Genomic DNA, 115,343 nt, shown 5'->3' with positions numbered 1-115,343 from the left:
GGCACGCTGTCCACCTCGACCCCGATCGGGTGCTGCTGAAACACCGCCACACTGGCCACCGACGCCAGGCGACGACGGTCGTAGGCCACCTGCCAGCGCTCTTGCTGATAAGGGCCGAACATCGCCACTTGGGCGTTTTCCAGCTCGCCCAGTTCGTTGCGCTTTTGTGCGTAGGCTTGGTCGTAGGGCACCCGCATCATCAGGTCGGCCAGCTGTTGGTGGCGCAGCGGGCTGCCGCGCCAGATGTAGTCACGCAGGTCGTCATCGAGCTTTTCCCCGGGCGGTGCCCAGATCAGTTGCAAACGTACCCCCAAGGCCGAGGCCAACGCCTGCGCCAGTTCCACATCGACGCCGCGGGGCTTGCCGTGGTCTTCGAAACTGTAAGGTGGGAAATCCTTGTACACCGCCACTTTCAGCTCACCGGCGGCGATGATCGCGTCGTAGTTGCGCACCTGCGCCTGGGCCGTCGCGCACCACAGCAGCAGGCTACAAAACAGCACGGCAAACAGACGCATGGCCGTCACTCCTCGACGTGCACGCTGTCCAGGTAGGTGCGCACCGCCCACAGGGCTTCCTGGCTGAGGTAGTCGGCCATCTTCGGCATGTACACACGGCCATCGCGAACCGCGCCATGGCGTACCCGTTCGACAAACCATTCATCCCCGGCGTCACCGGCATCGAGCATGCGCAGGTCTGGGGCGATACCGCCGGACTTGGCCTCCAGGCCATGGCAGGCAGCGCAGTTCTGGTTGTAGGCCGAGGCGCCGATTTCCACGGCCTTGTCGTGCTCGGGCGAGCTGCGGTAAGGGTTTACTGCAGCCCACCCGTCGCCGTCCAGGCTTACGCCGGCGTCCTTGATCGGGGTCAGGCCCTTGGTCTCCACCGCCTGGGGCACCACGTTGCCATGAGCCCAGGCCGTACCGGTCAGCACCGCTGCGGCCAGCAGCCCTGCAGCAAGCAACACATTGCGTTTTGTTGTCATTGTTATGCCCTCACCATTGCACGCAAAGCCTCAACCACAGAGGCCGTGCCGCCATCTTAGAAACAGCCTGCGGACGCTCGAATGCTGCTTTGGTGGCCGGGCCTTACTCCCTTGGTAGTAGGGCTTGTGGCGAAGGGCCAATTGAGGTGCCGTTCGGGAAGTCTTCCCGGTAAGGGCGGGACTTTTTCCGTATCCCGCGACAGCGCCCCCGCCCCACCCTGTGCAGGCCAAAACCTCCACTGGGAACTGCAACCATGACAATAAGATCGCTACCTGCCCTTTCCCCTCTGGCCCTGAGCGTGCGCGTCCTGCTACTGGCCGGTAGCCTGGCCCTGGGCAATGTGGCAACAGCGGCCACCGCACCTGCTGCACCTGCCGGCAAAAGCGTCACCTGGGAAGACATCGCCAACGACCACCTGACCACCCAGGACGTGCTGCAGTACGGCATGGGCACCAATGCCCAGCGCTGGAGCCCGCTGGCCCAGGTCAATGACCAGAACGTGTTCAAGCTGACCCCGGCCTGGTCTTATTCCTTCGGCGACGAAAAGCAGCGCGGCCAGGAATCCCAGGCCATCGTCAGCGACGGCGTGGTCTACGTCACGGGCTCGTACTCGCGGGTATTTGCCCTCGATGCCAAGACCGGCAAACGCCTGTGGACCTACAACCACCGCCTGCCCGACAACATTCGCCCGTGCTGCGACGTGGTCAACCGCGGGGCGGCAATCTACGGCGACAAGATCTACTTCGGCACCCTGGACGCGCGGCTCATCGCCCTCGACAAAAACACCGGCAAGGTGGTGTGGAACAAGAAGTTCGGCGACCACAGCGCCGGCTACACCATGACCGGCGCCCCGGTGCTGATCAAAGACAAGACCAGCGGCAAGGTGCTGTTGATTCACGGCAGCTCCGGCGATGAGTTCGGCGTGGTCGGCCAGCTGTTCGCCCGCGACCCGGACACTGGCGAAGAGGTATGGATGCGGCCCTTCGTCGAAGGCCACATGGGCCGCCTGAACGGCAAGGACAGCACCCCGACCGGCGACGTCAAGGCGCCGTCCTGGCCAGACGACCCGACCACCGAAACCGGCAAGGTCGAAGCCTGGAGCCACGGCGGCGGCGCCCCTTGGCAAAGCGCCAGTTTTGATGCCGAGACCAACACCATCATCGTTGGCGCTGGCAACCCCGGCCCCTGGAACACTTGGGCGCGCACCTCCAAGGATGGCAACCCCCACGACTACGACAGCCTCTACACCTCAGGCCAGGTCGGTGTCGACCCCAGCACCGGCGAGGTGAAGTGGTTCTACCAGCACACGCCAAACGATGCCTGGGACTTCTCCGGCAACAACGAGCTGGTGCTGTTCGACTACAAGGACAAGGACGGCAAGGTGGTCAAGGCCACCGGGCACGCCGACCGCAACGGCTTCTTCTACGTGGTGGACCGCAACAACGGCAAGCTGCAGAACGCCTTCCCCTTCGTCGACAACATCACCTGGGCCAGCCATATCGACCTGAAGTCCGGGCGCCCGGTGGAAAACCCCGGCCAACGCCCGGCCAAACCGCTGCCCGGTGAAACCAAGGGCAAGCCGGTGGAAGTCTCGCCGCCGTTCCTGGGTGGCAAAAACTGGAACCCCATGGCCTACAGCCAGGACACCGGCCTGTTCTACATCCCGGGCAACCAGTGGAAAGAGGAATACTGGACCGAGGAAGTGAACTACAAGAAGGGCTCGGCTTACCTGGGCATGGGCTTCCGTATCAAGCGCATGTACGACGACCATGTCGGCACCCTGCGGGCAATGGACCCCACCACCGGCAAGCTGGTGTGGGAGCACAAGGAGCACCTGCCGCTGTGGGCGGGCGTACTGGCAACCAAGGGCAACCTGGTGTTCACCGGCACTGGCGACGGCTTCTTCAAGGCCTTCGACGCCAAGACGGGCAAGGAGCTGTGGAAGTTCCAGACCGGCAGCGGCATCGTCTCGCCGCCCATCACCTGGGAGCAGGACGGCGAGCAGTACATCGGCGTGACCGTGGGCTACGGCGGCGCGGTGCCGCTGTGGGGCGGCGACATGGCCGAGCTGACCAAGCCGGTGGCTCAGGGCGGCTCGTTCTGGGTGTTCAAGATCCCGAGCTGGGACAACAAGACTGCGCAGCGTTGACTGCCTGAGGTAAAGCGTTATGGGGCCGCGTTGCGGCCCCATAACGCTTATCCCGAATGCATTCAGGTCCGCCCCACAACTGCCCTGTTCCAACTGAGAGCCTTTCACCATGAACTACCTGCCATTTGCCTTGCTGTTGGTACTGTCCCCTGCCTTGGCCGTGAGCGCCGACGACGATGGCAACGATGCCCCGTTGACCATCAACGGCTGCGTCATTGCCGAAGCCAGCCAATGCCCGGGGGCCAACCTGCGCGGTGCCAACCTGGCCAATCAGGACCTGCGCAAGATGAACCTGGCCGGCGCCGACCTGCGTGATGCCGACCTGCGCCATGCCCGGCTCGACCTGGCCAACCTGGAAAAAGCCCGCCTGCAGGGCGCCAACCTGACCCGTGCCAGCCTGCAACAGAGCAACCTGCGTGTGGCGGACCTGAGCAACAGCAAGCTGGTGGCCATTCAGGGCTGGGGCTTGTTCGCCCAAGGGGCACAGTTTGAAAAGGCCGACCTCAGTGCTGCCTTCTTGCAGTTCGCCAGGTTGTCCGGGGCGAAGCTGCAGCAGGCCAACTTGCAGGCGGCGGACCTGGAGATGGCCTGGCTGAGCAAGGCTGATCTGCAAGGGGCCAACCTCAGCGATGCCAACCTGCAGGAGGCCAAGTTTGGCCAGAGCAACCTGGCGCGTGCGGATTTGCGCGGGGCGCGGCAGCATTACGGGAACTTCCAGGAGGCCAACATGGAGGGGTGCAAGGGATGCCCGGATACATGGGACAAATGAGTTCAGTTAGCAGGGACCGCTTTGCGGCCCATCGCGACACAAGGCCGCTCCCACAATGACCGCGTATATACCAACTGCTGTGTGTACGCGGTCATTGTGGGAGCGGCCTTGTGTCGCGATGGGCTGCGAAGCAGCCCCAGCAAGCGCAGCTGACACACCTCACCCCGCCACCCGCACCACCCCCAGGTTGATGCCCAGGTGCACCAGCTCGGCATGCGAACTGACCTGCAACTTGCTCTTGAGCAAGGTCAAATGATTGGACACAGTCTTGGCGCTGATGCACAGCTGCTCGGCAATCACCCGCATCGGCGTACCTTTGGCCAGCATCGTGAAAATCTCCAGTTCACGCTGGGTCATGCGCTGCAAGCGGGGGTCACTGCTGCCTTGCTGTGACGTGCACGCCAACTGCGTAGCCAAGGGCTGTTCGATGTAGGCATGCCCGGCCAACACCCGCTGCACCGCCTCGATCAACACCTGGGGCGCCGAGTTCTTGGTCAGGTAGCCCGAAGCCCCCGCCTCCAGCGCCTGGCGCACCAGCGGCAGCTCGTCGTGCATGCTGAAAAACAGCACCCGCAGCTGAGGCAGGCGCTGGCGCAGGCGGCGGGTGGTTTCCAGGCCGCTGATACCGGGCAGGCCGAAGTCCATGACCACCAGGTTCGGCACTTGCTCCTGCACACGGGTCAAGGCCTCTTCTCCACTGGCCGCCTCTCGTACCTGCATCGCCGGCAACACCGTCCGCAGCAGGCTGGCATAGCCCTGGCGGACCACGGCATGGTCATCGACCAACAGGATATTCATCACACCTCCTTGGGAATGTTCAGGGCCAATGCCCAGCCGCTACCCGGCCGGCTCAAGATGCGCAGCTCCCCGCCAAGGCTACGGGCGCGTTCGGCCATCGAGTGCAGGCCTACCCCTGGGCGCTGGGGCGGGTGCGCCCCGCGGCCATTGTCGCGAATGAACAGGCGCAAACCCTTGGCACTGCGCTGCAGGCGCACCCGCACCTGGCTCGCGCCGGCATGCCGAGCGACGTTGGTCAGTGCCTCTTGCAGCAAGCGGTACAAGTGCGTTCTGCTCGCCCCGGGGAGCGCCGGCAAGTGCTCGCCAACCCGCAGCCGGCATTCGATACCCTGGCTGGCCTGCCACTGGCTCACCAGCAGGCCGAAAGCCTCGGCCAGCGGCATGTAGTGCAGCGCCACCGGGTACAGGTTGTGCACCAGCGCGCGAAAGCCTTGCTGGAGGCGCTCGCAATTGAGTTCGAGGTCGTGCGCCGTCTGTGTCACCACCGCAGGCTGCTCAGCCACCATACGCAACAGACAGAGCTGGGCACGAATACCGGCCAGGTATTGCCCAAGGTCGTCGTGCAGGGTCTGCGCCAGCTGGGTGCGCTCTTGCTCCTGCGCCGCCAGCAGGGCCTGGGTCAGTCCGGCGTTGTCGGCCCGAGCCTGCTCCAGCGTCGCGGTCATGTGGTTGAAGTAGGTAGCCAGCTGGCGTGCCTCCGGCAGGCCAGCCTCGCGCAAGCGCGCAGTCAACTGCCCGCCCGAAACCTGACGCAAGGCGCACAGCAGTTCATCCAGCAGGCCCATGGCCCGCCGTACCGCCCAGCGGATGGTCAGCAGGCTCAACAGCCAGGCCACGCCACACAAACCCAGCAGTTGCTGCAGGGAGTCCCAGACTTCATCGATCTCATCCCGTGGATCGACAGCAATCAACACCCGGCGCCCGTCATTCAGGTCCAGCAGCCGGCGGCTGCTGTGGCGCTCGTCAAACAGCTGACGGCCCAACCAGGCATCCAGGCCACTCTGCGCCGGTCGCCGCAGCGCTTCACCCGCCGCTAGCCAGTGCACCCGCACATGGCGCAGGCTCTGGGTCAGCCGGGGTTGCAGGCTTGCCGGGTCGCGTTCGGCAGTGTCACCGAGGCACGCCACCACCGCTTCGGCAGACTGCAATTCACGCTCGACATCCGCCACCGCCTGGTGCAACAGCGCGCCGGCACAGGCCAGCGTCACCAGGGCGAAACAGCACGTGACCCACAGGTTGATCCGCCACAGGGCCGACAGGTTGACAAGGCGCACAGGCGATTCTCCTCGGGGCGTTGTGGCCCATCGTAAAACCGCAACAGCCGCGCCGAATTACTACCTTGGTACCGGCCTGGCGCTACTTTCTGCATATTTCCCCCTCACGGCGGGCTTCCTATGCTGGCGCCATCTGCCGTGGAGTGTGTTATGCGCCAGCCTGCCCACCTTGCCCTGACCTGCCTGCTGGCCCTGGCCGCGACCTTGGCTGCGCCCCTGGCGCCCGCCGCTCAGCCCACAGACGCGCTAAACGTACGCATCGGCTACCTGGGCTATCGCCCCGATCCCGGCCCGCTGCTGTCCAACATCATTCCTGAGCCTGCCGATGCCGGGCGCCAGGGCGCCGAGCTGGCGGTTGTCGACAGCAACAGCACCGGGCGCTTCCTGAAGCAGCAATTCCAGCTGACCCCCGCCACAGTCGACAGCCCGGAGGCCTTGTTGCAGGCAGCCAGGGCGCAGCACGACCAAGGCCTGCGGCTGTTCGTGGTGAATGCCCCGGCCGCCAGCCTGCGCGCGTTGTCTGCCGCCCTCCCCGACAGCCTGTTGTTCAACGCCGGCAGCCCCGACGACGGCCTGCGCAGCAGCCAGTGCCTGGGCAATGTGCTGCACAGCTTGCCGGGGCGCGCCATGCTGGCCGATGCGCTGGTGCAATTCCTGGTGCTGCGCAAGTGGCAGCGGGCGCTGCTGGTGGCCGGCCAGACCGAAGACGACCAGGCCTACGCCGCAGCCCTGCGCCGCTCAATGAAACGCTTTGGCCTGCAACTGGTCGCGGAAAAGACCTGGACTTTCGACAACGACCAGCGCCGCAGCGCCCAGGCCGACATGCCGCTGTTCACCCAAACCGCCGAATACGACGTTGTACTGGTGGCCGACGAGCGCGGCGACTTTGGCGAGTACCTGCCCTACCAGACCTGGTACCCCCGCCCCGTGGCCGGCACCCAGGGCCTCACCCCCACCGGCTGGCACAAGACCGTGGAAACCTTTGGCGCCGCGCAGCTGCAAAAACGCTTCGAAGCCCAGGCCGGGCGCTGGATGAATGACCGTGACTTTGCTGCCTGGATGGCCGTGCGCAGCATTGCCAGCGCGGCCAGCAAGCTGCGCCAGGCCGAACCCCGCGCGCTACAACAACTGCTGCTCAGCGAACAGTTGCCACTGGATGGTTTCAAGGGCCGCAAGCTCAGCTACCGCCCGTGGAACGGCGAACTGCGCCAGCCAATCGCGCTGGTGCAGCCGCGCGCCCTGGTCAGCACGTCGCCGCAGGAGGGCTTCCTGCACCCTTTCAACGAAATGGACAGCCTGGGCTACGACAAACCCGAAGTGACCTGCAGCTACCCCTGACCCGATAACCACAACAATAAGGAATTCGCCATGCGCCGCCCCCTCTTCCACCGGGCCCTGCTTTACCCCAGCCTGCTGTCGGGCGCCCTGGCGCTGGCCTGCGGGCACGCCATGGCCGCCACTGCCTGGGTGTCCAACGAGAAGGACAACAGCCTCAGCCTGATCGACATGCAAACCCTTGAAGTCACCGAGACCCTGCCGGTGGGCCAGCGCCCGCGCGGCCTGCTGCTGTCACACGACAACAAGCTGCTGTACATCTGCGCCAGCGACTCGGACCGGGTACAGGTGATGGACGTGGCCACCCGCAAGATCATCAAGGAGCTGCCCTCCGGCAAGGACCCCGAGCAGTTTGCCCTGCACCCCAACGACCGCTGGCTGTATGTGTCCAACGAGGACGACGCACTGGTGACGGTGATCGACACCGTCACCGACAAGGTGCTGGGGCAGATCGACGTCGGTATCGAACCCGAAGGCATGGCGGTGAGCCCCGACGGCAAGTGGGCAGTCAATACCAGTGAGACCACCAACATGCTGCACTGGATCGACACCAGCACCCAGACCTTGGCCGACAGCACCCTGGTCGATCAGCGGCCGCGTTTCGTCGAGTTCAACAAGGACGGTTCGCGGTTGTGGGCCTCGGCGGAAATTGGTGGCACGGTGACCATCCTCGACGTGGCCACGCGCCAGGTGCTGAAAACCCTGAATTTCCAGATCAAGGGTGTTCACCCGGACAAGGTGCAACCGGTGGGCATCAAGCTCAGCGCCGACGGCAAGTACGCGTTCGTCGCCCTGGGGCCGGCCAACCATGTGGCGGTGGTCGATGCCACGACCTTTGATGTGCTCGACTACCTGCTGGTCGGGCGGCGGGTCTGGCAGCTGGCGTTCACCCCGGACCAGAGCCAGTTGCTGGCCACCAACGGCGTCAGTGGCGACGTTTCGGTGATCGACGCGAAGAACCTCAAGGTACTCAAGTCGGTGAAGGTCGGGCGCTACCCCTGGGGCGTGGTGGTAACACCATGAATGCCCTCGACGTCATTGATGTGAGCTTCGCCTACGGCCAGCGCGAAGCGCTCAAACAGGTGGCTTTCAGCCTGGCGCCCGGGCGCTTCGCCGCGCTGCTGGGCCCCAATGGCGCCGGCAAGTCCACCTTGATCGCCCTGCTTACCCGGCTGTACGACCTGCAACACGGCGACATCCGCGTGTGCGGCTGCTCGCTGCGCAACGCTGCACGCCCGGCTTTGCGTCAGCTGGGCGTGGTGTTTCAGCAAAGCACCCTGGACCTGGACCTGAGCGTTGAACAGAACCTGCGCTACCACGCCGCGCTGCATGGCCTGTCGCGGCGCCAGAGCAACCTGCGGGTCGAAGCCGAACTGGCCCGCCAGGGGCTCGGCGAACGCCGTCGCGATCGTGTGCGCGAGCTGAACATCGGCCATCGCCGCCGGGTGGAAATTGCCCGCGCACTGCTGCATGAACCCCGCGTGCTGCTGCTCGACGAAGCCAGCGTCGGCCTCGATCCGGCCAGCCGCCTGGCGCTCAACCAGCACCTGCGCCGGTTATGCCGCGAGCAACAGCTCAGTGTGCTGTGGACCACCCACCTGCTGGACGAAGTGCAGCCCACCGATGACCTGCTGATTCTGCATCACGGGCGCCTGGTAGCCCGTGGTACCGCCGATGCGCTGAGCCTGGAGCACGGCGGCGACCTCGACAACGCCTTTGCCCGCCTGACCAGCGCCCACTCAGGAGCCGACGCCCGATGAACGCTTACTGGCAATGTTTCAACGGCATCATGCTGCGCGAATGGCTGCGCTTCGTGTTGCAGCGCACGCGCTTGCTCAGTGCCCTGGTGCGCCCGCTGCTGTGGTTGCTGGTGTTCGCCGCCGGGTTTCGCGCGGCGCTGGGCATTGCCATCATCGAGCCTTACGACACCTATATTCCTTACGAGGTGTACATCATTCCGGGACTGGCCTGCATGATTCTGCTGTTCAACGGCATGCAGGGCTCGCTGTCGATGGTCTATGACCGGGAGATGGGCAGCATGCGCGTGTTACTGACCAGCCCATTGCCGCGGCCGTTCCTGCTGGGCAGCAAGCTGTTGGCGACCTCGTTGATTTCCCTGCTGCAAGTGTATGCCTTTCTCGCCATCGCCTGGCTCTACGGCGTGCAGCCACCTGCCGCGGGCTTGCTGCTGGCGCTGCCGGCATTGCTGCTGGTGGCGTTCATGCTCAGCGCCCTGGGCCTGTTGCTGTCGAACGCGATCCGCCAGCTGGAGAACTTTGCCGGGGTGATGAATTTCGTGATCTTTCCGCTGTTTTTCCTGTCGTCGGCGTTGTACCCGCTGTGGAAGATGCGCGAGGCCAGCCAGTGGTTGTACTGGCTGTGTGCTGTTAACCCGTTTACCCATGCCGTGGAACTGGTGAGGTTTGCGCTTTATGAGCGGTTGAACCTGCTGGCGCTGGCGGTGTGCCTGGGGTTGACCGCCTTGTTTACCCTGCTGGCGGTACTCACCTTCAACCCCCAGCATGCGGCGCTGCGCAAGCCCCGCTGAGCTTCTGTTGCTTGCTCTGTGCAGGAGCGTCAGGGCTGAAGTGGCACCTCTCTTTTTAACCGCAAGCTACTACTTTAGTACTGCCTTTGCTGTCTAATCGTCGCATTCACAAAGCACCGCCACTGGCATGTAATGGGCCTATAACAAAAAGGAAAATCCCCATGCCACGTGCCCTGCGCCCCTTGCTGGCTGCCCTTTCGCTGTGTCTGTCATTGGGTATTGCCCAGGCCGACACCACCCCACTGTTCTCCGCCGAAGGCTATCGCACCACGCTCTACCGCAGCCCCACCCCGCAACAGGTCGAAGGTGGCCAGGTCATCGACACCGCCACGCTGCAACGCCTGCTAGGCCAGGCCCCCAGGCCGGTGCTGGTGGACGTCTATCGCCGCCAGTGGCTGCAAGGCCGCTTCATCGAAGACGAGCCGCACAGCAACCTCCCCGGCAGCCTGTGGCTGGCCAACACCGGCGACGGTGAACTAAGCCCGGCCTGGCAGGACTACTTCATGCGTAACCTGCAAAAAGCCACCGCCGGGCAGCCAGAGCAACCGCTGGTCTTCTACTGCCGCTCCGATTGCTGGTTAAGCTGGAACGCGGTAAAACGCGCCAAGGCCCTGGGCTATAACAACCTGTACTGGTACCGCGACGGCCTGGACGCCTGGCAACAGGCCAACTTGCCGCTGCAGCCGGCGCAACCCGTGCCCTTTCCCTGAATCACTTGCCTGCGAACGCGTGCCCATCCAATAAAAACAAGGTGAAAAGGCCATGTACAAAATTCTGATTGCCGACGATCACCCGCTGTTTCGCGAAGCCATCCACAACGTCATCAGCGATGGTTTTGAAGGCAGCGAGGTCATGGAGACGGCCGACCTGGACAGCGCCCTGGCATTGACCCAGGCGCACGACGACCTCGACCTGATCCTGCTCGACCTGAACATGCCCGGCATGCACGGCCTCAACGGCCTGATCACCCTGCGCAACGAGGCGCCGACCACGCCGGTCGTGATCGTTTCAGCCGAGCAGGAAAAGCAGATCGTGCTGCAGGCCATCACCTACGGTGCCGTGGGTTTCATCACCAAGTCTTCGCCGCGCTCGCAGATGATCGAAGCGATCGAGCAGATCCTCAATGGCAATGTCTACCTGCCACCCGACATCATCCGCGCGCAAAAAAGCAGTACCAGCCGGCGCCACAACGATACCCCGAGCTTCCCGCCGGAAATGCTCCAGGCCCTGACCCGCAAGCAGCTGCTGGTGCTCGAGCGCATGACCAAGGGCGAATCGAACAAGCAGATCGCCTACACGCTGGATATCGCCGAAACCACGGTCAAGGCGCACGTCTCGGCGATCTTGCGCAAGTTGAACGTGCATAATCGGGTGCAGGCGATCCTGAGTGCCGGCGATATCGATTTTTCCGATTACTTGAGGCGTTGACCTGTAACGGCCTCTTCGCGGGTGAACCCGCTCCCACAGAAGCCTGCGAAAAGGCCAGCGGCTATGTCATGCTGCTGGCCAATAAGTGGCTCATCGCCGTCTTGAGCTTCATCGGCCGCACCGGTTTATGCATCAGGGTGTGCCCCAGCTCGCGGATCTGCTGCTTGAGGTCGTTGCTGTAGTTGGCGGTGATCATCAGCGCCGGTAGCGGCTGGGCGCGGCGGGCGTTGATCCGCGCCACGGCGTCGACACCGTTGCAGTCGTTGTCCAGGTGATAGTCGGCGATCAGCAGGTCGGCCTCGGCGTGGTAATTGTCCACCTGCCGCGCCAGGTCTTCCTCCGACAGCGCAGTGACCACCTGGCAGCCCCAGCCCTCCAGCAAGGTGCGCATGCCTGCGCAGATCGCCGCATCGTTATCCAGCACCCACACCCGCGCCCCACCCAGGCGGTCAAGCATCGGCTCGCAGATCACCTGGCTTGGCTGGGGCTTGGGCGCGGTGGCGCTCAGCGGCACTTCGACGGCGAACACCGAGCCCTTGCCGAGCCATGAGCGCACCCGGATCCGGTGGCCGAGGATGCCGGCGATCTTATCCACGATCGCCAGGCCCAGGCCTAAGCCACGGTCCTGGTCCGGCCGCTGGACGTCGCCGCGCTTGAACTCCTGGAACATGTCTTCCAGGTGTTCTTCGGCAATGCCGATACCGCTGTCCCACACTTCGATCCGCAGGCCGCCACGTTGACGCCGACAGCCCAGCACCACGCGCCCGCTGCGGGTGTAGCGGATGGCATTGCTGAGCAGGTTGCGCAGGATCCGCGCCAGCAGCTGGGTGTCACTGCGCACCACCGCCGAACAACCTACAAAATGCAGTTCAAGCCCTTCGCTGCGCGCCACTTGGGCGTATTCGGCGGCAAGGTTGTCCATCAGCTCGCTGAGGGCGAACGGGGCCACATCGGCCTTGATCACCCCGGCATCGAGCTTGGAAATGTCCACCAGGGTGCCTAGCAGGTTTTCTACATCTTCCAGCGAGTTGCTGACATTTCGAACCAGGTGGGCACTGTCTTGCAGCTCGCGGCGCTCGAGCAACGCGCTGGTGAACAGCCGCGCCGCGTTCAGCGGTTGCAGCAGGTCGTGGCTGACCGCAGCGAGGAATTTGGTTTTCGACAGGTTGGCCTGTTCGGCCTCGCGCTTGGCCTCCCGCAGGCGCGACTCGGCCCGGCTGCGCTCCTCGATCTCACGCAGTAGCTGGTCGTTGAGGCTGGTCAGTTCCGCGGTGCGTTCGCGCACACGTTGCTCCAGGTGCTGATAGGCCTGGTGCAGCGCCTGAGCGGTATTGCGGCGCTCGGTAATGTCGCGGATCAACACGAAAATGCCCACCACCTCGCCATTGGCCAGGCGGTTCGGTACGTAGGAGCGCAGCATGTAGCGCTCCTGGCCATTGATGTTGGTTTCGGCAAATTCGAAGGTGACGCTTTCACCCGCCAGCGCCCGCGCCACGTAGGCTTCCAGCCGCTGGTAATGCTGCTCGCTGTGGGCTTCTCGCAGGCTCTGGCCGAGCATCACGCCGTGCGGCCAGCAATACCATTCTTCATAAACCTTGTTGGTGAATTCGTAGACCAGATCGGCATTCAGGTAAGCGATCAGCGCCGGGACATTGTCGGTGATCAGGCGAATCTGGTGCTGGTGGGCGGTCTCGGCCCGCTGTCGGGCCTCGCTGAGCAGGCGGTTGACGGCCTTGAGCTCAGCCATGGCCTGGTTCAGGGCGTCAGTGCGTTCACGTACCTGCTCGGCCAGCACCACCGAATGCTGGAACGCCGCATAGGGGTCGTTACCCCGCGTTACCCCCGACTCGATGCGTTCAATCAACGCGCCGTTGATTCGCTGCAACTTGTGGTTTTCGTGCTGCAGCCGGATGACCTCGGCCTGCAGTTCAGCGCCCGACAGGAGGCCGGTTGCGGGCAATGGCGACCCCGGTGAAGGTCTGGTTGATATGCATGCCATTGAACTGTTCTCCGTAGGTGTTGAAGCCGATCACCCGCTGCTCGCGCAAGAACGCACCGACCGGCTCCAGGCCGTGCCGGTCTTCCAGCTCCAGGCGCCGCAGAAAGCAATCGCAACCGATGGTCAGCAGCGGCGGGCCAAGGCGCTGCTGCAAGCCGTCGAACAGCTGGTGCAGGTTCGGCAACAGCGGGCCTGGAGTCATGGCGGTAAGCACGATGCCGTTTTCCACCGCGCAGTAGAAACTCAGGCTCAGGTCCGGGTGCACCTGCTGGATCGCCCGCACGTAATACTGATCATGAATGCGCACGGCCAGCGGATGGGCAGCGAATACCCGGTAGTCGAGCGCTGCCACCGGCACGCCGATGTGGCGGGCGTACTCCTCCGCAGCAGGCTCGGCATTCAGCTCGAAGACGCGACGCTGGCCGCTGTCGGCGCCGGTTACCACCAGTTTTTCCTCACGTGGGAGGATGTGGTGCGTGGTGAACACTTCGAAATCCAGCCAGGTGTTGACCAGCACCACCACAGCGGCACCGTTGTGGAACACGCCACCGAAGTACACATGGGTGCGGGTCAGGTAGTTGTCGTCGCCTGCCGAACCACCAAAATGCGGGATGTCCCCCAAGGCTGCGCTGAGGGCGGCCAGCACCATCTCCTCCCGGCTGGACAGGCCGTCGAGCAGGGTCAGGGCAAAGCTGTGGCCCTTGATCGGTGCCAGGGTGTTGCTGCGACAGGTGCCGACCAGGCGCTCGACCATCTGCTGCGCGTCGATCAGGCTGAAGTGCTCCATTTCATCGATCAATTCGGTGGCAATCGAAAAGTGCCGGTGATCGAAGCCCACCGCCGTCACGCAATTGCGGCCGTAGCCCAGCGGGGTGATTTCGCCAGCGCTGGTGCAGCCGACCAGGCGGATGCCGCCGAAATCCTGCTCCAATGCTTCGCCCAGGGCCTGCAAGTCGTATTCGGCGGAACAGAAGAACAGCACGAGACCCAGGTGCGGGTGCAGCAACTGGCGCGCCAGGTCCTGGGCGGCCTGCCGTGCGTCGTTAGCCTGGGACATGGCGCGGACCACACCGTCGTTTTGAGCCTGCTGCATCGTGGTCTCCGGCGCGGGGTGGCTGAGGGGTCAGTGTACGAAGGTGAGCAAGGGGGACGAATGCTACTTGGGTAGCGGGTGGGCGGTTCCATGGGCGTAATAGCCCGCATCATTTGGGGCCGCCTTGCGGCCCCAGGGATTCACCAGGTCAACACCGCACCCACCGCAAAGGTATCGGTGTCTTCGTTCTGCGCACGGGTGTCATGCCCGTCAATGGAAAACTGGTTGTACTCAGCCACCAGCTTCAGGTTGTCGTTCACATCATGGAACAGCGCCACACCGCGGGTTTCATAGTCTGCCCCGCTGCCCACCGCGCCATTGCCATCGTCCTTGGTCTTGCCATAGGACAGCGCCACGCGGTTCTTGCCGAACGTGTACGAGCCCTGCAGCAGGTAGCCGTCACTGTCGACATTGCGCAACACCGGTTCGCCAGCGTTGTTGGTGAAGAACGGGTTGATACCCTTTGCCTGGAACCCCGAGCCGGTCAGCGACCAGCCCCCCATCTTGGCCTGCACGCCATAGCCGACACCTTTGGAGGTGACGGACTTCACCGTCGAATCGGTGTTGTCCGAGGTCTGGTAGCTGCCGTTGACCCAGCTGTAGATCTGCGCCCCGCCCAGGTCGAACTGGTAGGTGATCTCGCTTTCGGTGCGCGGGTTTTCCTGGTAGGCCTTGCCGGTCGGGCTGCTGTCGTTGGTGTCTACCGGGTCCATGATGCCCACTGCTACTCGCAGGCCGTCCATCACCGGGGTGCGGTAGGTGATCTGCGAGGTGGGGAACGGGTACGGGTAACCACTGCCGATGTTGCCGAACGACACCCCGCCGCCGTCCACCAGCCCCAGCGTGTCGCTGACCTGGCCATACCCTGCCAGCAGCTCGTCCAGCAGGATGTTGGAGCGGGCAAACAGCCCGAAGTCCTTGCCGATCAACACCTCGCCCCACGCGGGGTTGGCCACGGTGCCGTAGAACTGCCGCACGTCGATGGCGGTGTCGGTGCCGTTGGTTTCACTGTCGTTGATGGTTACCCAGAACGAGGCACGCGCGCCGAGCTTCAGGTCATCCACCTGCTTGCCCATGTTGAAGCCCAGGTAGTTAGGCAAGAAGCCCATTTTCACCCGCGACTGGCGGCGGTCGAACTGTTCGCCCTCACGGTCGACCTTGCTGTTGACGTAGAAAGCATTGATGTAACCGTCGGTGGAAAACGTTGTCTGGTCCTTGTCGTACAGCATGATCTCGGCCTCGGCGACGCCGCTCAGGCCCAGGGCAGAAAAGCTGGCGATGGCGGCTGCGAGGAAACGAGGCGGCAGGTGCTTATTGTTGTTGTGCATGGCGCGCTCCAAACGGGGACAGGATGTCGGAGGCGATTATCGGAAGTGGCCAAATGGCCAGATACGCTGCTTTCGGGCGAGCGGGTAGCGGCCTTGGGCTGGCGAATGCGGCGTGATGATTTGGTCGCGGTACCAGGTCTGGCCAGGAGGCAAGACTTAGGGTGTACGCATGAATAGCAGGCGGGTATCAGTACATCTGTACGAACTGGGGCCGCCCTGCGGCCCCGTTGTTGCGCTGACCACTGCCCTCAGGAAGCAAGCGCCTGCGAGCGCTGGCGCTCGGGCATCTCATAGCGGTGCGGTTGCTGCCAGGCCAGCCGTGCTTGCACGTCGACCGCCGCGTCCATCACCTTCTGGGCCCAGTTTTCGTCTTTCGGGCACACCACCACTACGCGAAAACCATGGTCGACGCCCTCAAGCCGCACGCCTTCGGAATCATCGACATGCAGATCGATATCGAACGCCGATGGCAACTTCGAAGGCGAATGCTCAAGGCCGTTCTGGGCCAAGATATGCTGGTGCCGGTCACTGTTGACCACACCATCGACATGGATGCCATAAAGCATCAGCCAGCGCCGGATGTAGGCCGGGGTGCGCCCCGACGAGGTATAGATCCAGATGCTGCAGCCCTGGCGGCGCAGGTCGCGGATCAGCGAGCGCGTGCCACTGCGCAGGGGCTCGCCCAACCAGCGATGGACGAAATTCGGCAGCTTGCTGTCTTCGGCGGCAGCGTGTTCGGGCAGGCAGGCGAGCGTGTCGTCGATATCGAACGAAATGCGTACCTGGCCACGCTTGAGCTTGCGTTCAAGGGCTTGGCGCCCGCGTGCGAACATGGAGTAACGTTGCATCAGCGGCGCCCCTCACAGACAGGCACAGGCGTGCCGCTCAGGAAGAACTTGCCGGGCTCAGGCGCCTTCTCTTCGAGGAAAGCGGCGTACTTTTTCTTGATCTTGGGGAGTTCGTACAAAGCCTTGACACCGTGTTTAGCGGAGTTGCGTATGACCGAGGACGGGTTGAAGTAACCCTCGGCGTTGTCCAGCGACAGCACGAAAGGCGGCAAGCCGGCACGCATCAGCAGGTAGCTGACAATGAGCGAACCTGTGCGGTTGTTGCCTTCGATGAACAACTGCGGCTTGCTGAGGATTCGTACATAAACACCGGCTGCCCGCTTCCAGATCGAATCGCTGCGGTACGAGCAGTACCAGTTGTACAAGTCCTTGATGCCACCTTCGACGTTGTTGAAAAAGTGCGCCTCGGTTGCGGCGAGGTGCGGGGCATATTCCAGGCGACGGGCCGGGTCGCTGCCGCACAGCACAGTGGCGTTGATTTCCAGCATCAGGTTCAGCTGCTGCAGGTCGAACAGGTCGATACCGCGAGCGACATAGTCGTCAATCAGTGCATAGCCTTCAAGTACGTTCAGCAGCACCTCGTCGGTAAACGGATCCCGCGGTTCGGTGAAATGCCGGCTGAGTTCGGCAAAGCGGCCTTGCACCTCGCGCAGTGCGCGCTCTACCGCTGAAAGATCAAGACGACGCGTTGCTCGCATTGGAAATCCCGGGTAACACTTTAACGGAAGGTAACGCGGCCGGTTGCTGCAACCTCCCTGGCTGCAACACCCGGCCACCTTGGCGTGCCTGACTCAGCTGAACTTGCCGCTGATGTAGTCGCTGGTCAGTTGCTCGCGTGGGTTCTGGAAAATCTGCGCCGTAGGGCCCATCTCGACCAGGTAACCGGTGCGGCTGCCCTGGGAAATATCGACCGAGAAGAACGCCGTGGTGTCCGCCACACGAATCGCCTGCTGCATGTTGTGGGTGACCAGGGCAATGGTGTAGTCCTTCTTCAGCTCGACCATCAGCTCTTCCACGCGACGGGTGGCAATCGGGTCGAGTGCCGAGCAGGGTTCGTCCAGCAGCAGCACTTCCGGTTCGGTGGCGATGGCCCGGGCAATGCATAGACGCTGCTGCTGGCCGCCGGACAGCGACAGGCCGCTGACCTTGAGCTTGTCCTTCACTTCGTCCCACAGCGCGGCGCCTTGCAAGGCGTGCTTCACGCGGTCACCCAGGTCGCCCTTGTAGCGGTTCAGGCGCAGGCCGAAGGCGACGTTGTCGAAGATGCTCATCGAGAACGGGTTGGGCTGCTGGAATACCATGCCGATGTAGCGGCGCACGACCACCGGGTCAACACCCTTGCCGTAGACATCCTGGCCCAGGAAGTGCACATGGCCTTCAAACCGGAAGCCCTTCACCAGGTCATTCATGCGGTTGAGGCTACGCAGCACGGTACTCTTGCCGCAGCCCGACGGCCCGATGAAGCCGGTGATCTCGTTCTTCCTGATCGGCACATGGCTGTCACGCACGGCCATGAAGTTGCCGTAGAAAATCTTGTCCAGCTTGCAGTCCATGACGATCGGGGTGGCTTCATTGACCATGGGAGCGGCTCTTTGCGCAGTGGATACGTTCAAGTTGGATGCTCCCTTTCTCAATACTTGGGCTTGCCGAAGACACGGCTCAGAATGTTGATGACCAGCACGATCATGACCAGCACCAGCGAGGCCGCCCAGGCGAGCTCGAGCTGGTTGTCGAATGGCATGCCGGAGAAGTTGTAAATCAGTACGGCGAGCGAAGCCGTAGGGTTCATGACCGCCAGGCTGCCGTCATGGTAGATCCAGTAGTTGCTGAACAATGCGGTGAACAGCAGCGGCGCGGTTTCGCCAGCGGCGCGGGCCACGGCCAGCATGACGCCGGTGAGGATCGCCGGCAGGCCGGTGGGCAGGACGATTTTCCAGATCACCTGAGCACGGGTGCAGCCCATGCCGTAAGCGGCGTCTTTCATGATCTTGGGCACCATCTTCATCGACTCTTCAGCAGTCAGCACCACGATCGGCAGCATCAGTACTGCCAAGGCCACACCGCCAGCCGGCGCCGAGTAGGTTCCGGTGGTCATCACCACCAGGGCGTAGGCAAACACCCCGGCCAGGATCGACGGCAGGCCGGTGAGCATCTTGGCGGCAAAGCGCGCGGCGTTGGCCAGCTTGCTGTCGGGGCCGAGTTCGGCCAGGAACACTGCTGCCAGGATACCGACCGGTACCGCGATGGCGGCGGCAATGCCGACCATGACGAAGGTACCGGCCATGGCGTTACCAAAACCGCCACCCATCTCGAAGCCGGTCGGCGGCAGCTCGGTGAACACTTCCAGACTCAGGCGTGCACCGCCGCGGGTGATCAGCATGTACAGCACGGAAATCAGCGGCACGCTGGCCACCAGCGCCGCGAGCCATGCCAGGGTGGTCAAAAGCACGCTGCGCAGGGCACGGCCTTCCAGCTTGCGTTGCAGGCTGGGCAATGCGGCTACAGGGGTCGTCAAGTCAGTCATTGTTTGTTACCACGCTGGGCGTAGAGCATGATCATCGAGCCGAGCACGTTCACCAGCAGAGTGATGAACATCAGGACCAGTGCCGCGTACATCAGCACTTCGACCTCGTTCGGGCCGGCTTCCGGGAAGTTCAGCGCCAGCAGCGCCGCCAGGGTGTTGGCCGGGGCGAACAAGGAAAGGGAAATGGTGTTGGCGTTGCCGACCAGCATGGCCAGTGCCATGGTTTCACCGAGCGCGCGGCCCAGGCCCAGTACCAGCGAACCAAAGATGCCAGTAGCAGCCGATGGCACCATCACCTTGAGGATGGCTTCCCAGTGGGTAGTGCCCATGCCGTAGGCAGCCTGCTTGGTTTTCATCGGTACGCTGGTCAGCGCATCCTGGGAAACGGCAGCGATGGTCGGCAGGATCATGATCGCCAGTACCAGCGCAGCAGGCAGCAGGCCGGGCCCGCTCAGGGAGGTGCCGAAAAACGGGATCCAGCCCAGCTCGCTGTTCAACCAGGCGGTCAGCGGGCGAATCGCCGGGATGACAACGTAGATGCCCCACAGGCCGTAGACCACGCTGGGGATGGCGGCGAGCAGTTCGACGATGGTGCGGAACACTGCGGCGAGCTTGGCCGGAAGGAAATCCTGGGTGAGGAAAATGGCCATGCTGACGCCGAAGAAACCGGCGATCAACAGGGCGATGAAGGCACTGTAAAGCGTGCCCCAGATCGCTGGCAGAATACCGTACTTGCCTTGGTTGACGTCCCAGACGCTGCCGAACAGCACGTCAAAGCCATGCTTTTCGATGCCGGGCAGTGCCTTGCGGCCCACTTCGTAGACCAGCGCGAAGACCAGCGCCAGTACCAGCACCACACCAATGCGTGCAAGCGCACGGAAGGTGCGATCGACCAGGAAGTCTTTCGCAGACGGTGGCTGGCACGCGGAATCGGGGTTATCCGGTATGGCAAAGGGTGTGTTCATGGGCAAGTTCCGGGACAAGGGACAAACACCCCCGGCATGGCTTCATGCCGATACCGGGAGCGCCTGGGTATTACTGGATGTTGGCAGACGCTTTACGCACCTGGTCGACAACCGACGCAGGCAGCGGGATGTAACCCATCGAGTCGGCGATGGTCTGGCCTTTGGTCAGGCTGTACTCGACCATTTCACGCATGGCCTTGGCTTTTGCCGGGTTGCCGTTGTCCTTGCGGAAGATCATCCAGGTGTAGGAAGTGATCGGGTAGGACTTGGCACCGTCCGGGTCAGGCAGCCAGGCCACCAGGTTTTCCGGCATGTTTACCGCAGCCAGTGCTTCGGCACCGCTCTCTGCGTTTGGCACGACGTATTGGCCAGCTTTGTTCTGCAGCACGGCGAAGTCGACCTTGGCCAGCTTGGCGAAGCCGTATTCGATGTAGCCGATGGCGCCCGGGGTCTGGCGGACGGTGGCGGTTACGCCATCGTTCTTCGGCGATTTGATGAACTTGTCGGTGGCCGGCCAGTTGACGGTGTTGCCCTCACCCAGCCCTTGCTTGAAGTCAGCGTTGATGGCCGACAGGTGCTTGGTGAAGACCGCAGTGGTACCGCTGGAGTCGGCACGCACGACCACAGTGATCGGGGTAGCTGGCAGTTTCAGCTCAGGGTTGGCCGCGGCGATTTGCGGGTCGTTCCACTGGGTGATCTTGCCCAGGAAGATGTTGGAGTACACCTCGCGCGGCAGCTTCAGCCCTTTAGGGTTGCCCGGCAGGTTGTAGGCCAGGACGATTTCACCGGCGGTCATTGGCAGCAACTGCACGCCTTCGCCAACCTTGGCAATGTCTGCTTCGCTCATGGCCGAGTCGCTGGCGGCGAAGTCGACGGTCTTGTTCAGGAAGTCCTGAACGCCCGCCCCGCTGCCCTTGGACTGGTAGTCAACGGTGACGCCAGCAGTGTTCTTGCTGAAGTCCTTGAACCAGGTCAGGTAGATCGGTGCAGGGAAGCTGGCGCCGGAACCTGTCAGGCGAACGTTTTCTGCAGCAAAGGCTGCCGAAGTGGCGCAAAGGGAGACCGCAACGGCGAGTGCAGCAGACTTCATCAGGCGTTTCATCAAAAAGTGCTCCTTGTGATGGCCGGCACACTTTGCATCAGCTGTGTTACAGCTTTGTGACTGTTGAGTGGCAAGCCGCACGGTAGAGCTTTTTGCCTGTGCCATGACGCACCGCTCGTCCATGGTCCGGCACTCTCGATGGACGCCTGGCCTCAACCGTGCAGGCAAATCCAGCAGGAGTGAACACCATGCCACGCGGTGACAAGGACAAATACACAGACCAACAGAAGCGCAAGGCCGAGCATATAGAGGAGAGTTACGAAGACAGGGGATTGTCGAAAGCAGAGGCCGAAGCCCGTGCCTGGGCCACCGTCAACAAACAGTCCGGAGGTGGCGACAAGAAGGGTGGCTCGGGGAGCCACACGGCTGCCAGCGAGAAGAAGACAGCCCGCTCCGACTCAGCCAAACGCGCGGCCAAGTCACGTCAGGGTCATTCGCGCAGTTCGGGTGTTTCTCTGGAAAGCCAGAGCAAGCAAAGCCTGATGAAGGAAGCGCGCAGCAAAGACATAAAGGGCCGCTCCACCATGACCAAGGCAGAGTTGGTAGAAGCGCTGCGCAAACAAGGTTGAGGGCTCGATGGCTGGCACCGGCTGCGCCGGTGCCATCATTAAAGCTATCCCGTCCCTTATCTGGGCTTCACCGAATCAGCCAATACCGACAATACCCGCTTCATCGCCTTCCTGGCTGCGGTTGCGGCACGCACACTCGAACTCGGCTTGGGCCCGTGTGACAAAGTTGAGGCTCAAGCGCATCTTTTCCTGGGTGTCGTAAAGGTCATAACCCTCTCCCAGGGCGGCGGGAAAGCCAAGACGCCGAGGGTAAACCTCTCGCTTTACTGGCACTGCGGGCACCACAACGAAGCGCGTCTGCATGATCGTCCCTCTTCGGCAGTGCTTAAGTATTAGTAGCCTTATGTCAAAGCATCAAGATGACTCATGCAATATTTTGGTTCATTTACCTATGCTCGCGGTAATGAGTGCGCAGAAACCCAACAGGCAGACAGCCCCGATGGCATCCACAGCGCATAAACACTCAAGGCATTGCTCATGGCTGACGCACCCCGGCAACGCCTCTGTTGACGAGATACAACAGCGGCCCCGCCGAAACGAACACAGCCGTCAGCAACAGGTAGGGCAGCAACGATATCCCCTTCCCGCCCCGCATACGGTTGTCCCTCACCATCCAGACGCAGGCCAGCCCCGCCATCAGATACAGGTCAATGACCACCTGAGCAGTGTCTGGCCGCGACAGCAGCGTTAGCCCGAACGCCAGCAGCGACTGCTCGGCAATCTGCATCGTCCAGCCGGTATACAGCGAAAACAGCACCAGCAACGCCAGCGCGCAGATACGCAAGCCCATCGTCCTTTCCTCTGTAGGGTTTGCCGGCAGAGTAGTGATAGGGTTGCCTGCGCTCAATGACCTGTGAGGTCATGGACGCTGCAATCAAGGACGATAAGGATCAAGGCATGAGTCATCATCTGTTCCATCGCAAAAGCCCTGCGCCGGATACTTCGGCAGGCCAGCATCTGCGTCACTTGCGCCAGCAGGCCGGGCTCAGCCAGCTGGCGCTTTCGCTATTGGCTGGCGTATCGCAGCGCCACCTGAGCTGCCTGGAAACCGGGCGCGCCAAGGCCAGCCCTGGCACCTTGCATGCCCTGCTTTCGGCCCTTGGCGCGCCACTGGAGCACTGCAACGAAGTGTTCATTGCCGCCGGGTACGCGCCCCGCTACGCGGCCTCGCCGCTCGACGCGCCTGAACTGGCATTGGTGCATGCCGCCATCGAACACATCCTGCAGGCGAACAACCCTGCACCTGCAATCGTCATCGACAGCAACTGGCAGGTCATCGCTGCCAATGCCAGTACCGGCCTGCTGTTGGCGATGGTGGGTGTTGCGGCGCAGGCGGCGCCTGGCCTTAACCTTCTGGATACACTGCTGCGCCCTGGCGGCCTGGGCGATCATCTGGCCAATGCGCAGGAAATTCGTGCCGTTGCCTGGCAACGTGCATCCAGGGAGGCAGTGGGCAACCCGACGCTGGCAGAACACTTGCGCAATCTTCCAACCCCGGCCAACCCAGAGCAGGCGGCAGGTATCGCGCCCGTGTTGCTGACCCGCGTGAGCACCCCCTATGGCGAGCTCAGGTTCCTGTCGACCTTCACCACCTTCGGCATGCCGCTGGATATCACCGTGGAATCACTGCGGATCGAGCACCTGATCCCCGCCGACCCACAAACCCGGCAGAGGATGCAGGCGGCGTTTGATCAATGGTCGGCGGTTACAGCGTGAACGACAGCGCCTGGCCAAGGAACCTGGCGCTAACCTGATGGCCTGTTTGATTCAGGTCGAACGGCTGGCACATGGCCCCCGTGGTCACCACATCACCTGCCTTCAATGTCTGGCCGCGTTCGGCAGCATGGGCATACAGGTGGGCCAGCGACACCAGCGGGTCGGTCGCAGCATCGCCAGACAAGCCGCGGGCGCGTAACTCGCCATCTACGTACACCTCGGTGGTCTCGGCCAGGTCTGCAAGCAAGGGTACGTTGATGCCTGCCCCAAGGCTGTTGCCCACGACCAACGCTTCAAAGCCCACGTTGTCCGCCACGAAGCTTGGCCAGCCGACGCGCTTGCGGTCGACGAAGCGTGAGCGCACCACCTCGAAAGTGACGCAGGTTGCGCGAATATCCTCGCTGGCCGGCAGGCGTCCCGCTTGCGGGGGGATATCGCGGTCAAGCACGAAGGCGATCTCGCATTCGATGGTCACAGGGGTCACGGCCGGCAGTTCGATGTGCACGCCATCCGCGTGGCAGCGCTTTGCTTCCAGTTGGCCAATCAGCGGCCGGGACAGGTTGGCCGCACGCATGCCTGCGGGGCTGCCGACACCCAGCTTCCACCCGGCACGCTGACCAGCGGCGGCGGCGAAGAACTGATCCTGGCTGTCATAGCCTTGTTTCAAGGTTTCGGGCCTGAGGCTGGCAGGCAGTTCCGTCAGCAATTCACCGCTGCGCCAGTGCTGCAGCAACAGGGCCGCGGTACGTTGGGGTACGAAAAGCGAACTGTTCATCAAGACCTCATGGAAATGGGCGATGCCGGGCAACCGATGCTAGGGCCTGGAATTGATAAGGATAAATATATTGTCATGATGCCTGGCATCACAAACCTTTATGAAACGACTTCTGGAAGCTGATGCGATCCTTGTGGGAGCGGCCTTGTGTCGCGATTGGGCCGCAACGCGGCCCCACCGGTCTCGACGGTCCTGCAAGGATCCTGGGGCCGCTCTTCGGCCCAATCGCGACACAAGGCCGCTCCCACAGGGATTGCACAGGCCTGACGATCACTGGTCAGCAGAAACCGGCTGCTTCAGCAGCAGCACATAAGCCATCGCTGCCACCGCCGCCACCGCAGCACTGATCAGGAACGCCGAGGCAAACGACCCGGTCTGCTGGATGCTGAACCCGGTCACGATCGGTGCCACCGAGCCTGCCAGGTAGCCACCAAAGTTCTGGATCGAGCCAAACGAGGCCACGCGCTGGCTATCGACCACAGTGTTGGCAATCATCCAGGCAGTCGAGCTGGCCATATTCACGCTGAACAGCGCGCAGCACAGCAGCGCCACGCTGAGCATGAAGCCGCTGCCGAACGACAGGGGAACGGTGAATGCCGCCGCCGCGAACAACGCCGTCACCACTACCCGCTTGCGGCTACCCAACACGCTGGCGCCGTTCTTCACCAGGCGGTCGCAGATGCGGCCCGCGACAATGGTGCCCAACGCGCCGAATACATAGGCCAGCGATACCACCCAGGCCGTCTGGTACAAGCTCAAGCCATGCTCACGTTCGAAGTAGCCCGGCAGCCAGGTAAGGTGCAGCCACAGCATGTAGATCACCCCCATGAAGCCCAGTACGGCGCCCCAGGTGCTCTTGTGGCGAAACAGCTCGGTCCAGGCCGCCAGTTGTGCCCGCAGGCTCGGCCTGGCGCTTGCCACCGGCTGTTTATGGGCCTGTGTCGCCAGCAGCCGCTCACGTTCCTCTGCAGGCAGCTCGGCCAGGTAACGCGCCTTGCTCTTGTAGAAGGCAAACCAGCAGGCGGCGACCAGGATGCCGAATACCCCGGTGACAATGAACATGCCGCGCCAGCCCCAGGTGATCATCAGCAGGGTCAGCAACGGTGGCGCCAGGCATGGCCCGATGCAGGTCGATGACAGCACGATGCCCGTCGGTGTGCCGCGCTTTTCGGCCTCGAACCACTCCGCCAGGGCTTTCGCGGCCGACGGGAACATCGGTGCTTCGCCAATCCCCAGCACCACCCTCAGGCCGATGAATGCGGAAAAACTGTTGATCAGGCCGGAGGCCGTCTGCGCCACTGACCAGCCCAGCAGTGCCGCCCCCAGCGAGATCTTGCTGCCCAGGCGGTCGATGATCATGCCCAGCGGCAGCTGCGAGAAGGCATACGCCAGGGAAAACGCTGACAGCAAAATGCCCATCTGCGACGGCGTGATGCCCATGTCGCGCTGGATAGACGTATTGGCGATCGACAGCGCACTGCGGTCGACGTAGTTGATGATGCCGATCACCAGCAACAGGCTGACGGTGATGACCTGGTACTTTTTGAACGGGTTCGGGCTGGCGACCGCTTCCCCCGAGGGGGCAAGCTCGGCTTGCGCATACTTGGTATTCATGGGCGTTCACTTTTGTTGTTATTGATTGAACAGCGGATTGGCGCCTTACATCGACGCTTCAAGCAACCCCTGGTAGTCCTCGGCAGACGCCTCACGCGGGTTGGTCCGATGGCTGTGATCGGCCAACGCGCCCTGGATTATGCGTGGGTACTGCTCTTCGCTGACACCCAGTTCGCGCAGGCCGGTCGGCAGGCCCAACGCGCGGGTCATGTCGCGGATGGCCTGTTCGATCTGGTTTTCGTCTGCCAGCCCCATCGCCTGGGCGATACGCGCCATCTTGTGCTCGTTCAGCATAGTTGCGGCCTTGCGGTTGAAGGTGATGACAGCAGGCAGGAAAATCGCGTTGAGGGTGCCATGGTGCAGGCGCGGGTTGATCCCGCCCAATGCATGGCTAAGGCTGTGCACGCAGCCCAGGCCCTTCTGGAAGGCCAGTGCACCTTGCAGCGAAGCGCTCATCATGTTGATACGGCCTTCGAGGTTCTGCGGGTCTCGGGTAGCGCTTTCGATAAAGCGCCAAGCGCGCCACAGGCCGTCCAGGGCGATGCCGTCTGCAGGTGGGTTGAATGCAGGCGCCATGAACGTTTCCAGGCAGTGAGCAATCGCATCCATCCCGGTGGCAGCGGTGAGTTGTGCAGGCAGGCCAAGGGTCAGCGCCGGGTCGCAGATGGCGGCCTTGGGCACCACATGGGGCGAAATCACGCCCACCTTGCGCCCGTCGTCGAGAATAAGGATGGCGCCCCGCCCTACCTCGCTGCCCGTCCCTGCCGTGGTTGGCACGGCAATCACCGGCGCGGTTGCCGGCGTGATTCGCGCCAGGCCACCCTCGATCACCGCAAAGTTTTTCAATGGCCCATCGTGCCTGGCACACACGGCCACACCTTTGGCCAGGTCGATCGCCGAGCCGCCGCCGATGGCGATGATGCCGTCACAGCCACACTCCTTGAACATGGCCACGGCTTCGCGCACCGCGGTCTCGTTGGGGTTGGGTGGGGTACCGTCATAGATCGGCAGTTGGGCAGCGCTGTCGGCAAAGGTGTTCAACGCCGTATCGACGATACCGGCAGCGCGCACGCCACGGTCGGTCACGATCAAAGGCTTGGTTATACCAATGCGCTCACATTCCGCAGGCAAAAGGGCAATGGCGCCGATATCGAACTGGATCTGGGTGATGTAGTTGATCAGGGACATAAGGCTCAGCAGGCTCCTGGCTTTGTTTTTCTGGGCGGTTTAGCCGCACTGGATGCGACACTGTGCAGCGCCAGTATAGGAATGCGCGCCTGGCCATGGTATTGAGAACAATCCATATCGGTATAACCAGGACGCATACCAGATGACCCCGTCACTCAATTCGATCATGTCCAGGCTGCACGCCCGTCACCTGCGCCTGCTCATCGAGCTGGACGAGCACCGCTCGCTGCTGGGTGCGGCTGGCAGCGTCGGGCTTACCCAGCCCGGTGCCAGCAAGGCGCTGCAGGAAATCGAAACCACCTTCGGCACGGTGCTGTTCAACCGCACCAACCGCGGGCTGGAGCCCACTGCCGCCGGGCACTGCGCCATCCGCTACGCGCGCGTGGTGCAAACCGATATTTCCAACCTGCGCCATGACCTGGATGCCATCCTGCGCGGTGTGGGCGGCCGGCTGGCGGTGGGCGCCATCATGGGCGCCGTGCCCTTGCTGATGCGGGCCGTATCACAGCTGGCCAGTATCCAGCCGCAGATGTCGTTCGAGATCATCGAAGACACCAGCCAGTCGCTGCTGGCACAGATCGAAAGCGGCCGGCTGGACATGGCCCTGTGCCGCACCAGTGTCAGCAACGCGCCGCAGCTGTTTGCCAGCACCTTTGTCCAGGATGAGACGCTGGCGGTCATCGCCAATGTCGACCACCCGCTCAAACACGCCCAAACCGTCAGCCTTGCCGAGTTGGCCGAAAGCCGCTGGATCGTATACCGGGCCAACATGCCGATGCGCGTGCAACTGGAGCGTGAATTCCACGACGCCGGGCTGCGCTTCCCGCTGCACCTGGTTGAAACCACCTCGATCCTGGCGACCTTGTCGCTGCTGCAGGACCGCCCCGACTTTGTGGCGTTGGTGTCGATTGACGTGGCCCGGCAATGCGCGATGAACCAGCAAGTACGCATGCTGCCCCTGACCATGGGCTCGGTCAGCGACCCTTACGAGTTGGTCACTCGCAAAGGCAGCCAAGCGACACCGGCCATGGACAAACTTAGCGAGCTGCTTTTGCAGGGCGGACAGCCCAGTAGCAGTTAGGCGTGTTGCAGAACGCGCCAGGCGAGCCTGAGCCAAAGCACGACTACACCGGCAGCTCGGTGGTCAGCTTGATCTTTTCCATCGGCACTTCGGTCTTGACGTTCTGCACCACGCTCAGGCTGGTCAGGTGCTTGATCTGGAAGCGTCGATAGGCTTCCAGGTCTGCCGCCACCACCCGCAACAGCAAGTCGCAATCGCCCGCCATCACATGGCACTCCACCACTTCGGGTAACTGGCGCACGGCTTCGACGAACGCGTCGGTGGTGTCCTGGTCCTGGCGCTTGAGCCACACCCGCACGAACAGGGTGAGGCCCAGCGCGACCTTGGCCGGGTCCTAGCGCTCCATTGGAATAATTTACCTCCACTGGAGGTGACCATGAATACCCTTGAACCTGTACTGAACGATCCCCCTGCCACCACGCCGCAAAGCGAACTGCGCCGTGGTGCCGTTGCCGCCCTGCCGGTGCTGCTGGGGTTCATCCCTTGTGCCCTGGTACTCGGCGCGCAGGCTTCCCAGCACCACCTGGCAGCAGGCGAAGTGGCTCTGATGACAGGCCTTAACTTCGGTGGCGGCTCGGAGTTTGCCGCTGTCGAGCTGTGGACCTCACCGCCGGCAATATGGGTGATTATCGCCATGACCCTGCTGGTCAACAGCCGCCACCTGCTGATGGGCGCAATCCTGGCGCCGTACATGCGCCACCTGCCGCTGCCAAAGGCATTGGGGGCGCTGTTCTTCATGTGTGACGAAAGCTGGGCCATGGGCCTGGCCGATGCGCGCCAGCGCGGCGGGTTCAGCCTGCGCTATTTCATGGGTGTGTCGCTGTGCCTGTGGGCCACCTGGGTCACGTTCACCAGCCTCGGGGCGCAGGTTGGGCCGCTGCTCGGCGACCTGCGCAGCTATGGCTTCGACATGGCCTTTGCCGCGGTCTTCCTGGTGCTGCTCAAGGGCATGTGGAAAAGCGTACACGCCGCCGTGCCCTGGCTGTTCAGCCTGCTCACCGCCGCACTGTTCTACCTGCTGATTCCCGGTGGCTGGTACGTGCTCGCGGGCACCGTGGCCGGCCTGGTCACTGCTTACCTATGGGCCAAACCATGATTGACCTTCCTACACTGGTCACCCTCGTGGGCATGGCCGTGGTCACCTACCTGACCCGTGCGCTGGGCTTTTTACTGCTGCGCAACCGCACCCTTGGGCCGCAACTGACGCAGGTGCTGAACGCCGCGCCCGGCTGCGTGCTGATTGCCGTAATCGCACCCAAGTTCGTTTCCGGGCACCCGGCCGACCTGATTGCGCTAGGGCTTACGGTGTACGCAGCAACGCGGTTTTCCCTCTTGCCGGTGGTGGTATTTACCATCGTGATGACGGGGGGGCTGCGCCTGTTGCTGCCGGCATGATCCGCTGCGGCATCTACGCTCCATTGACTCAAATCAAGCCCTCGCGCCGGGTTCGCGCGACGATGGCTGCAAGCAAGGAATGACTCAAGCACCGCCAGGCGCACAGTGCACAACCGTCGAACACTGCGCGCGGCCATGGACAAGGAGCTCCACATGAACCCGCTGAAACACATACTGGTAGCCACCGACCTCTCCCCCCATGCCCGCAACGCTGCAGAGCGCGCTGCCTACCTGAGCAACGCGCAACAGGCCTCACTGGACCTGCTCTACGTTGCCAACCCGGCCCCCTTCGAGCGCCTCAAGCAGTTGGTGGCGCCTGATGACGACCTGTTGAAGCGGGTACTGGACAGCGCCGGCGAAAAAACCCGCGCACTGGCAGCCCTGCTGTTCCAGCGCTACAACATTTCCGCGGGTGTGCAGGTCGCCAGCGGGTCGGTGATCACGGAAATCACCCGGGTGGTGCAGGACAAACACAGCGACCTGCTGGTATGCGGCGCCAAGGGCCAGAGCGTGGCGCGGCGCCTGCTGCTGGGTTCAACCGTGCAAAAAATGCTCAACCACATGCCCTGCCCTTTACTGGTGGTCAAGCCGGCCCCTCGTGATACCTATCGCACGGTGCTGGTGCCGGTCGATTTCTCTCCCGCTTCGCTGCGCGCCATCAAACTGGCCAGGGCCATTGCCCCACAGGCCGAAATCATTCTGCTCCATGTGTACGAAGCCCCGTTCGAAGGCAGCGTGCGTTTCGCCCATATCGACTACGACACCCTCACCCACTACCGCAATGTCATCCGCAAGGACGCACAGGCACAACTCGCTGCATTGAGTGAGGCCGCGGGCATTGCCGATGCACGGCAGATTCTGGAGCACGGTGACCCTGGCTGGCGCATTGCCGAGCAGGAACAGGCGCTGGAGTGCGACCTGATCGTCGTCGGCAAGCAGGGTGCGAGCGCGCTGGAGGAGCTGTTGGTTGGCAGCGTTACCAAGCATGTACTGAACGAATCGCAGTGTGATGTGCTGGTCACGCCCTAGCACGCAAGACCAGGCGGGCCGCCCCCCTCAGGGGGCTGCCCGGCCTGCGTGCAGCATCACCAGGTCCCGATGTACATCCGCCCCGCACTGGAACGTGGTTTCACCCACCACTGCAAAGCCGTTGCGCAAGTAGAAAGCAATAGCCCGGCTGTTGCTGTCATTGACCGTCAACCGCAGAGCCCCCACAACGCCCTGCAGCACATCAGCCATCAGCCGCTGGGCCACACCCGCCCCGTGGTATTCGGGCAGCACGTAGCATTTGCTGAGCTCGGCGATGCCATCGGCAGCCGGAATGCCCAGGGGCTCTGGGGCAAGGTTGACCAGGCTGTAGCCGACGACCGTACGGCGCATCAGGCCTACCGACAGGCGCATTTCCGGTTCCCGGTTCAAGCGTTCAAAGTCGGCTGGCATCAACGCGCCTTGGATGTAGGCGCTAATTTCCGTCGCAGGCGTATTCGCCGGGCAAGCCAGCGCAAAAGTGCGTGCCGCGACCTGGCTGATCGCATCACAATCCGCGGCCGTCGCCTGCCTGATCAAAAAATGCATGAGTTTGGCCCTGGTGTGTAAATGGCAGCCTTGCAACGGCTGAAGAAAAGCATAACACTCGCTATATACTTTTCTATACACCGATTCTCAAAAAGCCCAGATGAAACCGTGATGTACGCCCAACCCGACCTGCCACACACGACCAGCGAGGGTGCTGACGCCACTTTCGGCTCGGTCGACCACGCGCTGGGCAACCCCGGTATCCGGCGCAAGAATCACAAGCTTATTCTGCAGGCGGCCAGCGAAGCGTTTGCCGTCACCGGCTTCACCGCCACCCATTCGCACGAAATTGCCGAGCGCGCCGGGTTGCCCAAGGCCAATCTCTATTACTACTTCCAGACAAAAGAGAATTTGTACGTCCAGGTGCTGATGAGCTTCATCGAGCCGCTGGTCAGGGCCTCGGCAGCGTTGCGAAAAAGCGACGACCCGATAGTGGGCCTGCGGGCCTATGTCAAAGCCCGGATACGCATCATTCGAGAGCACCCGTTCAGCGCCGCCGTGTTCAGCCAGGAGTTGCTCTCAGGGGGCACGCGCCTGCCTGAGGTGTGCAAGAACATGCTGCAGGAGGAAGCCAGGCGCAACGTCGCCTGCCTGCGCAACTGGATCGAGGATGGCCGGTTGGCGCCCTGTGACCCCGAACACCTGATGATTTTCATCTGGTCGGCAACGCGTACCTATACCAATCTTGCCTGGCAAATGTCGCAGCTCAGAGGCGTGGCTATACCTGACAAGTTGGACTTTGATCGCGCCACCCGCACGGTCACCCAGATGGTGCTGGGCGGTGTCTTACCGGTGAAGCAAACGGCTGTGACACCGCCCTGAAACTGGCTTCGTGGCCCCACAACACAATAGTTTCCGCTCTAAACCAGGGGTTTCATCGATTACGCTGATGATGACTATCAAGCGGGCTGCCTGTCGGCCTGGCAAGGCCATCCCTATAATCGCCTGCAAATCCCTCCGCTCCTGCGCCTGCTACAGGCGCCATCCCTCATGGAACCGACCCCCATGCCAAGCAACCGCCAGGCCCCTCGCGGCCTTCCCGAACATAATCAGCAGAGCGTCACACAGCAATGGCTGGCAATCCTCTCGGTCGCCGTGGGTGCCTTCGCCCTGGTCACCAGCGAGTTCCTCCCGGTGGGGGTGCTCAACGATGTGGCCAGTGACCTCGGCATCAGTGCAGGCCTTGCCGGCCTGATGGTGACCTTGCCCGGTATCATGGCCGCGCTGGCCGCGCCGTTGATTTCCGTGGGGGTCGGCGCGCTGGACCGGCGCTACCTGCTGATCGGCCTGACGCTGATCATGATCATCGCCAACACCATCGTGGCCTACGCCGTCGACTTCAATTTGCTGTTGGTCGGCCGCGTGCTGCTGGGTGTCAGTATCGGTGGTTTCTGGGCAACCGCCATCGCCCTCAGCGGCCGCCTGGCGCCCGACGGCATGGGCGTGGCCAAGGCCAACTCGATCATCATGGCCGGCGTAACTCTGGCGACCGTAGTGGGCGTGCCCGTGGGCACCTGGCTGAGCGGCCTGATGGGCTGGCGCATGACGTTCCTGGTCACCGCACTGGTAGGCATACCTGTGCTGCTGGCGCAGGTATTCCTGCTGCCGCGGCTGCTGCCGGAAAAGGCCATTCGCATCAGCGACCTGCCGGCCTTGTTCATCAACCCACAAGCGCGGATCGGGCTGATTGCCGTGCTGCTGATCGGCCTGGCGCACTTTGCCGCGTACACCTATGTTGCCCCGTTCTTCAAACAGAATGCCGGCTTTGACGGGCCTACGATTGGATCGCTGTTGCTGCTGTATGGCGTCGCCGGGTTCATGGGTAACATTTTCGCGGGCTACGCTGCCAACCGCAGCGTGCGGCATACCCTGATGCTGGTTGCGCTGATGATTGCTGTCAGCACCGCCCTGTTCCCGCACTTCGCCACCGGCATGACGGGCGCTGCCATGCTGATCGCGCTGTGGGGCTTCGCTTTCGGTGCGTTCCCGGCCTGCGCCAACATCTGGATGTTCGTGGTGGCACCCAAGGATGTTGAACGTGGCATGCCGCTGTTCGTAGCCATGTTCCAGGTGATCATTGCGCTGGGCTCTTTCTTCGGCGGGCAGGTGGTCGACCATATGGGCACGGCGGTGCTGTTGAGCCTGGCTACCGCGTTGGTGGGCTGTGGTTTTGTCACCGTGCTGGTGCTGGGGCGCAACGTGAGCAATAACCTTGCTGCGCAGCCGGGCTGAGCAGCTCGGCACCGAGGCGCCGCAAGTACAGCGCCGGCTTCGGCCCACGCTGTACTTGTACCAGCGACTGTCTCGCAAAAAACGTGAAACCTAGCGCGGTCATTGTGGGCGCAACTGTCTTGCTCAACTTCTAAAAGCTGGCGCGATCCCTGTGGGAGCGGGCTTGCCCCGCGAACACGGGCGAAGCCCGTGCCATCCACGGCGGTGTCTTCTTCGCGGGTGAATCCGCTCCCACAGGACTGGTGGCAGGCAGGCTTATCCCACGCCAGGTTCATCCCGCTCGGGCCGCCGTGGTTGCCTGCCGCAAATCACCGGAACCTCCGCGCCGCGAGCCCTGGCCAGCAGTTCCTCTGTGTCATCGCCCCCGGGCAGGGCAAGCAACAGATCAGGGCGACTGTCGTTAAGCATGAACAGGTTGCGCAGGCGTTCGGCCTGCTTGCCGTGCAACTGCCAGTTCGGCGGGTAGCGCACCAGATCGGCACCGTGCTCACGTGCCCAGCTTTCGATCTCGCCGCCCAGGAACTGGCTGCCACCGTGGATCAACACCCGGATCGGCCGCTGGCGCTGAACGTCATCCAGGGCCTGGCGGCAGCGCCGGGTGTCGGCATAGTTGCGTCCCGCACAGATCAGTACTCGCATGCTCTGCTCTCCTCGCCTGGCTCAGAACCACTGCCCGAAGCGGCGGATGTAAAGGGTCTTCATCCCTTGCGCGACCACGCAGTAGCCCAGCAGGGTAGCAACCAGCCAAGGGAAGTATGCCCATGGCAGCGGCACCAGGCCCACCATCGCGCCCACCGGCGAGAACGGGATGTAGATACCCAATGCCATCACCAGCCCCGTTGCCAGCACCACCGGCAGCGCAGCGGTGCTTTGGAAGAACGGCACCTTGCGGGTGCGCAGCATGTGCACCACCAAGGTCTGTGACAGCAACCCTTCGATGAACCAGCCAGACTGGAACAGCGCCTGCATCTCGACGCTATTGGCGGCGAACACATACCACATCAGGGCAAAGGTGGTGATGTCGAAGATCGACGAAGTAGGGCCGATCCACAGCATGAAGCGGCCGATGTTGCGGGCGTCCCATTTGCGGGGCTTGCTGAGAAACTCCTTGTCCATGCGGTCCCACGGCAGCGACAGCTGGGAGAAGTCGTACATCAGGTTCTGCAGCAGCAGGTGGATTGCCAGCATCGGCAGGAACGGAATGAACGCACTGGCCACCAGGACCGAGAACACGTTGCCAAAGTTGGAACTGGCAGTCATGCACAGGTACTTCATGATGTTGCCGAAGGTTTCGCGGCCTTTGAGCACCCCCTCCTCCAGTACCATCAGGCTTTTTTCCAGCAAGATGATATCGGCCGACTCCTTGGCGATGTCGGTGCCGCTGTCCACCGAGATACCGACGTCGGCATCGCGCAGGGCGGCGGCGTCGTTGATACCGTCGCCGAGGAAACCGACCGTGTGACCATTGGCCTGCAGGGCCTTGAGCACGCGTGATTTCTGCAGCGGGGTGAGCTTGGCGAAGACAGTGCGTTCCTCGACCTGAAGCTTCAGGGTGGTGTCGTCCATGCGCTCGATGTCCTGGCCGAGCAGCGGCAGGCCTGGCTCCAGGCCCACCTCTCGGCAGACCTTACAGGTAACCACCGGGTTGTCGCCGGTCAGCACCTTCACCCGCACCCCCATGTCACGCAGGGCGGCAATGGCCGGGCCGGCAGTTTCCTTGGGTGGGTCGAGGAAGGTCAGGAAGCCCTGGATCACCAAGTCGCGCTCATCGTCGGTGTGGTACTGCGCCTTGCCTTCGGCCGACGGGATCTCGCGGGTGGCGACCACCAGCACGCGGAAGCCGTCCTGGTTGTAGGCATCGGCGCTGGCCAGAAGCTGCTGGCGGCGGAGCGGGTCCAGAGTAACGACACGGTCGCCCTCCTGCACATGGGTGGCGATGGCGAGCATTTCCTCGACCGCCCCCTTGCTTACCAGCAGGTGATCGCCAAGTGCATTTTTCACTACCACGGACAGGCGACGGCGGATGAAGTCGAACGGTAGTTCGTCTACCTTTGCGTAAGCGTAAGGCACCTGGAACTGGCTGTCCTGGCCAGCAAAATGCAGCACGGCCTGGTCCATCAGGTTGCGGATGCCGCTTTGGTGGTGGCTGTTGAGCCAGGCCAGTTCAAGGATATGCCGATCGCGCTGGCCATCGAAGCGCACGTGGTGTTCGAGGATGATCCGGTCCTGGGTGAGCGTGCCGGTCTTGTCTGTGCACAGTACGTCCATGGAGCCCAGGTTCTGGATGGCGTTCAGGCGCTTGACCACCACCTTGCGCCGGGCCATGGCCACAGCGCCCTTGGCCAGGTTGGCACTGACGATCATTGGCAGCATTTCAGGGGTCAGGCCCACTGCCACGGCAAGCGCGAAGAGGAAGGCATCCCCCCAGTCGCCCTTGACCACACCGTTGATCATGAACACCACCGGTACCATCACCAGCATGAAGCGGATCAGCAGGCTGCTGACGCTGTTCACGCCGCGATCGAAGGCGGTCTGGCTGCGGGAACCGGCGATGGCCTTGGCCAGCGAGCCGAAATAGGTACGTCGGCCGGTGGCGACCACCACAGCGCGCGCGCGGCCGCTGACGACGTTGGTGCCCATGAAGCAGATGTTTGGCAGCTCGAGCAGGTTGTCCGGGTTGGCGCCATGCCCGGTGGCGGACTTCTGGGCGACATTGCCCAAGGTGTCGTACTTCTCGACCGGCAGCGCTTCGCCAGTGAGCACCGCCTGGCTGATAAACAGGTCGCGCGATTCAAGCAGGCGGATATCGGCCGGGATCATGTCGCCTGCAGATAGCTGCACGATGTCGCCGGCCACCAGTTTGTCCATGGGCACTTCGCGCAGGCGCGGGGCCTGCCCGACCTGCTCGCGGCGTAGCACGGTTGCGGTAGTGCGCACCATTGCCTTGAGCGCGTCGGCGGCCTTGTTCGAGCGGTATTCCTGCCAGAAGCGCAGCAGGCTGCTAAGGCTGACCATGGTCATGATGATGATGACCTTGGTCAGGTCGGCGTCGTCCGTTTCGCCTGCGCTGACCGGCAGCCAGTAGTCGGTGACGAAGCTGATCCCGGCCAGAATCAGCAGTACATAGATGAACGGGTTATGCAGGGCCTTGAGCAATTGCACCAGGGCGTGGGGTTGCGGGTCGTGGGCAACCTGGTTGGCCCCATCGCGCTCCAGGCGCTTGGCAGCTTCGTGCTCGGTCAGGCCCTGCTCGCTGGCATCGAGGTTGGCGAGGGTAACGGCCAGGCCATTGCGCGCTTCACGGGCGGCGCGGGTAGACAGGCGAGTTTCGCGTTCGGCCTTGGCCGATGAGGTGTTGCGGTGTTTGACAGTCATGTTGCTGTGCTCCTGCCGCTGCGGCGGCACGACACACAGACGTTTCACTCAGCCAGTGAACGAAGGCATGTCGGGTCGCAGAAAAATGCTGGGTTTTTCCGACAGTTGTCTGTCCGCTGCCGAGGGTCGGAAGTTGTGTCGGCAGCGAACTTTCTACTCGCGCAGTCCATGGATTGATTCCTTTTCATAAACACGGGGCAATAGTTACCCGGCAAACTTTCAACTTAGTAAGTTCGGGAGGGAAGATACCGCTGAATATCTTTTATTCAGTGAGAAGTCTGGGGGCTCAAGCGGGCATGAAGACGCGCCAGCGGCCCGCATCTACTTGGGGGCTCCTGGCTGTCGTCAGGGTACCCGTGCAGGCGGCACGGCCGGGCACGGGCCAGCTGCGGCGCAAGGCCGGCGAACAGGCGGTGTGAAGCGAATGAAGTGAGGTTCATGAGCTTGCCTCCAACCGGCAGACACCGGTGGCGGCAAGTCACGACGGAGCATCAGGCTCTGGCGCGGCTTGCCCGACCAGGGTGTCGGGACCGGTGTTCCGGTTCAAGTGCCTGACCAGGCCATACGGCAGGGGTCAGGCAGCGACTAGATACTGTGTCCATTGAATTCTTCAGTGAATGGAAAAAAGGCCCTTTCTCGGGGCGATCGAACTTTATTCAAGGGTAGTATCGAAGTCAACCCGCAAGGGGAACTTTAAATAAGTTTCACCCACTTTTAATGTAACAACGATCAGGTGCGAGTTTTACGCCCGTCGCCCGGCTACCCTTACACCCTGAACCGCCCCACCAATGCCGTCATCTCCCCCACCAGCCCCGACAGCGCCTTGCTCGCCTCGCTGGTCTGCTGCGCTCCTGTCGCCGAGTTGATCGACAGCTCGCGAATGTTCAGCAGGTTGCGGTCCACTTCCCGCGCCACCTGAGCTTGCTCTTCGGCCGCACTGGCGATGACCAGGTTGCGCTCGTTGATTTCGCCAATCGCACTGTAGATACCTTCCAGCACCTGCCCCGAGGCCAAGGTCACGTCCAGTGTCGACTGGGCGCGGTTGGTGCTGGCCTGCATCGACGCCACCGCCGCCTCGGTGCCCGCCTGCACGCGGCCGATCATCTGTTCGATTTCCTGGGTCGATTGTTGGGTGCGGTAGGCCAGCGTGCGTACCTCATCTGCCACCACCGCAAAGCCGCGCCCGGCCTCACCGGCGCGGGCCGCCTCGATGGCAGCATTGAGTGCCAGCAGGTTGGTTTGCTCGGACACCGAGCGGATCACTTCCAGTACTTTGCCGATATCCCGGACCTGCCCCACCAATTGCTCCAGGTGCGCACTGCTGGTCTGGATCTCGCGGGTCATGGCCTCGGTGCCATCGATGTTGTCGCTGACTTGCTGGCGGCTTTGTGCGGCCAGCTGGTTGGACTCGCTGGTGGTTTGCGATGTAGTGATAGCGTTGCGCGCAACTTCCTCCACGGCCGTGGTCATTTCGGTCACAGCAGTAGCTGCCTGCTCCAGCTCCTGCCCCTGCTGACGCAGGTTGCTGGCGCTTTCCTCGGTAACCGCGTTCAACGCAGTGGCGGCTGCGTCCAGCTGCCGGGCACAGTGGTTGATCTGCCCCAGGGTGTCGCGCTGGCTCTGCTGCATACGCTGCAGTTCATGGAATAGCTGGCCGATCTCGTTGTTGCCCTGCCCTTGCACCGGCACGCTCAGGTCACCACCGGCAATGCGCTGGAAGTGCCGACCGGCTTCACGCAGCGGATGCAGCACTCGCTGGGCAATGAAGGCCCAGCACAGTGCAGCCAGCAGCAAGGTCACCCCTAGCAGCCCCAGGCTCAGCATTTGTGCACGCGCCAGACGACGGTCTGACTCCAGCATGATCTGCTGGCCACGTTCGCTCAGTACGCCAACCAGCTGCTGGCGTAGCGCTTGCAGTCGGCCCATGGCATTGCCGGCATCGATGTTGACCTTGAAGTACTGCTCCAGCGAACGCTGGCGGGTCGCTTCGCGCTGCCCGGCTACCGCCTTGGCATATTCGGCAAAGGTAGCCTGCAGCTCGGTTGCCAGCGTGCGAAGGGCTGGCTCGCGGACATTTTCAACGAACTCGTCGACCAGCTTCTGGCTCTTGTCGTTCAGCTCGACTGACAGCGCCATGCGCTTGCCTGCACTCTCGTCATGGCCGCCCAACTGCTCGATGAAGCCCGAGGACACATTGGCGCTGGAACGGATTGCCATCAACAACGCATTGTTCAACCGGTCCGACTGGTGTGCGGTCTGGTCCAGTTCGGTGATCTGCTGACCGCTGCCCACTGCTGCCCGCCAGGCACTGACGGTGGAAAACAGCAGGGTCAGGCTGAACAACGACAGCACCCAGAACATTCCGGTACGTATCTTGAGGTTGGCAAGCATGCGGGCAGTACTCCTTATTGGCACCACTTCTGGTCGAAATTCGACGGTGGGTGTGCTGCTATCGGAGGTACCGGCGCAGGCTTGAGGCGCAGGAAGCAGGTTATGGGCGATAACCGAACAGATGTTGCCGGGCGCAGGCTGCGCCGCGGCCAACCTCAGCGATCGAGGAAATTGACTACCGTCTGCGCGAAGGCCTGCGGTTGGTCCAGCATGACGAAGTGGAAGCTGCCATCGATACGTTTGAAGCTGATGTTTCGCGTCCCGGCATAGGCGTTTGCGAAGGTTGCATCGACGCTGGTAGCGGGTATGCCATACAAGGGGTCATAGGCATAGACGACCTGCACCGGCGCCTGGATATCGCCAAGCTCCGGGCGCAGGTCGGTGGTCATCAGTTCATAGGTAGCGTCGGCTACCGCCTTGCGGTCCGAGCGCAGCGCGGCCTCTACCAATGCGGGCCTGGCCGCAGCGGTCTTGGCCAGCCGGTCAATGGCCGCACGCTGCATGGCTTCGGCCTGCGCTGCCGGGGCCAGCAGCATCCCATCACGGAATGTGGCAGCCTGGGGTGCAGCCGTTTCGGCAGTGGCCGTGGGGTCCATCAACAACGTGTAAAACGGCAGCGCATCGACAACCATCAGCCGCCCGACCTGCTCCGGGTGGCGTGCGCCAAGCATCAGCGCCACCTCACCGCCCAGCGAATGGCCAATGATGGCCGGCGCCTCAAGGCGCTGGCTACGGATATAGTCGGCAACCGCCTCGGCCACAGGAGCGGCCACGCGCCCGTCCACAGCGGGCACGGCAGGCGAACCGGCAAAGCCTGCAACCTGCACAAGGTGCAGGCGATGCTGCTGGCGCAGTGTGCTGGCGAGCCCCGCCCAAACCTCACGGGAAGAGGCCAGCCCGGGGATCAGGATGACGTCCGGCCCGGTGCCCTCGACCTTTACCGAAATACGTTCGCCCGCTACAGGCACTGGCTGGCTTGGCGCAGCCAATGCCGAGCCCAGCGACAAGCTGGTCCCGATTGCTGCAAGCAGGGTGCGTATGCGCATGGTCGCCATTCCTTTGACTTCAACGGAGAAAAGCCCGCCACTATAAAGCGCACGGCAACCCATGGGAAAACTATCATTTGCAACCCGCTGCGCTGCACCGTTAAAGTCGTGGCCTGGGCGCCGGCTGCGCCTGCGGTCCGCGCAAAGGGGTTGCCCGAGCCATGCTTCACTCCATTTCCATACCAGCTCCCGGCTTGTCGGCGGACCGAGCCCCAAAGGAGTTGGCATGCCCGCCATCAATGCTTCCCGCCACCACGGCTTGCTCGACCTGCCCGCCTTGCGCAAACGCGCCAAGCGCTTGCTGACCGAACTGAAAACCCACCAAGCCGACGACACCCGCGAGCAATTGCGCACGCTTGGCCTGCCCGGCCCCGACTACCGGCTTGCCGATACCCAATGGCTGGTGGCCCGCGAGGCCGGTTTTGCCAGCTGGCCCAAGCTCAAGGCCCATGCCGATGCCGTGGCTTTTGCAGCACGCCACCCCGGTTTTTCTGCCGATGACGAGGCTAACGTGCAGCACTGGCGCTGCGGCAACGACATCGCCCACAGCTTGCGCACCGCCGGGTTTGCCGGCGCTTTCCAGATGTTCGACGACCCCATGGTGATGGGGCCTGTACCGGCACTGCCTGATGAGCAGTACTGGCAGGTTCGCAGCGCCTACGTTCAACAAGCGTTCCGGCTGAGCCCCCAAGACCTTGAACAGCGCCAGGCAGCACAACGTAGCGCATTGGCAGGGCTTAACCGCGACAGCGAAATTGTGCTGTGGTGCGAGGCTGACGCTTACGACCAGCTGTTCCTGATTCGCGTACTCGCCAGCCTGCCTGGCCTGCCGCGTCGGCTGGAGCTGATCGAAATTGACCAGGTGCCCGGCATCGAGCGCTTTATCGGCATTGGGCAACTGGCCCCCGACCTGCTGGCTTGGTTGTGGCCGCAACGTCGCGCGCTGGGTGAGGATGCACTCGCCCTGGCCCGCGAGGCATGGGCGGCCTACACCGCACCCAATCCAAAAGGCTGGGCGAGCCTCGCTGGCCACGCACACCCGGCCTTGCCGTTGCTGGGCGGGGCATTGGCGCGCCAGCTGCAGGAGCTACCGGGGGCACATGACGGTTTGAGCCTTACCGAACGCCTGCTGCTGCGCGTGCTGGCTTCACGCGGCGCGCTACCGGCCGGCCGCGTGTTTGGCCAGTTGATGATGCAGGATGACCCGCTGCCTTACCTCGGTGACCAGATGTTCCATGTGCTGCTGCAGCCGTTGATCCACGCGCCACACCCGCTGCTGGTTGAAGGCCCGGGAGAAGCTTGGGCGCAGCGACTGCTGCGGCTGACGCCGCTTGCCGAGCAAGTGCTTGCAGGCAAGGCCCACTGGCTGGATCACAACCCTGCGCAGCGCTGGGTTGGCGGGGTGCTGGTGGATGCGGCTGACAGGCCTTGGGTAGTGACCGAACAAGGCGAGGTGTGGCAACGCCGATAACCTGCTCAACCGCAGGGCCGCTGTGCGGCCCATCGCCGGCAAGCCAGCTCCCACCTGGACCGCATTGACCTCAGGTCTTGCAGGAATGCTGTGGGGGCTGGCTTGCCGGCGATGAGGCCAGTCCAGGCGGCACCAGACAATTGAATCCCCGTGGTCGTGACATCACCTTTCTGCTGCCTGCGCCAGGCGCTGGGTGGCCTGCCGGAGCTCATCGACATCCAGCGAAGCAAAACCCAGGCGCAAGGCATTCTCGGCATGACCAAACGGCGAGAACTGGCGACCGCTGCGTACCACCAGGTCCAGCTCCAGTGCCTTGTCGACCAACTGATCCACATTGATCGTGTCGGCAAACCGCACCCACAGCGCCAGCCCACCTTCCGGCTCCTGCACGGTAATCTGCTCGCCAAACGCATCGTGCAGGCAAGCCAACAGGGTCTGCCGACGCCGACGGTACTCGCGGTTGACCCGGCGCAAGTGCTTCTTCAGCTCGCCATCATTGATCAAGTCCGCCAGCATCCGCTGCATCACCGCATCGCCCTGCCCCAGGGTCAGCGTCGCCCTGCGCTCCAGCACTGCCGTTACCTCCACCGGTGCGACGATATAACTGCAACGGAACGTGCTGCCCAAGGGCTTGGACAGTGTGCCGATGTAAATCACATGCCGCTGCTGCCGGTCGCTGGCCAAAGGCAGATAGGGCCGCCCGGAAAAGTGGTACTCGTAATCGTAGTCTTCCTCGACCACGCAGAAATCGTGCAGCCGCGCCAGCTCCAGCAACTGCTGCCGGCGCCCGGCTGGCAAGCTGACCGTGGTCGGAAACTGGTGATGGGGCGTCAAATACATCATCCGCACCTTGTGCTGCCGGCACAGGGCATCGATCTGGTCCACCCGGCAACCCTCATGGTCCAGGTCCACGGTCACCAGTCGGGCCCCCAGCTGGCGGAAAATCTCCCACGCCGGCGGATAACTCAGGCGCTCGACCAGCACCGCATCCCCCGGCTTGAGCAACACGCTGGCCAACAGTGATAGTGACATCTGCACACCCTGGGTCAGGCAGATATGCTCGGCGCCAACGTTCAGGCTGCGGTTGTGCCTGAGCATGTCAGCCAAGGCGGCGCGCAGGTAGAGGCTGCTGCAATCACTGCCGTGGCGCACGCTGTTGCTGGCAAAGCTGTTGCGCAGGGCATTGCGGTAATAGCGATGCAGAACAGCCTGGGGCAGCAGGCGATGGTCACAGGCACCGTTGTCGAAGAACAAGGCCTCTGGCCGCCCCTGCTGCGCTGCCGCCCGTTCGTTTGCCTCGAAATAGGCAACGGCGGGCTCTTCTGGCAGCGCCAAGGCGAAGGAGCGCGAGGCGGCGGGCGCCGTGATTGTGCCAGTCGCCAGCTGCTGGCTGACGAAGGTACCCCGGCGCTGCACGCTCTGCAGCCAGCCTTTGGTTTCGGCTTCCTCATAGGCAAGGATCACCGTTTTGCGGTTGACGTTCAGCAGTTGCGCCATCTCCCGCGTGCCCGGCAACGGCGTGCCAGGGCGCAGGCGGCCCTCGCTGATCGCGGCCACCAGGCCTTCGACGATCTGCCGGTATGAAGCCTGCGCGCCATCGAGCCTGAGCAGTGGCTGCCATTTGCGAAGCTGGACCATGTGAATTATCCAAAACTGGAGGTTCTGCTGGTCCTGGACTATAGCAACAATCGAACCTTCAATTGCCCCGAGGTGTTCATGCAAAACCGCCACGTCATCGAATTGTCGCCCTCGGGCAAAACCTTCGAAACCCGCCAGGAACTGCTGCTCGACGCCATGCTCGCCAGCGGCCTGCCGGTACCGTTCTCCTGTCGCCGCGGCGCCTGCGGGTCCTGCAAGGTCAAAGTCGTGTCGGGGCGGTATCAGGACAAGCAGCGAGATGCGGACACCCCCGCGCCCTCCTACCCCCTGGCCGCCGATGAGATGCTGCTGTGCCAGAGCCACGCCTGCAGCGACATGCGCCTGGAGATCCCCGGCTGGTCGCTGGACGCCCCGTCGCTGGCGTTTCACGCACAGGTTCACAGCAAGCGCGAACTCAGTGCAGATATCGTCGAACTGGTGCTGCAACCGGCTCAACCACTGGAAGTGCGGGCCGGCCAATACGTGAGGTTTCGGCTCGACAACGGTGACAGCCGCTGCTTCTCCATCGCCAACCTGCCCGCTCAGGATCAGGGGCAACTGGTGTTTCACATCCGTAAGGTCAGCGGCGGCGTGTTCACCGAAGGCCTGCTGCCCACCCTGCAAGCAGGCGCTGTACTGGAGCTTGAGGGGCCGGTGGGCGCCTGTACCTGGCAGCATGAAGACCAACGCCCGCTGGTGCTGTTCGCCACCGGCACAGGTTACGCCGGCATCAAGCCATTACTGCTGACGGCCATGGCCCACGCTGCCGAGGTCACGCTGTACTGGGGTGGTTCATCGACGGCGGACTTCTATGACCGCGCGTTTCTCGAACAGGCCAGCCTTGAATACCCCCACTTTCGCTGGCACCCGGTGCTCTCGGCTGAGGCACGCGTGCAGCAGGTGGCGCTGGGCCAGGCGCATCGGTGGGCCGACACCCAGGTCTACGCGTGCGGTAATGCCACGATGATCAGCCAGGCCCGCGAGCAATGCCTCGCCGCAGGCGTGCCACCCCACCGTTTTGTCGCGGAGGCCTTTGTCGCCAGCGGCGCACTGGCGCCCCAGCTTTCAACCGCCAACACACTGCACCCAGAGCTGGAAAAGGTCGGCCCGCGTTACTCACTGGATGGCATGCTCGCTGCCCGCGAGCAGTCAGTACGGGCCGTGGCCGCGATCGCCAGCCAATTGCACGTCGGCATGACCACCGACCAGGCACTGGAGATGGCGGCGCAAACACTGCAGGCAATGGGCGCGTCCCACACCTGGCACCCCACCTACATCCGCTTTGGCGACGACACCGTACGTACACCGCGCCAAGGCATCGACCCGGATCGTGTATTACGTACTACGGACATTGTCGTGGTCGATGTCGGCCCGGTTTGGGATGGCTACGAAGGCGACTATGGCGACACCTTCGTGTTTGGCCACCACGAGCTGCACCACGCCTGCGTCAAGGCACTGCACGCGGTGTTCGACGAAACCCGCCTGGCGTGGGGCCGTGGGTTGACCGGACGCGAGCTCTATGACTTCGCCGAACGCAGTGCCCAGGCCAAGGGCTGGCAGCTGGAACGCAACCTGGCCGGGCATCGCGTCGCCGACTTCCCGCACGTACTGTATGGCCAGGACAAGCTGGCCGAGGTGGAAATCGTCCCGAGCGAAGTGGTGTGGGTACTGGAAATACAGTTGTGCCACCCCACCGAACCGATCGGGGCGTTTTTCGAAGACATCCTGATTACGTTTACAGACATGGACGAGCAATATGCAAATACGCAACCTCACCCCCGATGACCTCCCCCACGTCAGCGCCTTGTGCCTGGACGCCTTCACGCAGGCGGTCGCACCCTCGCTGTCTGCGCAGGGTGTCGAAACCTTCACCAGGGTGGCAGCGCCACAAGCCTTTGCCGAGCGCATGCAAGGTGACAACCTGATGCTCGCCTGTGTCGCGCAGGGCGCTATCGCGGGGCTGATCGAGCTCAAGGAAGGCCGCCACGTTGCGATGCTGTTCATTGCTCCGGGCTGGCAACGCCAGGGCATCGGCACGCGCCTGATGAATGCAGCGCTGGAACATGCCCGGGTTGACGTGGTGACGGTCAAGGCGTCGTTGTCTTCGGTGCCGGCCTACCAACGCTACGGTTTCACCCTGGCAGGCGAAGTGGGCGAGTTTGCGGGGCTGGTCTACCAGCCAATGGAAAAGCGCCTGCCGACAGTGTAGGCGCGCCCGTGTGGCGCAGGGGTGCCTGGCTTTCAGCTGATGCGGGCATTGCTGCCCCTGCCGGATGGGCAGGCATGAAAGCACCGCGCGCCATGGCAAAAGGGTGCAGGGATTGCGGGGATTCAGCATAGGCGCAGCGCCGTGGCGGGTCTGTTCGCTAACGTACAGACGCTGCCAGGGCAACCGCCGCAGACTGAGTGCTGAAAGGCCAGATCGGCAACCCGGCACACCATGGACAATCCTTGGCTACGCGCACGCAGCTACCTTCAACGCCTGTACGCCCACGCGGGGCGCTGGCGTTCACCCCGGCATACCTTCACCTATGAAAGCCTGCTGCGCTCGGAGCTGTACAACGCCGACCAGATGGCCGAGCACGGCCTGCGGCTGGCCCAGCAGCACCACTTGAGCCTGCGGCCGGCCAACGACGCCCTGCTGGACCGCCTGGCCGACAACGAACGCATGCTCTCTGCCAGTTGCACTGCCCTCGCAGGCGCCCTGCCCAGCTCCCGGCCAGCGTTACCGGCCGCGCAGTGGTTGCTCGACAACTTTTACCTGGTCGAAACCCATATCCGCATTGCCAAGCACGACCTGCCGGCCAACTACAGCCTGCAGTTGCCACAACTGGACAACGGCCCTTCGACCGGCCTGCCGCGTGTCTACGACATTGCCCTGGAAACCATTTCCCACGGTGACGGGCGCATCGACGCGGAAAGCTTCAGTCGTTTCGTCGAGGCTTATCAGCAGGCCTGCACCCTGACCCTGGGTGAGCTCTGGGCCATCCCGATCATGCTGCGCCTGGCCCTGATAGAAAACCTGCGCCGTGTGGCGGCCCGGGTCATGGCCAACTGGGCTGACCGCGACCTGGCCAATGTCTGGGCCGACCGGCTTGGCGAAACCGCCGAGCGCGACGCCAAGAGCGTGGTACTGGTGGTCGCCGACATGGCCCGCTCGCAACCGCCGATGACCGCTGCCTTCGTCGCCGAACTGGCCAGGCGGCTACAGGGCCACAGTGCCTCTCTGACCCAGCCGCTGCTGTGGGTGGAACAGATGCTCAGTGAGTCGGCGCGCAGCATCGAAGGCCATGTGCAGCTCGATGCCCAGCAGCAGGCCATCGACCAGGTGTCCATCAGCAACAGCATCGGCAGCCTGCGCCTGCTGTCGACCATCGACTGGAAGCTGTTCGTCGAGCAACTGAGCCATGTCGAACAAGCGCTGAACCGCGACCCTACGGGCATTTACCCCGCCATGGACTTCACCAGCCGTGACCACTACCGGCACAGCGTCGAGCGCCTGGCGCGCCATAGCGCATTCAGCGAGGTCGCGGTGGCGCGCACGGCTATCGAACTGGCCCAGGCAGCAGGCACCGCGCCGGGCGAACCGGCTGAGCATGTGGGTTTCTACCTGGTGGGGGGCGGCCTGCCGTTGCTGGAACAGCGCCTGGCCGTACGGGTGCCGCTGGCCGAGCGCTGGCAACGCCTGCTGCACCGGGCGCCGCTGGCGTTCTACCTTGTGCCTGTAACACTGCTGTCCTGCCTGCTGGCGTGGGGCTTCATGCGCGCCATTGACCAGGAGGGCTGGCCTTTGGCAGTGCTGGCCGCCATGGCCCTGCCGGTTCTGCTGAGCACCAGCCGTCTGGCCATCGGCCTGGTGAACTGGCTGGTGACACTGACCGTCAAACCCTCCTTCCTGCCAAGGCTGGACTACACCACCGGTATTCCCGCAGACGCCCTCACGCTGGTGGTGGTGCCCACCCTGCTGGCCAATGCCGGCGATGTCGAAGAGCTGGTCGAAGGGCTGGAAGTACGCTTTCTGGCCAACCGTGACGAGCACCTGCACTTTGCCCTGCTCAGCGATTTCATGGATGCCCGTGAACAAAGCCGGCCCGAGGATGAGGCGCTGCTCGAGCAGGCCAGTGAAGGTATCCGGGCCCTCAACCGCAAGTACCCAAGCCCGGGCGGCGCGCGCTTTTATCTGTTTCACCGGCCACGCGTATGGAACGCCGCCGAGCGCTGCTGGATGGGCCGCGAGCGCAAGCGCGGCAAGCTCGCCGAGTTGAACGCGGTGCTGCGCGGGCACGGCCACGCGTGCTTCATGCGTATTGTCGGCGGCCTGCAAGCACTCGGCCATGTGCGCTATGTGATCACCCTGGACACCGACACCCAATTGCCTCGCGGTGCCGCACAGCAATTCGTTGGTGCCATGCAGCACCCTCTGAACCGCCCACGGTTCGACGCGCACACGGGGCGGGTCCAGGCAGGCTACGCCATCCTGCAACCGCGGGTAGGCATCAGCCTGCCCAGCGTGTCGCGCTCGCGCTATGCGCGCCTGTTTGGCAGTGACGCCGGTGTCGACCCCTACACACGGGCCGTTTCGGATGTTTATCAGGACCTGTTTCTCAGCGGCTCCTTCATTGGCAAAGGCATCTATGCGGTGGACGCCTTCGAGCAGTCGCTGGAGGGCCGTTTTCCCGACAACCGTGTACTTAGCCACGACCTGATCGAAGGGTGTTACGCGCATTCGGGCCTGCTCAGCGATGTGCAACTGTTCGAAACCTATCCGGCCCGATACAGTGCCGACAGCAAGCGCCGACACCGCTGGATACGCGGCGACTGGCAACTGCTGCCGTGGCTGGTGCCGTGGCTGGTGCCGTGGCTGCACACGGGCAGCCACAGCGTGGCGCAAAGCCCGCTCAGCGCCTTGTCGCGCTGGAAGATTTTCGACAACCTGCGCCGCAGCCTTGAGCCGGCGGCGCTGCTGGCCCTGCTGCTGTGGGGTTGGCTGGCCAGTGCTACGCCGCTCGCCTGGACGCTGGCCCTGCTGGCCTTGTTGCTGACGCGGCCAGTGCTGGATTCGCTGCTCGAAGTGCTGGGCAAGACCACCGATGTACCTCTGTCAGAGCACCTGCTGGCCGCTTTGCGCACCTCGGGTACCTACTTCGTGCGCGCCGGCCTGTCGCTGGCCTGGTTACCCTTCGAGACCTGGTACAGCCTGGATGCCATCCTTCGCACCTTGTGGCGGCTGGCGGTCAGCAAACGAAGCCTGCTGCAATGGAACCCCTCGCGCGAGGACGAACGCAGCAGTGCAGATACCTTGCAGGCAGTGTATCGCGAGCAATGGGGGCAACCGGCCCTGGTGGCGGTGCTGACCGGTGCCTTGGCGATGCAGCCGATGGTACTGCTGATTGCCTCGCCGATCCTTGCGCTGTGGTTGCTCGGCCCGGCGCTGGCCTGGTGGCTCAGCCGCCCGAGTGCCCTGACCGCCCTCATGCCCGGCGCCGAAGACATGGTCTTCCTGCATCGCCTCGCCCGCGCCAACTGGGCCTTCTTCGACCGTTACGTCTGCCCTGCCGACAACTGGCTGCCCCCCGACAACATCCAGGCACCGCCCTTCGCCAGCATCGCTCACCGCACCTCCCCAACCAACATGGGCATGGCCCTGCTCTCGCACCTGGCGGCACATGACTTCGGCTACCTCAGTACGGGCCGCCTGTTCGAGCGCCTGGCCTGCATGCTTGACAGCATGGCCCGCCTGGAACGCTTCAAAGGGCACTTCTACAACTGGTACGACACCCAGACCCTCAAGCCATTGCCACCGCTGTATGTCTCCAGCGTGGACAGCGGCAACCTGGCCGCCCTGCTGCTGACGCTCAGGCCCGGCCTGCTGGAAATGGCCGACACATCCCTGCTCGACCGGCGACTGACCCAGGGGTTGCTCGACACCTTCGACACGCTGCTGGCCGCCTATGCCCGCACAAGCGCGGACACCCAACCGATCACGGCCCTGCGCGAGCAGGTGCGGCTCGCTCATGGACAAGTGGGCGACGTATACGCCACGCTGTTGCCGATGCTGGTCGAACAGTTGCAGCCGCTGATCACGCAACGGGCTGCCTTGGCGCCTGGCACAGAAGCGGCCGACGATTGTACGTTCTGGCTGAATGCCCTGAATGAGCAATGCCTGGACCTGAACCGCGAACTGCAGCAGCTGCAATTGCCCCCCGGTAACGATCAGGCCCCCCACGCTCCGCTGACCTGGCGCCAGCTGGCACAGCTTGACGCAGACCAGTGGCCGCCCCCCGAGCGCCTGGCGGTGGCCAACGTCCGGGCAGTTGCCCGCCAGCGCATCGCCCAGGCACACGCCTTGGCCAACCGCATTGACGCGTTGGCCAGCATGGACTTCACCTTCCTGTACGACAGCCACCGCGACCTGTTCGCCATCGGCTACAACGCCGACGAACACCGCCTGGACACCGCGTTCTATGACCTGCTGGCATCGGAGATGCGCCTGACCAACTTCGTCGTCATCGCCCAGGGCCAGGTGCCCCAGGACAGCTGGTTCGCCCTCGGCAGGCTGCTCACCAGCAATGCCGGCGTGCCTGTGTTGTTGTCCTGGTCCGGCTCGATGTTCGAGTACCTGATGCCGCTGCTGGTGATGCCGAACTATGAGGGCACACTCCTCGACCAAACCTGTCATGCCGCCGTCAAACGGCAGATCGAACACGGCAAACTGTCGGGCCTGCCCTGGGGTGTCTCGGAATCGGCCTACAACGCGCTGGACGCGCAGTTCAACTACCAGTACCGGGCATTCGGCGTACCAGGGCTTGGCCTCAAGCGTGGCCTGGGAGAAGAGCGCGTGGTGGCGCCCTATGCCAGCGCACTGGCCTTGATGGTGACGCCCGCTGCCGCCTGCCATAACCTGCAGCGGCTGGCCACACTTGGTTTGGCTGGCCGGTTCGGGCTCTACGAGGCCGTGGACTACAGCGAGGCACGCCTGCCCCCCGGGCAAGACGCCGTCGTGATCCGCTCCTTCATGGCCCACCATCAGGGCATGGGTTTTTTGGCCCTGACCGCGTTGCTGCTGAACAAGCCCATGCAACGGCGCTTCGCCTCCGACCCGCGGTTCCAGGCCAGTATGCTGCTGTTGCAGGAGCGCGTGCCGAAAACCGCTGCGCCGTACCTGCATACCCTCCAGGCCCCGGCCGAGGACGCCGCCGAACGCGACCCCGAGGCACGGCTGCGGGTGTTCAAAGAGCCAAACCGGGCCCAACCGGCTGTGCAACTGCTGTCCAACGGCCGTTATCACGTCATGGTCAACCACGTGGGCAGTGGCTACAGCCAGCGCAACACACTGGCGGTGACCCGCTGGCGCGAAGACGCCAGCCGCGACGACCTGGGCAGCTTCTGCTACCTGCGCGATGTCGCCAGCGGCGCCTACTGGTCCACCTCCTACCAGCCAACACGGCACCGCACCAAACTCCAGGAAGCGATCTTCAGCGACGGCCGCGCGGAGTTTCGCGTGCGCGAACACGACTTCGACTGCCATACCGAAATTGCCGTGTCGCCCGAAGACGACATCGAACTGCGACGCCTGCACCTGACCAACCATGGCGACCAGCCCCGCACCCTGGAGCTGACCAGCTACGCCGAAGTGGTATTGGCACCGGCCTTGAGCGATGCCCTGCACCCGGCGTTCAGCAAGCTGTTCATCCAGACCGAACTGATCCGCCCGCTGCAAGCCATTCTGTGCACGCGGCGGCCGCGCTCGCAGCTGGACGCCGTGCCGTGGATGTGCCACGTGCTGGCGGTGCACGGGGCCGACATCGAGGCGTTGTCCTACGAAACCGATCGGGCCCGCTTCATCGGCCGCGGGCGCACCCTGGCGCGGCCGGCGGCCATGGATCAAGACAGCGAGGCGCTGTCCGATAGCGCGGGGGCGGTGCTGGACCCGATCGTGGCCATCCGCTGCCGCATTACCCTGATGCCCGGCCATGCGACCACGGTCGACCTGGTCACAGGCATCGCCGACAGCCGCGACACCTGCCTGCAGCAAGTGGCCAAGTACCGCGACCGGCACTTGGCCGACCGGGTGTTCGACCTCGCCTGGCCGCACAGCCAGGTTTTGTTGCACCAGCTCAACGGCTCGCTGGCCGACGCCAGGCTGTTCGAACAGATGGCCGCCTCGGTGCTGTACCCCAACGCCAGCCTGCGGCCCAACGCAGCGCTGCTGGCCAGCAACCGGCGCAACCAGTCCGGCCTGTGGGGCCAGGGGGTATCGGGCGACTTGCCGATCGTGCTGGTGCAGATCGGCGACCCGGCCAACATTCATCTGGTCAAGCAAATGGTGCTGGCCCATGCCTACTGGCGCCAGAAAGGGCTCGCACTCGACCTGCTGATCTGGAACGAAGACCAGGCCGGTTACCGCCAGCAACTGCAGGACCTGATCATGGGGATCGTCACCTCCGGCAGTGAAGCGGCCCTGCTCGACCGCCCCGGCGGCATTTATGTAAGGCCTGCGCAGCAACTGTCTGCCGAGGACCGGCTGCTGACCTTGTCCGTCGCCCGGCTGGTGCTTGACGACACGCTCGGCACGCTGGAAGAGCAACTGCAGCTGCGCCGTCAGCCAAAGGTCCCGGCGGCTGTTCAAGCCAACCCTGCCAGCCGCCGACCGGCACCTGCCAACCCCTCACCGACCGAACAAACCACGGTGATGCTGGGCAATCGCTATGGCGGGTTCAGCGCCGACGGCCGCGAGTACGTCATTGCGCTGCTACCCGGCTCACCGCCACCCGCGCCATGGGTCAACATCCTGGCCAACCCGCAGTTCGGCAGCGTGCTCTCCGAGGCCGGCAGCGCTTACACCTGGTACGAAAACGCCCACGAGTACCGCTTGACGCCCTGGCACAACGACCCCGTTACCGACGCCAGTGGCGAAACCTTCTACCTGCGCGACGAGGATACCGGCGAGTATTGGTCACCGACGCCGCAGCCCTGCCCAGGCCCTGGCCGTTACTGCACCCGCCACGGCTTTGGCTACAGCGTGTTCGAATATGTCGAACAAGACCTGCGCAGCGAGCTCTGGGTGCATGTGGCGCAGGATGCGCCGGTCAAGTTCAGCCGGCTCAACGTGCACAACACGTCAGCACGGGTACGCCGCTTGTCGGTGACCTGCTTCGTCGAGTGGGTGCTGGGCGACCTGCCTGGCAAAACCGCCATGCACGTGGTCAGTGAGACCGACCCTTTCAGCGGCGCGCTGTTCGCCCGCAACAGCTACTCGGTGGAATTCTCCACGCACGTGGCGTTTCTCGATTGCGACCTGCCGATACAGGGCCTGACCTGTGATCGCGGCGAATTCCTGGGGCGCAACGGCGATTGCCAGGCGCCTTTGGGCATGCGCCAGTCACGGCTGTCGGGGCGGACCGGCGGCGGTCTGGACCCCTGCGCGGCATTGCAAGTGGCGCTGCAGCTGGAGCCTGGCGAAAGCCGGGAGGTGGTGTTCCGCCTGGGCGCCGCCCGGGACACCCGCGCCGCCACCCGCTGCGTCCAGCAATACCGGGGGTTGCAGGCCGCCATGGACGAGTTCGACAAGGTCAGCGCCCACTGGCGACGCACACTGGACACCGTGCAGATCGAGACCCCGGAACCTGCACTGGATGTGCTGGCCAACGGCTGGTTGATGTACCAGGTGATCGCCTGCCGGTTCTGGGCGCGCAGTGGCTTCTACCAGTCCGGCGGTGCCATCGGTTTTCGCGACCAGCTGCAGGACAGCATGGCCATGGTCCATGCCGCGCCGGCGGCGGCGCGCCAGCACCTGCTGGCCTGCGCTGCGCGTCAGTATGTCGAAGGCGACGTGCAGCACTGGTGGCACCCACCGTTGCAGCGCGGGGTGCGTACCCGCTGCTCCGATGACCTGCTGTGGCTGCCGCTTGCCGCCAGCCGCTACGTAGAGGCCACCGGGGACTATGCTGTGCTTGACGAGCCGGTCGGTTATCTGGAAGGTCGCGCACTAAACGCCGGGGAAGAATCCTACTATGACCTGCCTGGCCACTCGGCCCTGGTCGAGGGCCTGTACCAGCATTGTCAGCGTGCCCTCGGCCACGCCTTGCAGTGCGGGGCACACGGCCTGCCGTTGATGGGCAGTGGCGACTGGAACGACGGCATGAACAGGGTCGGCGAACAAGGGCAAGGCGAAAGCGTGTGGCTTGGCTTCTTTGGCCACGAGGTGCTGCGGGCATTCGGCTGCGTCGCCTTGCGCCAGGGCGACAGCGCCTTTGCGCTGCGCTGCACCACCCAGGCCGCCGCACTCGCCGAAAAACTGGAAGCGCACGCCTGGGACGGCGGCTGGTATCGCCGCGCCTGGTTCGACGATGGCCAGGTACTGGGCTCGGCGAGCAACCAGGAATGCCGCATCGACTCGCTGTCGCAGAGCTGGGCAGTGCTGTCGGGTGTTGCTTCGCCCGAACGAGCCCGCCTGGCCATGGCGGCGCTGGACAGCCACCTGGTACGCCGTGACATCGGCATCGTCAAACTGCTCGACCCACCCTTCGACCAGGGCCACCTGGACCCTGGCTACATCAAGGGCTACCTGCCAGGGGTGCGTGAAAACGGCGGGCAGTACACCCATGCGGCCATCTGGGCGAGCATGGCCTACGCGCAGCTGGGCGACGCTGACAAGGCCTGGGAACTGCTGCGCCTGATCAACCCGGTGCGCCAGGGCAGCGACGCGTTGATCGATACCTACAAGGTCGAGCCCTATGTGATGGCCGCCGACGTCTATGCGGTTGCGCCCCACGCCGGGCGGGGTGGCTGGAGCTGGTACACCGGCTCTGCCGGCTGGATGTACCGCTTGATCGTCGAAAGCCTGCTGGGCCTGCAACGCAGTGGCGACACCCTGCGCCTGCAACCGCTGCTGCCGGCAGGCTGGCCGGGTTATGTCCTGCATTACCGGTTTGGTAGCACCCACTACCGCATCGAGGTACGCAACGGCAACGGTAGCGAACTGAGCCTGAGCCTGGACGGCGAGCGGCTTGCCGAACCCAAGCTGCGGCTGAAGGATGACGGATGCGAGCACCACGTCATTGCCGAGTGCCGGGGCTGCTCCTTGCCTGCCATCTGAACCGTTGGGCGCGTCACGGCCGCACTTGCGCAAGCCTTGGCCCAGCTAGGCTAATCTTGTTGCCACAGCCGCTGCCATCGATGGTCCCACGCATGCAACACACGGTAAAACCCCAACACAACCACTTGCTGGCTGCCCTGTCGCCAGAGGCGTTCAGCCGTTTGGCGCCGGACCTGGAGCACGTCAACCTGCCCCTGGGCAAGGCACTGTACGAGTCCGGCGATAGCCTGCGCCATGTCCACTTCCCGGTCGATGCCATCGTTTCGCTGCTGTACGTGATGGAAAACGGCGCCTCAGCCGAAATTTCCGTGGTTGGTAATGAAGGGGTGGTTGGCATCGCCGTGTTCATGGGCGGCGAAAGCACGCCCAGCCGGGCCATCGTGCAAAGCGCCGGGCATGCCTACCGTCTGCCCGTGCAAAAGATCAAGGACGAGTTCAACCGCCATGGCGAATTGATGACCTTGATGCTGCGTTACACCCAGGCACTGATCACCCAGATGGCACAAACAGCGGTGTGTAATCGACATCACTCCATCGACCAGCAATTGTGCCGCTGGCTATTGTTGTCGCTCGACCGCCTGCCAGGTGACCGCCTGTGCATGACCCAGGAACTGATCGCCAACATGCTGGGCGTGCGCCGCGAAGGTGTGACCGATGCCGCCGGCAAGTTGCAGCGCCTGGGGGTGATCGAGTACAACCGCGGGCAGATCAGGGTACTGGACCGGGCACGCCTGGAACTGCTGAGCTGCGAATGCTACGCGGTGGTGAAGAAAGAAACCGAGCGACTGCTGCCCTACCTGCCGGGCACCCAAGGTTGAAGCCTTGGGGGGGGCCTTGGGGGGTCAGTCAAACCGATGAGAACCAATGGCTAACTATCGACCTGCCAGGCCACTCAGCTCGTGTCATCTCTCAAATGACCCTGCGGAACGGGTTGGCAACTGCTTCGGGAGCCCGCATGATGATCCGACAGGCTTCACGCATGTAGCGCATGCGGATCATCCAATACCCACGGCATCAATATTGGTAGCGTAGCGTGACTGCGACATTGCGCGGATCACCATAGTACAGGCCACCGAAGTTGTTTGAAGTTGGCAAGGACTGGTAATAGACCTTGCCCAAGGCGTTGTTGAGGTTGTACTGCACGCTGAACTGTTGATTGATTTGATAATGGGCGTGCACGTTGAGCAATGCGTAGCCACCTTGTTTGATGGCATACCCGTTGACATCGGCGGCGGTGCGGCTCTGGGCATACACGTCGCCACCCACGCGCCACTGGTCGAGGGCACCGGGCAAGCGGTAGTCCGTCGACACCTTTAGCAGGCGGCGCGGGATCTTGCGATAGTAGTCCGAGCCCTTGTTACTGCCAGCCACATATTCTGGATCGCTGTAGGTGTATCCAGCGCTAAGGTTCCAGTTCTCCAGTGGTTCGCCTGAAATCTCCAGTTCAAAGCCGCGGTTACGCACTTTCGCGCCGGCTTCATAACATTTGCTGGTACCCGTCACGCCACAGGTTGGCGACACCGACAGGGCTTCGGGCATGTTCTCTAGGTTGGTCTGGAAAATGGCCAGCGTGGTGTTCAGGCGGCCATCGAAATACTCACCCTTGATGCCGGTTTCGTAGTTGTCGCCCTCGATAGGGTCAAGCAAGGTGTTACCGACACCGTAGTAACTCTGAGTCTTGTAGATCTCGGTGTAGCTGGCATACCAGCTGTGGTGCTTATCCAGGTCCAGTACCAGCCCGGCATACGGCACCAACCGGCCATTCTCCCGGTATCGATCATTGGTGTACGGGCTGGCCACCTCGTAGTCCGACCAACTCACCCGCGTGCCGAGGATCAGGCTCAGGTCATCCGTGAGGCTGAAGCGCGAGGCACCGTACAGGCCTCGCTCCTTGCGCTTGTAGTTGTAGTCCGAGCCGAGCGCATTGAGGATGGGGCTGGGCAGAGCGCTGTAGTCGAAGTCGGTGATGGTGATCGTGGGGTTGTTGACCGCGCTCTTGATGACGGCAGTGAACTCGTCCTGGCGACTGTTGGCCCCCAACATCAATTGGTGCTTGCGCCCGAACAGCTCAAAGGGCCCGGTTGCATAGAGGTCCAGCGCGAACTGGGTGTCGTCGTAGTCAGCCTGGGAGACGGTCATGCGATAGTTGTCGCCCGATACCCGGCTCGGATAGGCCGAAAGGAAATCGGCGTTCGACCAGATCGCGTTCATGGCCAAGGTCAACGTCCATTCGTTGTCAAACTTGTGCGTGACATCGCCGAACAGGGTGTAGTTGTTGCGATCCAGGTGCGCCCACTTGCCGTTGAGGTTGGTGGAGCGCGAGAGCGGGTAGAAGGAGCCGTCACTGCGGGTATTCAGGCCGCCCCAGTCATAGCCGTTCTGGTTGTCCTTCTGAAGGGTGGCACCTAGCGTCAGCACGGTGGAGTCGTTCAGATCCGCCTCGCCGACCAGATACAGCAACTGGTTGTCCCGCTCGGCGCCGTCCCGGTAGCTGTTGGCGTTGTTGTAGTAGGCCACTGCGCGGCCGCGAATATTACCCGTGGCGGTCAATGGCCCGGAAACATCCACCTGACTCCGGTAGTTGTCCCAGGAGCCTGCACCCAATTCCGCGCCCAGGCGAAAGTCCTGGGTCGGCCGCTTGCGCACGAGGTTGATCGCCGCCGACGGGTTGCCCGTGCCCTGCATCAGGCCGTTGGCCCCGCGTACAACTTCGACACGGTCGTAGAGAGCCATGTTCGACGTGGACATGACGTCCATCGAGTAGTTTTCCGAGATGTTGGTCGGAATCCCGTCGTATTGCAGATCGCTGATCTCGAAGCCACGCGCGTAATAGGTGGAGCGGTCAGTGCCAATCTTGGTCAGGGTGATACCGGTTGCCGTGCGCGCGATATCGTCCAGGTTCTGGATGTTCTGGTCGTCCATCTTCTTGCGGGTGATCACCGTCACCGATTGCGGGGTTTCCCGCAGGCTCAGGGCCATCTTGGTCGCCGTATTGGTCGATCCTGTGGTGTAGGAGCCGCTATCCTCGGTAATCGAGCCGGGTGTATTGCCGGCAATGGTGGTCGCTGCAAGGTTGACTGCGCCTGTGACCGGTACGGCCTGCTGGAGTTGATAGCCATCTTCGGTTGGGCTCGCTACCAGTCCAGACCCGGACAGTACCTGTGCAAAACCGCCATCGATGGTGAAGCTCCCGTGCACACCGGGGCTGGTCAATCCTTGCACCTGACGGGACTCAAAAGAGATGGGCGTTGCGCTGGCCTGGGCGAACCGACCCAGGGCTTCGCCCAACGGCCCGGCAGCGATGTCATAGCGCTGCAGGGATTGCTCGGCCAATGCGCTGGCAGGCACTGCCAGTGGTGCCGTACAAAGTGCCAGGCGCACGGCCAGGTAGAGGCCGTGCGCGGTAGAACGGGTAAGCGCTCGAATCGGCGACTTCATGTTTTCGATACTCCTATGGTGTTGGCCATGGGAGGACGGACGAAATTCGAAAACACGAAATGATTATTGAAACTATTTCCGCCCCACCTCGGGCTTCAGGGTTACCCGGGTTATCCAAGGGGTGTACTGGCTGACCTGGATCGGCAAGGTGCGTTGCAGCAGCCGCAATGCCTGGCGCGGATCATCCAGCGGCAGCATCACCGTCACCTGTAGCCCTGCGAGGGCAGCATGATCGGCCCACAGCAGGCCTGGGTAGTGGCGCGACAAGCGCGTCAGCACATCGCTCAGTGGCTCATCTTCGGCCAGCAACTGGTGCTTGTGCCAAGCCTGTTCAAGGGCATCTGCCCGTACCTGTTCGACGTTGCCTGGGCCTTGTGCGCCAAGACGTACGCGCTGGTTGGCCGTCAGCTTCAGTGAGTGGCCGGCACTGCTGATGGCGGTGGTCGACTCGATCATGGTCACTTGCGTCGAGTCGCCTTGCCGCGCCACCGTGAAGCGCGTGCCAAGCGCCCGCACACTGCCATGTGCAGTCACTACCAGGAATGGGCGAGGCTCCTTGGCCACATCGACCAACACTTCGCCACGCAGCAGCTCGACCCGACGTTCACCTGCATCAAAATGCACGTTCACGGCCGAGTCCCCGTCCAGATGGATTTCGCTGTCATCGTCTAGTCGGCGATCAAGCCAAGCGCCCCCTGAGGTGCTCAGGTCTGCCAGCAGATATCCCTGTTGCCAGCAAGTCGTGGTGATCCAGGCCATGGGAAGCAGGGCCAGCGCCAAGGCCAGGGCCTGCATCTTGCTGGCCTGGGGCGCGCGTGGTGCGTGGCGGAGGGCTTTTCCGGCAGCCTGGCGGGGTAGTTGCTGCAACGAACTCAGACGCCCTTGCAAGCGCGCGACCGCTGCCGCATGTTCAGGGGCCGCGCTGATCCATGCCTGGAATTGCGCCTGTAACTGAACGTCGGCCTCGTCGTCGAGTAGCACCAGCCAGCGCGCAGCCTCGCGCAGGACCGAATCGGCAGTCTGGTCAGGCATCGCTCACCTCCATGGCAGCGTCGCAAGCCAGCATGGCCTCGACTAAATCGGCCTGTACAGTCCTCACCGAAATGTCGTGATGGCGTGCGATGTCATCCTGGGACAAGCCTTCAAGGTGACGGAGGATAAAGGTTTCACGAACTCTGTGCTTCATGCGTGACAGCGCTCGGTCGATACGTTCCAGCAGCTCTATGGCCTGCAGGATTTGCTCGGGCGAGAACGCCTGCTCCATATGCTCGACACTGGCCTCAAGCGCCTCCCTGTATGCCTGCTCCAGGCGCAAGCGGCGGCCGTTGTCGATCAGGATACGGCGCGCAATGGTCGCAAGAAATGCACGAGGCTCACGAGGGGAAGCATACTGCCCGGCGGTGAGTACACGGTAGAACGTGTCCTGGGCGAAGTCCGAAGCCTGATGCGGACATTGCAGGCGCCGCCGCAGCCACGCCACCAACCAGGGGTGGTGCCCCGCATACAGCTCGCCAATGGGATCGGAAGAAGGTGATCGAGGTCGGTCCATGACAATTGGCTGCAAATGAGAATTAATCTAAGTTATCACTTATGCAGGAGCCTCGCCATATCCTTGTCAACCGCTGGCGGATGACGATTGTCGACCTCATCTGGTCAAATACCGGCCTCATCGCCTGAAAGCCGGCTCCGACAAGAATTGCACCAAAACCTCCAGGGCTACGCAACACTGACGGAAGCTGAACTTGTCGCCAGTGACTCGCGAAACGGCCCCTCCACCTCGGATAGTTGTCTGTTCCAAGTCTTGAAGAAGCCAGCCAATATCAGAGACGTCAACTTAGATCCAGACGTCATTCACAGCCGTTCGCTCCCCGCCTTCATGACCGGTATTCAACACACCTCGCGGCTCGATCATCATGAGTTTCGTCTCCGTCTCTGCCGCTGTTCTGTGCTCTACCCCACGCGGCACCACATACAGCTCGCCCGGCTTCACATGCACGCAGCCCTCTGGGAGATCGATGCGCAAGAGGCCTTCGAGTACCAGAAACGCTTCATCGGTCTCGGGGTGCGAGTGCCAAATGAATTCACCTTCGATGCGAACCACCTTGAATTGGTAGTCGTTCATTTCCGCGACCACCCGTGGACTCCACTGTTGCTCGATAAGCGAAGCTTTTTGAGTCAGGTTCACAGGCTGCGGTACGCATTGCTGATGTATGCCGGACATGGCCGATCCTCTCTAGTTGGAGCGACCAGCCTATCGAATGGGAAACACGGCTTTCTTGTACGATCCTGCAACTCAGCGAACAGCACGCAAGCGTTCCAACCAACGCAATGGCGGTACGCCGTAGGTGCGAGTGAAGTGCCGGGTCATGTGGCTCTGATCGTGAAAGCCTGCGGCGAGGGCGGCATCGACCAGGGTGAAGCCGTCCAGGATCAGCCTGCGAAAACAGTCCAGGCGCCGTAGCGTGACAAACCGGTAAGGGCTGGTGCCGTAGAGGGCGCGAAAGTCCCGCGACAAGCTCCATTGCTCACGCCCGCTGGCCTGTTCGAGCATCTCCAGCGTGATGCCTACGTGCAGATGCTCCATGATGAACGCTCTGGCGCGCTCGGCGCTGCGGTAGTCCAGGCGTTTGCGGCCACGTGGCTTACCACCGACGGCACGCAGCGCCATGGCCAGGTCATACACGGCGTCCTGCTCCTCCAGTGTTTCCAGAGGATGGTCCAAGGCTTGTACGAACGCCTCGCTGGCGCGGTACAAACGCGGGTCGCAGGAGAGCCCGCCGGCGATGAAAGGCAACGGTTCGCCCCCGAGCACGTTCTGGATCAACGACGGGTCGATGTAGGCCATACGGTATCGAAAGCCCACCTCCGTGCCAGCCATGCCGTCATGTACTTCATCCGGGTGCAGCACAAGGGTATTGCCTGGCACGCCGTGGCACAGCGCCCCCTTGTAGTGAAAGCTCTGAACACCGGCAAGGGTACGGCCTATCGAGTATGTGTCATGACGATGCGGGTCGTAGCCATGGCCACCAAACCAGGCTTCGATGCGCTCCACGCTGCCAGGCGTAGTGCTGCGTATGACCCAGTCAGGGGTGGATGACGGGTTTGCTTTTCGGTCCATGAGTATGCTTGCTGCTAGTGAGGCATCTGGGATGGGTGGTTGACCCCTTGTGCTTCAGGATTCCCACCCGCGGCGGCGTTTCTCAATCTTGCGCCTCAGGCGCACGGAAGGCCTTGCTGTAGTAACCAGACGGGTCGAAACAGCAAACGTGCTTCTTGCCGGAGGCAAGCATATCGCATGCATTGGCGATTCGTTTTGCGCGCGTCTGGGCCTGCTTGGCTGACGTGATCCAGTGTATCCAGTCTACTCGTGCGAGGGTCGTCGTATTGGTCCAGACCAGACGAGCCTCAGGCGTGGCTGCCAGTGCCTCCTGAAAATCGGGAGGGATGCCAGGTTCGGGCTCCTTCGGCACAGGCCTCACCTCCAGTGTAACGATGTCGCCAATGGCAGCATTTGCAGCGTCGAGTAACGTAGAGCTGATCTGCAGCCAATGGCTCAGTTGACCATCCGGTTCAAGGGTTGCCTGGAAAGGGTATCCATTCAATGTGCCTTCAACTGTCGTCCTTCCGCGCCTGGGAAGCTGTGCACTCGCCTCTTTTGGCAGTACCACGAATGCCCATGACGAATCATCCCCAGGGTTTACCGGACGAAGAAGCGTTGCTTCGAAGCGGGCTTTCACAACGGTCTTTGTCATTGCAACGCCTCCAGTCACGATGCCAGCTTCAGTCGCAGTAAAGACACTTTAACCCGGCAGGGCCGCCAGCACCGCACCCACCCTACTGTTGAACGCAGCGGGGGAGTCCACGACGCGCGCCGGGGCTTTTACCTCGCCGTCGGCACGCGTGGCGCGCCGGGCCTGAAGGCCTTGTTCGGCTTCAAGGCCTCCTCGCAGCAAAAAGGCTACTCCTACAGGCCTCCGGGTAGCGCCAGCACCGCCAGCAATTTGTCTCTGGTTGGTTGAGTGCAAGGCTGCATCGGTTCGCGCAGCTCGTCGGTCATCAAGCCCTGTAACTGCAATGCCGCCTTGACCACAGCCGGGTTGGGCTCGGCAAAGGCCATCCTGATCCAGGGCAGCAGCTGGTAGAACGTGCCACGCGCAGCCGCCCAGTCACTGCTATCGACCTGCCGCAGCATGCGCACGTAAAGGTGCGTATGCACATGGGCCGAGGCCGAAATGGCCCCTGCACCGCCCAGGCACAGGTTGTTGAATATCTGCAGGTCTTCACCGGCCAGCACCTGGGCATGGCCGTCCTGGATCAAGGCCATCGTGGTTTCGCTGTCGCCGCTGCAGTCCTTGACTGCCGCGATGCGCGGATGGCGCACAATCCGGCGCAAGGTTTCGCGCTCGATGCGCACGCCGGTGCGGTAAGGGATGTCGTACACGATAAGCGGCACGCGGGCGGCATCGGCTACCGTGTTGAAGAAGGCTTCGATACCGGCCTGCGAAGGGCGGATGTAGCAAGGCGCCGGTACCAGAAGCCCAGCAATGTTGCGCCGCTGGATCTCGGCCTGGAAGGCCAGCAATTCACGCAAGTTGTAACCCGACAGGCCCATGACCACCTTGTCTGGCGCCACCCAGGCCAGCACGGCGTCCAGCACAGCCAGTTGCTCGGCCTTGGACAGTGCCGCCGCCTCCCCCGTGGTACCGCACACCACAAAACCGGCCACGCCTTCTTCGAGCAGCTTCTTCACCAGCTTTTCAAGGGCGGCGAAGTCAACTTCATTGGCGCGCAGGGGTGTGACAAGGGCGATCCAGATACCACGAAAATTCGACATGCATAAACTCCTGATGTTGACCGAAAGTCAGCGTCAGCGGGTGAAGAGTCGAAGTGGTCTGGCAGGGATACCTGGCGCCTTCTGTCTCGTCAGCCCACCTGACGAGACAGCGCGCCTCGGTCAGATGAGCGGCTGTTTCTTGGATTTCTTGGCAACGGCAACGCACGCACCTGCCTGAGCAATGAAGCCCGAAGCGGAAATGGCGTGGTTGGACATGGACATGCTGGCAAACCCGTTGCGTAGGTATGGCTGGATAATGCTCGGGCGGCGGACAAGCTGTCAACCTGCTGTAGCGCAGGTCGAACATGCCGATGTGCGGTATGGTTACCTGTCAGGCAGATGCTGATTTACCGGAGACATGCATGCTTCGCATTTTTGAACGCTGGCTAGACCCCTTCCCCCCCGACGAGGTACCGCCGCCGCCGGTTGGCCTGCTGCGCTTCATGTGGGCCTGCACCCGGGGCGCCCGCGGCTACATTCTTGCCCTGGCACTGCTCAGTGCCGGGGTGTCGATTTACGAAGCCTGGCTGTTTGCCTTTCTCGGCCAAGTGGTCGACCTGCTCTCGGCCTGGCAGGCCGGTGGCGCGGCAAGCACAAAGGAAAGCCACGTACTGTGGGGGATTGGCATCGTTCTGGTGACCAGCATCGGGCTGGTGGCCCTGCGCACCCTGGTGCAGCACCAGGTGCTGGCAATCAATCTGCCGTTGCGTCTGCGCTGGGACTTCCATCGCCTGATGCTGCGCCAGAGCCTGTCGTTCTTCTCCGACGAGTTCTCTGGCCGGGTTACCACCAAGGTGATGCAAACGGCGCTGGCGGTGCGCGAGGTCTTGTTCACGCTCATCGAAATCCTGCCCGGCATCGGCGTGTACTTCATTGCAATCATCGCCCTGGCCGGTGGCTTTGCCTTGAAGCTGATGCTGCCGTTCATTGCCTGGCTCGTGCTGTTCGGGCTGGCCATGCTGTATTTCGTGCCCCGCCTGGGCAAGGTCGGGCAAGAACAGGCCAACGCACGGTCGTCGATGACCGGGCGAATTTCCGACGCCTACACCAACATCACCACGGTAAAGCTGTTCTCGCACTCCAAACGCGAAGCGCACTTTGCCCGCGCGGCCATGGAGGACTTCAAGCAGACCGGCTTTCGCCAGATGCGCCTGGTCAGCCAGTTCGAGATCGTCAACCAGGCACTGGTGGTGGGTTTGATCTTTGGTGCCGGCGGCTACGCGCTGTGGCTGTGGCACCAGGGCCAGGTCGGCACCGGGGCAGTCGCGGCCATTACCGCCATGGCCCTGCGTATCAATGGCATGTCGCACTGGATCATGTGGCAGATGACCTCGCTGTTCGAGAACATCGGCACCGTGCAGGACGGCATGGCCACCCTCACCCGCGGTCCCAAGGTACAGGATGCGCCAGGTGCCACCGAGCTGGTAACCCGCGGCGGCGCGGTGAGCTTTGACAAGGTCAGTTTCAACTACAACGGCGAGCGCCAGGTGCTCAACGACTTGAGCCTGCACATTCACCCAGGCGAAAAGGTCGGGCTGGTCGGCCGCTCTGGCGCCGGCAAGTCCACCTTGATCAACCTGCTGCTGCGCTTCTACGACGTGGACAGTGGCGAAATCCGCATCGATGGGCAGAACGTCGCCAAGGTCACGCAAGACAGCCTGCGCAGCGCCATCGGCATGGTCACCCAGGACACCTCGCTGTTGCACCGCTCGATTCGGGATAACATCGCCTATGGGCGCCCGGACGCAACCGACGCCCAAATCCGCGCCGCTGCAGCCAATGCACAAGCGGATGGTTTTATCAGCCAGCTCAGCGACCGCCAGGGCCACAACGGTTACGACACCTTGGTGGGCGAGCGCGGTATCAAGCTGTCCGGCGGCCAGCGCCAGCGCATCGCCATTGCCCGGGTAATGCTGAAGAACGCGCCGATCCTGCTGCTGGACGAAGCCACCAGTGCGCTGGACTCGGAAGTGGAAGTGGCCATTCAGGAAAGCCTGGACGAAATGATGCAAGGCAAGACCGTCATCGCCATCGCCCACCGGCTGTCGACAATTGCCGCCATGGACCGGCTGATCGTGATGGATGAAGGGCGCATCATCGAGCAAGGTACACACGCCGAACTGCTGGCGAAGAATGGCACCTATGCCCGGCTGTGGCAGCACCAGAGTGGTGGGTTCCTGGGTGAAGACCAGGGCGTGGCCGAGGTGGTTGAATAGGCTCAGCTGAAGCTGACGCGGACAGTGTGGGAGCAGGCGACGCGAAGGATGGCACCGGCTGCGCCGGTGTTCGCGGGCATGCCCGCTCCCACAGTGGTCGCGCGTGCGCCAGGCCAGCTATCGCAGCTCGGATCGCAGCGGGCTACCTGCGGTATGAACGCCTCAATCCAGCACCGGCCGCAACAGCGCCTGCGCCTCATAAAGCGGTGGCAGATAGCGCAAACGGATTTCATCAACACTCAACCGCGAAGCGTGGGTTGTGATGGTCAGCGTCGCTTTCAACTGACCGGCCCGGTCCAGCAACGGTACACCCAGCACCCGCATGCCGATTTCAAATTCCTGATCAACGATACAGAAACCCTGCCCCTTCACCCGCTGCAACTCCGCGTCCAGCTGCGCCCGGTCTGTCAGCGTATAAGGCGTCAACGGCCGCAGGGGGTTGCGTGCAAAGTACGCCTCCCGTTCCCCCTCACCCAGCCAGGCCAGCCAGATCCGCCCCCCGGCCGTGCAATACATCGGCACCCGCGAGCCGGGCCTGATCGACAACGAAGCCACATGGCTATAACGGCTGCGCACCAGGTGGATGATTTCGTCCCCATCGCGGGTACCCACCGACACATGTTCCTGGGTCTGGCGCGCCACCTGCTCGATGATCGGCCGCAGCATGCGCGGCAGTTGCGCCGAGTCCACATACGCCTGGCCAATACGCAAAGCCTTGGGTGTCAGCCAGTATTCGCGGCTGTCGGTTTCGGCAAATCCCTCGTGCACCAAGGTCAGCAAAAACCGCCGTGTGGCGCTGGGGGTAAGGCCAGACAACCTGGCCGCCTGCGGCACGCTGAGGCGTGGCTGCTCGGCGCTGAACAATTGCATGAGGGCCAGGCCTTTCTGCAACCCGGCGATCAGGTCCCGGGAGTGGATGACGGACGTGTTCATTGTTTTGGCTCATAACGGGTTGCAAAACTGCCGTTCACTGCGATAACCGGCTCATGATTGCGATTATCGCACTAAAAGCCCGATCAGCGCATTGTTGACGCCCCCGCCCGTGCAGCACGCTTGCCTCCACAACAAAACAATAAGGAGGTCAGCATGATTCGTGGTTCCACTGAACTCGTCGCAATCGTCGGTTCGCCCATCGCCCAGGTGAAGTCCCCCGAGAACTTCAACACCTGGTTCGCCAACAACAACTGCAACATCGCCATGCTGCCCATCGACCTGCACGAAGCAGCGCTGGGCAGCTTTGCAGACAGCCTGCGCGGCTGGCAGAACCTGCGTGGTTGCGTGGTCACTGTGCCCTACAAACAAGCCCTGGCCAACTGCCTGGACGGCCTGAGCGCGCGCGCGGCCGCCCTGGGGTCGGTCAATGTGATTCGCCGCGAGCCTGGCGGGCGCTTGCTGGGCGACAACGTGGACGGCGCCGGCTTCCTGGGGGCTGCGCGCAAGCATGGCTTCGAGCCGGCGGGCAAGCGGGCCTTGGTGGTTGGTTGCGGCGGAGTCGGCAGTGCCATCAGCTATGCACTGGGTGAGGCCGGTATTGCCAGCATCACCCTCCATGACCCCAGTGCTGCACGCTTGGGCGCGCTATGCGAACTGCTTGGCAGGGCCTTCCCCGGGCTCGGCATCAGCACGCAGGTCAGCGGGCTTGAAGACTTCGACCTTGTGGCCAATGCCTCCCCCGTCGGTATGGGTACAAGCGCAGAGCTGCCATTGTCTGCCGCGCTGCTGGCAACCCTGCAGCCCGACACCCTGGTCGCCGACGTGGTCACCTCGCCCGAGATCACCCCGCTGTTGCACCGGGCTCGGCAGGTTGGCTGTGCGATCCAGACTGGCCCGGAAATGGCCTTCGCCCAACTGGGCCACCTCGGCGCCTTCATGGGCGTGACGCCACTGGAGATCTGAGGCCATGGCCACTATCGAAAACACACAGCAGCGCTTTGACCTCATTGTGCTGGGCAGCGGCGCCGGAGGTTTTGCCGCTGCAGCCACGGCAGCGCGGCGCGGGCTGAAGGTGCTGGTGGTGGAAAAGGCCGAGCACTTCGGCGGCACGTCGGCGATTTCCGGCGGGGCGGTGTGGCTGTATGGCACCGACCAGGCCCGCGCCGCTGGCGCCAAGGACTCCCCCGAGGCCATGCGCACCTACCTCAGGCACGTTATCGGCGATGGCTACGAGCCTGCATTGGCAGACGCCTTCATCGAGCAGGGCCACCAGGCGCTGCGCTGGCTGGAACAGCACACCGAGCTGCGCTACGCCCTGCGCCCGCACTCACCGGATTATTACCCCGATGCGCCCGGCGCCACCCAGTTTGGTCGGGCGCTGGAAATGGTCGAATACGACGGCAAGCACCTCGGCCCGCGCTTCAAGGACCTGCAGATGCCACCGCCCGGGATGCTGCTGTTCGGCGGCATGATGGTCAACCGCGTGGATATCCAGCATTTTCTCAGCATACGCCGCTCACCCAGGTCGCTGTGGCACTGCCTGAAACTGATGGCGCGTTACGCTCGGGACCGCCTGCAGCACCCACGTGGCACCCGACTGACTACCGGCAACGCCCTGATCGCACGCCTGGCCACCAGTGCCTTCGCCCATGGCACCCAACTGTGGTTGCGCAGCGAGGCCCTGGAGCTGATCGTTGAACAGGGCGTGGTCACGGGCGTGGTGGTACAACACGAGGGGCGCCGTGTGCGGGTACTGGCGCGTGGCGGTGTGGTGTGCGCCATGGGTGGGTTCGCGGCGGGCGCGCTCGCCGCTGGCTACCGGCCCGCCCAGCCAACACCGCACCTGACCATGTCGCCCGCTGCCAACGACGGCGCTGCCCTGCGCCTTGGCCAGGCTGTGTCGGCAGCCCAGGGCGAGGGCCTGGCGGCCAACTTCTTCTGGGCGCCGGTTTCCGAACTGCGCCATGCCAGTGGCGAGCGTGAACGCTTCCCGCACCTGGTCACCGACCGCGCCAAGCCTGGCGTGATCGCGGTAGACCCGACCGGGCGGCGCTTCGTCAACGAGTCGGACTCTTACCACCACTTCGTGCAGACCATGTTCGCCAACGGAATTGCCAGCTGCTGGCTGGTCTGCGATGCCGAGGCCATGAACCGCTACGGCCTGGGCCTGGCGCGGCCTAAACCGGTAAACAACCAGGCGCTGATCGACGCCGGCTACCTGTACCAGGCCGCAACACCAGAGGCCCTGGCCCAGGCCATCGGCGTTGACCCACAGGTGCTTGCGCAAACCCTCGAGCAGTTCAACGCAGATGCCCGCAATGGCATCGACCGCGCGTTCGGCAAAGGCGGCAACAGCTACAACCGCTACATGGGCGACCCGCAACACACCCCTAACCCGTGCCTGGCGCCACTGGCAAGCGGGCCGTTCTACGCCATTCGCATTCACACCGGCGACCTTGGGTCGGCCTGCGGCCTGGTGACCAACGCCGATGCCAATGTACTGAACCGCAGCGGCCAGCCGATTGCCGGGCTGTACGCGGTCGGCAATGACATGAACTCACTGATGAAAGGCACTTACCCCGGCCCCGGCATCACCCTGGGCCCTGCGCTCACCTTCGGCTGGCTCGCTGCCAACCACATCACCGCGCGCCTGCAGGCGCCGGCCACCCAAACGGAGACCTCTGCATGTACTACGAATTGAGAACCTACACCCTCGACCCCCTGAAAATGGCCGACTGGCTGGCCCTGTACCAAAGCCATGCGCTGGAAGTGCAAAGCGAACACCTGGGTAACCTGGTGGGCTTTTTTACCAGCGAGTTTGGCGACGTGAACCAGGTGGTGCACATCTGGGGCTATACCAGCCTCGATGAGCGCATCGCGCGCCGCGCCGCGATGGCAGCAGACCCGCGCTGGGCAGAATTCTCGCGGCGCAACCGCGAACTGGGTGCGGTAGTACGCCTGCAATCGCGACTGATGCGGCCCACCGGCTTTTCGCCGCTGAAGTAAACCGTAAGCGACCTTCTATCAACCCCTGAGCGGAACCCCTGCATGCAACCCCTCGAATGTGACGTACTCGTCATCGGCTCCGGTGCTTCTGGCCTGGCAGCCGCCGTTACCGCTGCGCATCACGGCCTGCGCGTGATCGTTGCGGAAAAAGCCAGCCAGCTGGGCGGCACCAGCGCCTGGTCGGGGGGCTGGCTATGGGTACCGCGCAACCCGCTGGCCATTGCCGAAGGCATCGTCGAAACCGACGATGCCCCAGAACGCTACCTGCGTGCGCAAACCCACACCCACGAGCTGGACCCACGTCAGCGGGCATTCCTGCGCTACGGCCCCGAGATGGTGGCGTTTTTCCAGCAGCACACTGCTGTGCAGTTTCAGTCCGGCAGCCGCATGCCCGACATGCGCGAAGGTGACGGCAGCGCACACGGCGGCCGTTCACTGTGCGCACTGCCCTACGACGGCCGCCTGCTAGGGCCCTGGCTGCACAGGCTGCGCCCACCGCTGGACATCGTCAGCCTGGCCGGCATGGGCATTGCCGGCGGCACCGACATGGCCGCCTTTTTCAATGCCACGCGCTCGTTCAAGGCAGCGTTGCATGTAGGTAAGCGCCTGCTGCGCCACGGGCGCGACCTGCTGCTACACCGACGCGGCCAGCAACTGGTCAATGGCAACGCACTGGTGGCACGCCTGCTGCGCAGCGCCCTGGACCTGGGTGTGACGCTGCTGACCGACAAGCCGGCCAGCCGCCTGTTGGGAGAAGGCCGGGTCAGCGGCGCGCTGTTTGCCGATGGCCAGGCGATTCACGCACGCCGGGGTGTGGTGCTGGCCTGTGGCGGCTTCCCGCACGACCGCCAGCGCATCGCTCAATTGATGGCGCATGCGCCGGATGGCACCCGGCATTACTCTGCCGCGCCCAAAGAAAACAGCGGCGACGGCCTGCGCCTGGGCGAACAGGCCGGTGGCCTGGTAAGCACCGAGCTGGCCCAAGCCGGCGCTTGGGCACCGGTTTCGCGGGTACCACGCAAAGATGGAACCTTCGGCCATTTCCCGCACCTGATCGACCGCGCCAAACCCGGCTTCATTGCCGTGCGCCGCGATGGCCGACGCTTCGTCAACGAAGCCGATTGCTACCATGACTTCATGAACACACTGTTCGCTGCCACGCCGCAAGGCGAGCCGCCTGAAGCCTGGCTGATCTGCGACCACGCGGCGCAGCGCCGCTACGGCATCGGCTGGGCCAAACCGTTTCCCTTCCCTACCCGCTTTTACCAACGCTGTGGCTACCTGCGCAGCGGCGCTACGCTGGCACAGCTGGCGAAGCGTTGCGGGATCGATGCCGGGCAGTTGCAGCGCACTGTGGACGGTTTCAACCACTTTGCGGCACAGGGTGAAGACCCGACCTTCCAGCGCGGCACGTCGGCCTACAACAGGGCCCAGGGTGAACCGCAGCAGGCACCCAACCCGTCGCTTCGGCCGTTGCTGGAGGGGCCGTTTTATGCGGTTAAACTGCTGCCAGGCAGCCTTGGCACCTTCGCCGGCCTGGGCACCGACGCCTCGGCCCGGGTGCTGGACCACGCGGGGCAGCCGATACCCGGGCTGTTTGCGGTGGGTAATGACATGCACAGCGTGATGGGCGGGTATTACCCGAGTGGTGGTATTACCCTTGGCCCGGGGATGACCTTTGGGTATCTGGCCGGTAGAGCGTTAAGTGGCCTGCGTTCACAGTGAACACCGCAAGGGCTGGTTTTCATAAAGGCTGCCCATGCGCCTGCTCTACCTGAACCACCTTGGGCGGCTGTTGCAACAACCCTCGCGGCAACCGGAAGCTTTTGAACGGTTGCTGGGTGATGGGATTGAAGGCTTTTTCAGCATTCAGTCGATAGCGCATCACGCCATCACCGGTCCGGAAGCTCAGGTCTACGCTGGTTGGCGTCCGCCCATTGAGTGAGCCGCGGCTGAGCAAGCGGAACATCGACCACGGCCCGCGGTACTCCAGGCTGCTGCTGTTACCGTTCTGCCTCAGCAAGGTAAGGTTGCTGCGCACCTGCTGCCCCAAAGTATTGGGCCAGACGATCCCGGTGATCTGGCTCGGCCCATGGGTGTAGGAAATCAGCTGACCATCGAGGTCCAGCAGACTGGTGCGCTGGTTAGCGCTGAGCCCCAACGGCTCGATGCTGAACTGCACACTCAACTTGCCGCGCTGGTCAAAGAAGGTTTCGCGGATGCGATCCGCCAGCTCGAGTTGCTCGATCACGTCGGCGCGAATCAAGGATTGCCCGTGCTGAGCGGATTGCAAGGCCTCAAGGTTCTCCTTCAGGAAGACCTCCAGGTATTGATCATGAAACTGCTGCAGCCTCCCTTTCGGCCCGAAGAACGCCTCGAAGTCATCGAGTGAAGCATCGGGTGCCTTCACCATAAAGGGGTAGCGGCCTGCCAGACGTTGCTGGAAGAAACTGTAAACTTCAGCATCCCAACGCCGCTCCAGTTCGCGCAGTGCTTCAACGTTCAGCACCTGGGCGGTCTGGTCGGCGAGCTTTCTGACCTGATGGTTGATGGGCTCCGGCAAGCCTGTGGCAATACGTTGAAGGGTGCCTATCGGGTCATGCCCGGTCATCGCAAAGCGCTGATGCACAGCTTGCAGTGCGGCCTTGCCGCGGTCCGGGCTGTCCTGTACGGCCTTGGCGTAGTCCAGCACGGCCGCAACAGCGCCGAGGGTTTCATCGTAGTAGCTCGGCTTTTCTCCTGTGGCCTGCAGCATCGCGCCCAAGCCTGCAAACGCCCGCTGGATGGCCAAGGCTTGCTGTTGCTCGGGTTTGCGCGTTGCTGAGCGCAGCGTATTCAGTTCACCCGTTATTTCAACACCAGCCGGGGAAGCGAGTGAGGTGTTATCCCTCACCGTATCCAGCAGCCGCTGCAAAGGTGCTGCTGGGCCGGTCAACTGCTGCAGGACCGTGACACCATGGTCCAGATCACGGAAGTCGGCGACGGTGAATGCATTCAAGGCGCGTCGCCAGCTGTCAATGTAATCGGCGCTGTAGAGGTTATGCAGCCGTTCGGTCAACGCATTGCGGTCGACGTCCGAATAGTCGAGTTGGCTGCGCTCGCCCAAGGCCCACTGATCGACCATCGCCATTTCAGCGAACCGCTGGCTGCGCGGCTCGAAGTATTCCCTGAAGCCTTTGGCGGTAAGCATGGCGGCCAGCAGTACCTCCTCCTCCCCATGCCTGGCCCCGGAAGACGGCTGGTACACCACATCGAACGCAGGCCCTACCTGGTGGCGCAGGTCCAGACCGCTGTGCAACTGCTCTTGCGCCTGTTGCTTCAGCCCTGCATAGACCCGCTGTGGCAACGGCAATTTGCGCAATGCCTGCTGCACTTCGCTGACACGCTGGCGGTACTGCGGCAAATCCGTGTCTGCATAGGCCAAGGCGTACTTCAAATGCTGCATGAGGTCACGCTGCAGTTGCCCTTGCCCAGGAAATGCCCGTTGCCAATGACGGGCCATCCAGTCCTCGACCCATTCGGGCCGGCGGCTGTCGCGGTCCTCGATCATCCGGTAAACCCTGAGCGCGGCCATTTGCTGCTCGCTGCCAGAAGGTGCTGCGTTCATGGCATCGATCACACCACTGGCCAACGCCGGCAAGAAACGCCTGGACAACAAGCTCAGGTACGCCTCATCAACCAGGGGGCCAATGTTGCGCCCTTGATACAGACCAAAATCGGCAACACCCAGCCACGCCGCGCGATAGTCGCCAAACACCGCCACCGCATCGCGAATCTGGTCCAGTGGCTCCAGCAGGTTGCGCCCGGTCGGATCAAGCCGCAGATCGACTTCGTGACGGCTGTACTCCTGGCTTTTGGCGAACACACTGGCAGCCTTGGAGCTATTGATATCGAAGTAGCGCTGCCAGCTGGCGATGGCGATACTGAACGCCAGGAGGCCTACGCCAGAACCAATCCACAGCAATTGGCGCTTGCTGCGCGCTACCCGGACGTTGTCGCCCGCCAGGCCGGCCTCCTGATAGATAACCCGCCTGAATGCTTGCTGGATGAAATAGACCAACGCCTTGCCCTGTGCCTTGCCCTCACGCAGGGGAAGTTTCGTCTTGTAGGGCTGTGCCGCTTCACGGACAAATGCATTGCTCATGTCGCCGTGCTGCAGCACTGACGACCAATACACACCACGTACCAACGGTGGCGTGGTGAAACGGTCACTTGCCAAGGCTTCGCGCAGAAATGCCAGCAGTATGGGTCGCAACCCGACCAGTTGGGCTTGCAGTGAGAACAGGCGCCCGCGCGGCGCTGTTTTGCCCAGTACGTCCAGGCGATCGATCACCTGCTCGTTCAATGTGGCGAGAAGCTGTCCGTAGTGCTCGTCATACTCATCCAGCCAGGCATCGAACGCCTCAACTGCATCCAGCTTGAACGTGAATCCCAACAGGCTTTCACGCTTGGCGGCGGGAAGCTTGCCGTAGAACTGATCGAAGCCGTCCAGCAGATCGAATTTGGTCAGTACCACGTACAGTGGCAGGCGCGACCCCAGCTGGGTGCTGACTTCGTACAGGCGTGTGCGCAACCCATGGGCCAGCGCGACGCGTTGGTCGGGCTTGCCATTCAACAGCGCCGGCAAGTCGACGACCAGCAACACACCATTAAGCGCCCGCTGGCTTCGATTACGCACAAGCCAGCTCAACAAGTGCTCCCACAACCGGGCCTCGGTACCGAGCGTCGCGAAGGGTTCAGACTCGGAGGGGTCGTTGGCGGCCGAACCAGCCGGGGGCTTTTGACTGATGAAGATACCGGGCGGATCAATGATCACGGCATCGTCGCTGACCCACCAACCGACCGGGTAGGCCAGTGCTTCAGCCTGTCGACCCCGTGCCTGGGCCTGGTCGATTCGCGTCAGGGTAAAGCGCTGATCGGTGCGGTCGATGAAGCTGGTTTTACCCGATTTTTCATCGCCCAACACCAGGTACCAGGGCAGCCGGTACAGGGCGCGTCGCCCACCGGCATTGTCGAGGTATCGCTCAAGCCCTTGGCTCAACGCCTTCTCTTGCGCCTGCATGAACGGTAGCGTGCCATCCAGTTCGACGGCGCGTGCCTGCCGGCGTTCTGCTTGCAGGCGGCGTAAGCGCCGGCGCACCACCACAAGCCAGCACAAAAGCGGCACCAGCACGAGTACCAGGCTTGCCACGCTGCGATGAGCCACACTTGCCAGCGGCTGTTGCTCACGCCACATCCATTGCGGGCCAAGCCACCAGATAGCGACCAGCATCAGCAAGGCGCCAAGCCCAAGCAGCAGCGGCAGCGCCAGGCCAATGCGCGTTACCCACGGCAAGCCCCAACGTTTGAGTTGCGTCCATATTTGATTCATCGAGGCTCCTGTTCCTTGTCTTGAACTGCCAGCGCTGGGGATGTCGCGTACTGCTGAAGCCGCTGGAACACTTCTGGCTCCCACGCGCTGGCGGTGGTTTGCTGCATCGTTTGGGCAACGCTGGCGCACAGGTTCTGGGCCAGCCACGACACCCCCCGCGCGGCCAGCAGGTCGGCAGCGATCACGGTGGCGTGGCAGCGCTCACGGGGAGCACGAAAGCCCGCTTGCAGCCCTTGCAGCCTGAGGAGCACCGGCTCTACACCAGTGGTTTCCAGCTGGCTGACCAGCTCCTCGCGCAGGCCGCCAAACTCGTGGGAGGTTGAACTTTGCTCGGAGGGCCCTTGCATGCCTTTGAGCCAGGCCAGGCATTGGTCGTCGACAAACACCGTGCCGTCACTGAAGCACAACTGCTGCAGCGCCGGCATTCGCTGTACAAACCGGGCAGTCGCACAACGGATGGCTTCAGCCACCTCGCCCATCGCCAGCCGTGCGGCAACGGTCGCAGCCAGAAAGCTGCCACGAATCCAGTAGGGGCAAGCCGTCACGCTTTTTTCAATACGCTGAAGCAGTGCAGGGTCAAATGCCGTACTGGCAATGGCCTCTTCATAGACCCGCGTGATATCCAGCGGAACCGCCATCAATTCCGTACGGTTGCCCTGCCTGGCCGGGGGAGCAGCCTGAATGTGCGCCCACAACCCAAAACGCCGTAACTGGTAGCCAGTAGCGTCATAAGGGTCCTGCTGGTTGATGAGCTCGGCCATGGCGAGCACAGCCCGCCGTGTCTCACGCTCATTGCCCATCGACAGGTGTGACGCGGGTGTGGCGATGACGTCGGCCAGCGGCGCAGGTTTCACGCTCGCCGCCGGTGGCTTGGGTATCGCACCCTCGCCGACACCGTTGGCGAGCTCTATGTGCTTTCGCAGCAGGCGCCCCAATTCGTCGAGAACAGCTGCCTCCAGCTGTGCCGTGCCCTGTTGCTGCAGGTGGTTGAACGCCGCCTGCGCCGCCGCTGCATGAGTAGGACTAAAGGTGAAACGGTCAAGACGCGGTAGCGCCTCGACCAAGCGGCTGACCACCAGGCCAACCAACTTGCGCTTGCCCAGAAAGCCTTTCGGCCCAGGCTTGGGATGAGCAGTTTCCCAGTAGCACTCGATCATGCCGGCCAACAGCGCCAAGCTGAATCCCCAACGCTGCCAGCAGCCGCTACGCAGCCATGCGGCACTCAGGTGCGCAACAATTCGCAAATGCTTGCATTGCTGGCTCAGGTACTGTCGGGACGCTTCTTCGATGTAGACCCAGTCGATCGAGGCGTCCTGCAGCCCACCCAGCTTGACCATTTCCTGGTCTATGGCCTGGTAGGTTTCGTCCTCGACATCGAACAGCCCGGCAGGCACCGCTGGATCAATCGGTGCGAGCAGCCGAGCGACTTCGGCCGCGGATACCTGCGCTACCACCGGCATGTGCTTCGCGCCTGGCTGATCAGCGGATCCAGGCCTTGAGCATCGAAGGTCAGCCCGTCGACCTCGCCGTGCTCACTCACAACCTCGATACGCTGGGCACCGATCAGCTTCCTGATCTGCTCGATGGCTGGCAGGCCCCGCCCGGCATCGAGCACCTGCCCGTTCTCCATCACCTGCCAGGACGTCTCACGGGTAGACCAGCCCTCCCCGGTCAGCCGTACCTTGACCCAACTTGCATCGATCGGGCGCCTGGCAATCAGCTGTAGCCGGGAGATGGCCTGGATGCAACTGATCGCCATGTAGGTACGTTCATCACCCGATGCAATGGCGGGTGCCGAAATCACGAGCGCTGGTGCGCCTGGGCTGTCCTGCGTCTGGCTGCCGATGCGAAACGTCAGGTCATCCGGTGCCCGTGCAGCTTCATTTGCCATCACGCGCAACACACTGGGGGCCTGCTGCTCCGGTGCTGACCACTGTCGCTTTGGTGTGTACGCAGGCGTGCCCGCGGCCTGATCGAAACAGGCCAGTCGCTCGACGTTGGACACAATCCGGGGGCAGTCCCGCGTGGGCCCCGCCAGCACCGATTGCAGACAAAACAGCAACGAGAGACCAGCGCCATATGCACAGCGGTTAATCATCCTGAACTTACTCTCTGAAATAGTACAAACGGCCTATATTACGGCGCGAAATTTCCTACAAAAAAATGCCAATGCACATATGCGCATGCCGCCAACTCGAACACATCCAGCGGAAGCCTAGTACAGAGTTCCGAATGCACACAAACAAATATTTACTTACATCTTCACGCTCGACCACCGGACACTTTTCCATGCATGGTTTTTATAGAAGGCGGGCAGCCAGCCCGACCAATTAAACATATGCAGGAAACTTCCTACAAGATCACAACAACATTAAACACAACTTGATTCTAAATCTCCTACAACTCAACAGGGAGTTACGTACTGATGTCTAAAAGCACGGGATCCGTCGCACCTAAAGAACGCGTCAATATCAAGTATGTCCCCGCGACGAGCAATGAGCAGGCTGAGGTGGAGCTGCCCCACAAGATGCTGGTTCTGGGCGACTTTGGCCTGGATGACAGCCGTGCGCTTGAGGACCGCCAGGTCGTGCGCATTGATAAACACACATTCAATAGCGTGTTGAACGACGCCGACGTGAGCCTGGACGTGTCTGTGCCCTCCAGGCTCAGCACCGCCCCGGAAGCCGAGCTGGCGGTCCACCTGCAGTTCAGGTCCATCAACGACTTCGGACCGGACCGGATCGCGCGCCAGGTGCCTGAGCTGAACAAGCTGCTGGAGCTGCGTGAAGCGCTGGTCGCCCTGAAAGGCCCGCTGGGCAACGTCCCCGCCTTCCGCAAGCAACTGCAGCACCTGCTTAACAACGAGCAGACCCGTAAACAACTCGCCCAAGAACTGGACCTGGTGCTTGAAGCACCCGACAAAGACTGAGACAACGGAGCGTCCCCATGCCTAAGCCAAGCAACACCACCATCACCACTGACGCAACGACCGACACGTTGGGCAGTACCTCCTTGCTGGACCAGATCATGGCAGAAACCAAATTGGTACCTGCTCAAGAGGGCTACCAGGTTGCCAGGCAGGGCGTATCTGCGTTCATTGCCGAAATCCTCAAAAGCAATGACCCGGATCAACTGATCAACAAGCACCGGGCCGACCAGATGATTGCCGAAATCGACCGGGTACTCGGCAAACAGATGGATGCCATTCTGCATCAGCCTGAGTTCCAGCAGCTCGAATCATCATGGCGCAGCCTGAAACTTCTGGTCGACCGCACGGACTTCAGGGAAAACATCAAGCTCGAAATCTTGCATGCCAGTAAAGAGGACCTGCTGGACGACTTCGAAAATGCTGCGGACATTACCTGCAGCGGTATCTACAAACATGTTTACACCGCAGGTTACGGCCAATTCGGGGGAGAGCCGGTTGCGGCCATGGTTGGCAACTACAACTTCGGCCCCTCTTCCCCTGATATCAAGCTGCTGAGTTACATGGCCTCCGTTGGCGCCATGTCCCATGCTCCATTTCTTGCCGCACCTGCCCCCGAGTTCTTCAACTTGAGCAGTTTCGAGGAGCTGCCCAACCTCAAGGAAATAAAAGACCTCTTCGCCGGCCCACGGCATGCCAAGTGGCGTGCATTTCGTGAAAGCGAAGACGCCCGCCACGTCGCCTTGGCCGGGCCTCGCTTCATGCTTCGTTCCGCTTACCACCCGCAGGAACAACCGATCCAGAGCTTCAACCACGACGAAGATATCGCCGGGCAGCACGACAACTACCTGTGGGGCAATTCTGCGTTTCTGTTGGCCAGCTGCATCAATGACAGCTTCGCCCGCTACCGCTGGTGCCCGAACATCATCGGCCCACAATCGGGCGGCGCCGTCGAAGACTTACCGGTTCACCTGTACGAATCCCTCGGCCAGTTGCAGGCCAAGATTCCTACCGAGGTGCTGATATCCGACCGCAAGGAATTCGAACTGGCCGAAGAGGGCCTCATCGCCCTGACCATGCGCAAAGACAGCGACAACGCGGCGTTTTTCTCGGCCAACTCGGTGCAAAAGCCCAAGAACTTCCCGAAAACCCCCGAGGGTCTGGAGGCTCAGACCAACTACAAGCTGGGTACCCAGTTGCCCTACCTGTTCATCGTCAACCGGCTGGCTCACTACATCAAGGTGTTACAGCGCGAGCAGATCGGTAGCTGGAAGGAGCGCCGTGACCTTGAGTCCGAGTTGAACAAATGGATCAAGCAGTACGTCGCCGACCAGGAGAATCCATCTGCCGACGTTCGCAGCCGCCGGCCACTGCGAGCCGCCAGAATCGAGGTCTCGGATGTTGCCGGTGACCCAGGCTGGTACCAGGTTTCGCTCGCCGTGCGCCCGCACTTCAAGTACATGGGCGCGAATTTCGAAATCTCCCTGGTCGGTCGGCTCGATACGCAATGAGTGGTCTTTTTGATCGTTTGATGCGGGATCAGGATACCAGCCGGGAACCTTCCCGACGGGAGAGCGCTTCCCACAAGTTCGCCGCCATCAAGTGCCACCTCGAAACGCTGCTGAATGCCCGCCTGGGGTGCTCCCAGAGCAGCCCTGAGCTGGGCCTGCGCGACTTCAACGGGCATGACGTGAACAACGGCGACCTGCTTGTACAGGTGAGCGCGGATATCCGCCGCACCCTACAGCGCTTCGAGCCACGCATACAGATACGCACGCTCAAAGCAGTGCCCGATGCTCATACGCCGCTAGAGCTGCATTTCAGGCTGGATTGCCTGGTCCAGGTCAACAACCACGCAGAGCACCTGCAGCTCGAGCTGATGGTCAACGGGCACAACCGCTACACCCGAGTGAGGTGACCGATGTCACTGAAAGACAGTTTCAGCGAAGAACTGCGTTACCTGCACGAACTCGGCAACGACTTCGCCAAAGACAACCCACAACTTGCCCGGTTGCTTGGCAAAGGTGCCAGCGACCCCGATGTCGAACGCCTGATGGAAGCCTTTGCGTTCCTCACCGCCAAGCTACGGCTGAAGCTGGAAGACGACTTGCCAGAGCTGACCCATCCCATGCTGCAGCTGTTGTGGCCGAACTATTTGCGGCCCCTGCCCAGCGCGACAATCATCCAGTTCAGCCCGGTCAGGCAATCCCTCAGCCAGTCACAGCGCATCCCAAGAGGGTCGCGGCTGTTCTCGAAACGGGTGGACGGTGTGGCCTGCGAGTTTCGCACCTGCACAGCGGTCAACATTCATCCGTTCGAGATCGACACGGTGGGCGCCACCCAGACACTCGACAGTTCCGTGGTCTGCATCGGCCTTCAAACACTGGTCGAGCGGCCGTTGAACAGCCTGGGCTGTACCAGCCTCGACTTTTACCTCAGTGGCGATACCCTCAGCGCGCGCACGCTTTACCTGTGGGTTTCTCAATACCTCAAGCATGTCAGCGTGACCATCAATGGCGAGGTTCGCCGGCTGCCGGCAAACAGCATCGCATTCCCGGGGTTCAGCCCCGACGACGCCTTGCTGCCTTACCCGCAGAACGTCTTTGATGGCTACCGGATCCTGCAGGAATACTTCGCCTTCCCCCAACGTTTCCATTTTTTCAGCGTGACCGGGCTGGAAAAAATCTGGCCAGCTCACTACAGCCAGCAGGTAAGCCTCGAATTTCACTTCACCCGCCAGCTACCCGACACGCTGCGTGTCGGCAGAGCAGATTTCAACCTGTTCTGCGCACCTGCGGTCAACCTGTTCCAGCACAGCGCCGAGCCCATCGACCTGTCCGGCCAGGAGGCCCTTGTTCCACTGAAGCCCAAGGGCACAGAGCCGCACGGCTACGAAATCTTCAGTGTCGACCAGGTCATCAGCACCCGAACGACGACTGACGGGAACACCGGTGAGCAGCTGCGAACCTTCCGCCCCTTCGAGTCGTTCGCCCATGAAATCGAGCAGGTTCAGGGGCGCACAGCGCTGTACTACCGCTGCCAGCTGGAAGAGTCTCTGCGCGGCGATGGCGTCACGCATCGAATCGCCTTCGTCCGCGCCGATGCCAACAGCTACATAGGCGAACTGGAAACCGCGTCCATCGACCTGACCTGCACCAATCGGGACCTGCCGCTGGCGCTGGGCATCGATGACATCAACGTCCTGACCGAACTGACGCCCCCGCTGGCCACCTACACCAATCTCTGTAAGCCCACCCGCCCCTGTCGGCCGGTGCTGGACGGCCAGTTGCAGTGGGCATTGATCTCCAACATGTCGCTCAACTACCTGTCCCTGCTCTCGGTAGAGCCGTTGAAAGCCGTGATCCGCGCCTACGACTTCATGGCCCTGCACGACATCCAGCAGGCCCGCACCACCCGTAAACGCCTGGCCGGCATGCGCGACATTCATACACAGCCCATGGATTGGCTGATCAAGGGGCAGCCCATTCGCGGCCTGCACACCCGTCTAAAACTGGACCAGACCGCCTTCCTCTGCGAAGGCGACTTGTACCTGTTCAGCTGCGTGCTGGCCCACTTCTTCGCCCTGTACGCCAGCATCAACTCCTTCCATCAGCTGGAAGTGATCAACACCACCAATAACGAGCACTACACATGGCCAATACAGACCGGCAAGCAACCGCTGATCTAGCCGACAAGCTGCTCTCGGAGGCGCATCAGTACAACTTCTTCCAGTTGCTGGAGCGGCTACACGGGCTGCATGGCGATGACCTCGAACCCCGTTGGCCAGACGAAGTCACCCGGCGGCGGGTGCGCCTGGCCTGCGACCCACGGCTGAGCTTCCCGGTGTCGGACGTGTACAAAGCCCAGAGGATGCCCGCTGAGCAAGAACGCTACCGCGTCGTTGCCACGTTTCTGGGCTTGCATGGCACCGATTCGCCACTGCCCACCTACTACCTGGAACAGGTGGCCTATGAACATGCGCAGGGCATCGGTGTACGCCCGGCCTTCTTCGACTTTTTCAACCACTACCTGCTCAGCCTGTTGCACCGTATATGGCGCAAGTACCGCTACTACATCCGTTTCCAGCCGGGTGCCAGTGACGGGTTTTCGCAGTATGTGTTTGCCCTGCTGGGGCTTAACGACGCGCAGTTGCGAGGGGACACGGCGCTGCCCTGGAGCCGCCTGCTCAGTTTTGCCGGGGTGATCGCCAGCCGCAGCCGTGCGCCGGGCACTGTGGCCGGCATCATTGCGCACTGCTTCGACCTCAAGCATGTGCAAATCCGCGAGTTCGAGACGCGCTCAGTCATCACCACATCCAGGCAGCTTGTAAGCCTGGGGCGTGCCAACGGGCAGTTGGGCAGCACGTTCATGGTCGGCAGCCGCACGCGCACCCGCAGCAGCAAGTTCACCATCGTGATCAGCGAGCTCGACCAGGCGCAGCTGCGGGACTTGTTGCCCAGCGGCATCAACTTCGGCCGTTTGCGCGCACTGATCGACTTTCTGCTGCGTGACGGTCTGGCCTACGACCTGGAGCTGCGTTTGAAACAGAACGCGTTGTCACCCTTCTGCTTGCACCGCAGCCAGGGCGCTTACCTGGGCTGGACCAGCTTCGTCGATGATCGGCATGGCCAGATCAGCCCGATTGTACGCTTCCGGGGACGTTCATGAATTCAGTGACCTTGAGCATCACCAACCTCGACCAACTGCAGCACGACGTTACTGCCCGGCACCGGTTCGATTGCAAGGGCGGCACCATCGGCAGCGAACGGGCAAGCTGGCGGATCAATGACCGTGCTCAGACCGTTGCGCCCCTGCACTGCGAAATACGCTGGCTCGAAGGCAGCTTCTGCGTGATCGACCACTGCCACCGCACCTACCTTAATGACAGCTCCACCAGCCTGGAAACGCTTGCACCCAGGCGTCTTGTTGAAGGTGACCAGCTTCGCATTGGTGCTTACCGGCTACAGGTTCAGTACGCCCAGGATCAAGCCTGCACACGCTCGCTGGAGGACCTGTTCAACCCGGACCAAAGGGTGCTCGACCGCCTGATAGCCGAAGAGCCTGCCACCCCTTGGCCAAAAAATCCTTCTGCCCCTCAACCAGCGGTCGAGATCTGCTCGGTCTTCAAGGCAGCCGTGGGCAATGACCCTCTGGCAGCGCTGGAGGCAGCGGCTGATGCCGAGGCATTCGGAGAATGCCCACTGCAGCGCCTGATTGCAGGAGAACACCCATGACGCGTCATCCACTACTGATCGCGCCGCTGCTGCTTGCGTTGGTCGGGCTCACCGGCTGCACCTCTTTGAGCAGAGCGAGCCAGGTCGTCATGGACCCTTCGTTGCCCATCGGGCCGCCCAAGGATCATGCGACCCAGGTCGCGTTCAGCATCAATGCCAGCCCTACCCTCAACGGCAATCCGAATAGCCTTGACGTAGCGGACGAACAGGAGCCGGCCCTGGAACCCAGCCCCTACGCAGTGACCCTGAGTGCCGGGGACCCCTATGCGCTGACCGAAAAAATCGGGACCCTGTTCGAATACCTGCAGGTGCAATTTCCTGCGATGTCCCCGGTCGAAATGCACGACGAAGACGAAAGCGACCCGGCACGCTCGCCCCTGGAAGAAGGCGCACCTGGCAGCTACGACGACCCTGCCGTGGTGCTGACCTTGCCGCGCACCACGGCCGTTACCTCAGAGCCTGTGGCCACGCCTATCGCCATCAAGATCCTGCAACTGCGCGACGACTCACTGCTGCGCAACACGGTGTACCAGCTGCTGGACCAGGACCCGGCCAAGGCACTGCGCAGTACCTACATCCGTGGTGACGACTACCTGCTGCGCCCTGGCCAGTTCAAGTACATCCCGTTCGAGCCCATCCACGCCGAAACGCGCTTCGTCGCGGTGATTGGCGACTACCGAGGCCATGAAAACGCCACCTGGCGGCAAGTGCTGCGCATTCCGCCGCGCGGCCGCCAGATCATGCTGTCGGTGCTGGTCAACGACACGCACATCCTGCTCAAGGAAGAAGACTGATGGCGCCTCGACACCCTTTGCCCTTACTGCTTACGCACGCTGACACGGAGCGCCCATGAGTTCACGTAACCCCGTCCTCTGGCCCGAAGGCCTGTTCGTCAAACCACAACATTTCCAGCAGGCGGCCAGGGCCAGCGAAGCAGCCCTGAACCAGCGCCTCGCCAGCCTCAATGCAGCCTTCTACGGCTTCAGCGAACTTCAGCTGAACGACGAATACCTGAGCCTGGGCAAGATCGCCATCACCCGGGCGCGGGGCGTCATGCCGGACGGGACGGTGTTCGATATTCCCGCCGACCTGCCTCCACCGCCGCCACTGGAAATCGACGACGACGCCTGTAAAGACAGCGAGGTGTATCTGTGCCTGCCGCTGCGCACCAATGGCGGCCGCGAAGTGAGCTGGCCCGACAATGCCGCCAACTTCCGCTACACCGCCCAGGCACAGGAAATCAAGGATACCCACACCGCTGACGGTGACCTGGTACAGGTAGACCTTGCCGTGCCCAACCTGCAGCTCAGACGCACCACCGAAGACAGCAGCGCCTACACCCGCCTCGCCCTGGCACGTATTCTGGGACGACGCCCCGACGGCAGCGTGCAACTGGACGAAGCGTTCTACCCCACCAGCGTGTCGGTGCGGGCGGTGCCGGCACTGCAACGGTTCCTTGACGAAATCACCAACACGTTGCGCGAGCGGGCGCGCGGCCTTGCCACGCGTATAGGCGCTTCGGGCCAGTCCGGTATCGCCGACATCCGCGACTTCAACCTGCTGCAGGCAATGAACCGTTGGTGGCCGTGTTTCCAGCATCTGGCCAGGCAAGCGCAAACGCACCCCGAGCAGCTGTACCTGTGCATGAGCCAAGCCTGTGGCGAATTCGTCACCTTCACCGACCAGAACAGGCTGCCGCAAGAGTACCCCGCGTACCACCACACTGCGCTGCGCGCCTCGTTCAAGCCCCTGGAAGACACCCTGCGCCGGTCCCTGAGCACCGTGTTGCAGCCACGCGCTGTTTCACTGCCGCTGGAAAGCGAACAATTCGGCGTGATAACGACTACGCTACAAGACCGTCGGCTGATCGACGAAGCCGACTTCATCCTCGCCGTGCGCGCCGACCTGCCACCGCAAACGTTGCGCCAGATGTTCATCCAGAAAGCCAAGATCACCTCGCTTGAGTCACTGAGCAACCTGGTGCCGCTGCAACTGCCGGGTATCCCTCTGTTGCCATTACCGGTGGCGCCACGCGACCTGCCCTTCCATGCGGGCTTCAGTTACTTCGAGCTCGACCGGCGCGACCCCGCCTGGGCATGCATGGCCAAGGCGAATGGCTTCGGCATCCATATTGCGGGCGATTTCCCAGGGCTTGAACTGCAGTTCTGGGCGATCAGGAGTGAGTGAAATGGGAGAAGACAATAAAACGCCCATCGATGACAAAAACGCTGAAGTCAGCCCGCTTGATCCAACCCTTAAAAAGCCGGCATCCAGCGCCCAGGCCACGGCAACCAATGCGCAAGCATCCACGGCAACCCCTGAACCAGAGCCCGCCTCGGAAGGCTACCCCGCCGACCCGGAATTTCAGCTGCGGGGCGGCTTCGCCAACCTGATGCTGGATGCCGCGTCACCGTTGTTCGGCTTGGTCATACGCCTGCGCACGCTGGACGAACTGCCAAACATCAAGGATGTGCACCAGCAAGTACGTAACCAGATCGACAACATTCAGGAAGAAATGCGCCAGCACGGTTACGAGCCCGCTCAGTTGCTGGCGTATTCCTACGGCCTGTGCCTGTTCATAGACGAGGCCGTCATGGAACGATCCTGGGGCAAGAGCAGTTGCTGGAGCCAGGAGCCACTGCTGAGCATCTTCCACGACGAAACCTGGGGCGGGGAAAAAATCTTCACCGTGATTACCCGCCTGATGCAGGAGCCCACGCGTTATCAGGACGTACTGGAGTTCATGTACTACGCCCTGTGCCTTGGGCTGAAAGGCAAGTATGCGCTCGCGCCAAAAGGCGAAGAAACACTCAACGCACTGATTCACCAACTGCACGAAATCATCCGCGAACTGCGCGGCCCCACGCCAGAAGAAGTCTGCGACCCCTACACCAACGTGGCTCCACGCAATTTCCGCATGAACCGGCAGTGGCCCTGGTGGAGTCCTTTGGTGATCTCGGCCATCGCCATGGCGGTGGCTTACGGCATCTACAGCTATCGCCTGCACCTGATTACCACCGAGGTACTGGAGTCGCTCAACGGCATCTTGCAGCATTAAGCCGCGGTTATCCAGGCCAACAGAATTCAACGAATTGATGAGGCTTCGGCCTTGTTGAAAAGCCCATCGTTTCCGATGGCCACGCCACTGTTGTGCGCGTGTCAATCCACATGGACGCAGGAGAAACTGCCATGCCAACACCCGCTTACATCGCCATCGAAGGCAAGACCCAAGGCAACATCACCAAAGGCGCCTTCACCGCCGACTCAGTCGGCAACATCTACGTAGAAGGTCACGAAGACCAGATCCTGGTGCAGGAAGTCAATCACCGCATCACCGTGCCCACAGATCCGCAAAGCGGGCAGCCGGCCGGCCAACGGGTACACGGGCCGTTGATTTTCACCTGCGCCCTGAACAAGGCGGTACCGCTGCTTTACAGCGCGCTGTCCAGCGGAGAAATGCTGCCCAATGTCGAGCTCAGCTGGTATCGGACCTCGGTTGAAGGCACCCAGGAACGCTTTTTTACGACCAAGCTGATCGACGCTGTGATCATCGATATCGACCTCGAAATGCCACACGTGCAGGACAAGGACAACAGCGACTTCACCCAGTTCTTCAAAGTCTCGATGGCCTACCGCGGCATTGAGTGGGAGCACATTACGGCAAGTACCGCAGGTGCAGACGACTGGCGCAAGCCCAAAGAAACAGCTGTGTGATCTAGCTGCGGAGCCGGGCAGGCTTGCCTGCCCGGACTTCTGATACTTCAGACGGCGGACAAGGACTGCTTATGCCTACCCAATCTGATTTGCGATACAGCTTCCAGCCCGTGGTCGGAAAAACTGAATTCGAAGTGGTGTCGTTCGAGCTCAAGGAGGAACTCAGCCAACCGTTCAAGTTGACCCTGAAACTCATCAGCTTCGAACACGATGTCGACTTCGGCCACCTGCTCGACAAGCCCGTGCTGTTCACCATCTGCGATGGTGAACGCCCCGTCCGCTACGTGCACGGCCTGGTCAGCAGTTTCAGCCAGGGCGAGAGCGGCTTCCACCGCACTTACTATCACGCATTGGTCGAGCCGCAACTGGCCCGCGCCAGACTGCGCTCGAACTGGCGCATCTTCCAGCACAAGACCGCGCCGCAAATTCTCGAACTGATGCTGAAACGACAAGGCATCACCCAGTATCAATTCGGAACTGGCTTCAACTATCACCCGCGGGAATTCTGCGTACAGGCCGGCGAAACCGATCTCGACTTTTTTGCGCGCATCGCTGCTGAAGAAGGTTTGGTCTATCGGTTCGAGCACACTGAAAAGCATCACAAGCTGATCATCACCGACCGACTGCTGACATTGGGGCACATCGAGTGCAACGCAGCTAAAGCAAAGATCATCGATGAAGGGTTTGTCGATGGCGATGAATCAACCAAACCCTACACAGTGCTGTACCACGCCAACAGAGGCGGCGACCAGCCCCAACCCTGCCTGCGGCGCTTGCGCTACAGCGAACAGGTGCGTCCCGCACGGCAGGTTCAACGCGACTACACCTTCACCCACCCCGCCTACCGCCAGGAACACAGGGCCTCAGGCCCCTATCTGAAGCACCAGTCCGCCGACTATGAGTGCTTCGACTACCCAGGCCGCTACAAACGCGATGCCGTTGGCAAGCCGTTCACCGAAAACCGCATCACCGCCTTGCGCCACGACGTGCGCATTGCCGAGGTGCAAGGCGACGATATACGCCTGCAACCGGGCCTGAGCTTCACCCTGACCGGCCACCCGCGCGAAGACCTGAATGTGCACTGGCGAGTGAGCACAGTCAGCCACGAAGGCAGCCAGTTCACCAGCCTGCAGGAAGAAGCTGCCGGGGCTGACCAGAGCACACGATACGAGCAAAAGGCGGTACTGGTGCCGGGCAGAACCGAGTGGCGCCCGGCACCGTTGCCCAAACCACGCGTTGACGGCCCGCACATGGCCACTGTGGTCGGGCCACCCGGTGAAGAGATCTACTGCGACGAATGGGGCCGGGTCAAGGTCAGCTTCCCCTGGGACCGCGAAAGCCAGGACAACGAATTCAGTTCCTGCTGGATTCGGGTATCCCAGGGCTGGGCCGGCGGCAGCTGGGGCTCGATGGCCATCCCGCGCATCGGCCAGGACGTGATCATCCATTACGTCAATGGCGACCCCGATCAGCCGATGATCACCGGCCGTACCTACTGCGGCAACCAGCTGCCGCCGTATGACCTTCCCCGCCACAAGACCCGCATGACCATCAAGAGCCAGACCCACAAGGGCGATGGCTCCAATGAGCTGCGCTTTGAGGACGAACTGGGTCAGGAGGAAGTGTTCATTCATGCCCAGAAGGACCAGAACAATGTGGTCAGGCACGATGAGAATACGCAGGTAGGCAATGACCGCAAAGAACAGGTCAATAACGACGAATCAATCCTGATCGGCCACGACCGTAATGAAACGGTTGGCAACGATGAGCACGTCACCATCGGGCATGACGCCACGCTCGACATCGGTCAAAACCACACAATCAAGATCGCCAAGGATCGTGTGGAAACCATCGGCAATCACCGCCACGACCAGATCACAGCCAATCACCACACCCGCATTGGCGGCAACCTTGAGCAGCAGGTCGAAGGGCATGCCGAGCTTGAAGCCCGAGGGGAAATCCGCAGACGTACTCGCCGTTATGAACTTCGAGCATCGGAAGCAGTGGTCATCCAAGGCCCTGGGGGCTCCATTCGAATCGATGAAACCGGCATCACACTGGACAGCCCGACGATTCGCATCACCGGCCAGATGCTCAAGTCGGCAGATGGGGCAAGCAACCTCTTTTCCATCAGCGGCGCGCCGGTCAATGGGAAGCCCCTGGAGCGCCAGTGCGGACGCCGGCCCGATGGCACCTGCACTTTGCCCGACTGCCGCTGCATCAGAGGGCCAGGCCAATGAAAACAGCCCTTTCAAATGCGCGGCCAGACGAGCACTTCGCAAATAACGCTCGGTTCATGTTGCTGTTGACCCGCGTGCTCGAGCACTGGGCCTACCGACCAATACCTCAAGAGGGCGAACGGGTCCCGGCCTATGCCCCTTCGGTACTCGAGCTCATCAATGAAATCAGCCGAAATACCCAGCACGCCTGGCTGTGGAGGCGCAGCACCCTGGACGACCGTCACGACTTTGGACCATTGCTGGTAGACGTGTCAGAAGCGCCCGAACTGCTTGCCCATGCAATATCGACCTGGATGCCCATTGGCGGTGCCTTCGCGCTGGATGCCGAGATCGGCCTTGCCCCGTTGGCAGACCACTTCACCAGCCTTGTGCAGATCGCGCTTCCAGACCAGGGGCTGGCCACTTACCAATTCAAACCTGACCACCTTGCGGCCTGGCTGGATGCACTGGATGAAGACCATGCAGCCACGTGGCTTGGCCCTGTGACGTCGCTGGCCTGGCGAATCAACTGGGGGCCGGTGCACGCGTGGAAAAAGCTCGAGCGCAGCCCGACCACTGCCCGCTCTTATCAGGAATCTGCATTACCCCTTCGCCAGCTTGAACTTGAGCGGCTGCAAGCAGGCATGCACGAGCACTTCGTGCTCACGTTGGCGCATGAGGTGTTAGCACTGCCACAACACGCCACCCACACATTGGCCGACATCCGGCAATGGATCGAACGCCTGCTGCCGCAACTGAAAGCCCTCAACTTTGGCGATGAGGAAGTCACTGGGGAATTCATCAGGCTGGTTGCCAGGCACAGGTGGCTCATGACCGATGACCACGCGGGGAAGATCTACACCAACCTTGAGGAGTCACCCCAAGGCCGCCTCCGCGAGCTGCACGCACTGATCGAAAGCAAGGAACCCACCCATGAATGACGCCAGTGTCAGCAGTGCCACCTCCGGCCCTGCCTGCAGCGCACGCATCCCCATCCTGCCGGTGCGCTATGCCATCGTGCCACGCACCGGCGACACACCCGCCTGCCGCTATGCCAGTGCGGGTTTCAATTTGGAACAAAGCTTCCCTCCGCTGCAACACTCTGCCTACACCCTGCGCGCTTTGCGCCCGGGTTATGTCTACGTGTTCATGAAAGGTCCGAAGGGCGAAAAGCTGGTCATCCATGAGTACGTTGGCGCGGGTCTTTACAAGGAACTGAGTTACAAAGGGCTGGAAAACTACCACCTGCGTGATCGCTATCTCTCCAGCCGCAGCATGGGCTGGGTGTGGGCCGATACCTGCCCCGATACCGCCAGGCAAGTGTGGATCGGCTACAGCCCCCACCTGTGGACCAACGCCGTGACCGCCCGCATCACCGGTTCATCAGCCCTGCGCAAACGGCATATGCGCCAGCTGGACATGGCCGAACTGATCGCCAGCAACCAGGCGCCATCCACCCAGCCCCATGTGTTGCCGGTCAGTGCCCTGCAAACCTGGGTCGAAGACTTCAAGCCAACCGAACGGCGCATGCCGCTGACCTGGAGCAGCGACCCGATCACCGAAACCTTGCCTATCGGCAACCTGGTCGCCGTGGCGCGTCACTACCCCTGGACCCAACCGAAGGTACCGGTGGTAGTAGCACTCGCCGACGCCGAAGGCATGGCCCTGGACCTGAGCCTGTCGGTCTCGGCCTACCAGCATCAAATGCGCGACCTGATGCCCGCCGAACAACTGGCACACACAAAACCCGCGCAACCTCCCGAGCAGGAACCCGTGCCGGCGTGCTACCGCCTGGATGCCGCGCAACTGAGCGTGCACAGCCGCGATTTTCACCATCGCAACCTGGTGGGCATGCTGCTGAACAAGACGCTGGAAAGCATGTACCCGGCCGATGCGCCTTCACCGGAACTGGCCGCGTTCAGGCTGGGCACGGAGCGGCGTGGGCCTGCGCTGTCTGCGGCCGAGTCACATTTCCAGGCCCTCACCCATGAGGATTACTCCCCCAGCGGCGCGCGCCTGGCAAAGCGCATCGATATCGCCAAATACCGGCGTTTACTTGCCGAACGCGACGAGCTCGAACGGCGTATGGCAGTCCTGCGCAACCTGGCGTTGCAAGCCAGCAATGATCATGACGCCTGGCTGGCCACTGCCGAATCGCAACATATCGACAACCCCCACAGCCTGGCCGCCGCCCTGGCGTGTTACGACCGCGACGAGCGCACCTCCGCCCGCGGCCTGGAAATCTCGCTGGCTTTGCTGATTCACCCGATGGGCCAACCGACACCCGGCACCGAAGAGCATGACCGACGCTTCAAACGCCTGGAGCAATGGTTGGACCAGCACGACAGCCCGCTTTACACCGCCTTGGCGCCGTTCAATCCGTTCAAGGACAAGGCGGATTCGACCGGCTCTTTGTTCGGTGCCAGCGACAACGTGATCGAAGGATTGGTGGGTCGCTTCCCGGCCATGGCCGACATCACCGACCTTACCGCCCAGGCGGTCAATACCGTAGTGCTCAAGCGCCTGCGCGGGCAAACCCGCTGGGATGCCAGTCATGGCCTGCGTCAGCAGGTGCTGTTGGCGGCGCGGGAGGCGAATGCCGAGAAGGCGTTGGGGCTGTTGGCAGCGCGCTATCGAATCAGCGAACAGGCCATCACGGAAAATCCATTCAGCCAGGAGGCACAGAAGTATTTGAAGAGCGGCATGGCGCAGGTTGAGGAAATGAAACAACTGCGCATCTCGGGTAGCCGGACAATATCGATAGAACTGACCACCACTGCGCGAGTGAAGCCCAACTTTCTCGGGTTGCTCACCTCGGGCGGCGGGGGTGGTTTGAATGCGGGGATGCTGTGGTTCAACATCTTATCGCTGAAGACGGCCTATAACAGCCTGCAGAAGAACGATGCACCGGAATACACCTTGGGCTTTGCTTCATCGATTTTTGGGGTGATCGGTGCAGCGGCGGCGACGATGGTCAGCGTGCGAGCAACGCAGAAGGCCGTGATGTTGAGATTGAGTCCGACCGCACCAGGCATGGCCTTTGGTAACGGGATTGTCAAGTTCTTGAGTAGCAATCTATTTGCGCGTTTAGCAGGTTACCCAGCGATAGCATTTAGCCTGTCTTCTGACTTCGCCAAGATGAGGCGCCAGAGAGCGAACGGCAATCTGGCAGCTGCCGGATACACGATGACTGGTGGCTTAACTATGGCTATTGGTTCTGCTGTCGTCCTTGAAGCCGGACTTGCCGTTGCGGGTGCTACATCGGTTGTGCCGTTTGCCGGATGGGCCGCAGCTGCCCTTGTCCTCGTAGGCGTAGCCATCGTTGCAGGAGGCCTCTATCTACACGCAAAGGCACATGAGCACCTTCATAGCCCAATTGAGCTGTGGGCAGCACGCACCGTCTTCGGCAATCGTATTAATGATGGAGAGTCGCACCCTGGCATCACCTTGGATTTTGAAAATAAACTTCCTGCCTTCGCCTCGCTACAAACTGAAATCAAAGCCTGGCACAACGAGCATTACGGACCAAAACTACTAACGGCCGAACAGGCCCTGTCACTCGGCATAACTAAAGTTGACACTAAATGGCATCGGAACGATCACTGGTCTCCGCCCAACTGGATTGCCATCACCCATAACGAAGTACCCACACCTCAACCAACCGTTGAGTTCGCGGTGCTGCTGCCTGGCTTTGTACTCGGGATAAGCGAGTGGTCAGGAAGCTTGAGCACGCTCCGTGACGTTCAAGGAATGGACGTATTCCCAATCGCCCCGACCGGCCACATCGTAGGTGCTGGTTTGGTTCTGCATTTCGAGAACACGCTAGCCAACCAAAATAACATCTCACTGCATCTCGCTTACAGCGCCAATCAAGGGTTAGACGAAGACAATGAGACCCATACAATTTTTCGTCTGGAGCGCTGATCATGACAACCACCTGGATATTTAGCCCAACCTCAGACTCCCGAACTAAGCCGGCCATTGGCGGGCAGCTTCTAAGCTTATACGGAGACACTTTATGCCTGCGAAACCCATGGGTAACAGATTCCGTATTCATGGGAAAACTGTACTGCGCATTGATAATAGTATTGATAATTTTCCTCTACCCTGACTTGCTATCCAACGAAGCTTGGGAACCATACACTTTCAGCCCAATTTTGCTCATTGGAACGGCAACAGGCCCTTTCATTTTCCTTCCATTTCTAATTTACCGAATATATTTCATTAAACACTTATCAAGTTTCTGCCTCAATCGCTCAACTCAAAAAATCTACTACCGACGCTTGAGCAAGGTATTAGTCTTTGAGTGGAGCAACACCGGAGGTGGTATTTTCAAGCGTACCGAATACGGCGGTTCATCATTCAGCACCGGTTACGCCCTCGCATTCGCCCCTCGCCGGGAGGATGGCAGCCTCCACCAAAAAGACTGTCTCTGGGTCGACAGCAACGAACCCACCGAACCCGGCGTCAAACACGTCGCTGAAGTCTGGGAATACCTTCGCCATTTCATGGATCACGGCCCGGACAATCTGCCCCCGCCCGGCGAACCCAACTGGTGGCACAAACCGCTGCACGCCATCTGCCTGACGCCGGCAGAAGCCTGGCAACACTACGCGCCCTGGCGAACAGGCGAGCCCGGTGAAATGCAGGGCAAAAAGAACTGGCAACTGCCGTTCTGGGCCGTGCTGTTCCCCTACAACCTCACCGTTGCCATCTGCTGGTACTTCATCTGCAAACTTTTCAACGTCCGAGCAGCACCACCGCCCCCAGCAGCCTTCGAAGAACCCCCCGTTCAACTCCGCAAAAGGAAGCGCAAATGAAACCCATCGTACTGGTAGGCCATCGCCATAGCTGCCCGCTCCATGGCGAAGGCACTGCGGAAACCGGCGCAAGCGCAACATTCGTGGATGGCAGGGCCGTCGCACGCGTGGGCGACCGCATCAGTTGTGGCGCAGTCATCGAAACCGGCGCTGCATGCACGATTATCGAGGGCCAACCCGCAGCGAGGGAGGGAGACACTACCAGCCACGGAGGGGCTCTGATCGAGGGGGACCAGGGTTGGCTCATTGATTGAAAGCAAATACCGGCACTGAGCCGAATGCGGTAAACCCCAGCGTTAAAACCAAACCTCTCCCTCGGTTTTGAAGCCGGTCAATCAATTGATTGGGCCGTTCTTCGGTCCAAATAACGAGGATGCGCTCACAGGCACAGTACCCCATGGTAATTGACGATATTATAATAGCCTCCAGCGTGGGAATATTCTTACACAGGGCACTTAGAACTAAACAGCCCACGCTCAACACAGCCCCATGGGTTATCAAGAAAAATCCATCAAATTATTTCACCGCTTGCATTTACGCCCGACAACCACTAACACTTATCTCATCGCCCGATGGAGATAAGCCATGTCCCGCCTCGCCGAATTCCGTGCCCTCGAACGACTGCTTACGGCAAAGCCCGAACTTTCCTTCATTAAAATCGACCCCAACCTCATCCGTGACTTCGAATTTGAAAGCAAACTTCACATGCTGCTTGCCGAATATCAATTCAATCTGTCCCATGTCCTGGCCATCATCGAGAGCGAATGCACGACCAACATTGACGAGGTCTATCAGCAATGCCGTCCTGTCGCACCGCCCCGACTTTATAGAGCCCGGCAAAGCAAATACTATATAAACCCACACACAGGGCAGGAAGTTGAAGCAAAGAGCACCCTGCACAAAACCGTGCGGTTGTGGATTCAGCAGTACGGCCGGGAGGAGGTCGAAAGCTGGGCAACTGCATGGTCTGTGAACACGCCCAAATCTGCCCAGTAGCCCCCCTGACCCTGCCAGGCACGACCACCACAGCCTGTCCTTCCCTTCTGGACCTGCGCCCCATCAGGCAACCAGGTTGAAAGCCTTCTACCCTTTATTGGCGTGAATCCCTGCCGCGCCCGCAAGCCAACGCAACCGTTCGGTAACCGAACAGTAGCCCGTCTCTTGAATTGACGCTGCCGCCTTCACTGCTCACCATGCACCGGCCTTGCGTGCCCGTCCTGCCTGGGAGCCGGTCACGTACCCGTAGCACCGCAGCTGAATACAATTTCAAGAAACGAGCAGTCTATGAACCACACCAAGACCACCCCCGCCGCGCCCCGGATGCATCAGGGTTCGATTGGCGACAAGCTTCGCGGCGCCTTCGGCGTCGGCAAGACCCGCTGGGGCATGCTCGCCCTGGTGTTCTTCGCCACCACCCTGAACTACATCGACCGCGCCGCCCTTGGCATCATGCAGCCCGTGCTGGCCAAGGAGATGAGCTGGACGGCGATGGACTACGCCAACATCAACTTCTGGTTCCAGGTTGGCTATGCCATCGGCTTTCTGCTGCAGGGCCGGCTGATCGACAAGGTTGGCGTAAAACGCGCCTTCTTCTTCGCCGTGCTGCTGTGGAGCCTGGCCACCGGCGCCCATGGCCTGGCCACTTCAGCAGCCGGCTTCATGGTCTGCCGGTTCATCCTGGGCCTGACCGAGGCCGCCAACTACCCGGCCTGCGTGAAGACCGTGCGGTTGTGGTTCCCGGCGGGTGAGCGGGCGATCGCTACCGGCCTGTTCAACGCCGGCACCAACGTCGGCGCCATGGTCACGCCGGCCCTGCTGCCGCTGATCCTCGCTGTGTGGGGCTGGCAGGCCGCGTTTATTGCCATGGGCTGCCTGGGCCTGGTGTGGGTGGTGCTGTGGGTGTTGAAGTACTACAACCCTGAAGACCATCCCAGCGTGCGCCAGAGCGAGGTGCAGTACATCCAGCAGGATGACGAGCCAGAGCCGACCCGCGTGCCGTTCAGCCGTATTCTGCGCCTGCGCGGCACCTGGGCTTTTGCGGTGGCCTATGCGATTACGGCGCCGGTGTTCTGGTTCTACCTGTACTGGCTGCCGCCGTTTCTCAACCAGCAATACAGCCTGGGCATCAACGTGACCCAGATGGGCATCCCGCTGATCATCATCTGGCTGACGGCGGACTTCGGCAGCATCGGTGGCGGCATCCTGTCGTCCTGGCTGATTGGCCGAGGCGTGCGGGCCACCACCGCGCGACTGGTGTCGATGCTGATCTTTGCCTGCACCATGGTCAGCGTCGTCTTTGCCGCCAACGCCAGTGGCCTGTGGGTCGCCGTGGCGGCCATCTCGCTGGCGGTAGGCGCGCATCAGGCGTGGACAGCGAATATCTGGAGCTTGGTGATGGACTACACACCCAAGCACCTGGTGAGCACGGTATTCGGCTTCGGCAGCATGTGCGCGGCGATTGGCGGGATGTTCATGACGCAGATCGTCGGCAGCGTGCTGACCGCCACCAACAACAACTATGCCGTGTTGTTCACGATGATCCCGGCCATGTATTTCCTGGCGCTGGTGTGGATGTACTTCATGGCACCACGCAAGGTCGAGAGCGCCTGAGGGCGCTAGCCACTTACCTCTACGGGGCCCTTGCGGGCCCTTTTTTTTCGGTGATCACACGGAGAATGGCACCGGCTCCGCCGGTGTTCGCGGGGCAAGCCCGCTCCCACAGTGACCGCGCTAGCTCTCGGGTGTTGTGCAAGACAGTTGTCACCACAGGTACTGCATATGCCTGAAGCCTGCGCGATTACCTGTGGGAGCGGGTTTACCCGCGAAGAATCCAACACGGTGAATGGCACCGGCTCCGCCGGAGTTCGCGGGGCAAGCCCGCTCCCACAGTGATCGCGCTAGCTCTCGGGTGTTGCGCAATACAGTTGTCACCACAGGTACTGCATAAGCCTGAAGCCTGCGCGATTACCTGTGGGAGCGGGTTTACCCGCGAAGAATCCAACACGGTGAATGGCACCGGCTCCGCCGGTGTTCGCGGGTAAGCCCGGTCCCCCTGTGATCGTGCAAACTTCATCGTGTGAGCAAGACGGTTGCTCCCGCAAAGCCACATTGCCGGTCGAATCAGGCTGTGGCCAATACCGCCATGGCTTTCTCCAGCGCCATACGCGCGCGCTGTTCGCCGCTGATGCCCTGCTCAAGCAACTGCCGAGTGGGGATTTCCAGGCTTAGCGGCACGGTTGGCGGCAAGCCGCGCAGCAAGCTGACCAGGTCGGCATCGCCGTCACCAGGGAAGCGCCGCTCGTTACGCGCCTGGCGCAGGATTTCGTCCATGTCGGCCGGTACCGGGCCGGCGACGTCGCACAGCTGGGCGTAGCGCATGCGCTGCGGCGCCAGTTGTGCCAGGTCGTCCAGCGAAGACCGGGAGCGATTGAAGTGGAAGGCATCCACCAGTACGCAGCCATTGCTGCGGTCGGCGTTGGCCACCACCCGCATGGCCTGGCTCAGGTCGCGCACATCAGTCCAGGGCATGAACTCCAGATGCGGGTAAATGCCATACCCCGCTGCCAGGTCACACAACGCGGCAAAGCGCTCGGTCAGACGGGCTTCATCCGGGTCGTTGCCAGCCACCAGCAGCTCTGTGCCACCCAGCTCGGCGCCTACCGCCAGAATAGGCTCGAAATCGGCCACGCAGGTTTCGGGCTTCAGGCGCAGTATCTCCAGGTCGAGCACCTTGATACCGGTGTCGCGCAGGCGCGCCTGGGTGTGCCGGCGCAGGTCGGCGTCGGCCACCAGCGGGAAATGCTGCTCCTGTTCGGTGGCCGGCACCAGGCGCAGGCCAACGTGGCTGTAACCGGCGCGGGCAGCTGCCTCGACCATGTCCGGCGGGGACAGTTCGAGGACCGTCAGGGCGGCGAGGGAGAAAATTCGATCAGTCATTGTTCGTCACCAAAAATAAGTCAAGGTCGGCTTAGGCAATCTGCTCGGGCGCACAGGCTCGTCCGCTTTGTGAGGCCTGGCGAATGGCTTCGACCAGCGCCAGGGTGCGGCCAGCGTCGGCAGCGTCGATCAGCGGCGCCTGCTCACCCCGGGCTACCCGCACGAAATGCTGCAACTGCAAGGTCAATGCCTCGCCGCCAGGAATGGTTTCTTCGCTCTGCAGCAGCGGCGTGTGCCAGCCCGCCCCCGCCTCGGCGTAGTGCCAGCGCTTGAGCTGGGGGATGCTGAGCGCCCCTTGGGTGCCGGCCAGCAGGTAGCATGGCTGGCCATCCTGGCGCGGGTACATCGGGCTTTCGCCAGAGTCCAGCTCCCAGCTCCAGGGCGCGGCTACCGCATCGGAGCCGGTGAGGCTGCCCAGCGCACCGTTGGCGAACTGCAAAAGCACCGCCGCGCTGTCTTCGTTGGCAAAACCGCGTACGTCGTTACGGGTGAATGCCTGCACCTGCACCACCTCGCCGCACAGATGGCGCAGCAAGTCGAGGTCATGGATCAGGTTGGTCAGCAAGAAGCCAGCCCCCGGCTCGCGACGCCATGGGGTGTCGAAGTAGCTGTCAGGTTTTTGCAGCTGCCACAGTGCGGTGACGTTGATCAGCCGGCCCAGCTTGCCGTCTGCAATCACCTGGTGCGCCTTGGCGATCAGTGGATTGTGCCGCCGGTGATGGCCAACCAGCACCGGTACACCCCGACTGCGCGATGCCTCTACCAATGCACGGACTTCATCCAGGTGCACACCCACCGGTTTCTCGACCAGCACTGGCACGCCAGCCTCGATGCAATCCAGCGCGGTCGCCACATGCAGGTTGTTCGGGTTGGCAACGATCACTGCCTCGGGGCGCACACGCTCCAGCATCTGTCGGTGGTCGGCAAAACAGGGCACACCCCATTCGGCGGCAAAAACTTCGGCCTGCGGACCGGGGTCGGCTATCGCACACAGTTGGGCTTGCGGCACATTACGCAAGTGCTGGTAGTGCTGGCGGCCCATGATGCCGGCGCCGATCAGGGCAATACGAAGGGGTGCGTTCAACAGCCTGTCCTCTTGTGATTGTTGTTGTGCTGATTCTGAAACCAGATTCCAGAATCAGCACTCGACAATTTAGAACCATGTTCAGTTTTTCAAAAGAACCGGCAGAACAGACTGTGCGGTAATCGACCAGTAATGTGCCTTCAGGCGAATAATTCGCTTGCCCGGCTAGCAGCGGACAGCTCTTGCGCCGCCGCCAGCAACAGTGGCGCCAGTTCTGCCAGGCGGCTTTGCGCCATCCGTGCGCTGGGGCCGGCAATGCTCAATACGCCGATCACCTCGTCAGTTTGCGGGCGACGCACCACCGCCGCCAAGGCCGAGGTCCCGACGGCCGAGGTTTCCTCCACCCAGGCATATCCCAGCTCCCGGGCACGGTGCAGGTAGGCGAGCAGCGCGTCGGTGGAGCGTGGCGCGTTCGGGCCGAACTGTGAAGGGTCGGCAATGCCTTGGCGCAACACCATCTGCAGCGCCTGCTCATCGTCCAGGCTGGCCAGCCAGGCGTGCCCGGAGGCGGTGTAGAACAGCGGCGCATCGCGGCCCATGTCCGGGTCGTAGCGCAGCCCGGAGCGGGCGCCTTGGGACTTGGCGATCCAGGTCTGCCGGGCACCGTCGATCACCCCAAGGCGCACCAGCTCACCGCTGTCCTGGGCCAGGCGGTCGAGAATCGGCTGGATGATGTCGGCGCCGTTGCTGGACAGGTAACGAAACCCAAGCGCCACCAGCTTTGCCGTTAACTGGTAGCGGCTGTTGTCGCGGTTCTGCCGCACATAGCCCAGCCGCACCAGCTCGGTGAGCATGCGGTGGGCTGCGCTCTTGGGAATGTCCAGGCGCTCGGCCAGGGTTTGCAATGGCAGCCCCTGAGGTTCACCGGTAAGGCTTTCTACAAGACTGAAGGCGCGTTCGATCTGACTACCAGCCATGACACAGGTCCCTGAATTTTTTGCGGATTCTAGAAGATGATTCCACATCAGCGGTAGAGGGCGCAGCCAGGACGCGGTGAAATGTCCGGTTATCGCCCAGTAGTTGCCTTACCAAGCGGCTATGCCCTTGCAGGCACAGGCGCTGCGGACAAAAATATGGAACCTTGTTCTAATAACAAAACAGGAACGCCGCAATGCCTTCTGCTGCTCTTGATACCGAATACGATGTACTGGTCATAGGCTCCGGCGCCGCCGGGCTGGCTGCGGCCGTGACGGCTGCGTGGCATGGGCAGAAGGTGATTGTGCTAGAGAAGGAGCCCGTGTTTGGCGGTGCCACCGCCTGGTCTGGCGGCTGGGCATGGGTGCCACGCAACCCCTTGGCACAGCGGGCGGGCATTGTGGAAGACATCGAGCAGCCACGCACCTACCTGCGCAATGAGCTGGGGGCGTATTACAACGCCGAGCGCGTGGATGCCTTCCTCGAGGCCTGCCCGCATATGGTGGCGTTCTTCGAGAAGCACACAGCCCTGCAGTTTGCCGACGGCAACGGTATTCCGGACATGCATGGCGACACGCCAGGTGCCGCCCAGGGCGGGCACCAGGTGATCGCTGCGCCGTACGATGCCCGCCAGGTTGGCGCCTTGCTGCCACGCCTGCGCAAGACCCTTCGCGAAACCTCGTTCATGGGCATGCCGATCATGGCCGGCGCCGACCTTGCCGCCTTCCTCAACATGACCCGGTCGCCCAAGGCCTTGCTGCACGTGTGCAAACGTTTTGGCCGGCACCTGTATCACCTGGCCCGGTATGGCCGGGCGATGCACCTGGTCAATGGTGTGGCGCTGGTGGCGCGCCTGGCCAAGTCGGCACAAGACCTGGGCGTGCACCTGCAGGAATCGGCGCCGGCCAAACGCCTGCTGGTCGAAGATGGCCAGGTGCGAGGGGTGCTGGTGAGCACACCGAAAGGTGATCGGCAGATCCGGGCCAGGGCCGTGGTACTCGCGGCAGGTGGCTTCCCCAACGACAACGTCCGGCGCCGGCAGCTTTTCCCGCGTGATGCCAGCGGCTACGACAACCTCGCCCTGCCGCCACAGGGTTGTTCCGGTGACGGGCTGCGCCTGGGTGAGTCGGCCGGTGGCGTGGTCGCCACCGACCTCAAATCGCCTGTAGCCTGGGCACCGGTTTCGCAAGTGCCGCACCGCGATGGCAGCGTCGGCCACTTCCCGCACATCATCGAGCGCGGCAAGCCCGGCATCATAGGCGTGTTGGCCAACGGCAAGCGTTTTGTCAATGAAGCGCATGGCTATTACGACTATGTGTCTGCCATGGTCGCGGCGGTGCCGCCGGCTGAGGAAGTGTGCTCATGGCTGGTCTGCGACCATCGCTTCTTGCGCCGCTATGGCCTGGGCCATGCCCGCCCGGCACCGCTGCCGGTATGGCCGCATGTGCGCAATGGCTACCTCAAACGTGGCGCCACGCTGGAACAACTTGCCCAGGCCTGTGGGATCGACCCGTCCGGGTTACGCGCCACGGTGGATGACTTCAACACCCATGCCCGCAAAGGCCAGGACCCGGCATTTGGCCGTGGCTCTACACCGTTCAACCGCAAACAGGGCGACCCGCTGTACAAAGGGCCCAACCCTTGTGTAGCGCCCATCGAGCATGGCCCGTTCTATGCGGTGAAGGTGAAGCCTGGCTGCTTTGGCACCTTTGCCGGGCTGCGCACCGATGGCAGTGCCCGCGTGCTGGATGAGGCCGGGCAGCCGATCCCGGGGCTGTATGCGGCGGGTACAGACATGGCCAGCGTGTTTGGTGGCTGGTACCCGTCGGGTGGCATCAACCTGGGCCCGGCGCTTACCTTTGGTTATGTGGCCGGACGGCACATTGCCGGGGTGCAAGGGTACGAGTGAGGTACGCCGAAAGGTTTGCAGCGTTTGCAAGATCGAGCGCCGCGCGGGCGGCGCTCGATCTCACAGGCGCTGAAACTGCTGCGGCGGACATCACTGTCAGCCTGATCTGATTTTTTGTCGCCCGATGCTTGCATCAGGTGGCAGGCATTCCTGCGCTCGAAGTTGTCGGCAATCGCCATCACCCGTTCGGCAATGCCGGGTGCTCTGCGAACCTCAGCCGCTCAACTGGTACCAGGTAGTCTTTAGCTGCGAATACTTGTCGAACGAATGCAGCGACAGGTCGCGCCCGAACCCCGACTGCTTGCCACCGCCGAAGGGCACCGTCACATCCAGCGCATCGACCGTGTTCACCGACACGGTGCCGGCTTTCAACGCCCTCGCTACCCGGTGCACCTGGTTGAAGTCATCGCTCCACACCGATGCCGCCAGCCCATAGATGCTGTCGTTGGCCAGGCGCACCGCTTCTTCTTCCGTGTCGAAGGCGCTGACTGCCAGCACTGGCCCGAACACTTCCTCCTGCGCCAGGCTGATGCGGGCATCCACACCAGCAAAAATGGTCGGCTCGATGTAGTTGTCAGAGCCTTCGATGCTCAGGCGCCGACCGCCACACACCAACCGTGCGCCCTCTTGCCCGGCGCGCGCAATGGCGGCTTCGATGCGGCCGGTTTGTTCGGCATCGACAATGGCACCAGCACGGCTCGCCGGGTCCAGCGGGTTGCCGGGCAACCACTGGCGGGCTTTGGCTTGCAGGCGCTCGACAAATTCGTCATGGATGGAGCGCTGCACGTACAGCCGTGAGTTGGCCGAACACACCTCGCCCTGGTTGAAGAAAATACCGAATGCGGCCTTTTCCGCCGCCAGGTCCAGGTCCTGGCAGTTTTCGAACACCAGGTTGGGGCTCTTGCCGCCGCACTCCAGCCACACCTGCTTGAGGTTGGACTGCGCCGAGTACTGCATGAAGTACTTGCCCACCTGGGTGGAACCGGTGAACACCAGGCAGTCCACATCCGGGTGCAGGCCCAGCGCCTGCCCGGCCTGCTCGCCCAGGCCCGGCACCACGTTCAGCACCCCTTCCGGCACGCCGGCTTCCAGCGCCAGCTGGGCCAGGCGCAGCGCCGAGAATGGTGATTGTTCGGCAGGTTTGAGCACCACGCTGTTGCCAGCTGCCAGCGCCGGAGCAAGCTTCCAGGCGGCCATGTCGAGCGGGAAGTTCCATGGCACCACGGCGGCAACCACGCCGAGTGCTTCCCGGGTGATGGTGACGAGTGCATTGGGCGCAGTGGGTGCCACCTGATCGTAGAGCTTGTCCAGTGCCTCGCCGTACCAGGCAAACACATGGGCCGAGCCCGGCACGTCGATGTTGTAGGCGTCCATCACCGGCTTGCCCATGTTCAGCGAGTCCAGCAACGCCAGTTCTTCGCGATGGGCCATGATCAGCTCGGCCAGGCGCAGCAGCACCTTCTTGCGCTCGCCGGGGGCCATGCGCGGCCAGGGGCCATGTTCGAACGCGCGCCGGGCGCTGGCCACTGCAAGATCGACCTCGGCCTGGCCGCAGGCGGCGACCTGGGCCAGTACGGTGTTGGTGGCGGGGTTGATGGCGGCGAAGGTGTTGCGATCCTGTGCGTCGACGGGTTTGCCATTGATCAGCGCTTTGGATGGCAGGTAGAGGTCAGAGGCACGTTGTTGCCAGCATTCGAGGGTGTACATTTGTACTCCAGGCGACCGCAGTGGCGATCATTTTGCGGAAGTAACAGGTACCGCACAGTCCGCAAGCGCGCCGTGCTCCCCCTTGTGGGAGCGGGCGTGCCCGCGAATCAGGCGACACGGAGGATGGCACCGGCTTGGCCGGTGTTCGCGGGCATGCCCGCTCCCACAGGGGAAACCGGTTGCCCTTGGCAACGGCTTAGAGCTTGCCAACCAACCGAGCGGTGCGGTCCACGGCAATGCGGGTTTTCTCCACCAGCTCATCCAGCTCGCTGTGGTTGGCGATCAGGGCCGGCGCCATGATCATCCGGCCCAAGGTTGAGCGAATGATCACCCCCTCCTCGAAACCAAAGGTGCGGCATTGCCAGGCCAGGTCATTCTCGTTGGCAAAGCGTTTGCGCGTCGGTTTGTGCTCGGCGAATTGCAACGCCGCCACCAAGCCGGCGCCCTGTACCTGGCCAATCAATGGATGGTCGGCGAACACTTCGCGCAGGATGCGCTGCAGGTACGGCCCGGTGTCATCCTTCACCTGGGCCACGATGCCTTCGTCGCGCAGCGCCTTCAGGTTGGCAATCGCCACCGCCGCCGCCACCGGGTGGCCGGAATAGGTCAGGCCGTGGGCAAACACCCCGCCGCGTTCCACCAGTGCCTCGGCAATGCGCTTGCTCAGTACCAGGCCACCCATCGGCACATAGCCGCTGGTCAGACCCTTGGCAATCGACAGGGTGTCGGGCTCGAAGCCGAAGTATTCGTGTGCGAACCACTCCCCGGTGCGGCCAAAGCCGCCAATCACCTCATCGGCGCACAACAGCACATCGTACTGGCGGCAGATGCGCTGGATTTCCGGCCAGTAGCTTTCCGGCGGGAAAATCATGCCGCCTGCGCCCTGGAACGGCTCGGCGATAAAGCCGGCGACATTCTCGGCCCCCAGTTCCAGGATCTTTTCTTCCAGCTGCAAGGCACAGCGGCGGCCGAACTCGGAAGGGGTCAGCTCGCCACCCTCTGCGTACCAGTACGGCTCATCGATGTGCGCAACATCCGGGATCAGCCCGCCCATTTCGTGCATGAACTTCATGCCGCCCAGCGCCGTAGCCGCCAGGGTCGAGCCGTGGTAACCGTTCCAGCGGCCGATCATGACCTTCTTGTTCGGCTGGCCGACCACCTGCCAATAGCGGCGCACCGTGCGGATCAGCACTTCGTTGGCCTCGGAGCCGGAGTTGGTGTAAATGGCGTGGCTGTAGTGCCCGGGCAGCAGGCTGAACAGCAGCTCGGACAGTTCGATCACCGCCGGGTGGGTGGTGTGGAAGAACATGTTGTAGTAGGCCAGCTGGTCCATCTGCGTGGCCGCGGCGACAGTCAGGTCGCGACGGCCATAGCCGAGCTGGGTGCACCACAGGCCAGACATGCCATCCAGGTAGCGCTTGCCCTCGCTGTCCCACAGGTGCAGGCGTTCGCCACCGACGATCACCCGCGGCCCTTCGGCATTCAGCGCTTTCTGGTCGAGGAAGGCATGGATATGGTGCGCGGCATCGGCTGCCTGGTAGTCGCGGGTCTGGCGTTGCGGGGCGAAAGGCGCATTCATTGTTGGTTTTCCTTTGCGGTGGGGTTGCAGGGTGGCTGGCGCTCAGCGCAGCTTGCCCATGTAGCTTTCCAGCGGGTCCTTGCCCAGCACGCCCTGGGCATTGGCCAGCGCGTCGATGAACAGGGAGAACAGCTCGGACTGGGTGCCGATGTCGAGCTTGGCGTAGACGTTCTTGCGGTGCGACTTGATGGTGTCTTCCGACACCCCCAGGCGCTCGGCCAGCGACCTGGTCGAGTGGCCACGCAGGATCAGCTGGGCGATACGGCACTCACGCTCGGTCAGCAGCGAGCTGCCGAAGTTGTTCAGCGCGGCGTGGATGCGTTGTTCGAGGATGTTCTCGAAGCGCCCGGTACGGCTGTCCAGGCCGGCGAAGTGCTTGCTCAGCACCGCCAGCACCCAGGGCGTGATACGCCCGAACAGCTCGCGGGTGTGCGCATCCAGCTTGTCGGTAAACGCCAGCGACACCGCCAGGCTCTGCCCCGGCGCGACCTGCAAGATGTAGTTGAGCTCATCCTCCAGGTGCGAGTGGCGGTAGAACGACTGGTAGTACTCGCTGACCTCGAAATGGTCGGGTGCCACTTCGAACAACCCATAGCACCCCGACGCTACCTGTTCCACACAGGCACCGTAGAACGGGTCGAGCAAGTAAAAGCCAGACAAGTAGCGGCTGACATTGCCCTCGGGCTGCCAGGGTGCCTTGTCGTCCTGCTCGAACAGCGCACAAGGCATGCCGTCGTGCGGGTACAGGTACACCGTGGTCGCCTGGATCGGCCGGATCACGCCAAGTGCGGCAAACAGGTTGGCGGCAAAGCCCGGCCGGCCGATTGCCTCGGTGACCTTGGCCAGGTGCTCGAACCACTGTTCTGAAAGCAATTGATTAGTCACTGTGGGCCTGCCGTTCCTATTCAGTGACACCGCCGCCAGTGCGGTGCGTTGTTGACCAGATACTCCCACGCCACCGCCGCCGCCGAAATCACCCTTTGGGGTGAGCCGGGCAAGGGCTGTTCCCGCTCACCCCAAAGGGTGATTCCGGGTACCTGCAGGGTGTGGGAGCATCAACCCGCCCCAGCGCTGCGAGCCTTCCGCTCGACCTCCTTGCACTTCACCCACCGGTAACGAGCCTGCTCGCGTACTGCGGTGTCCTGCATCCTTTTCCAGGAGTTAGCAATGCATACAACAACAAGTACAGCCCATAGCCCCGCCCATGACACCGCCGCGCACCCCGGCGCCAATACCGGCCGTTTCCGCAAGTCCATGGGGCTGACTGCCCTGGTACTGTTCGGCCTGGCCTACATGGTGCCCCTGGCCGTATTCACCACGTACGGGCTGGTCACCCAGATGACCAAAGGGCACCTGCCCACCGCCTACCTGCTCACCCTTGCCGCCATGCTGCTGACCGCCTACAGCTATGGCCGCATGGTCCAGGCCCACCCCTACTCCGGCTCGGTCTACACCTACACGCGCAAGGCCTTCGGCAGCCATATCGGCTTCATTACCGGCTGGACACTGCTGCTCGACTATATATTCCTGCCGCTGCTCAGCTACCTGCTGATCGGCATCTACATGTCAGAGTACTTTCCGGCCATTCACGCCTGGGTGTGGGTGGCAGGCTCCATTGCCCTGGTCACTTTCCTCAACCTGATCGGCATCGAGTCCATCACCCGGGTGAACTGGATCCTGGTGGTCATGCAACTGGTGTTCATCATTGTGTTTGTCGCCCTGTCCATTCTGAAGCTCAGCGGACAGGCGGAGCCGGTATCGCTGCTGGCGCCCTTCCACCACGAAGGCTTCAGCGCGCCGCTGATCATGACCGGCGCCGCGGTGCTGTGCCTGTCTTTCCTGGGGTTCGACGCCGTCTCGACCATGGCCGAAGAAACGACCAACCCGACCTACCGCATACCGGTGGCGATCCTGGCCGTTTCGCTGATCGGTGGCTTGCTGTTCCTGGTGGTGTCGTACTGCGCGCAGATGGTGTTCCCAGACTGGGGCAGCTTCGTTGACCCGGATTCGGCCTCTGTGGATGTGATGCGCCGTGTCGGCGGCGAACTGCTGGTAACCGCTTTCACTGCCACCTACGTGGCCGGCTGCTTCGCCTCGGCCATGGTGTCCCAGGCCAGCGTGTCACGCGTGCTGTTCGCCATGGGCCGCGACGGCGCATTGCCGCGGGCGTTCGGCCAACTGATGACGAAAAAGCGCGTGCCGGCCACCGCCATCCTGGTGGTCAGCCTGCTGTCGCTGATCGCCTTGGTGATCACCCTCGACACCGTGGCCAACATGATCAGCTTTGGCGCGCTGTTCGCCTTCTCGGCGGTGAACCTGGCGGTGGTCAAGCACTATCTGGTCGACCAGAAACTGCGCGGTGGCCGCAACTACCTGCTATATGGTGCCATTCCTGGTCTGGGCTTTCTCAGCACGCTGTGGCTGTGGAGCAGCCTGACCAGCCTGTCGTTCACTATCGGCCTGTGCTGGATGGGCATGGGCCTGGTGGTGCTGATGGGGCTGACTCGCGCGTTCCGGGTGAAGCTGCCGGAGTTGCAGATGGCGGAGTGACGCAAAACTCGGGGTGATAACTGGTCGTTATCACCCGATCCGCATTAATCATTATTCAGCCCCCCGTTCGCGCCCTACAGTCTCAGCGCAACGACTGTCATTGCCAACGGGAAACGAAATGTCCATCGAACATCGCCTGAACCATATCGCCGGCCAACTCAGCGGCAACGGTGACGTACTGCTGAACAGCGTCGACGCCCGCACCGGTGAGCCGCTGCCATACGCCTTCCACCAGGCGACCGGCGACGAAGTAGAGGCCGCCGTGCAGGCCGCCGAGGCCGCCTACCCGGCTTACCGCAGCACCAGCCCGGCCCAGCGTTCCGCCTTCCTCGACGCCATTGCCAACGAGCTGGACGCACTGGGTGACGATTTCATCCAGCATGTGATGCGCGAAACCGCGCTGCCCGAAGCCCGCATCCATGGCGAACGCAGCCGCACCAGCAACCAACTGCGGCTGTTTGCCGAGGTGGTTCGCCGTGGCGATTTCTACGCCGCACGCATCGACCGTGCCCTGCCCCAGCGTACCCCGCTGCCGCGCCCGGACTTGCGCCAGTACCGAATCGGCGTGGGCCCGGTGGCCGTGTTCGGCGCTAGCAACTTCCCGCTGGCGTTCTCCACCGCTGGCGGTGACACCGCCTCGGCGCTGGCCGCTGGCTGCCCGGTGGTATTCAAGGCACACAGCGGGCACATGCTCACTGCCGCCCATGTGGCTGCCGCCATTGACCGCGCAGTAGCCAGCAGCGGCGTGCCGGCAGGCGTGTTCAACCTGATCTACGGTGCCGGTGTGGGCGAGGCGCTGGTCAAGCACCCGGCCATTCAGGCGGTCGGTTTTACCGGCTCGCTGCGCGGTGGCCGCGCCCTGTGCGACATGGCGGCAGCACGCCCGCAGCCAATTCCGGTGTTTGCCGAAATGAGCAGCATCAACCCGGTGATCGTACTGCCCCAGGCGCTGCAAGCCCGTGGCGAGCAAATAGCCGGCGAACTGGCCGCCTCGGTGGTGATGGGCTGCGGGCAGTTCTGCACCAACCCAGGCCTGGTGGTGGGCATCCGGTCGCCGCAGTTCGAGCATTTCGTGCAAACGCTGGCTGCACGCATGGCCGACCAAGGCCCGCAGACCATGCTCAACGCCGGCACCCTGCGCAGCTACCAGAACGGTGTACAGCACCTGCTGGCGCACCCGGGTATCCAGCACCTGGCCGGGCAGCCACACACCGGCAACCAGGCCCAGCCGCAGCTGTTCAAGGCAGACGTAAGCCTGCTGCTGAACGGCGACCCGCTGCTGCAGGAAGAAGTGTTCGGCCCCACCACCGTAGTGGTGGAGGTCGCCGATGCCAAGCAACTGGCCGAAGCGCTGAACCACCTGCAGGGCCAGCTGACCGCCACCCTGATTGCCGAGCCTGACGACCTGGCGGCCTATGCCTCGCTGGTGCCGCTGCTGGAGCGCAAGGCCGGGCGCCTGCTGCTCAACGGCTACCCGACCGGGGTGGAGGTGTCGGATGCGATGGTGCATGGCGGGCCTTACCCGGCCACCTCCGACGCACGCGGCACCTCGGTCGGTACCTTGGCCGTCGACCGCTTCCTGCGCCCGGTGTGCTTCCAGAACTACCCCGATGCACTGCTGCCGGATGCGTTGAAAAACGGTAACCCGCTGGGGATTGCGCGGTTGCTCGATGGCGTGGACAGCCGCGACGCGGTGTGACACGGCGGATGCTGAGCAGGCACGGTGCAACTTAGCCGTGCCAGGCTTGCAGGCAACGCTGAAACGACGCAATGACCTGGCTGCACTGCCGATCCGCCAGGCAATACAGGTAAGTCTCTGTGTACACCGGGTCGTGCGCAATGCGGATCACCTTCAAGCGCGGGTCGGCAATGTATTCCGCCTCGGACACCGCACCAATGCCGATGCCACGGATCACCGCCTCGCGCAGCGCCTCGCGGCTGCCGATTTCCATGGCGATGCGCGGTGTTACCTGCGCCGCTTCCAGCGCGTTGTCCAGCGCCAGCCGCGTAGTCGAACCCTGCTCACGGCGCAGCAACGGCTGCCCCTGCAGCGCTTGCAGCGGCACCTGATCGTGGCGGGCGAAGGGGTGATCGGCGCGGGCGAACAGGATGACCGGGTGCCTGGCATAACGTTGTGCGACAAACGCCGGGTCATGGTGCAGCCCCGCCAACACACCGATATCGGTCACATAGCCCTGCAGGTCGGCCAGCACTGACGCAGAGTTGCCCACGCGGATGGACACGTCGATCTGTGGGTACGCCTGCCGGTAGCGGTCGACCATTTCGATCACATGAAACGGCCCCACTGCACCGATCTTCAGCTCACCCCGGTTGAGCTGGCCACTGTCGCGCAGCAGGCTGGTCGCCTCGGCTTCGAGCATCGACATCTGCTGGGCAATGGGCAGCAAGGCACGGCCAACTGCGGTCAGCTCGATGCGCCGACCGCGGCGGTGGAACAACTCGACATCAAATTCGCGTTCCAGCCCCTGGATCTGGTTGGTCGCGGTCGGCTGGCTGAGGCCGATGGCCCTGGCCCCAGCGCTGAAGCTGGCGTGCCGGGCCACGGCAAGAAAGGTGCGCAGGCGAGCGGTAGACATCCATAGATCCTTTGAATGGTTGGCTGGCCAAACGCATATTGAATTGATGCTGTGACTGTCACATGACAGCCCTAACGTTGGCGCTACCGACAACAACCACTCCGGTACTGCCATGACGCCCTTCCCGAAACTGTTGCGCTGTGCCCGCCTCGCCCTGCTGCCACTGCTGCTCGCCCCCGCCGTGCAGGCGCAGCAGGTGCTGACCGTCGGCCTGATCCCGTCGGAAGACTCCCAGGCCATGATCAAGAGCAGCCAGCAGGTGCTCGACCAGTTGCAGGCGCGCCTGGGCATGCCGGTCAAGCCATTCGTCGCGACTGACTACAACGGGGTGATCGAAGCCCTGCGCGCCGGCAAGCTGGACGTCGCCTATCTCGGCCCGTTTTCCTACGTACTGGCCAACCAGGTCGCGGGGGCCGAAGCCTTTGCCGTGGCGGTGACCAAAAAGACCGCCAGCAGCGCCTACCACAGCCTGATCATCGCCCGCCGGGACAGCGGCATTCGTACGCTCGACGACCTCAAGGGCCACACCTTCGCCTTCGTCGACCCCAGCTCGGCCTCCGGCCACCTGTTCCCCAAGGCCGGCCTGGAGCACGCTGGCCATGATCCGAAAACCCTGTTCTCACGGGTGATCTTCTCCGGCTCGCACGATGCCAGCATTCTCGCCGTGGCAAACCGCAAAGTTGATGCGGCGGCCGTGGCCGACCGTATCCTGGCCGGGGCTGTGAACAACGGGCAGGTTCAGCAACAGGACTTCCAGGTGGTGTGGACCTCACCGGACATTCCCGAGTCACCGATGGTCTGGCGCAACAACCTCGACCCCGAACTGCAGGCCAAACTGCGCACCGCCTTTGCCGGGATCAAGGACGTGCCATGGGGCGACCAAGGCATGCTCAATGGCTTCCAGCCGACCACTGACGAGGCCTACAACGTGGTTCGTGACACCGCCAAAGTGCTCGACCTCGACCTGCGGAGCCTGAAATGATCCGCATCCGCCAGCTGACCAAGGGCTACGCCGACAACCCGGTACTGCGCGGCATCGATCTGGATGTTCAGGCCGGTGAATTCGTGGTGATCCTCGGCCAGTCCGGCGCCGGCAAGTCGACCCTGCTGCGCTGCATGAACCGGCTGGCCCAGGCCGACACCGGGGAGCTGCAAGTGGCCGGGGTAAACGCCATGCGTGCAGCCGACCAACGCGCGCTGCGCCGGCAGGTCGCGATGATCTTCCAGCATCACAACGTGGTGCCGCGGCTGTCGGTGCTCAAGAACGTGCTGACCGGCCGTCTTGGCCACTGCAGCACCCTCGCCTCGCTGTTGCAGCTGTTCCGCCGTGACGACGTGACACTGGCCCTTGATTGCCTGCGCCGGGTCGAGCTTGAGCACAAGGCCGGGTCGCGCACCGATGCGCTGTCTGGCGGGCAGATGCAGCGGGTGGGTATCGCCCGTGCGCTCGCCCAGCGACCACAGGTGATTTTGGCCGACGAACCGGTGGCCAGCCTCGACCCGAACACCGCACATGTGGTGATGCAGTACCTGCGCGAAACCAGCCGCACGCTCGGCATTACCGTGGTGTGCAACCTGCACCAGGTGGAACTGGCGCGGGCATTCGCCGACCGCATCGTCGGCCTGGCCAACGGGCGCCTGGTATTCGACGGCCAACCCGGTCAGTTGGACGAAGCCGCACTGCAGCACATCTATCACACCCCATCAGCCAATGAGTCTGCGCAGGCAATGGCTGCACCACGGCCAATGCTGGCCACGGGCACAGGAGCCTCGGCATGAACACGCAGAGCCATCAATGGCTGGTCAACACACCCACTCGCGCCCGTGGCTGGCTGGGCACTGGCGCGCTGTTAGTGGCGATCGTCCTGGTGCTGCAGTGGAGCGCTGAAGGGGCACAGCTAAGCTGGGGCGAGCTGGCCAACGGGCTGCCACAGATCGGGGATTTCCTTGGCCGCTCGCTGCCGCCAGACCTGAGCATAATGCCCAGTCTGTGGCGCCCGGCCCTGGAAACCCTGCAGATCGCGCTGTGGGGCACCCTGCTGGGGATCGTGCTCGCCGTGCCGCTGGGCTTTCTGGCCGCGCGTAACCTGCATGGCAACCGCTGGCTGTACCAGGGCACCCGGCAGCTGCTGAACGTGATTCGCAGCATCAACGAGCTGATCCTGGCCCTGGTGTTTGTCTCGGCGGTAGGCCTGGGGCCCTTTCCTGGCGTGCTGGCCCTGGCGCTGCATGGTGTGGGCATGCTCGGCAAGTTCTTTGCCGAAAGCATCGAGGAAATCGACCAAGGGCCCATTGAAGCGCTACAGGCCACCGGTGCGCGGCCACTGCAGGTGATCGCCTTTGGCGTGCTGCCGCAAGTGATCACCGCCTGGATCGCCGTGGTGCTGTATCGCTTCGAGGTGAACCTGCGTTCGGCTACGGTGCTGGGCATGGTCGGTGCCGGTGGCCTGGGCTTCGAACTGGTCAGCAGCCTGAAGCTGTTCAAGTACCAGGAAACCGCCACTTGCATCTTGGTCATCACCCTGATGGTGGTGCTCGCCGATCTGCTCTCCAACCGCCTGCGGCACGCCATTCAGGGCAACGCCCGCCACTGACGCGTCGCCCAACCACCCCTTGCCGCGTGCGCCCGGTTGGCGCGCGACGGGCAGACCATGCCTGGAGTTCAAGCCCATGCCCCTTGCACCAGCTATCGGCTCAACCGATAGCCCCCTGCAATCAATCGATTGGATCGAAACCTGCCCGCCGACGAGCATGGCTGCACCTTCCAACAACACTAAGGAACTGCCCATGCCTGCCTGCTTCCACAACCCGGTCACCACCATTTTTGGCGGTGGCAGCCTGGATCAGATCGCCCAACACTGCCCCGGCAAGGTCGCCCTGGTCACCTTCCCCGAGGCCGAACAGCTCGGACTGGTCGCGCGGGTACGCAGCCTGCTGGGCGAGCGACTGGTGTGTGTGATCGACAAGGTGCAACCCAACCCGGATGTCGCCTGGCTGCGGGGTGTGCACGAAGCGTTCTGGGCACGGCACGGCGACTGCGATACGGTGCTGGCGCTGGGCGGAGGCAGCGCCATCGATACCGCAAAGGCGCTGATCGTCGGTACCGCTTCTGGCCACTTCGATGAACTGCTCGAGCTGCTGGCCAGCGGCAAACCGTTCACCCCGGCGCGACACAAGACCCTGGTAGCAGCACCCACCACCGCTGGCACCGGCAGCGAGGTGACGCCATGGGCCACCTTGTGGGACGCCGGCCAGCAGAAGAAGTACTCGCTGCACCTGACCTGTACATGGCCCAGCGTGGCGCTGATCGACCCGGAACTGATGCTCAGCGTCCCGGCCGGGGTGACGGTATCCACCGGGCTGGATGCCTTGTCCCACGCGCTGGAATCGATCTGGAACCACAACGCCAATCCGCTTTCCGACACCTTCGCCCTGTCGGCCATCGACGATATTCTCGACTGCCTGCCACGCCTGCAGCAGGACCTGGGCAACCGCGAGCTGCGGGCACGCATGGCGTTGGCTGCACTGAAGGCCGGGCTGGCCTTTTCCAACACCAAGACCGCTTTGGCTCACTCCATTTCCTACGAAATGACCTTGCGCCATGGCCTGCCCCACGGCATCGCCTGCTCCTTCACCCTGCCGTTGGTGCTGGGCCTGGCCTGGGGCCGTGATGCAGAGCGTGACCAGACCTTGCAGAAGGCCTTCGGCCGCGACCTGGCAGCGGCCCAACAGCGCTTGCGAGCATTTCTCCATCAGCTGGGCGTGCGCACTGAATTTGCAGACTATGGCGTGACAGCCGCCGAGGCCGAGGCGATGATCGACGCCGCAATGCAGGGCGCCCGCGGGCGCAATTTCATCGGCGCGCAAGCCGCCGGACATTTCGCGTTTTTCCTGTAGCACCTTTCAAGAGTGCCGACTCGCCGTGCCCCGTGGGCCGGCGCCAGAGAACAAAAGGAAACCGTCATGAACCGTGCACAAACCCTGACTGGCGCGCTGCACAGCACAATGCCGTTTCGCCTCGCGCAATGGCGCGCTACCCGCAAATCGAACTGGAGACGTCGTTCGGCAGCGAAGCCGGGACACTGGAGCGGGTGTACAACTTCGACATCGACCTGGCCATCTTGGCCCTGTTGGAGTTCGACCAGCGCCTGAGCACCCGGCTTTACCGCAACTACCCGATTCTGGCCGTGGTTAACCGGGCTGGCGCGTGGAGAAATGCCGCAGGGCAGTTGAACCTGACGGCATGGCCCGGTTTGCCTGCGAACAACGCGTCATCTGTTTCGCGGGCAAACCTGCTGCTGCACGAAGGGCTGATACACATACGCCATTGATGAAATTTCCTTGTCAGCATTCAATATGCTCCACTGACAATGGAAATAAATTCATCAAAAAGGCCGGTCATGCACTCCTCCGAACGCCTCAAAGGCATTGATGTATTCGTTGCCGTCGCTGATCTGGGCAGCTTCACGGCAGCCGCAGAGCGGCTCAGCCTCACCAGTTCGGCCATCAGCAAAAGCGTGGCCCGGCTCGAGGCCCGCCTGGGGGCACGCCTGTTCAACCGCACCACACGCACCTTGTCGCTCAGCGAGGCTGGCGTCATCTTCTACCGCACCTGCACCTCGGTCCTGGCCGACCTGGAAGAGGTTGAGCACGCGCTGGTCACCCGCGACAACGAACCCCATGGCAAAGTCCGCATAGAACTGCCAGCCTCATACGGCCGCCTGCATGTGCTGCCGCTGATCCTTGACTTCATTCGCCTGCACCCTTTGCTGCAGCCGCACGTGTCGTTTTCTGACCGCTTCGTCGACCCGGTACACGAGGGCATCGATATCGTGGTGCGCATCGGTGGCCCGGATGCCTGGCCGGCGGCGCTCGGCCACCAGTATTTTGGCGCCCAGCGCCTGATGTTCTGTGCCGCACCCGCCTACCTGGAAAAGCACGGCGTACCGCAAGACGAACGCGACCTTGAACACCACCACTGCGTCGGCTACGGGCATACCGACGGCAGGGTCAGCCCCTGGTTCTTCAAGGGCCGCCAAGCTGGCGAAATGGAACGCCGCACCGTACAGCCGCGCATCGCGGTAGGCGACGGCGAAGGGGAAGTTGCAGCGGTGCTGGCCGGTCATGGCATTGGCCAGCTACCTACCTGGCTGACCCAGCAACACCTCGATCAAGGGCGCCTGGTCGAAGTGTTGCCCGCGCTGGCCACCGACGGCCTGCCGATGAACCTGGTGTGGCTCAAAAGCCGCGAGGGGCTACCCAAGGTCCGCGCGCTGCTGGACTACCTGCTGCCTCGGCTGGCGCCTCATGGTACGCGGGCAAGCGATGCGCGCTGATGCGCAAGGCTGGCGACCAGCGGCACAAGCCCCAGCGCTACCAGTGCCACGCCTGCGGCAACATAGCCCAGGTATTCGATACCCAGGCCAGGGATGGTCAAGCCACCGAGTACAGCGCCCAAGCCAATCCCCGCATTGGCCGCGGACACATTGGTGCTACCGGCCAAAGCTTGGGCATGCGTCACAGCACCCATCACCCGCACCTGGCTGACGGGGTACAGCGCCGTGTTGGCCACACCCCACACCCCCAGTGCCAGGCAGAACACCAGACCTGCATGGGCCAACGGCACGATTGCCGCCATGCCGATGGCCAGCAGCACCAGAAACAGCGCCGTCGCCCTGAGCGGTGAACGGTCCACCGCCCGCCCACCCATCCAGTTGCCGAGCAGGCCCACCGCGCCAAAGCCCATCAGCCACCAACCGGTGTGCGCGGGTGGTACACCCGCCACCCGCTGCAGCAGCTCGGCCAGGTAGCTGTAGCCTGTGAACATCGCGGTGAACACCACCACCGAAAGCAGCACATTGGCGAGGAAAAAGCGCTCTTTGAAAATGCGTGCCTGCTGCATGAAGTCGACTTTTGCCGCGCGTGCAACGTGCGGCATCCACACCCACATGGCCAGTGCCATCAGCAACGACAGGGCGGCCAGTACCCAGAATGCGCCACGCCAACCCACGGCATTGGACGCCACGGTGCCCAGCGGAATACCCAGCA

The 115,343-nt window shown here is 62.6% G+C and carries 95 protein-coding genes and 1 pseudogene (2 of these 96 cut by a window edge); 52 read left to right on the top strand and 44 right to left on the bottom strand.

Annotated features, from left to right (window positions below):
- Together OZ911_RS11270 and pedF are read right to left on the bottom strand one after the other, a co-directional pair.
- Positions 1 to 515 carry the 5' portion of a substrate-binding periplasmic protein gene (locus tag OZ911_RS11270; RefSeq protein WP_023046939.1) on the bottom strand. 361 nt of this gene lie to the left of the window's left edge, so the window shows 515 of its 876 coding nt (coding positions 1-515); the start codon lies at positions 513 to 515; its stop codon lies off the left edge, out of view.
- 5 nt (positions 516 to 520) lie between these two features.
- Complete coding sequence (pedF, locus tag OZ911_RS11265) at positions 521 to 982, bottom strand: cytochrome c-550 PedF (RefSeq protein WP_016486183.1); 462 nt, start codon at positions 980 to 982, stop codon at positions 521 to 523.
- Between the two features lie 254 nt (positions 983 to 1,236).
- Between pedF and exaA the strand changes: the two genes are divergently transcribed.
- The gene (exaA, locus tag OZ911_RS11260; RefSeq protein ID WP_070086344.1) at positions 1,237 to 3,132 is read left to right on the top strand and encodes a quinoprotein ethanol dehydrogenase; all 1,896 of its coding nucleotides are present in this window, start codon (positions 1,237 to 1,239) and stop codon (positions 3,130 to 3,132) included.
- 109 nt (positions 3,133 to 3,241) lie between these two features.
- Positions 3,242 to 3,901: a pentapeptide repeat-containing protein gene (locus OZ911_RS11255; RefSeq protein ID WP_016486181.1), complete on the top strand. Its 660-nt coding sequence runs from the start codon at positions 3,242 to 3,244 to the stop codon at positions 3,899 to 3,901.
- Between the two features lie 159 nt (positions 3,902 to 4,060).
- Here the strand turns inward: OZ911_RS11255 and OZ911_RS11250 are convergent, their stop codons facing one another.
- Together OZ911_RS11250 and OZ911_RS11245 are read right to left on the bottom strand one after the other, a co-directional pair.
- Entirely contained in the window at positions 4,061 to 4,699 is a 639-nt protein-coding gene (locus tag OZ911_RS11250; protein ID WP_023046938.1) for a response regulator, read from the bottom strand.
- Positions 4,699 to 5,973 (bottom strand): sensor histidine kinase, encoded by a 1,275-nt coding sequence (locus tag OZ911_RS11245; protein ID WP_268968650.1) that lies wholly within the window; start codon positions 5,971 to 5,973, stop codon positions 4,699 to 4,701. The genes OZ911_RS11250 and OZ911_RS11245 overlap by 1 nt, the downstream gene beginning before the upstream one ends.
- Before the next feature lie 150 nt (positions 5,974 to 6,123).
- Between OZ911_RS11245 and pedA1 the strand changes: the two genes are divergently transcribed.
- The 6 genes from pedA1 to OZ911_RS11215 all read left to right on the top strand — a co-directional run bounded on the left by pedA1 (position 6,124) and on the right by OZ911_RS11215 (position 11,284).
- The gene (gene pedA1, locus OZ911_RS11240; protein ID WP_016486178.1) at positions 6,124 to 7,311 is read left to right on the top strand and encodes a lanthanide ABC transporter ABC transporter substrate-binding protein PedA1; all 1,188 of its coding nucleotides are present in this window, start codon (positions 6,124 to 6,126) and stop codon (positions 7,309 to 7,311) included.
- A 30-nt stretch (positions 7,312 to 7,341) separates the two neighbouring features.
- The gene (locus tag OZ911_RS11235; RefSeq protein ID WP_070086346.1) at positions 7,342 to 8,331 is read left to right on the top strand and encodes a YVTN family beta-propeller repeat protein; all 990 of its coding nucleotides are present in this window, start codon (positions 7,342 to 7,344) and stop codon (positions 8,329 to 8,331) included.
- Positions 8,328 to 9,068: a lanthanide ABC transporter ATP-binding protein PedB/LutE gene (pedB, locus tag OZ911_RS11230; protein WP_023046935.1), complete on the top strand. Its 741-nt coding sequence runs from the start codon at positions 8,328 to 8,330 to the stop codon at positions 9,066 to 9,068. Before OZ911_RS11235 ends, pedB begins: the two co-directional genes overlap by 4 nt.
- A complete protein-coding gene (gene pedC, locus OZ911_RS11225) occupies positions 9,065 to 9,856 on the top strand; it encodes a lanthanide ABC transporter permease protein PedC (protein ID WP_016486175.1) in 792 nt (263 codons plus the stop codon). Before pedB ends, pedC begins: the two co-directional genes overlap by 4 nt.
- A gap of 161 nt (positions 9,857 to 10,017) precedes the next feature.
- Positions 10,018 to 10,566 carry a PQQ-dependent catabolism-associated CXXCW motif protein gene (locus OZ911_RS11220; RefSeq protein ID WP_016486174.1) on the top strand — a complete coding sequence of 183 codons (549 nt, stop codon included), beginning with the start codon at positions 10,018 to 10,020 and terminating at the stop codon, positions 10,564 to 10,566.
- Positions 10,567 to 10,618: 52 nt separating this feature from the next.
- The gene (locus OZ911_RS11215) at positions 10,619 to 11,284 is read left to right on the top strand and encodes a response regulator transcription factor (RefSeq protein ID WP_016486173.1); all 666 of its coding nucleotides are present in this window, start codon (positions 10,619 to 10,621) and stop codon (positions 11,282 to 11,284) included.
- A 61-nt stretch (positions 11,285 to 11,345) separates the two neighbouring features.
- Here OZ911_RS11215 and OZ911_RS11210 read toward each other — a convergent pair whose 3' ends face one another.
- The 9 genes from OZ911_RS11210 to pstS all read right to left on the bottom strand — a co-directional run bounded on the left by OZ911_RS11210 (position 11,346) and on the right by pstS (position 21,143).
- Positions 11,346 to 13,244: a PAS domain-containing hybrid sensor histidine kinase/response regulator gene (locus OZ911_RS11210; protein WP_016486172.1), complete on the bottom strand. Its 1,899-nt coding sequence runs from the start codon at positions 13,242 to 13,244 to the stop codon at positions 11,346 to 11,348.
- Entirely contained in the window at positions 13,213 to 14,376 is a 1,164-nt protein-coding gene (gene nosP, locus OZ911_RS11205) for a nitric oxide-sensing protein NosP (protein WP_023046934.1), read from the bottom strand. Before nosP ends, OZ911_RS11210 begins: the two co-directional genes overlap by 32 nt.
- 140 nt (positions 14,377 to 14,516) lie before the next feature.
- On the bottom strand, positions 14,517 to 15,704 hold the full coding sequence (locus tag OZ911_RS11200) for a porin (RefSeq protein WP_016486170.1): 1,188 nt from the start codon (positions 15,702 to 15,704) through the stop codon (positions 14,517 to 14,519).
- A gap of 248 nt (positions 15,705 to 15,952) precedes the next feature.
- On the bottom strand, positions 15,953 to 16,552 hold the full coding sequence (locus OZ911_RS11195; protein ID WP_016486169.1) for a trehalose-phosphatase: 600 nt from the start codon (positions 16,550 to 16,552) through the stop codon (positions 15,953 to 15,955).
- A complete protein-coding gene (locus tag OZ911_RS11190) occupies positions 16,552 to 17,250 on the bottom strand; it encodes a hypothetical protein (protein WP_016486168.1) in 699 nt (232 codons plus the stop codon). The genes OZ911_RS11195 and OZ911_RS11190 overlap by 1 nt, the downstream gene beginning before the upstream one ends.
- 93 nt (positions 17,251 to 17,343) lie before the next feature.
- A complete protein-coding gene (gene pstB / locus OZ911_RS11185; RefSeq protein WP_016486167.1) occupies positions 17,344 to 18,132 on the bottom strand; it encodes a phosphate ABC transporter ATP-binding protein PstB in 789 nt (262 codons plus the stop codon).
- Positions 18,133 to 18,182: 50 nt separating this feature from the next.
- On the bottom strand, positions 18,183 to 19,076 hold the full coding sequence (pstA, locus tag OZ911_RS11180; protein ID WP_016486166.1) for a phosphate ABC transporter permease PstA: 894 nt from the start codon (positions 19,074 to 19,076) through the stop codon (positions 18,183 to 18,185).
- Positions 19,073 to 20,041, bottom strand: a complete 969-nt coding sequence (gene pstC, locus OZ911_RS11175) for a phosphate ABC transporter permease subunit PstC (RefSeq protein ID WP_016486165.1) — start codon at positions 20,039 to 20,041, stop codon at positions 19,073 to 19,075. The genes pstA and pstC overlap by 4 nt, the downstream gene beginning before the upstream one ends.
- A gap of 70 nt (positions 20,042 to 20,111) precedes the next feature.
- A complete protein-coding gene (pstS, locus tag OZ911_RS11170) occupies positions 20,112 to 21,143 on the bottom strand; it encodes a phosphate ABC transporter substrate-binding protein PstS (protein WP_016486164.1) in 1,032 nt (343 codons plus the stop codon).
- Between the two features lie 188 nt (positions 21,144 to 21,331).
- On the opposite strand from pstS, the gene OZ911_RS11165 reads away from it, so the two are divergent.
- Positions 21,332 to 21,712 (top strand): hypothetical protein, encoded by a 381-nt coding sequence (locus OZ911_RS11165; RefSeq protein ID WP_016486163.1) that lies wholly within the window; start codon positions 21,332 to 21,334, stop codon positions 21,710 to 21,712.
- Positions 21,713 to 21,787: 75 nt separating this feature from the next.
- Here the strand turns inward: OZ911_RS11165 and OZ911_RS11160 are convergent, their stop codons facing one another.
- Both OZ911_RS11160 and OZ911_RS11155 read right to left on the bottom strand, forming a co-directional pair.
- A complete protein-coding gene (locus OZ911_RS11160) occupies positions 21,788 to 22,015 on the bottom strand; it encodes a hypothetical protein (RefSeq protein ID WP_016486162.1) in 228 nt (75 codons plus the stop codon).
- A 172-nt stretch (positions 22,016 to 22,187) separates the two neighbouring features.
- Complete coding sequence (locus OZ911_RS11155; RefSeq protein ID WP_016486161.1) at positions 22,188 to 22,502, bottom strand: DUF2834 domain-containing protein; 315 nt, start codon at positions 22,500 to 22,502, stop codon at positions 22,188 to 22,190.
- 107 nt (positions 22,503 to 22,609) lie between these two features.
- Between OZ911_RS11155 and OZ911_RS11150 the strand changes: the two genes are divergently transcribed.
- Positions 22,610 to 23,428: a helix-turn-helix domain-containing protein gene (locus tag OZ911_RS11150; RefSeq protein WP_024717800.1), complete on the top strand. Its 819-nt coding sequence runs from the start codon at positions 22,610 to 22,612 to the stop codon at positions 23,426 to 23,428.
- Here OZ911_RS11150 and OZ911_RS11145 read toward each other — a convergent pair.
- From OZ911_RS11145 to gbd, 3 genes are all read right to left on the bottom strand, one after another.
- Positions 23,418 to 24,203 (bottom strand): 2-keto-4-pentenoate hydratase, encoded by a 786-nt coding sequence (locus OZ911_RS11145; RefSeq protein ID WP_016486159.1) that lies wholly within the window; start codon positions 24,201 to 24,203, stop codon positions 23,418 to 23,420. The two genes, OZ911_RS11150 and OZ911_RS11145, sit on opposite strands and share 11 nt — an antisense overlap.
- Positions 24,204 to 24,473: 270 nt before the next feature.
- On the bottom strand, positions 24,474 to 25,817 hold the full coding sequence (locus tag OZ911_RS11140) for an MFS transporter (protein WP_016486158.1): 1,344 nt from the start codon (positions 25,815 to 25,817) through the stop codon (positions 24,474 to 24,476).
- Positions 25,818 to 25,862: 45 nt separating this feature from the next.
- Positions 25,863 to 27,005 carry a 4-hydroxybutyrate dehydrogenase gene (gene gbd, locus OZ911_RS11135; RefSeq protein ID WP_070086347.1) on the bottom strand — a complete coding sequence of 381 codons (1,143 nt, stop codon included), beginning with the start codon at positions 27,003 to 27,005 and terminating at the stop codon, positions 25,863 to 25,865.
- Between the two features lie 142 nt (positions 27,006 to 27,147).
- Here gbd and OZ911_RS11130 point away from each other — a divergent pair, with 142 nt between their 5' ends.
- Complete coding sequence (locus OZ911_RS11130) at positions 27,148 to 28,086, top strand: LysR family transcriptional regulator (protein ID WP_070086348.1); 939 nt, start codon at positions 27,148 to 27,150, stop codon at positions 28,084 to 28,086.
- A gap of 43 nt (positions 28,087 to 28,129) precedes the next feature.
- Here OZ911_RS11130 and OZ911_RS11125 read toward each other — a convergent pair whose 3' ends face one another.
- Entirely contained in the window at positions 28,130 to 28,384 is a 255-nt protein-coding gene (locus tag OZ911_RS11125) for an Lrp/AsnC ligand binding domain-containing protein (RefSeq protein WP_024717801.1), read from the bottom strand.
- A gap of 78 nt (positions 28,385 to 28,462) precedes the next feature.
- On the opposite strand from OZ911_RS11125, the gene OZ911_RS11120 reads away from it, so the two are divergent.
- From OZ911_RS11120 to OZ911_RS11110, 3 genes are all read left to right on the top strand, one after another.
- Entirely contained in the window at positions 28,463 to 29,182 is a 720-nt protein-coding gene (locus OZ911_RS11120) for an AzlC family ABC transporter permease (RefSeq protein WP_016486154.1), read from the top strand.
- On the top strand, positions 29,179 to 29,481 hold the full coding sequence (locus OZ911_RS11115) for a branched-chain amino acid transport AzlD family protein (protein ID WP_024717802.1): 303 nt from the start codon (positions 29,179 to 29,181) through the stop codon (positions 29,479 to 29,481). Before OZ911_RS11120 ends, OZ911_RS11115 begins: the two co-directional genes overlap by 4 nt.
- 153 nt (positions 29,482 to 29,634) lie before the next feature.
- Positions 29,635 to 30,510: a universal stress protein gene (locus OZ911_RS11110; protein WP_016486152.1), complete on the top strand. Its 876-nt coding sequence runs from the start codon at positions 29,635 to 29,637 to the stop codon at positions 30,508 to 30,510.
- Between the two features lie 27 nt (positions 30,511 to 30,537).
- Here OZ911_RS11110 and OZ911_RS11105 read toward each other — a convergent pair whose 3' ends face one another.
- On the bottom strand, positions 30,538 to 30,921 hold the full coding sequence (locus OZ911_RS11105; protein ID WP_231995325.1) for a GNAT family N-acetyltransferase: 384 nt from the start codon (positions 30,919 to 30,921) through the stop codon (positions 30,538 to 30,540).
- 246 nt (positions 30,922 to 31,167) lie between these two features.
- Between OZ911_RS11105 and OZ911_RS11100 the strand changes: the two genes are divergently transcribed.
- Positions 31,168 to 31,878: a TetR/AcrR family transcriptional regulator gene (locus OZ911_RS11100; RefSeq protein ID WP_016486150.1), complete on the top strand. Its 711-nt coding sequence runs from the start codon at positions 31,168 to 31,170 to the stop codon at positions 31,876 to 31,878.
- A gap of 183 nt (positions 31,879 to 32,061) precedes the next feature.
- Complete coding sequence (locus OZ911_RS11095; protein WP_031311573.1) at positions 32,062 to 33,288, top strand: MFS transporter; 1,227 nt, start codon at positions 32,062 to 32,064, stop codon at positions 33,286 to 33,288.
- 255 nt (positions 33,289 to 33,543) lie between these two features.
- Here OZ911_RS11095 and OZ911_RS11090 read toward each other — a convergent pair whose 3' ends face one another.
- From OZ911_RS11090 to OZ911_RS11075, 4 genes are all read right to left on the bottom strand, one after another.
- Positions 33,544 to 33,927, bottom strand: a complete 384-nt coding sequence (locus tag OZ911_RS11090) for a DUF2493 domain-containing protein (protein WP_016486148.1) — start codon at positions 33,925 to 33,927, stop codon at positions 33,544 to 33,546.
- A gap of 21 nt (positions 33,928 to 33,948) precedes the next feature.
- Positions 33,949 to 36,663 (bottom strand): magnesium-translocating P-type ATPase, encoded by a 2,715-nt coding sequence (mgtA, locus tag OZ911_RS11085; RefSeq protein ID WP_016486147.1) that lies wholly within the window; start codon positions 36,661 to 36,663, stop codon positions 33,949 to 33,951.
- Between the two features lie 765 nt (positions 36,664 to 37,428).
- Positions 37,429 to 39,054, bottom strand: a complete 1,626-nt coding sequence (pcaY, locus tag OZ911_RS11080; protein ID WP_016486146.1) for a methyl-accepting chemotaxis protein PcaY — start codon at positions 39,052 to 39,054, stop codon at positions 37,429 to 37,431.
- A 155-nt stretch (positions 39,055 to 39,209) separates the two neighbouring features.
- A complete protein-coding gene (locus OZ911_RS11075; RefSeq protein ID WP_016486145.1) occupies positions 39,210 to 40,100 on the bottom strand; it encodes an alpha/beta fold hydrolase in 891 nt (296 codons plus the stop codon).
- 226 nt (positions 40,101 to 40,326) lie between these two features.
- On the opposite strand from OZ911_RS11075, the gene OZ911_RS11070 reads away from it, so the two are divergent.
- Entirely contained in the window at positions 40,327 to 41,571 is a 1,245-nt protein-coding gene (locus tag OZ911_RS11070; protein ID WP_016486144.1) for a DUF1835 domain-containing protein, read from the top strand.
- Between the two features lie 162 nt (positions 41,572 to 41,733).
- Here OZ911_RS11070 and pdxR read toward each other — a convergent pair whose 3' ends face one another.
- On the bottom strand, positions 41,734 to 43,209 hold the full coding sequence (gene pdxR / locus OZ911_RS11065) for a MocR-like pyridoxine biosynthesis transcription factor PdxR (RefSeq protein ID WP_016486143.1): 1,476 nt from the start codon (positions 43,207 to 43,209) through the stop codon (positions 41,734 to 41,736).
- Here pdxR and OZ911_RS11060 point away from each other — a divergent pair, their 5' ends adjacent.
- From OZ911_RS11060 to OZ911_RS11045, 4 genes are all read left to right on the top strand, one after another.
- Positions 43,210 to 44,994: an NAD(P)H dependent flavin oxidoreductase family protein gene (locus OZ911_RS11060; RefSeq protein ID WP_023046929.1), complete on the top strand. Its 1,785-nt coding sequence runs from the start codon at positions 43,210 to 43,212 to the stop codon at positions 44,992 to 44,994.
- The gene (locus OZ911_RS11055; protein WP_016486141.1) at positions 44,966 to 45,418 is read left to right on the top strand and encodes a GNAT family N-acetyltransferase; all 453 of its coding nucleotides are present in this window, start codon (positions 44,966 to 44,968) and stop codon (positions 45,416 to 45,418) included. Before OZ911_RS11060 ends, OZ911_RS11055 begins: the two co-directional genes overlap by 29 nt.
- Positions 45,419 to 45,649: 231 nt before the next feature.
- On the top strand, positions 45,650 to 54,307 hold the full coding sequence (locus OZ911_RS11050; RefSeq protein ID WP_070086349.1) for a glycoside hydrolase family 94 protein: 8,658 nt from the start codon (positions 45,650 to 45,652) through the stop codon (positions 54,305 to 54,307).
- 92 nt (positions 54,308 to 54,399) lie between these two features.
- The gene (locus tag OZ911_RS11045) at positions 54,400 to 55,125 is read left to right on the top strand and encodes a Crp/Fnr family transcriptional regulator (RefSeq protein ID WP_016486139.1); all 726 of its coding nucleotides are present in this window, start codon (positions 54,400 to 54,402) and stop codon (positions 55,123 to 55,125) included.
- Between the two features lie 196 nt (positions 55,126 to 55,321).
- Here OZ911_RS11045 and OZ911_RS11040 read toward each other — a convergent pair whose 3' ends face one another.
- The 7 genes from OZ911_RS11040 to dapA all read right to left on the bottom strand — a co-directional run bounded on the left by OZ911_RS11040 (position 55,322) and on the right by dapA (position 62,579).
- Positions 55,322 to 57,745 carry a TonB-dependent siderophore receptor gene (locus OZ911_RS11040; protein WP_016486138.1) on the bottom strand — a complete coding sequence of 808 codons (2,424 nt, stop codon included), beginning with the start codon at positions 57,743 to 57,745 and terminating at the stop codon, positions 55,322 to 55,324.
- 72 nt (positions 57,746 to 57,817) lie between these two features.
- A complete protein-coding gene (locus OZ911_RS11035; protein WP_023049341.1) occupies positions 57,818 to 58,777 on the bottom strand; it encodes a FecR family protein in 960 nt (319 codons plus the stop codon).
- Positions 58,770 to 59,294 carry a sigma-70 family RNA polymerase sigma factor gene (locus OZ911_RS11030; RefSeq protein ID WP_016486136.1) on the bottom strand — a complete coding sequence of 175 codons (525 nt, stop codon included), beginning with the start codon at positions 59,292 to 59,294 and terminating at the stop codon, positions 58,770 to 58,772. Before OZ911_RS11030 ends, OZ911_RS11035 begins: the two co-directional genes overlap by 8 nt.
- A 285-nt stretch (positions 59,295 to 59,579) precedes the next feature.
- Positions 59,580 to 59,966: a cupin domain-containing protein gene (locus OZ911_RS11025; protein ID WP_016486135.1), complete on the bottom strand. Its 387-nt coding sequence runs from the start codon at positions 59,964 to 59,966 to the stop codon at positions 59,580 to 59,582.
- Between the two features lie 72 nt (positions 59,967 to 60,038).
- Entirely contained in the window at positions 60,039 to 60,863 is an 825-nt protein-coding gene (locus OZ911_RS11020; RefSeq protein ID WP_023049340.1) for an AraC family transcriptional regulator, read from the bottom strand.
- Positions 60,864 to 60,945: 82 nt separating this feature from the next.
- Positions 60,946 to 61,497: a YdeI/OmpD-associated family protein gene (locus OZ911_RS11015; protein ID WP_016486133.1), complete on the bottom strand. Its 552-nt coding sequence runs from the start codon at positions 61,495 to 61,497 to the stop codon at positions 60,946 to 60,948.
- A gap of 212 nt (positions 61,498 to 61,709) precedes the next feature.
- Entirely contained in the window at positions 61,710 to 62,579 is an 870-nt protein-coding gene (gene dapA / locus OZ911_RS11010) for a 4-hydroxy-tetrahydrodipicolinate synthase (RefSeq protein ID WP_023049339.1), read from the bottom strand.
- Between the two features lie 362 nt (positions 62,580 to 62,941).
- Here dapA and OZ911_RS11005 point away from each other — a divergent pair, with 362 nt between their 5' ends.
- On the top strand, positions 62,942 to 64,795 hold the full coding sequence (locus OZ911_RS11005; RefSeq protein ID WP_070086350.1) for an ABC transporter ATP-binding protein: 1,854 nt from the start codon (positions 62,942 to 62,944) through the stop codon (positions 64,793 to 64,795).
- A 162-nt stretch (positions 64,796 to 64,957) separates the two neighbouring features.
- Here the strand turns inward: OZ911_RS11005 and OZ911_RS11000 are convergent, their stop codons facing one another.
- Entirely contained in the window at positions 64,958 to 65,728 is a 771-nt protein-coding gene (locus tag OZ911_RS11000) for an IclR family transcriptional regulator (protein ID WP_016486129.1), read from the bottom strand.
- A 153-nt stretch (positions 65,729 to 65,881) separates the two neighbouring features.
- On the opposite strand from OZ911_RS11000, the gene OZ911_RS10995 reads away from it, so the two are divergent.
- From OZ911_RS10995 to OZ911_RS10980, 4 genes are read left to right on the top strand one after another with little or no spacing between them, the layout of a single operon-like run.
- On the top strand, positions 65,882 to 66,691 hold the full coding sequence (locus OZ911_RS10995; protein ID WP_096425936.1) for a shikimate dehydrogenase family protein: 810 nt from the start codon (positions 65,882 to 65,884) through the stop codon (positions 66,689 to 66,691).
- 4 nt (positions 66,692 to 66,695) lie between these two features.
- On the top strand, positions 66,696 to 68,429 hold the full coding sequence (locus OZ911_RS10990) for an FAD-dependent oxidoreductase (protein WP_016486127.1): 1,734 nt from the start codon (positions 66,696 to 66,698) through the stop codon (positions 68,427 to 68,429).
- The gene (locus tag OZ911_RS10985) at positions 68,414 to 68,734 is read left to right on the top strand and encodes an NIPSNAP family protein (RefSeq protein ID WP_016486126.1); all 321 of its coding nucleotides are present in this window, start codon (positions 68,414 to 68,416) and stop codon (positions 68,732 to 68,734) included. Before OZ911_RS10990 ends, OZ911_RS10985 begins: the two co-directional genes overlap by 16 nt.
- 42 nt (positions 68,735 to 68,776) lie before the next feature.
- Positions 68,777 to 70,459 (top strand): FAD-dependent oxidoreductase, encoded by a 1,683-nt coding sequence (locus OZ911_RS10980; protein ID WP_023048035.1) that lies wholly within the window; start codon positions 68,777 to 68,779, stop codon positions 70,457 to 70,459.
- 19 nt (positions 70,460 to 70,478) lie between these two features.
- Here the strand turns inward: OZ911_RS10980 and tssM are convergent, their stop codons facing one another.
- The 3 genes from tssM to vasI are packed head-to-tail and all read right to left on the bottom strand — an operon-like array spanning position 70,479 to position 76,203.
- Entirely contained in the window at positions 70,479 to 74,105 is a 3,627-nt protein-coding gene (tssM, locus tag OZ911_RS10975; RefSeq protein WP_070086877.1) for a type VI secretion system membrane subunit TssM, read from the bottom strand.
- Positions 74,102 to 75,565 carry a type VI secretion system protein TssA gene (tssA, locus tag OZ911_RS10970; RefSeq protein ID WP_070086878.1) on the bottom strand — a complete coding sequence of 488 codons (1,464 nt, stop codon included), beginning with the start codon at positions 75,563 to 75,565 and terminating at the stop codon, positions 74,102 to 74,104. Before tssA ends, tssM begins: the two co-directional genes overlap by 4 nt.
- Positions 75,553 to 76,203, bottom strand: coding sequence for a type VI secretion system-associated protein VasI (gene vasI, locus OZ911_RS10965; RefSeq protein WP_172455913.1), 651 nt, complete (start codon positions 76,201 to 76,203; stop codon positions 75,553 to 75,555). The genes tssA and vasI overlap by 13 nt, the downstream gene beginning before the upstream one ends.
- 327 nt (positions 76,204 to 76,530) lie before the next feature.
- Here vasI and tssB point away from each other — a divergent pair, with 327 nt between their 5' ends.
- The 17 genes from tssB (at position 76,531) to OZ911_RS10880 (ending at position 95,628) form a co-directional block, all read left to right on the top strand.
- Complete coding sequence (gene tssB / locus OZ911_RS10960) at positions 76,531 to 77,034, top strand: type VI secretion system contractile sheath small subunit (RefSeq protein WP_031312001.1); 504 nt, start codon at positions 76,531 to 76,533, stop codon at positions 77,032 to 77,034.
- Between the two features lie 17 nt (positions 77,035 to 77,051).
- Positions 77,052 to 78,542 carry a type VI secretion system contractile sheath large subunit gene (gene tssC / locus OZ911_RS10955; RefSeq protein WP_023048041.1) on the top strand — a complete coding sequence of 497 codons (1,491 nt, stop codon included), beginning with the start codon at positions 77,052 to 77,054 and terminating at the stop codon, positions 78,540 to 78,542.
- Complete coding sequence (tssE, locus tag OZ911_RS10950; protein ID WP_031312002.1) at positions 78,539 to 78,949, top strand: type VI secretion system baseplate subunit TssE; 411 nt, start codon at positions 78,539 to 78,541, stop codon at positions 78,947 to 78,949. The genes tssC and tssE overlap by 4 nt, the downstream gene beginning before the upstream one ends.
- 3 nt (positions 78,950 to 78,952) lie before the next feature.
- Positions 78,953 to 80,719, top strand: coding sequence for a type VI secretion system baseplate subunit TssF (gene tssF, locus OZ911_RS10945; RefSeq protein WP_023048043.1), 1,767 nt, complete (start codon positions 78,953 to 78,955; stop codon positions 80,717 to 80,719).
- A complete protein-coding gene (gene tssG, locus OZ911_RS10940; RefSeq protein ID WP_023048044.1) occupies positions 80,683 to 81,699 on the top strand; it encodes a type VI secretion system baseplate subunit TssG in 1,017 nt (338 codons plus the stop codon). The genes tssF and tssG overlap by 37 nt, the downstream gene beginning before the upstream one ends.
- On the top strand, positions 81,696 to 82,265 hold the full coding sequence (locus tag OZ911_RS10935; RefSeq protein WP_031312003.1) for an FHA domain-containing protein: 570 nt from the start codon (positions 81,696 to 81,698) through the stop codon (positions 82,263 to 82,265). Before tssG ends, OZ911_RS10935 begins: the two co-directional genes overlap by 4 nt.
- Entirely contained in the window at positions 82,262 to 83,059 is a 798-nt protein-coding gene (gene tssJ, locus OZ911_RS10930) for a type VI secretion system lipoprotein TssJ (RefSeq protein WP_023048046.1), read from the top strand. Before OZ911_RS10935 ends, tssJ begins: the two co-directional genes overlap by 4 nt.
- A 55-nt stretch (positions 83,060 to 83,114) precedes the next feature.
- Complete coding sequence (gene tssK, locus OZ911_RS10925) at positions 83,115 to 84,452, top strand: type VI secretion system baseplate subunit TssK (protein ID WP_023048047.1); 1,338 nt, start codon at positions 83,115 to 83,117, stop codon at positions 84,450 to 84,452.
- A 1-nt stretch (position 84,453) separates the two neighbouring features.
- Positions 84,454 to 85,323 (top strand): type IVB secretion system protein IcmH/DotU, encoded by an 870-nt coding sequence (gene icmH / locus OZ911_RS10920; RefSeq protein WP_070086879.1) that lies wholly within the window; start codon positions 84,454 to 84,456, stop codon positions 85,321 to 85,323.
- A gap of 131 nt (positions 85,324 to 85,454) precedes the next feature.
- Positions 85,455 to 85,979, top strand: coding sequence for an Hcp family type VI secretion system effector (locus OZ911_RS10915; RefSeq protein WP_023048048.1), 525 nt, complete (start codon positions 85,455 to 85,457; stop codon positions 85,977 to 85,979).
- A 71-nt stretch (positions 85,980 to 86,050) separates the two neighbouring features.
- Positions 86,051 to 88,219 carry a type VI secretion system Vgr family protein gene (locus OZ911_RS10910; protein WP_268968648.1) on the top strand — a complete coding sequence of 723 codons (2,169 nt, stop codon included), beginning with the start codon at positions 86,051 to 86,053 and terminating at the stop codon, positions 88,217 to 88,219.
- 56 nt (positions 88,220 to 88,275) lie between these two features.
- Positions 88,276 to 89,139, top strand: a complete 864-nt coding sequence (locus tag OZ911_RS10905) for a DUF4123 domain-containing protein (protein WP_023048050.1) — start codon at positions 88,276 to 88,278, stop codon at positions 89,137 to 89,139.
- Positions 89,132 to 92,122, top strand: coding sequence for a T6SS effector BTH_I2691 family protein (locus tag OZ911_RS10900; protein ID WP_268968647.1), 2,991 nt, complete (start codon positions 89,132 to 89,134; stop codon positions 92,120 to 92,122). The genes OZ911_RS10905 and OZ911_RS10900 overlap by 8 nt, the downstream gene beginning before the upstream one ends.
- 2 nt (positions 92,123 to 92,124) lie before the next feature.
- Positions 92,125 to 93,018: a hypothetical protein gene (locus OZ911_RS10895; RefSeq protein WP_070086884.1), complete on the top strand. Its 894-nt coding sequence runs from the start codon at positions 92,125 to 92,127 to the stop codon at positions 93,016 to 93,018.
- The gene (locus OZ911_RS10890; RefSeq protein WP_023048001.1) at positions 93,015 to 93,272 is read left to right on the top strand and encodes a PAAR domain-containing protein; all 258 of its coding nucleotides are present in this window, start codon (positions 93,015 to 93,017) and stop codon (positions 93,270 to 93,272) included. The genes OZ911_RS10895 and OZ911_RS10890 overlap by 4 nt, the downstream gene beginning before the upstream one ends.
- A 331-nt stretch (positions 93,273 to 93,603) precedes the next feature.
- The gene (locus OZ911_RS10885) at positions 93,604 to 94,014 is read left to right on the top strand and encodes a histone-like nucleoid-structuring protein, MvaT/MvaU family (RefSeq protein WP_023048000.1); all 411 of its coding nucleotides are present in this window, start codon (positions 93,604 to 93,606) and stop codon (positions 94,012 to 94,014) included.
- 324 nt (positions 94,015 to 94,338) lie between these two features.
- A complete protein-coding gene (locus OZ911_RS10880; RefSeq protein WP_371855216.1) occupies positions 94,339 to 95,628 on the top strand; it encodes an MFS transporter in 1,290 nt (429 codons plus the stop codon).
- Positions 95,629 to 96,138: 510 nt separating this feature from the next.
- On the opposite strand, the gene OZ911_RS10875 is transcribed toward OZ911_RS10880, so the two are convergent.
- The 3 genes from OZ911_RS10875 to OZ911_RS10865 all read right to left on the bottom strand — a co-directional run bounded on the left by OZ911_RS10875 (position 96,139) and on the right by OZ911_RS10865 (position 98,955).
- Complete coding sequence (locus OZ911_RS10875; RefSeq protein ID WP_016486115.1) at positions 96,139 to 96,954, bottom strand: sugar phosphate isomerase/epimerase family protein; 816 nt, start codon at positions 96,952 to 96,954, stop codon at positions 96,139 to 96,141.
- 31 nt (positions 96,955 to 96,985) lie between these two features.
- Positions 96,986 to 98,038, bottom strand: a complete 1,053-nt coding sequence (locus OZ911_RS10870) for a Gfo/Idh/MocA family protein (protein ID WP_016486114.1) — start codon at positions 98,036 to 98,038, stop codon at positions 96,986 to 96,988.
- A gap of 140 nt (positions 98,039 to 98,178) precedes the next feature.
- Positions 98,179 to 98,955, bottom strand: coding sequence for an IclR family transcriptional regulator (locus OZ911_RS10865; RefSeq protein ID WP_016486113.1), 777 nt, complete (start codon positions 98,953 to 98,955; stop codon positions 98,179 to 98,181).
- Positions 98,956 to 99,149: 194 nt separating this feature from the next.
- Here OZ911_RS10865 and OZ911_RS10860 point away from each other — a divergent pair, with 194 nt between their 5' ends.
- Positions 99,150 to 100,862, top strand: a complete 1,713-nt coding sequence (locus OZ911_RS10860; protein ID WP_023047999.1) for an FAD-dependent oxidoreductase — start codon at positions 99,150 to 99,152, stop codon at positions 100,860 to 100,862.
- A 213-nt stretch (positions 100,863 to 101,075) separates the two neighbouring features.
- On the opposite strand, the gene OZ911_RS10855 is transcribed toward OZ911_RS10860, so the two are convergent.
- From OZ911_RS10855 to OZ911_RS10845, 3 genes are all read right to left on the bottom strand, one after another.
- On the bottom strand, positions 101,076 to 102,569 hold the full coding sequence (locus OZ911_RS10855; RefSeq protein WP_070086885.1) for an aldehyde dehydrogenase: 1,494 nt from the start codon (positions 102,567 to 102,569) through the stop codon (positions 101,076 to 101,078).
- Between the two features lie 196 nt (positions 102,570 to 102,765).
- On the bottom strand, positions 102,766 to 104,148 hold the full coding sequence (locus OZ911_RS10850) for an aspartate aminotransferase family protein (RefSeq protein WP_016486110.1): 1,383 nt from the start codon (positions 104,146 to 104,148) through the stop codon (positions 102,766 to 102,768).
- 42 nt (positions 104,149 to 104,190) lie between these two features.
- Entirely contained in the window at positions 104,191 to 105,033 is an 843-nt protein-coding gene (locus tag OZ911_RS10845) for a helix-turn-helix transcriptional regulator (RefSeq protein WP_016486109.1), read from the bottom strand.
- 282 nt (positions 105,034 to 105,315) lie between these two features.
- Between OZ911_RS10845 and OZ911_RS10840 the strand changes: the two genes are divergently transcribed.
- A complete protein-coding gene (locus OZ911_RS10840; protein ID WP_060516325.1) occupies positions 105,316 to 106,698 on the top strand; it encodes an APC family permease in 1,383 nt (460 codons plus the stop codon).
- A 118-nt stretch (positions 106,699 to 106,816) separates the two neighbouring features.
- The gene (locus OZ911_RS10835) at positions 106,817 to 108,397 is read left to right on the top strand and encodes an aldehyde dehydrogenase (NADP(+)) (protein ID WP_023047307.1); all 1,581 of its coding nucleotides are present in this window, start codon (positions 106,817 to 106,819) and stop codon (positions 108,395 to 108,397) included.
- A gap of 31 nt (positions 108,398 to 108,428) precedes the next feature.
- Here the strand turns inward: OZ911_RS10835 and OZ911_RS10830 are convergent, their stop codons facing one another.
- Positions 108,429 to 109,295 carry a LysR substrate-binding domain-containing protein gene (locus tag OZ911_RS10830; RefSeq protein WP_016486106.1) on the bottom strand — a complete coding sequence of 289 codons (867 nt, stop codon included), beginning with the start codon at positions 109,293 to 109,295 and terminating at the stop codon, positions 108,429 to 108,431.
- 112 nt (positions 109,296 to 109,407) lie between these two features.
- Between OZ911_RS10830 and phnD the strand changes: the two genes are divergently transcribed.
- The 6 genes and pseudogenes from phnD (at position 109,408) to OZ911_RS10800 (ending at position 114,631) form a co-directional block, all read left to right on the top strand.
- Positions 109,408 to 110,277 (top strand): phosphonate ABC transporter substrate-binding protein, encoded by an 870-nt coding sequence (gene phnD / locus OZ911_RS10825; protein ID WP_083283747.1) that lies wholly within the window; start codon positions 109,408 to 109,410, stop codon positions 110,275 to 110,277.
- A complete protein-coding gene (gene phnC, locus OZ911_RS10820) occupies positions 110,274 to 111,074 on the top strand; it encodes a phosphonate ABC transporter ATP-binding protein (protein WP_016486104.1) in 801 nt (266 codons plus the stop codon). Before phnD ends, phnC begins: the two co-directional genes overlap by 4 nt.
- Positions 111,071 to 111,889 carry a phosphonate ABC transporter, permease protein PhnE gene (gene phnE, locus OZ911_RS10815; RefSeq protein WP_016486103.1) on the top strand — a complete coding sequence of 273 codons (819 nt, stop codon included), beginning with the start codon at positions 111,071 to 111,073 and terminating at the stop codon, positions 111,887 to 111,889. Before phnC ends, phnE begins: the two co-directional genes overlap by 4 nt.
- Positions 111,890 to 112,082: 193 nt before the next feature.
- On the top strand, positions 112,083 to 113,192 hold the full coding sequence (gene psrA, locus OZ911_RS10810) for an iron-containing alcohol dehydrogenase PsrA (RefSeq protein WP_023047304.1): 1,110 nt from the start codon (positions 112,083 to 112,085) through the stop codon (positions 113,190 to 113,192).
- Positions 113,193 to 113,320: 128 nt separating this feature from the next.
- Positions 113,321 to 113,506, top strand: a pseudogene (locus OZ911_RS10805) (LysR substrate-binding domain-containing protein); the annotation flags it as partial.
- 189 nt (positions 113,507 to 113,695) lie between these two features.
- On the top strand, positions 113,696 to 114,631 hold the full coding sequence (locus OZ911_RS10800) for a LysR family transcriptional regulator (protein WP_016486100.1): 936 nt from the start codon (positions 113,696 to 113,698) through the stop codon (positions 114,629 to 114,631).
- Here the strand turns inward: OZ911_RS10800 and OZ911_RS10795 are convergent.
- Positions 114,601 to 115,343: the 3' portion of an MFS transporter gene (locus OZ911_RS10795; RefSeq protein ID WP_095114874.1), read on the bottom strand. Its footprint extends 469 nt past the window's final position; only the last 743 of its 1,212 coding nucleotides appear in the window; the start codon falls outside the window, past its right edge — the gene reads right to left on this strand; its stop codon occupies positions 114,601 to 114,603. The genes OZ911_RS10800 and OZ911_RS10795 overlap by 31 nt on opposite strands.

It is taken from the genome of Pseudomonas fortuita (assembly GCF_026898135.2).
GTDB lineage: Bacteria > Pseudomonadota > Gammaproteobacteria > Pseudomonadales > Pseudomonadaceae > Aquipseudomonas > Aquipseudomonas fortuita.
The sequence above is the reverse complement of the archived record's forward strand: the minus strand, read 5'-3'. Positions and strand labels throughout refer to the sequence as shown.

Coding starts and splice junctions, on each gene's coding strand:
- OZ911_RS10860 (WP_023047999.1), top strand. CDS start 99,150: ATGCCTTCTGCTGCTCTTGATACCGAATACGATGTACTGGTCATAGGC.
- OZ911_RS10905 (WP_023048050.1), top strand. CDS start 88,276: ATGTTGCTGTTGACCCGCGTGCTCGAGCACTGGGCCTACCGACCAATA.
- OZ911_RS11190 (WP_016486168.1), bottom strand. CDS start 17,250: ATGCGAGCAACGCGTCGTCTTGATCTTTCAGCGGTAGAGCGCGCACTG.
- tssA (WP_070086878.1), bottom strand. CDS start 75,565: ATGCCGGTGGTAGCGCAGGTATCCGCGGCCGAAGTCGCTCGGCTGCTC.
- OZ911_RS11095 (WP_031311573.1), top strand. CDS start 32,062: ATGCCAAGCAACCGCCAGGCCCCTCGCGGCCTTCCCGAACATAATCAG.
- OZ911_RS11075 (WP_016486145.1), bottom strand. CDS start 40,100: ATGCGCATACGCACCCTGCTTGCAGCAATCGGGACCAGCTTGTCGCTG.
- pcaY (WP_016486146.1), bottom strand. CDS start 39,054: ATGCTTGCCAACCTCAAGATACGTACCGGAATGTTCTGGGTGCTGTCG.
- OZ911_RS11160 (WP_016486162.1), bottom strand. CDS start 22,015: ATGCAGACGCGCTTCGTTGTGGTGCCCGCAGTGCCAGTAAAGCGAGAG.
- OZ911_RS11005 (WP_070086350.1), top strand. CDS start 62,942: ATGCTTCGCATTTTTGAACGCTGGCTAGACCCCTTCCCCCCCGACGAG.
- OZ911_RS11130 (WP_070086348.1), top strand. CDS start 27,148: ATGACCCCGTCACTCAATTCGATCATGTCCAGGCTGCACGCCCGTCAC.
- exaA (WP_070086344.1), top strand. CDS start 1,237: ATGACAATAAGATCGCTACCTGCCCTTTCCCCTCTGGCCCTGAGCGTG.
- pstS (WP_016486164.1), bottom strand. CDS start 21,143: ATGAAACGCCTGATGAAGTCTGCTGCACTCGCCGTTGCGGTCTCCCTT.
- OZ911_RS10865 (WP_016486113.1), bottom strand. CDS start 98,955: ATGGCTGGTAGTCAGATCGAACGCGCCTTCAGTCTTGTAGAAAGCCTT.
- OZ911_RS11030 (WP_016486136.1), bottom strand. CDS start 59,294: ATGGACCGACCTCGATCACCTTCTTCCGATCCCATTGGCGAGCTGTAT.
- OZ911_RS10900 (WP_268968647.1), top strand. CDS start 89,132: ATGAATGACGCCAGTGTCAGCAGTGCCACCTCCGGCCCTGCCTGCAGC.
- tssF (WP_023048043.1), top strand. CDS start 78,953: ATGTCACTGAAAGACAGTTTCAGCGAAGAACTGCGTTACCTGCACGAA.
- OZ911_RS10990 (WP_016486127.1), top strand. CDS start 66,696: ATGGCCACTATCGAAAACACACAGCAGCGCTTTGACCTCATTGTGCTG.
- OZ911_RS11115 (WP_024717802.1), top strand. CDS start 29,179: ATGATTGACCTTCCTACACTGGTCACCCTCGTGGGCATGGCCGTGGTC.
- vasI (WP_172455913.1), bottom strand. CDS start 76,203: ATGATTAACCGCTGTGCATATGGCGCTGGTCTCTCGTTGCTGTTTTGT.
- OZ911_RS10830 (WP_016486106.1), bottom strand. CDS start 109,295: ATGTCTACCGCTCGCCTGCGCACCTTTCTTGCCGTGGCCCGGCACGCC.
- OZ911_RS11255 (WP_016486181.1), top strand. CDS start 3,242: ATGAACTACCTGCCATTTGCCTTGCTGTTGGTACTGTCCCCTGCCTTG.
- OZ911_RS11150 (WP_024717800.1), top strand. CDS start 22,610: ATGAGTCATCATCTGTTCCATCGCAAAAGCCCTGCGCCGGATACTTCG.
- OZ911_RS11040 (WP_016486138.1), bottom strand. CDS start 57,745: ATGAAGTCGCCGATTCGAGCGCTTACCCGTTCTACCGCGCACGGCCTC.
- OZ911_RS11015 (WP_016486133.1), bottom strand. CDS start 61,497: ATGACAAAGACCGTTGTGAAAGCCCGCTTCGAAGCAACGCTTCTTCGT.
- pstB (WP_016486167.1), bottom strand. CDS start 18,132: ATGGTCAATGAAGCCACCCCGATCGTCATGGACTGCAAGCTGGACAAG.
- OZ911_RS11110 (WP_016486152.1), top strand. CDS start 29,635: ATGAACCCGCTGAAACACATACTGGTAGCCACCGACCTCTCCCCCCAT.
- OZ911_RS11145 (WP_016486159.1), bottom strand. CDS start 24,203: ATGAACAGTTCGCTTTTCGTACCCCAACGTACCGCGGCCCTGTTGCTG.
- OZ911_RS11155 (WP_016486161.1), bottom strand. CDS start 22,502: ATGGGCTTGCGTATCTGCGCGCTGGCGTTGCTGGTGCTGTTTTCGCTG.
- OZ911_RS10985 (WP_016486126.1), top strand. CDS start 68,414: ATGTACTACGAATTGAGAACCTACACCCTCGACCCCCTGAAAATGGCC.
- OZ911_RS11165 (WP_016486163.1), top strand. CDS start 21,332: ATGCCACGCGGTGACAAGGACAAATACACAGACCAACAGAAGCGCAAG.
- dapA (WP_023049339.1), bottom strand. CDS start 62,579: ATGTCGAATTTTCGTGGTATCTGGATCGCCCTTGTCACACCCCTGCGC.
- OZ911_RS10980 (WP_023048035.1), top strand. CDS start 68,777: ATGCAACCCCTCGAATGTGACGTACTCGTCATCGGCTCCGGTGCTTCT.
- psrA (WP_023047304.1), top strand. CDS start 112,083: ATGCCTGCCTGCTTCCACAACCCGGTCACCACCATTTTTGGCGGTGGC.
- pstC (WP_016486165.1), bottom strand. CDS start 20,041: ATGAACACACCCTTTGCCATACCGGATAACCCCGATTCCGCGTGCCAG.
- phnE (WP_016486103.1), top strand. CDS start 111,071: ATGAACACGCAGAGCCATCAATGGCTGGTCAACACACCCACTCGCGCC.
- tssC (WP_023048041.1), top strand. CDS start 77,052: ATGCCTAAGCCAAGCAACACCACCATCACCACTGACGCAACGACCGAC.
- OZ911_RS11120 (WP_016486154.1), top strand. CDS start 28,463: ATGAATACCCTTGAACCTGTACTGAACGATCCCCCTGCCACCACGCCG.
- phnC (WP_016486104.1), top strand. CDS start 110,274: ATGATCCGCATCCGCCAGCTGACCAAGGGCTACGCCGACAACCCGGTA.
- pedA1 (WP_016486178.1), top strand. CDS start 6,124: ATGCGCCAGCCTGCCCACCTTGCCCTGACCTGCCTGCTGGCCCTGGCC.
- tssJ (WP_023048046.1), top strand. CDS start 82,262: ATGACGCGTCATCCACTACTGATCGCGCCGCTGCTGCTTGCGTTGGTC.
- OZ911_RS11100 (WP_016486150.1), top strand. CDS start 31,168: ATGTACGCCCAACCCGACCTGCCACACACGACCAGCGAGGGTGCTGAC.
- gbd (WP_070086347.1), bottom strand. CDS start 27,005: ATGTCCCTGATCAACTACATCACCCAGATCCAGTTCGATATCGGCGCC.
- pedC (WP_016486175.1), top strand. CDS start 9,065: ATGAACGCTTACTGGCAATGTTTCAACGGCATCATGCTGCGCGAATGG.
- OZ911_RS11055 (WP_016486141.1), top strand. CDS start 44,966: ATGCAAATACGCAACCTCACCCCCGATGACCTCCCCCACGTCAGCGCC.
- OZ911_RS11070 (WP_016486144.1), top strand. CDS start 40,327: ATGCCCGCCATCAATGCTTCCCGCCACCACGGCTTGCTCGACCTGCCC.
- tssE (WP_031312002.1), top strand. CDS start 78,539: ATGAGTGGTCTTTTTGATCGTTTGATGCGGGATCAGGATACCAGCCGG.
- OZ911_RS10915 (WP_023048048.1), top strand. CDS start 85,455: ATGCCAACACCCGCTTACATCGCCATCGAAGGCAAGACCCAAGGCAAC.
- mgtA (WP_016486147.1), bottom strand. CDS start 36,663: ATGACTGTCAAACACCGCAACACCTCATCGGCCAAGGCCGAACGCGAA.
- OZ911_RS10890 (WP_023048001.1), top strand. CDS start 93,015: ATGAAACCCATCGTACTGGTAGGCCATCGCCATAGCTGCCCGCTCCAT.
- OZ911_RS11050 (WP_070086349.1), top strand. CDS start 45,650: ATGGACAATCCTTGGCTACGCGCACGCAGCTACCTTCAACGCCTGTAC.
- OZ911_RS10885 (WP_023048000.1), top strand. CDS start 93,604: ATGTCCCGCCTCGCCGAATTCCGTGCCCTCGAACGACTGCTTACGGCA.
- OZ911_RS11000 (WP_016486129.1), bottom strand. CDS start 65,728: ATGAACACGTCCGTCATCCACTCCCGGGACCTGATCGCCGGGTTGCAG.
- pstA (WP_016486166.1), bottom strand. CDS start 19,076: ATGACTGACTTGACGACCCCTGTAGCCGCATTGCCCAGCCTGCAACGC.
- OZ911_RS11035 (WP_023049341.1), bottom strand. CDS start 58,777: ATGCCTGACCAGACTGCCGATTCGGTCCTGCGCGAGGCTGCGCGCTGG.
- OZ911_RS10850 (WP_016486110.1), bottom strand. CDS start 104,148: ATGAATGCGCCTTTCGCCCCGCAACGCCAGACCCGCGACTACCAGGCA.
- pedF (WP_016486183.1), bottom strand. CDS start 982: ATGACAACAAAACGCAATGTGTTGCTTGCTGCAGGGCTGCTGGCCGCA.
- nosP (WP_023046934.1), bottom strand. CDS start 14,376: ATGCAGCAGGCTCAAAACGACGGTGTGGTCCGCGCCATGTCCCAGGCT.
- tssK (WP_023048047.1), top strand. CDS start 83,115: ATGAGTTCACGTAACCCCGTCCTCTGGCCCGAAGGCCTGTTCGTCAAA.
- OZ911_RS10855 (WP_070086885.1), bottom strand. CDS start 102,569: ATGTACACCCTCGAATGCTGGCAACAACGTGCCTCTGACCTCTACCTG.
- OZ911_RS11220 (WP_016486174.1), top strand. CDS start 10,018: ATGCCACGTGCCCTGCGCCCCTTGCTGGCTGCCCTTTCGCTGTGTCTG.
- OZ911_RS11195 (WP_016486169.1), bottom strand. CDS start 16,552: ATGCAACGTTACTCCATGTTCGCACGCGGGCGCCAAGCCCTTGAACGC.
- OZ911_RS11235 (WP_070086346.1), top strand. CDS start 7,342: ATGCGCCGCCCCCTCTTCCACCGGGCCCTGCTTTACCCCAGCCTGCTG.
- tssB (WP_031312001.1), top strand. CDS start 76,531: ATGTCTAAAAGCACGGGATCCGTCGCACCTAAAGAACGCGTCAATATC.
- OZ911_RS10910 (WP_268968648.1), top strand. CDS start 86,051: ATGCCTACCCAATCTGATTTGCGATACAGCTTCCAGCCCGTGGTCGGA.
- icmH (WP_070086879.1), top strand. CDS start 84,454: ATGGGAGAAGACAATAAAACGCCCATCGATGACAAAAACGCTGAAGTC.
- OZ911_RS11045 (WP_016486139.1), top strand. CDS start 54,400: ATGCAACACACGGTAAAACCCCAACACAACCACTTGCTGGCTGCCCTG.
- OZ911_RS10800 (WP_016486100.1), top strand. CDS start 113,696: ATGCACTCCTCCGAACGCCTCAAAGGCATTGATGTATTCGTTGCCGTC.
- OZ911_RS11140 (WP_016486158.1), bottom strand. CDS start 25,817: ATGAATACCAAGTATGCGCAAGCCGAGCTTGCCCCCTCGGGGGAAGCG.
- OZ911_RS10880 (WP_371855216.1), top strand. CDS start 94,339: ATGCATCAGGGTTCGATTGGCGACAAGCTTCGCGGCGCCTTCGGCGTC.
- phnD (WP_083283747.1), top strand. CDS start 109,408: ATGACGCCCTTCCCGAAACTGTTGCGCTGTGCCCGCCTCGCCCTGCTG.
- OZ911_RS11200 (WP_016486170.1), bottom strand. CDS start 15,704: ATGCACAACAACAATAAGCACCTGCCGCCTCGTTTCCTCGCAGCCGCC.
- OZ911_RS11020 (WP_023049340.1), bottom strand. CDS start 60,863: ATGGACCGAAAAGCAAACCCGTCATCCACCCCTGACTGGGTCATACGC.
- OZ911_RS10875 (WP_016486115.1), bottom strand. CDS start 96,954: ATGACTGATCGAATTTTCTCCCTCGCCGCCCTGACGGTCCTCGAACTG.
- OZ911_RS11250 (WP_023046938.1), bottom strand. CDS start 4,699: ATGAATATCCTGTTGGTCGATGACCATGCCGTGGTCCGCCAGGGCTAT.
- OZ911_RS10835 (WP_023047307.1), top strand. CDS start 106,817: ATGTCCATCGAACATCGCCTGAACCATATCGCCGGCCAACTCAGCGGC.
- OZ911_RS11215 (WP_016486173.1), top strand. CDS start 10,619: ATGTACAAAATTCTGATTGCCGACGATCACCCGCTGTTTCGCGAAGCC.
- pedB (WP_023046935.1), top strand. CDS start 8,328: ATGAATGCCCTCGACGTCATTGATGTGAGCTTCGCCTACGGCCAGCGC.
- OZ911_RS10895 (WP_070086884.1), top strand. CDS start 92,125: ATGACAACCACCTGGATATTTAGCCCAACCTCAGACTCCCGAACTAAG.
- tssM (WP_070086877.1), bottom strand. CDS start 74,105: ATGAATCAAATATGGACGCAACTCAAACGTTGGGGCTTGCCGTGGGTA.
- OZ911_RS10995 (WP_096425936.1), top strand. CDS start 65,882: ATGATTCGTGGTTCCACTGAACTCGTCGCAATCGTCGGTTCGCCCATC.
- pdxR (WP_016486143.1), bottom strand. CDS start 43,209: ATGGTCCAGCTTCGCAAATGGCAGCCACTGCTCAGGCTCGATGGCGCG.
- OZ911_RS10840 (WP_060516325.1), top strand. CDS start 105,316: ATGCATACAACAACAAGTACAGCCCATAGCCCCGCCCATGACACCGCC.
- OZ911_RS10935 (WP_031312003.1), top strand. CDS start 81,696: ATGAATTCAGTGACCTTGAGCATCACCAACCTCGACCAACTGCAGCAC.
- OZ911_RS11025 (WP_016486135.1), bottom strand. CDS start 59,966: ATGTCCGGCATACATCAGCAATGCGTACCGCAGCCTGTGAACCTGACT.
- OZ911_RS11090 (WP_016486148.1), bottom strand. CDS start 33,927: ATGCGAGTACTGATCTGTGCGGGACGCAACTATGCCGACACCCGGCGC.
- OZ911_RS11105 (WP_231995325.1), bottom strand. CDS start 30,921: ATGCCAGCCGACTTTGAACGCTTGAACCGGGAACCGGAAATGCGCCTG.
- tssG (WP_023048044.1), top strand. CDS start 80,683: ATGGCCAATACAGACCGGCAAGCAACCGCTGATCTAGCCGACAAGCTG.